This window comes from Bradyrhizobium sp. 199 (assembly GCF_023073355.1).
GTDB lineage: Bacteria > Pseudomonadota > Alphaproteobacteria > Rhizobiales > Xanthobacteraceae > Bradyrhizobium.
In genome coordinates, this window is sequence record NZ_JADPJI010000005.1 from 1,965,836 (window position 1) to 2,077,612 (window position 111,777).

Annotated in this window: 107 protein-coding genes and 5 pseudogenes (2 of these 112 only partly in view); 46 read left to right on the forward strand and 66 right to left on the reverse strand. The window is 63.9% G+C overall.

Annotation, left to right across the window (positions count from 1 at the left end; all coding sequences use genetic code 11):
• The 4 genes and pseudogenes from IVB28_RS18070 to IVB28_RS18085 all read left to right on the forward strand — a co-directional run.
• Positions 1-957, forward strand: the final stretch of a protein-coding gene (locus IVB28_RS18070; protein ID WP_247527900.1) for a DUF5682 family protein. It extends 1,269 nt beyond the left edge of the window; the window shows 957 of its 2,226 coding nt (coding positions 1,270-2,226); the start codon falls outside the window, past its left edge; it ends in the stop codon at positions 955-957.
• Complete coding sequence (locus tag IVB28_RS18075) at positions 954-2,135, forward strand: VWA domain-containing protein (RefSeq protein WP_247527901.1); 1,182 nt, start codon at positions 954-956, stop codon at positions 2,133-2,135. Before IVB28_RS18070 ends, IVB28_RS18075 begins: the two co-directional genes overlap by 4 nt.
• 65 nt (positions 2,136-2,200) lie before the next feature.
• The gene (locus IVB28_RS18080; protein WP_247527902.1) at positions 2,201-3,073 is read left to right on the forward strand and encodes a bifunctional helix-turn-helix transcriptional regulator/GNAT family N-acetyltransferase; all 873 of its coding nucleotides are present in this window, start codon (positions 2,201-2,203) and stop codon (positions 3,071-3,073) included.
• Between the two features lie 16 nt (positions 3,074-3,089).
• Positions 3,090-3,209: pseudogene (locus IVB28_RS18085) on the forward strand (ester cyclase); the annotation flags it as partial.
• 21 nt (positions 3,210-3,230) lie between these two features.
• Here IVB28_RS18085 and IVB28_RS18090 read toward each other — a convergent pair.
• Positions 3,231-4,451 (reverse strand): MFS transporter, encoded by a 1,221-nt coding sequence (locus IVB28_RS18090; RefSeq protein WP_247527903.1) that lies wholly within the window; start codon positions 4,449-4,451, stop codon positions 3,231-3,233.
• Between the two features lie 177 nt (positions 4,452-4,628).
• Positions 4,629-4,835: pseudogene (locus IVB28_RS18095) on the reverse strand (hypothetical protein); the annotation flags it as partial.
• 123 nt (positions 4,836-4,958) lie between these two features.
• Between IVB28_RS18095 and IVB28_RS18100 the strand changes: the two are divergent.
• Complete coding sequence (locus tag IVB28_RS18100) at positions 4,959-5,459, forward strand: peptide deformylase (RefSeq protein ID WP_247527904.1); 501 nt, start codon at positions 4,959-4,961, stop codon at positions 5,457-5,459.
• A gap of 150 nt (positions 5,460-5,609) precedes the next feature.
• Here IVB28_RS18100 and IVB28_RS18105 read toward each other — a convergent pair whose 3' ends face one another.
• Positions 5,610-5,972 (reverse strand): metalloregulator ArsR/SmtB family transcription factor, encoded by a 363-nt coding sequence (locus tag IVB28_RS18105; RefSeq protein WP_247527905.1) that lies wholly within the window; start codon positions 5,970-5,972, stop codon positions 5,610-5,612.
• Positions 5,972-6,634, reverse strand: coding sequence for an SRPBCC family protein (locus IVB28_RS18110; RefSeq protein WP_247527906.1), 663 nt, complete (start codon positions 6,632-6,634; stop codon positions 5,972-5,974). Before IVB28_RS18110 ends, IVB28_RS18105 begins: the two co-directional genes overlap by 1 nt.
• 180 nt (positions 6,635-6,814) lie before the next feature.
• On the opposite strand from IVB28_RS18110, the gene IVB28_RS18115 reads away from it, so the two are divergent.
• The gene (locus tag IVB28_RS18115) at positions 6,815-7,174 is read left to right on the forward strand and encodes a cupin domain-containing protein (RefSeq protein WP_247527907.1); all 360 of its coding nucleotides are present in this window, start codon (positions 6,815-6,817) and stop codon (positions 7,172-7,174) included.
• 178 nt (positions 7,175-7,352) lie between these two features.
• Here IVB28_RS18115 and IVB28_RS18120 read toward each other — a convergent pair whose 3' ends face one another.
• Both IVB28_RS18120 and IVB28_RS18125 read right to left on the reverse strand, forming a co-directional pair.
• Positions 7,353-8,609, reverse strand: a complete 1,257-nt coding sequence (locus IVB28_RS18120) for a serine hydrolase (RefSeq protein WP_247527908.1) — start codon at positions 8,607-8,609, stop codon at positions 7,353-7,355.
• A 111-nt stretch (positions 8,610-8,720) separates the two neighbouring features.
• A complete protein-coding gene (locus tag IVB28_RS18125) occupies positions 8,721-9,479 on the reverse strand; it encodes an SDR family oxidoreductase (protein WP_247527909.1) in 759 nt (252 codons plus the stop codon).
• 411 nt (positions 9,480-9,890) lie between these two features.
• Here IVB28_RS18125 and IVB28_RS18130 point away from each other — a divergent pair, with 411 nt between their 5' ends.
• Entirely contained in the window at positions 9,891-10,730 is an 840-nt protein-coding gene (locus tag IVB28_RS18130) for a glucose 1-dehydrogenase (RefSeq protein ID WP_247527910.1), read from the forward strand.
• 193 nt (positions 10,731-10,923) lie between these two features.
• Entirely contained in the window at positions 10,924-11,097 is a 174-nt protein-coding gene (locus tag IVB28_RS18135) for a hypothetical protein (RefSeq protein ID WP_247527911.1), read from the forward strand.
• A 4-nt stretch (positions 11,098-11,101) separates the two neighbouring features.
• Here the strand turns inward: IVB28_RS18135 and IVB28_RS18140 are convergent, their stop codons facing one another.
• From IVB28_RS18140 to IVB28_RS18170, 7 genes are all read right to left on the reverse strand, one after another.
• Positions 11,102-11,482 carry a glutathione S-transferase family protein gene (locus tag IVB28_RS18140; protein WP_247527913.1) on the reverse strand — a complete coding sequence of 127 codons (381 nt, stop codon included), beginning with the start codon at positions 11,480-11,482 and terminating at the stop codon, positions 11,102-11,104.
• Between the two features lie 152 nt (positions 11,483-11,634).
• On the reverse strand, positions 11,635-12,012 hold the full coding sequence (locus IVB28_RS18145) for an NUDIX hydrolase (protein WP_247527915.1): 378 nt from the start codon (positions 12,010-12,012) through the stop codon (positions 11,635-11,637).
• Between the two features lie 3 nt (positions 12,013-12,015).
• On the reverse strand, positions 12,016-12,966 hold the full coding sequence (locus tag IVB28_RS18150) for an endonuclease/exonuclease/phosphatase family protein (RefSeq protein WP_247527916.1): 951 nt from the start codon (positions 12,964-12,966) through the stop codon (positions 12,016-12,018).
• A complete protein-coding gene (locus IVB28_RS18155) occupies positions 12,855-13,664 on the reverse strand; it encodes a carbohydrate ABC transporter permease (RefSeq protein ID WP_247527917.1) in 810 nt (269 codons plus the stop codon). Before IVB28_RS18155 ends, IVB28_RS18150 begins: the two co-directional genes overlap by 112 nt.
• On the reverse strand, positions 13,661-14,581 hold the full coding sequence (locus tag IVB28_RS18160; protein WP_247527918.1) for a sugar ABC transporter permease: 921 nt from the start codon (positions 14,579-14,581) through the stop codon (positions 13,661-13,663). The genes IVB28_RS18155 and IVB28_RS18160 overlap by 4 nt, the downstream gene beginning before the upstream one ends.
• Positions 14,582-14,638: 57 nt before the next feature.
• Positions 14,639-15,892 (reverse strand): ABC transporter substrate-binding protein, encoded by a 1,254-nt coding sequence (locus IVB28_RS18165; RefSeq protein ID WP_247528589.1) that lies wholly within the window; start codon positions 15,890-15,892, stop codon positions 14,639-14,641.
• 63 nt (positions 15,893-15,955) lie between these two features.
• Positions 15,956-16,975, reverse strand: a complete 1,020-nt coding sequence (locus IVB28_RS18170) for an ABC transporter ATP-binding protein (RefSeq protein WP_247527919.1) — start codon at positions 16,973-16,975, stop codon at positions 15,956-15,958.
• Positions 16,976-17,195: 220 nt separating this feature from the next.
• Between IVB28_RS18170 and IVB28_RS18175 the strand changes: the two genes are divergently transcribed.
• The 8 genes from IVB28_RS18175 (at position 17,196) to IVB28_RS18210 (ending at position 25,831) form a co-directional block, all read left to right on the forward strand.
• Positions 17,196-17,999 carry a DeoR/GlpR family DNA-binding transcription regulator gene (locus IVB28_RS18175; RefSeq protein ID WP_247528593.1) on the forward strand — a complete coding sequence of 268 codons (804 nt, stop codon included), beginning with the start codon at positions 17,196-17,198 and terminating at the stop codon, positions 17,997-17,999.
• Between the two features lie 181 nt (positions 18,000-18,180).
• The gene (locus tag IVB28_RS18180; protein WP_247527920.1) at positions 18,181-19,575 is read left to right on the forward strand and encodes a sugar ABC transporter substrate-binding protein; all 1,395 of its coding nucleotides are present in this window, start codon (positions 18,181-18,183) and stop codon (positions 19,573-19,575) included.
• Positions 19,576-19,578: 3 nt separating this feature from the next.
• Positions 19,579-20,514 (forward strand): sugar ABC transporter permease, encoded by a 936-nt coding sequence (locus IVB28_RS18185; RefSeq protein ID WP_247527921.1) that lies wholly within the window; start codon positions 19,579-19,581, stop codon positions 20,512-20,514.
• Positions 20,511-21,350 (forward strand): carbohydrate ABC transporter permease, encoded by an 840-nt coding sequence (locus IVB28_RS18190; RefSeq protein WP_247527922.1) that lies wholly within the window; start codon positions 20,511-20,513, stop codon positions 21,348-21,350. Before IVB28_RS18185 ends, IVB28_RS18190 begins: the two co-directional genes overlap by 4 nt.
• Complete coding sequence (locus IVB28_RS18195; protein WP_247527923.1) at positions 21,347-22,399, forward strand: ABC transporter ATP-binding protein; 1,053 nt, start codon at positions 21,347-21,349, stop codon at positions 22,397-22,399. Before IVB28_RS18190 ends, IVB28_RS18195 begins: the two co-directional genes overlap by 4 nt.
• A 4-nt stretch (positions 22,400-22,403) precedes the next feature.
• Positions 22,404-23,177, forward strand: a complete 774-nt coding sequence (locus IVB28_RS18200; RefSeq protein ID WP_247527925.1) for a GntR family transcriptional regulator — start codon at positions 22,404-22,406, stop codon at positions 23,175-23,177.
• A 32-nt stretch (positions 23,178-23,209) separates the two neighbouring features.
• Positions 23,210-24,853 carry an arylsulfatase gene (locus IVB28_RS18205; RefSeq protein WP_247527926.1) on the forward strand — a complete coding sequence of 548 codons (1,644 nt, stop codon included), beginning with the start codon at positions 23,210-23,212 and terminating at the stop codon, positions 24,851-24,853.
• A 6-nt stretch (positions 24,854-24,859) separates the two neighbouring features.
• Entirely contained in the window at positions 24,860-25,831 is a 972-nt protein-coding gene (locus IVB28_RS18210) for a formylglycine-generating enzyme family protein (RefSeq protein ID WP_256467007.1), read from the forward strand.
• 309 nt (positions 25,832-26,140) lie between these two features.
• Here IVB28_RS18210 and IVB28_RS18215 read toward each other — a convergent pair whose 3' ends face one another.
• Genes IVB28_RS18215 through IVB28_RS18225 form a run of 3 tightly spaced genes read right to left on the reverse strand, consistent with a single transcriptional unit; the run spans position 26,141 to position 29,614 of the window.
• Positions 26,141-26,863, reverse strand: a complete 723-nt coding sequence (locus IVB28_RS18215; RefSeq protein WP_247527928.1) for a GntR family transcriptional regulator — start codon at positions 26,861-26,863, stop codon at positions 26,141-26,143.
• Between the two features lie 28 nt (positions 26,864-26,891).
• On the reverse strand, positions 26,892-28,487 hold the full coding sequence (locus tag IVB28_RS18220; protein ID WP_247527929.1) for a GMC family oxidoreductase N-terminal domain-containing protein: 1,596 nt from the start codon (positions 28,485-28,487) through the stop codon (positions 26,892-26,894).
• On the reverse strand, positions 28,487-29,614 hold the full coding sequence (locus IVB28_RS18225) for a mandelate racemase/muconate lactonizing enzyme family protein (RefSeq protein ID WP_247527930.1): 1,128 nt from the start codon (positions 29,612-29,614) through the stop codon (positions 28,487-28,489). Before IVB28_RS18225 ends, IVB28_RS18220 begins: the two co-directional genes overlap by 1 nt.
• Positions 29,615-29,720: 106 nt before the next feature.
• Here IVB28_RS18225 and IVB28_RS18230 point away from each other — a divergent pair, with 106 nt between their 5' ends.
• From IVB28_RS18230 to IVB28_RS18240, 3 genes and pseudogenes are all read left to right on the forward strand, one after another.
• Positions 29,721-30,491 carry an ABC transporter permease gene (locus IVB28_RS18230; RefSeq protein WP_247527931.1) on the forward strand — a complete coding sequence of 257 codons (771 nt, stop codon included), beginning with the start codon at positions 29,721-29,723 and terminating at the stop codon, positions 30,489-30,491.
• Positions 30,488-31,296, forward strand: a pseudogene (locus IVB28_RS18235) (ABC transporter ATP-binding protein). The gene IVB28_RS18230 and the pseudogene IVB28_RS18235 overlap by 4 nt, the downstream one beginning before the upstream one ends.
• A gap of 22 nt (positions 31,297-31,318) precedes the next feature.
• Positions 31,319-32,314 carry an ABC transporter substrate-binding protein gene (locus IVB28_RS18240; RefSeq protein WP_247527932.1) on the forward strand — a complete coding sequence of 332 codons (996 nt, stop codon included), beginning with the start codon at positions 31,319-31,321 and terminating at the stop codon, positions 32,312-32,314.
• Between the two features lie 291 nt (positions 32,315-32,605).
• Here IVB28_RS18240 and IVB28_RS18245 read toward each other — a convergent pair.
• The 6 genes and pseudogenes from IVB28_RS18245 to guaA form a co-directional block, all read right to left on the reverse strand.
• Positions 32,606-32,822, reverse strand: a pseudogene (locus tag IVB28_RS18245) (GMP synthase (glutamine-hydrolyzing)); the annotation flags it as partial.
• An 89-nt stretch (positions 32,823-32,911) separates the two neighbouring features.
• The gene (locus tag IVB28_RS18250; RefSeq protein ID WP_247527934.1) at positions 32,912-33,295 is read right to left on the reverse strand and encodes a hypothetical protein; all 384 of its coding nucleotides are present in this window, start codon (positions 33,293-33,295) and stop codon (positions 32,912-32,914) included.
• A 59-nt stretch (positions 33,296-33,354) separates the two neighbouring features.
• Positions 33,355-33,447: pseudogene (locus IVB28_RS18255) on the reverse strand (integrase); the annotation flags it as partial.
• 478 nt (positions 33,448-33,925) lie between these two features.
• On the reverse strand, positions 33,926-34,603 hold the full coding sequence (locus IVB28_RS18260) for a hypothetical protein (RefSeq protein WP_247527935.1): 678 nt from the start codon (positions 34,601-34,603) through the stop codon (positions 33,926-33,928).
• 40 nt (positions 34,604-34,643) lie between these two features.
• Positions 34,644-35,630 (reverse strand): DUF4365 domain-containing protein, encoded by a 987-nt coding sequence (locus tag IVB28_RS18265; RefSeq protein WP_247527937.1) that lies wholly within the window; start codon positions 35,628-35,630, stop codon positions 34,644-34,646.
• A 62-nt stretch (positions 35,631-35,692) separates the two neighbouring features.
• Positions 35,693-37,291 carry a glutamine-hydrolyzing GMP synthase gene (guaA, locus tag IVB28_RS18270; protein ID WP_247527938.1) on the reverse strand — a complete coding sequence of 533 codons (1,599 nt, stop codon included), beginning with the start codon at positions 37,289-37,291 and terminating at the stop codon, positions 35,693-35,695.
• 146 nt (positions 37,292-37,437) lie between these two features.
• Here guaA and IVB28_RS18275 point away from each other — a divergent pair, with 146 nt between their 5' ends.
• Complete coding sequence (locus tag IVB28_RS18275; protein WP_247527941.1) at positions 37,438-37,809, forward strand: nuclear transport factor 2 family protein; 372 nt, start codon at positions 37,438-37,440, stop codon at positions 37,807-37,809.
• 19 nt (positions 37,810-37,828) lie between these two features.
• On the opposite strand, the gene IVB28_RS18280 is transcribed toward IVB28_RS18275, so the two are convergent.
• Entirely contained in the window at positions 37,829-38,281 is a 453-nt protein-coding gene (locus IVB28_RS18280) for a helix-turn-helix domain-containing protein (RefSeq protein WP_247527943.1), read from the reverse strand.
• A gap of 91 nt (positions 38,282-38,372) precedes the next feature.
• On the opposite strand from IVB28_RS18280, the gene IVB28_RS18285 reads away from it, so the two are divergent.
• The 3 genes from IVB28_RS18285 (at position 38,373) to IVB28_RS18295 (ending at position 40,506) form a co-directional block, all read left to right on the forward strand.
• Positions 38,373-39,629: an MFS transporter gene (locus IVB28_RS18285; protein ID WP_247527945.1), complete on the forward strand. Its 1,257-nt coding sequence runs from the start codon at positions 38,373-38,375 to the stop codon at positions 39,627-39,629.
• Positions 39,630-39,697: 68 nt separating this feature from the next.
• Positions 39,698-40,030, forward strand: a complete 333-nt coding sequence (locus IVB28_RS18290; RefSeq protein WP_247527947.1) for a DHCW motif cupin fold protein — start codon at positions 39,698-39,700, stop codon at positions 40,028-40,030.
• 266 nt (positions 40,031-40,296) lie between these two features.
• Positions 40,297-40,506 (forward strand): cold-shock protein, encoded by a 210-nt coding sequence (locus tag IVB28_RS18295; RefSeq protein WP_008141931.1) that lies wholly within the window; start codon positions 40,297-40,299, stop codon positions 40,504-40,506.
• A 199-nt stretch (positions 40,507-40,705) separates the two neighbouring features.
• Here the strand turns inward: IVB28_RS18295 and IVB28_RS18300 are convergent, their stop codons facing one another.
• Together IVB28_RS18300 and IVB28_RS18305 are read right to left on the reverse strand one after the other, a co-directional pair.
• Entirely contained in the window at positions 40,706-42,007 is a 1,302-nt protein-coding gene (locus IVB28_RS18300) for an RsmB/NOP family class I SAM-dependent RNA methyltransferase (protein ID WP_247527949.1), read from the reverse strand.
• A gap of 36 nt (positions 42,008-42,043) precedes the next feature.
• A complete protein-coding gene (locus tag IVB28_RS18305; RefSeq protein WP_247527950.1) occupies positions 42,044-42,466 on the reverse strand; it encodes an MAPEG family protein in 423 nt (140 codons plus the stop codon).
• Between the two features lie 160 nt (positions 42,467-42,626).
• On the opposite strand from IVB28_RS18305, the gene IVB28_RS18310 reads away from it, so the two are divergent.
• A complete protein-coding gene (locus IVB28_RS18310) occupies positions 42,627-43,241 on the forward strand; it encodes an acriflavin resistance protein (RefSeq protein WP_247527951.1) in 615 nt (204 codons plus the stop codon).
• A 4-nt stretch (positions 43,242-43,245) separates the two neighbouring features.
• Entirely contained in the window at positions 43,246-43,413 is a 168-nt protein-coding gene (locus tag IVB28_RS18315) for a hypothetical protein (protein WP_247527952.1), read from the forward strand.
• Between the two features lie 110 nt (positions 43,414-43,523).
• Here the strand turns inward: IVB28_RS18315 and IVB28_RS18320 are convergent, their stop codons facing one another.
• The 3 genes from IVB28_RS18320 to guaB form a co-directional block, all read right to left on the reverse strand.
• Positions 43,524-43,823 (reverse strand): hypothetical protein, encoded by a 300-nt coding sequence (locus IVB28_RS18320; RefSeq protein ID WP_247527953.1) that lies wholly within the window; start codon positions 43,821-43,823, stop codon positions 43,524-43,526.
• A gap of 153 nt (positions 43,824-43,976) precedes the next feature.
• The gene (locus IVB28_RS18325; RefSeq protein WP_247527955.1) at positions 43,977-44,999 is read right to left on the reverse strand and encodes an NADP-dependent oxidoreductase; all 1,023 of its coding nucleotides are present in this window, start codon (positions 44,997-44,999) and stop codon (positions 43,977-43,979) included.
• Positions 45,000-45,264: 265 nt separating this feature from the next.
• A complete protein-coding gene (gene guaB / locus IVB28_RS18330; RefSeq protein ID WP_247527956.1) occupies positions 45,265-46,758 on the reverse strand; it encodes an IMP dehydrogenase in 1,494 nt (497 codons plus the stop codon).
• Positions 46,759-47,189: 431 nt separating this feature from the next.
• Between guaB and IVB28_RS18335 the strand changes: the two genes are divergently transcribed.
• Positions 47,190-48,680, forward strand: a complete 1,491-nt coding sequence (locus tag IVB28_RS18335) for a DHA2 family efflux MFS transporter permease subunit (RefSeq protein ID WP_247527957.1) — start codon at positions 47,190-47,192, stop codon at positions 48,678-48,680.
• 25 nt (positions 48,681-48,705) lie between these two features.
• On the opposite strand, the gene IVB28_RS18340 is transcribed toward IVB28_RS18335, so the two are convergent.
• Together IVB28_RS18340 and IVB28_RS18345 are read right to left on the reverse strand one after the other, a co-directional pair.
• Entirely contained in the window at positions 48,706-49,392 is a 687-nt protein-coding gene (locus tag IVB28_RS18340) for an RlmE family RNA methyltransferase (RefSeq protein ID WP_247527958.1), read from the reverse strand.
• Position 49,393: 1 nt separating this feature from the next.
• Positions 49,394-50,464, reverse strand: coding sequence for a Ppx/GppA phosphatase family protein (locus IVB28_RS18345; RefSeq protein WP_247527959.1), 1,071 nt, complete (start codon positions 50,462-50,464; stop codon positions 49,394-49,396).
• A gap of 208 nt (positions 50,465-50,672) precedes the next feature.
• Here IVB28_RS18345 and IVB28_RS18350 point away from each other — a divergent pair, with 208 nt between their 5' ends.
• Positions 50,673-53,045, forward strand: a complete 2,373-nt coding sequence (locus IVB28_RS18350) for a xanthine dehydrogenase family protein molybdopterin-binding subunit (protein WP_247527960.1) — start codon at positions 50,673-50,675, stop codon at positions 53,043-53,045.
• A gap of 120 nt (positions 53,046-53,165) precedes the next feature.
• Here the strand turns inward: IVB28_RS18350 and IVB28_RS18355 are convergent, their stop codons facing one another.
• Positions 53,166-53,966: a hypothetical protein gene (locus IVB28_RS18355; RefSeq protein ID WP_247527961.1), complete on the reverse strand. Its 801-nt coding sequence runs from the start codon at positions 53,964-53,966 to the stop codon at positions 53,166-53,168.
• 106 nt (positions 53,967-54,072) lie between these two features.
• Here IVB28_RS18355 and IVB28_RS18360 point away from each other — a divergent pair, with 106 nt between their 5' ends.
• The 3 genes from IVB28_RS18360 to IVB28_RS18370 are packed head-to-tail and all read left to right on the forward strand — an operon-like array spanning position 54,073 to position 57,461.
• Positions 54,073-54,564 carry a YaiI/YqxD family protein gene (locus tag IVB28_RS18360; RefSeq protein ID WP_247527962.1) on the forward strand — a complete coding sequence of 164 codons (492 nt, stop codon included), beginning with the start codon at positions 54,073-54,075 and terminating at the stop codon, positions 54,562-54,564.
• A gap of 2 nt (positions 54,565-54,566) precedes the next feature.
• Positions 54,567-56,378: an ATP-binding cassette domain-containing protein gene (locus IVB28_RS18365; RefSeq protein WP_247527964.1), complete on the forward strand. Its 1,812-nt coding sequence runs from the start codon at positions 54,567-54,569 to the stop codon at positions 56,376-56,378.
• 3 nt (positions 56,379-56,381) lie between these two features.
• Positions 56,382-57,461: a D-TA family PLP-dependent enzyme gene (locus IVB28_RS18370; protein WP_247527966.1), complete on the forward strand. Its 1,080-nt coding sequence runs from the start codon at positions 56,382-56,384 to the stop codon at positions 57,459-57,461.
• Between the two features lie 324 nt (positions 57,462-57,785).
• Here the strand turns inward: IVB28_RS18370 and IVB28_RS18375 are convergent, their stop codons facing one another.
• From IVB28_RS18375 to IVB28_RS18410, 8 genes are all read right to left on the reverse strand, one after another.
• Positions 57,786-59,003 (reverse strand): TIGR03862 family flavoprotein, encoded by a 1,218-nt coding sequence (locus IVB28_RS18375; RefSeq protein ID WP_256467008.1) that lies wholly within the window; start codon positions 59,001-59,003, stop codon positions 57,786-57,788.
• Positions 59,000-59,917: an SDR family NAD(P)-dependent oxidoreductase gene (locus IVB28_RS18380; protein ID WP_247527970.1), complete on the reverse strand. Its 918-nt coding sequence runs from the start codon at positions 59,915-59,917 to the stop codon at positions 59,000-59,002. The genes IVB28_RS18375 and IVB28_RS18380 overlap by 4 nt, the downstream gene beginning before the upstream one ends.
• Positions 59,918-60,143: 226 nt before the next feature.
• Positions 60,144-60,620 carry a MaoC family dehydratase gene (locus IVB28_RS18385; protein ID WP_247527971.1) on the reverse strand — a complete coding sequence of 159 codons (477 nt, stop codon included), beginning with the start codon at positions 60,618-60,620 and terminating at the stop codon, positions 60,144-60,146.
• Positions 60,621-62,336: an AMP-binding protein gene (locus tag IVB28_RS18390; RefSeq protein WP_247527972.1), complete on the reverse strand. Its 1,716-nt coding sequence runs from the start codon at positions 62,334-62,336 to the stop codon at positions 60,621-60,623. It abuts the gene before it with no gap.
• A 125-nt stretch (positions 62,337-62,461) separates the two neighbouring features.
• Positions 62,462-63,370: a 3-hydroxyisobutyrate dehydrogenase gene (mmsB, locus tag IVB28_RS18395; RefSeq protein ID WP_346730747.1), complete on the reverse strand. Its 909-nt coding sequence runs from the start codon at positions 63,368-63,370 to the stop codon at positions 62,462-62,464.
• A gap of 4 nt (positions 63,371-63,374) precedes the next feature.
• Complete coding sequence (locus tag IVB28_RS18400; protein ID WP_247527974.1) at positions 63,375-64,445, reverse strand: enoyl-CoA hydratase/isomerase family protein; 1,071 nt, start codon at positions 64,443-64,445, stop codon at positions 63,375-63,377.
• On the reverse strand, positions 64,442-65,587 hold the full coding sequence (locus IVB28_RS18405; RefSeq protein WP_247527975.1) for an isobutyryl-CoA dehydrogenase: 1,146 nt from the start codon (positions 65,585-65,587) through the stop codon (positions 64,442-64,444). The genes IVB28_RS18400 and IVB28_RS18405 overlap by 4 nt, the downstream gene beginning before the upstream one ends.
• 154 nt (positions 65,588-65,741) lie before the next feature.
• Entirely contained in the window at positions 65,742-67,238 is a 1,497-nt protein-coding gene (locus tag IVB28_RS18410) for a CoA-acylating methylmalonate-semialdehyde dehydrogenase (protein WP_247527976.1), read from the reverse strand.
• A gap of 102 nt (positions 67,239-67,340) precedes the next feature.
• Here IVB28_RS18410 and IVB28_RS18415 point away from each other — a divergent pair, with 102 nt between their 5' ends.
• Positions 67,341-68,255, forward strand: a complete 915-nt coding sequence (locus tag IVB28_RS18415) for a LysR family transcriptional regulator (RefSeq protein ID WP_247527977.1) — start codon at positions 67,341-67,343, stop codon at positions 68,253-68,255.
• Between the two features lie 9 nt (positions 68,256-68,264).
• Here the strand turns inward: IVB28_RS18415 and IVB28_RS18420 are convergent, their stop codons facing one another.
• Positions 68,265-68,882, reverse strand: a complete 618-nt coding sequence (locus IVB28_RS18420; protein WP_247527978.1) for a TetR/AcrR family transcriptional regulator — start codon at positions 68,880-68,882, stop codon at positions 68,265-68,267.
• Positions 68,883-68,951: 69 nt separating this feature from the next.
• Positions 68,952-69,479 carry a PaaI family thioesterase gene (locus IVB28_RS18425; RefSeq protein WP_247527979.1) on the reverse strand — a complete coding sequence of 176 codons (528 nt, stop codon included), beginning with the start codon at positions 69,477-69,479 and terminating at the stop codon, positions 68,952-68,954.
• A 154-nt stretch (positions 69,480-69,633) separates the two neighbouring features.
• On the opposite strand from IVB28_RS18425, the gene IVB28_RS18430 reads away from it, so the two are divergent.
• From IVB28_RS18430 to IVB28_RS18440, 3 genes are all read left to right on the forward strand, one after another.
• Positions 69,634-70,404: an enoyl-CoA hydratase gene (locus IVB28_RS18430; RefSeq protein ID WP_247527981.1), complete on the forward strand. Its 771-nt coding sequence runs from the start codon at positions 69,634-69,636 to the stop codon at positions 70,402-70,404.
• Between the two features lie 141 nt (positions 70,405-70,545).
• A complete protein-coding gene (locus IVB28_RS18435) occupies positions 70,546-71,742 on the forward strand; it encodes an acetyl-CoA C-acyltransferase (RefSeq protein WP_247527983.1) in 1,197 nt (398 codons plus the stop codon).
• A 112-nt stretch (positions 71,743-71,854) separates the two neighbouring features.
• A complete protein-coding gene (locus tag IVB28_RS18440; RefSeq protein ID WP_247527984.1) occupies positions 71,855-73,144 on the forward strand; it encodes an MFS transporter in 1,290 nt (429 codons plus the stop codon).
• Between the two features lie 409 nt (positions 73,145-73,553).
• On the opposite strand, the gene IVB28_RS18445 is transcribed toward IVB28_RS18440, so the two are convergent.
• The 4 genes from IVB28_RS18445 to IVB28_RS18460 all read right to left on the reverse strand — a co-directional run bounded on the left by IVB28_RS18445 (position 73,554) and on the right by IVB28_RS18460 (position 76,973).
• Positions 73,554-74,129: a peroxidase-related enzyme gene (locus tag IVB28_RS18445; RefSeq protein ID WP_247527985.1), complete on the reverse strand. Its 576-nt coding sequence runs from the start codon at positions 74,127-74,129 to the stop codon at positions 73,554-73,556.
• Between the two features lie 210 nt (positions 74,130-74,339).
• Positions 74,340-74,993, reverse strand: a complete 654-nt coding sequence (locus IVB28_RS18450) for a TadE/TadG family type IV pilus assembly protein (RefSeq protein ID WP_247527986.1) — start codon at positions 74,991-74,993, stop codon at positions 74,340-74,342.
• Entirely contained in the window at positions 74,993-75,553 is a 561-nt protein-coding gene (locus IVB28_RS18455) for a TadE/TadG family type IV pilus assembly protein (protein WP_247527987.1), read from the reverse strand. Before IVB28_RS18455 ends, IVB28_RS18450 begins: the two co-directional genes overlap by 1 nt.
• Positions 75,554-75,563: 10 nt before the next feature.
• The gene (locus tag IVB28_RS18460) at positions 75,564-76,973 is read right to left on the reverse strand and encodes a pilus assembly protein TadG-related protein (RefSeq protein WP_247527988.1); all 1,410 of its coding nucleotides are present in this window, start codon (positions 76,971-76,973) and stop codon (positions 75,564-75,566) included.
• A 497-nt stretch (positions 76,974-77,470) separates the two neighbouring features.
• On the opposite strand from IVB28_RS18460, the gene IVB28_RS18465 reads away from it, so the two are divergent.
• Positions 77,471-78,946: an FAD-binding oxidoreductase gene (locus tag IVB28_RS18465; RefSeq protein WP_247527989.1), complete on the forward strand. Its 1,476-nt coding sequence runs from the start codon at positions 77,471-77,473 to the stop codon at positions 78,944-78,946.
• 194 nt (positions 78,947-79,140) lie between these two features.
• Here the strand turns inward: IVB28_RS18465 and IVB28_RS18470 are convergent, their stop codons facing one another.
• The 3 genes from IVB28_RS18470 to IVB28_RS18480 form a co-directional block, all read right to left on the reverse strand.
• Positions 79,141-80,838: a GMC oxidoreductase gene (locus IVB28_RS18470; protein ID WP_247527990.1), complete on the reverse strand. Its 1,698-nt coding sequence runs from the start codon at positions 80,836-80,838 to the stop codon at positions 79,141-79,143.
• 76 nt (positions 80,839-80,914) lie between these two features.
• Complete coding sequence (locus IVB28_RS18475; protein ID WP_247527991.1) at positions 80,915-82,474, reverse strand: carboxyl transferase domain-containing protein; 1,560 nt, start codon at positions 82,472-82,474, stop codon at positions 80,915-80,917.
• Positions 82,404-83,378, reverse strand: coding sequence for a helix-turn-helix domain-containing protein (locus IVB28_RS18480; RefSeq protein WP_247527992.1), 975 nt, complete (start codon positions 83,376-83,378; stop codon positions 82,404-82,406). The genes IVB28_RS18475 and IVB28_RS18480 overlap by 71 nt, the downstream gene beginning before the upstream one ends.
• 95 nt (positions 83,379-83,473) lie before the next feature.
• Here IVB28_RS18480 and IVB28_RS18485 point away from each other — a divergent pair, with 95 nt between their 5' ends.
• The 4 genes from IVB28_RS18485 (at position 83,474) to glsA (ending at position 89,253) form a co-directional block, all read left to right on the forward strand.
• On the forward strand, positions 83,474-83,695 hold the full coding sequence (locus IVB28_RS18485) for an acetyl-CoA carboxylase biotin carboxyl carrier protein subunit (RefSeq protein ID WP_247527994.1): 222 nt from the start codon (positions 83,474-83,476) through the stop codon (positions 83,693-83,695).
• A 212-nt stretch (positions 83,696-83,907) separates the two neighbouring features.
• Positions 83,908-85,074, forward strand: coding sequence for a TAXI family TRAP transporter solute-binding subunit (locus IVB28_RS18490; protein WP_247527996.1), 1,167 nt, complete (start codon positions 83,908-83,910; stop codon positions 85,072-85,074).
• Positions 85,075-85,308: 234 nt separating this feature from the next.
• Positions 85,309-87,384, forward strand: a complete 2,076-nt coding sequence (locus IVB28_RS18495) for a TRAP transporter permease (protein ID WP_247527998.1) — start codon at positions 85,309-85,311, stop codon at positions 87,382-87,384.
• Between the two features lie 21 nt (positions 87,385-87,405).
• Entirely contained in the window at positions 87,406-89,253 is a 1,848-nt protein-coding gene (glsA, locus tag IVB28_RS18500) for a glutaminase A (protein ID WP_247527999.1), read from the forward strand.
• A gap of 68 nt (positions 89,254-89,321) precedes the next feature.
• On the opposite strand, the gene IVB28_RS18505 is transcribed toward glsA, so the two are convergent.
• The 14 genes from IVB28_RS18505 to ugpC form a co-directional block, all read right to left on the reverse strand.
• Positions 89,322-89,624, reverse strand: coding sequence for a nucleoside triphosphate pyrophosphohydrolase family protein (locus tag IVB28_RS18505; RefSeq protein WP_247528001.1), 303 nt, complete (start codon positions 89,622-89,624; stop codon positions 89,322-89,324).
• Between the two features lie 26 nt (positions 89,625-89,650).
• The gene (locus tag IVB28_RS18510; RefSeq protein WP_247528003.1) at positions 89,651-90,178 is read right to left on the reverse strand and encodes a carboxymuconolactone decarboxylase family protein; all 528 of its coding nucleotides are present in this window, start codon (positions 90,176-90,178) and stop codon (positions 89,651-89,653) included.
• Positions 90,179-90,711: 533 nt separating this feature from the next.
• Positions 90,712-91,071 carry an OB-fold domain-containing protein gene (locus IVB28_RS18515; RefSeq protein ID WP_247528004.1) on the reverse strand — a complete coding sequence of 120 codons (360 nt, stop codon included), beginning with the start codon at positions 91,069-91,071 and terminating at the stop codon, positions 90,712-90,714.
• Positions 91,068-92,204, reverse strand: a complete 1,137-nt coding sequence (locus IVB28_RS18520; protein WP_247528006.1) for a thiolase family protein — start codon at positions 92,202-92,204, stop codon at positions 91,068-91,070. Before IVB28_RS18520 ends, IVB28_RS18515 begins: the two co-directional genes overlap by 4 nt.
• 120 nt (positions 92,205-92,324) lie before the next feature.
• The gene (locus IVB28_RS18525) at positions 92,325-93,524 is read right to left on the reverse strand and encodes a CoA transferase (protein WP_247528007.1); all 1,200 of its coding nucleotides are present in this window, start codon (positions 93,522-93,524) and stop codon (positions 92,325-92,327) included.
• A gap of 129 nt (positions 93,525-93,653) precedes the next feature.
• The gene (locus tag IVB28_RS18530; protein ID WP_247528008.1) at positions 93,654-93,860 is read right to left on the reverse strand and encodes a hypothetical protein; all 207 of its coding nucleotides are present in this window, start codon (positions 93,858-93,860) and stop codon (positions 93,654-93,656) included.
• Between the two features lie 119 nt (positions 93,861-93,979).
• A complete protein-coding gene (locus IVB28_RS18535; RefSeq protein WP_247528009.1) occupies positions 93,980-95,149 on the reverse strand; it encodes an acetyl-CoA acetyltransferase in 1,170 nt (389 codons plus the stop codon).
• Between the two features lie 59 nt (positions 95,150-95,208).
• Positions 95,209-95,859, reverse strand: a complete 651-nt coding sequence (eda, locus tag IVB28_RS18540; RefSeq protein ID WP_247528010.1) for a bifunctional 4-hydroxy-2-oxoglutarate aldolase/2-dehydro-3-deoxy-phosphogluconate aldolase — start codon at positions 95,857-95,859, stop codon at positions 95,209-95,211.
• 11 nt (positions 95,860-95,870) lie between these two features.
• Positions 95,871-96,839, reverse strand: a complete 969-nt coding sequence (locus IVB28_RS18545) for a sugar kinase (protein ID WP_247528011.1) — start codon at positions 96,837-96,839, stop codon at positions 95,871-95,873.
• 24 nt (positions 96,840-96,863) lie between these two features.
• Positions 96,864-97,850 (reverse strand): D-erythronate dehydrogenase, encoded by a 987-nt coding sequence (gene denD, locus IVB28_RS18550; RefSeq protein WP_247528012.1) that lies wholly within the window; start codon positions 97,848-97,850, stop codon positions 96,864-96,866.
• Positions 97,851-97,919: 69 nt separating this feature from the next.
• Positions 97,920-98,855: a carbohydrate ABC transporter permease gene (locus IVB28_RS18555; RefSeq protein ID WP_247528013.1), complete on the reverse strand. Its 936-nt coding sequence runs from the start codon at positions 98,853-98,855 to the stop codon at positions 97,920-97,922.
• Positions 98,848-99,801, reverse strand: a complete 954-nt coding sequence (locus IVB28_RS18560; RefSeq protein WP_247528014.1) for a sugar ABC transporter permease — start codon at positions 99,799-99,801, stop codon at positions 98,848-98,850. Before IVB28_RS18560 ends, IVB28_RS18555 begins: the two co-directional genes overlap by 8 nt.
• A 64-nt stretch (positions 99,802-99,865) precedes the next feature.
• Positions 99,866-101,185 carry an ABC transporter substrate-binding protein gene (locus IVB28_RS18565; protein WP_247528015.1) on the reverse strand — a complete coding sequence of 440 codons (1,320 nt, stop codon included), beginning with the start codon at positions 101,183-101,185 and terminating at the stop codon, positions 99,866-99,868.
• A 47-nt stretch (positions 101,186-101,232) separates the two neighbouring features.
• Positions 101,233-102,300, reverse strand: a complete 1,068-nt coding sequence (gene ugpC, locus IVB28_RS18570) for a sn-glycerol-3-phosphate ABC transporter ATP-binding protein UgpC (protein ID WP_247528016.1) — start codon at positions 102,298-102,300, stop codon at positions 101,233-101,235.
• Positions 102,301-102,502: 202 nt separating this feature from the next.
• Here ugpC and IVB28_RS18575 point away from each other — a divergent pair, with 202 nt between their 5' ends.
• The 7 genes from IVB28_RS18575 to IVB28_RS18605 all read left to right on the forward strand — a co-directional run bounded on the left by IVB28_RS18575 (position 102,503) and on the right by IVB28_RS18605 (position 108,880).
• A complete protein-coding gene (locus IVB28_RS18575; protein WP_247528018.1) occupies positions 102,503-103,603 on the forward strand; it encodes a LacI family DNA-binding transcriptional regulator in 1,101 nt (366 codons plus the stop codon).
• A 120-nt stretch (positions 103,604-103,723) separates the two neighbouring features.
• The gene (locus IVB28_RS18580) at positions 103,724-105,553 is read left to right on the forward strand and encodes an IlvD/Edd family dehydratase (protein WP_247528020.1); all 1,830 of its coding nucleotides are present in this window, start codon (positions 103,724-103,726) and stop codon (positions 105,551-105,553) included.
• A gap of 127 nt (positions 105,554-105,680) precedes the next feature.
• Positions 105,681-106,412 carry an SDR family oxidoreductase gene (locus IVB28_RS18585; RefSeq protein ID WP_247528022.1) on the forward strand — a complete coding sequence of 244 codons (732 nt, stop codon included), beginning with the start codon at positions 105,681-105,683 and terminating at the stop codon, positions 106,410-106,412.
• An 18-nt stretch (positions 106,413-106,430) separates the two neighbouring features.
• Positions 106,431-107,177 (forward strand): SDR family NAD(P)-dependent oxidoreductase, encoded by a 747-nt coding sequence (locus IVB28_RS18590; RefSeq protein WP_247528024.1) that lies wholly within the window; start codon positions 106,431-106,433, stop codon positions 107,175-107,177.
• A gap of 7 nt (positions 107,178-107,184) precedes the next feature.
• Complete coding sequence (locus IVB28_RS18595; RefSeq protein ID WP_247528025.1) at positions 107,185-107,577, forward strand: GFA family protein; 393 nt, start codon at positions 107,185-107,187, stop codon at positions 107,575-107,577.
• Positions 107,578-107,717: 140 nt separating this feature from the next.
• Positions 107,718-108,398 carry a site-2 protease family protein gene (locus IVB28_RS18600; protein WP_247528026.1) on the forward strand — a complete coding sequence of 227 codons (681 nt, stop codon included), beginning with the start codon at positions 107,718-107,720 and terminating at the stop codon, positions 108,396-108,398.
• 62 nt (positions 108,399-108,460) lie between these two features.
• Positions 108,461-108,880, forward strand: coding sequence for a hypothetical protein (locus IVB28_RS18605; RefSeq protein WP_247528595.1), 420 nt, complete (start codon positions 108,461-108,463; stop codon positions 108,878-108,880).
• Here IVB28_RS18605 and IVB28_RS18610 read toward each other — a convergent pair.
• The 4 genes in view from IVB28_RS18610 to IVB28_RS18625 are tightly spaced (at most 11 nt apart) and all read right to left on the reverse strand, a layout consistent with a single transcriptional unit that may run on beyond the window.
• Positions 108,868-109,686, reverse strand: coding sequence for a TonB family protein (locus IVB28_RS18610; protein WP_247528027.1), 819 nt, complete (start codon positions 109,684-109,686; stop codon positions 108,868-108,870). The two genes, IVB28_RS18605 and IVB28_RS18610, sit on opposite strands and share 13 nt — an antisense overlap.
• Before the next feature lie 11 nt (positions 109,687-109,697).
• Positions 109,698-110,153 (reverse strand): TonB system transport protein ExbD, encoded by a 456-nt coding sequence (exbD, locus tag IVB28_RS18615; RefSeq protein ID WP_247528028.1) that lies wholly within the window; start codon positions 110,151-110,153, stop codon positions 109,698-109,700.
• Between the two features lie 3 nt (positions 110,154-110,156).
• Positions 110,157-111,101, reverse strand: a complete 945-nt coding sequence (gene exbB, locus IVB28_RS18620) for a tonB-system energizer ExbB (RefSeq protein ID WP_247528029.1) — start codon at positions 111,099-111,101, stop codon at positions 110,157-110,159.
• Positions 111,098-111,777, reverse strand: partial view of a Fe2+-dependent dioxygenase gene (locus tag IVB28_RS18625; protein ID WP_247528030.1) — the 3' portion only. It continues 10 nt past the right edge of the window; the window shows 680 of its 690 coding nt (coding positions 11-690); its start codon lies beyond the right edge, outside the window; it ends in the stop codon at positions 111,098-111,100. Before IVB28_RS18625 ends, exbB begins: the two co-directional genes overlap by 4 nt.

Here is a 111,777-nt window from a genome sequence, read left to right on the forward strand (position 1 = left end):
GGGACGTTTCGCGAGAACTGGCAGTTGCGCTGGGAGCCGGAATTCGCCGTTAGACTCGTGGAAAATCTGCTCTACGGCTCGACCATCGCGGAAGCCGCCAGTGGGCGCCTGATCGAAGCGATGGGCAAGGCAGCCGAGCTTGGTCCGCTCGCGACGCTGGTGCGCAACGCCATGATCGCCGACCTGTCCCGCGCCACCGAATTCGGTATCGATGCGCTGGAGACCAAGGCGGCGCTGACGAGCGATGGCCCCTCGCTGCTGGCCGCGCTGCCGCCGATGGCCGACATTCTGCGCTATGGCGAGGCCCGCTCCGGCACGGTCGAGCATCTGGCGGCGCTGATGCCGCGCATCGTGGTGCAGGCAGCACTCGCCCTGCCCTATGCTGCGCGCAATCTGGATGGTCCTGCGGCGGCCAAGCTGCGCGGCGCGCTCCTCGCAGCCGATGCTGCGGTCCAGCTCGCCCAGATCGAGACCGAGATCGTGGCCGGGTGGCGCGAGGGACTCGGCGCGCTGATCGACGACGATCAGGCGACCCGGCTGATCGCCGGCACTGCGGCGCGGCTGCTCTACGAGGCCGAGCTTTTGACCGCGGATCATGCGGCGGACCTGCTGACGCGGATGCTCTCGCCCGGCACGCCGGTCGCGGAAGCGGCCGGTTTCTTCGAAGGCTTTTTCGAGGGCGCCGGCCAGCGGCTGATCCACGATGCGACGCTGCGCGGCTCAGTCGACGCTTGGTTGATGACGTTGGACGAGGAGGCCTTCACCGCCAGCCTGCCGCTGTTCCGCCGGGTCTTCTCAGGGCTCGACCGCACCGAGCGCCGCCGACTGATGGACGCGCTGTTCGCGCGGGGCACCGATGGTGCGAAGGGATACCGTCTGATCGCGGACGCAGGAGAGATCTGGCCCGCGCATCAGGCCCGCGTGCTCGACCTTCTCAGATCCGGAGCTGCGCGATGAGCGAGACCGATGAACGCAGCCGCCGCTGGACGCTCGCTCTCGGCGTCGATGCCGAAGGTGCCGAGAACGGCCCTGCCCTGTCCGCCAGCGACCGCCGCATGTCCGAGGCGCTGACGGCGCTCTATGGCGACGGCGACGACGCACCGAAAAAGGGCCGCGGCGGGCTCGGCGGCTCGGCGCCGCGCGTCGCAAAGTGGCTGGGGGATATCAGGGAGTTCTTCCCCGCGCCGGTAGTGCAGGTGATTCAGAAGGACGCCTTCGAGCGCAAGGGCTTGCGCCAGATGCTGATCGAGCCCGAATTCCTTGCCACGGTCGAGGCGGATGTGAGCCTGATCGCCGATCTGGTCGCGCTGCGCGGTGTGATGCCGGAGAAGACCAAGGCCACCGCGCGCATCGTGATCGCCAAGGTGGTGGCCGAGCTGATGGAGCGGCTCGAGCGGCGCACGGCGGATGCGGTCCGCGGCGCCCTGAACCGCTCGCTGCGCACCAATCGCCCGCGTTTTGCCGACATCGACTGGCCGCGCACCATCAAGGCCAATCTGCGTCATTACCAGCCAGAGCACCGCACCGTGGTGCCCGAACGGCTGATCGGCTTCCTGCGCCAGCAGCGGCGCATCGTCGATCTCGACGAGGTCATCCTGTGCGTCGACCAGTCGGGATCGATGGCGACCTCGGTCGTATATGCCTCGATCTTCGCGGCGGTGATGGCTTCACTGCCCGTGGTTGCGACCAAGCTCGTCTGTTTCGACACCGCGATCGTCGACCTGACGGAGGAGCTCGCCGATCCCGTCGAGGTCTTGTTCGGCGTCCAGCTCGGCGGCGGCACCGACATCAATCGCGCCGTCGCTTATTGCGAGGAGCGCATCGAGCGGCCGGCGAAAGCGCATCTGATCCTGATCACCGACCTTTATGAGGGCGGCAATGCGGATGAGCTGGTCGACCGATTGGCGCGGCTCGCAACGCGCGGGATCAACGTGATCGTGCTGCTGGCGCTGACCGACACCGGCCATCCCTCCTACCATCCCGCGCTGTCCGCGAAGATCGCAAATCTGGGCATCCCCGTCTTCGCCTGCACGCCGGATCAGTTCCCGGATCTGATGGCAACGACGCTGAAGCGAGAGGACGTTGCCGGCTGGGCCGCCGACCAGGATATCAAGCTGGTCCGGCCGGAGACCTGAGCATCCTGCTCGGTCGGCTCTCGCTCCAATTGACAGGCCGGGATATCTGACTAAAGTCAGACATCATGCTCGACCCCGTTTCTCGCGTCCGCCGCTTCAATCGCGCCGTCACCTCTGCGGTCGGTGCGCTCGATACCTCGTTCCTGGGGCGGGGCCGGCCGCTCGGTGCGGCACGGGTGCTCAATGCGATCGGGCGCGGGCGTTCGGATGTGGCGGGGATTCGCGATTATCTCGATCTCGATTCCGGGCTGATGAGCCGCCTGCTCCGCAGCCTCGAGGACGAAGGGCTGATCGAGACCACCGCGCGTGACGATGATGCCCGGCGGCGCATGGCCAAGCTCACGCGGGCGGGCCGGCGCGAATTCGCGGCCTATGAGGCGTTGTCGAATGCGCAGGCCGAAGGTTTCCTCGCGCAACATTCGCAACGCGAGGCGCTGCTGGCGGCGATGGACCTGATCGCCTCCACCCTGACGCGCGAGCGGGTCACGATCGAGGAAATCGACCCGCAAAGCGAGGAGGCCCGTCATTGCCTTCGCGAGTGCTATGCCGAGCTCGGCCGCCGCTTCAAACAGGGGTTTGACGTCTCGCGCTCGCGCGACCCTGACGCCAAGGACATGCGCCGGCCGCGCGGCACGTTCATTGTCGCAATGTCCGACACGCTGCCGATCGGCTGCGTCGGCCTGAAGGGCACCGATCACGGCTACGCCGAGATCAAGCGTCTGTGGGTCGCACCCGCCGCACGCGGATTGCGGCTCGGCCGGCGCCTGATGGACGCAACCGAGGATGCTGCGCGCGGGCTCGGCATCACGCTGCTGCGGCTCGACACCAACAGCGCCCTGCCCGAGGCCGGCCAGCTCTACCGCACCACGGGCTGGCGCGAGATTTCGCGCTACAACGACGATCCCTACCCGGACCTGTTCTTCGAAAAGCGGTTGTGAGCTGGACCGGTTCGAGATGCCCGTCAACGGCAAGCGCGTCTCGTGCTGCGAGAATGTGTTCTACGAGTTTCGAGAAGGAAACATCCGGCAAGTCTGGTCGGCGATCGACAAGACCGCGATCGAGGCGCAGCTCTGACGCTGCGCCTCGATCTCGACTTCACGCCGCGACCGGGGCCACTTGCCCTTGCGGCTTGGCGAACGGGCGGAACGTCATCGCCATCAGGAACGCGCCAAGTCCCATTGCCCAGGAGGCAATGTAGAGCCAGGCGTAGCTGGAGAACGCATCGTAGATCAGGCCGCCGGCAAGCGGGCCGGTGGCCATGCCGAGGCTGCCGGCCATCGCGGTGCCGCCGATCACCGTGCCCATCATCTTGAGTGGGAAGTTCTCGCGAATGAGAACGGCGTAGAGCGGCATAGTGCCGGCATAGATGAAGCCGAAGAGCGCCCCGACCACGTAGAACGTTGCGAGCTGATGCGCGAAGACATAGCCGAGCGCACCGAACGCCTGGAGCAGCAGACCCGAGACCAGCACGCGCTTGGCGCCGAAGCGGTCGCCAAGGACGCCGAAGGCGATGCGGCCGCCGAGGCCGGCAAACCCCTCGATGCTGTAGATCGTCACCGCCGCGACCAGCGGAATGCCGCAGCTCACCGCGTAGCTGACGGTGTGGATGATCGGGCCGGAATGGGTGGCGCAGCAGAAGAAATTGGTCGCGAGCAGGATCAGGAATTGCGGCGAGCGCAGCGCCTCGCTTGTCGACATCTCGCCTTGCCCCGCCCCTGCGCCCGTCGGTGCGGCCGCGGCCTGCGCGAGCGCCGGCGGACGGCGCACCAGGAACGAGACCGGGATCATGATGGCGCCGACCACCAGCGCCATGATCTGCATCGAGGTGCGCCAGTCGTGGCCAGAGATGAGCCAGGCCGCGAGCGGCGCCATCGTCATCGGCGCCATGCCCATGCCGGCCGACACCAGCGACACGGCGAGACTGCGCTGAGTCTCGAACCAGCCGGTGACGGCCGCCATCATGGGCGCGAAGATCGCCGCGCAGGACGCGCCGGTCAGGAGGCCGAACACGACCTGGAACGCCAGAAGCGAGGTCGCATGGCTTGCAGCGAACAGGCTGAGCGCCAGCACCGTCGATCCCGTCAGCACCACCGGCAGCGGCCCGAACCGGTCCGACAACGTGCCCCAGACCATGCTCGTGAACGCCATCGCCAGGAAGCCGATCGTCATCGCGCTGGAAATGCCGGTTACCGACCAGCCGGTGTCCTTGGCGATCGGCTGCAGGAACACCGGCAGAGAAAACATGCCGCCGATGGCGACGCAGCCGAGCAGGCCGCCAGCGGCGACGATCACCCAGCGATAAGGGGATTGGGTCATTTGGGTCTCCCGTAAGATCTGTCTGGGAAGAAGACGAATGGGAACTGAGCCGGCCGACAATGGAACGTCATTTTTGCCGCAGGCCTTTGTGATCTGCCAATAAAAATGAAAAACAACCCCATGCACAGTAGCCGGCCCTTGCGGATTCAATGACTTACCGACCACGGATCGGCCAGCTCAGTGACAGCAAGTTCCTGCACAAGAACGGCGCGCCCCATCCGGACGCATGACTATCTGCGACAAAGCCTCACATGGTCGCGCTGCGGCGCCGCGTGCTGACCGTGACCAGACCACTGAGACCAGGACGTAGAGCGCGCCGACCGCCGCATGGCCCGCGACGTTTGCGATCGACGGAGCCGCAGGCATCGTGGCCTGAAAGACGAAAGGAGCCGCTTGCCAGGGCTGATTGGCCACGCTGAGCACCATGGCCCACTGTGCGCCGATAAGGTTCCAGCGCCCGCAACAAGAAGGGATACTTCAATGATCCGTGAATGCTAGGAGCCCTGCATGACCATTCGCCCCATCATCCGCTACCCCGACCGCCGGCTCGCGATGCCGGCCCGCCTCGTCACCACATTCGACGAGGGCTTGCGCGAACTCGCGGCGGACCTGCTGGAGACGATGCGCGCCGCGCCTGGGATCGGCATCACCGCGCCGCATATCGGCGTGCCCTTACGCGTCGTCGTGCTCGAGTTCGACGCCAAAGACGGGCCCCTCACCTACGTCAATCCCGTCATTGAATGGGCCTCACCCGAGATGGTCATGCACCGCGAAGGCAGCGTCTCGATGCCCGGGGTCAACGACGAGGTGCAGCGCCACGCGCGCGTGCGGATCAGCTACCACGATCTCGACGGCAACACTCGAACCGAGGAGTCGGACGCCTTGCGCGCCGTGTGTCACCAGCACGAGATCGACCAGCTCGACGGCCTGTTCTGGATCCAGCGCCTGTCGCGGCTGAAGCGGGAGCGGCTGGTGAAGAAGTACGAGAAGATGGCGCGGAGTTCGTAGAGTGGATTGGCGGCAGCGTAATCCACCGATGTAAGCTCCTGTAGGCTCTGGATGGAGCGCAGCGCACCAGGACAGACCAACCGCTTCGCGCAACGGCCTGTGGGGACCACCCCGGATTGCGCTTCCCTCCATCCTGGCTACGGCGTCCCCTCAAGCCCTCTTCCCGCTCCGCTTGGCGGTTGGCGCGTTACGACGCTCGCGCTTGCCGCGCGCGATTTCGGTTGCCAGCGCATCCAGCTTCGGCTCCCAGAAATTCCGGAACTGACCGATCCAGGCATCCACCGTGCGAAGCCCTGCGACGTCGACCGAATAAACGCGCCGTTGCGCCTCCGCCCGCACGTTGGCAAAGCCGCTCTCTCGCAGCACCTTGAGGTGCTGCGAGACGGCGGCCTGGGTGATCCCGAACTCGGCCCCGATCACTTCGACGACCTCGCCGGACGCCATTTCGCTGTGGCCGAGCAGCTCGAGGATGCGGCGGCGCACGGGATCGGCGAGGACCTCGAAGACGTGCATCAGCTTCCTGTCCCGGGATGAGCGATGTCGGGCGGCATCTCGCCACGATAGAACGCGATGGTGCGGTCCGAGCGCTGCTTCGCCGTGTCGGGATCGACCCCGCTTGCGACGTGCGCCGCCCGCCAGGACTCGCCGCTGGTGGTCATGAATTCCTTGCCCTCAGGCGAGCCCATCCAAGCCTCGGCCGTCTCATGGTCGACAGACGCCCCCGTCGCAACATATCGCTCCAGTCCCGCAAGCGCGAGGTCCCAACCGATCCCCACTGCACCCGGGCCGAACTGATTCCAATGATCCTCGATGATCGCGGTGTGCTCAAGCGTCAAACGCGCCTGACTGCGTTCTGCTGCCAGCCCGACATCGATCCAGCTCACGGCGCCGCCGAACTCCCACGTTGCTGCAAAATGGGTCGGCGGCGTGCATGCGGTAATGGTGCCGCCCGCATTACCCTTGAGCTGGTACCTTCCGCCGAGTTGGAGGTCTCCCTCGACCGGCAAGAACCAGCGCGGAATGCGCTCCCTGCTGGTCACGGCCTCCCAGAGATCCTCGACGCTGGTGTCATAAAGCCTTGTCAGTGTCACTGCACTCGCAGGTTTCCCGTCTTTCTCGAAATTGCGCACCGAGCGCGCAACAAGGCCCATGACTCTGGCGACGTCGATCTGCATTGCGTTCCTCCTTATCGCTGGCTCACGTTGAATATCGTTCACGGCTAATATAAGTCAACTCTTATATCGTCTCGCTCTACTGCGGCAAACCGCCTCGCGAGACGACGCGAACAAAACCCCCGCTCAAACGTCTAAAGGTCCCGCAAACGCCGCCAGGCCCGGATCGGACGGAAGGAATTCATGAAAGTTCGCAAGTTCGCCATCTCCGACGCTTCGCTCGAACGCTCGCCGGGACAGGACGGCGACATCTTCGTCGGCAATCTGGTTGACCAACGCCACGGCGGAGCGATCACGATCGGCTTCGGCCGCTACGCGCCGAACCAGATCCTCGAAGAGACAATCATGGTCGACGATGTCATGATCGTCCTCGAAGGGAAGCTGTCGGTCACGAGCCAGGGCAGCACCGTCACCGCAGGTTCCGGCGAGATCGTTTACATGCCGAAGAGCGAGACGGTCACTATCCGCTCGCACGAGCAAGGCGCCGTCACCGCGTACGTCACCTATCCGCATTGGCAGGAAGCGCATGACGGCGCCGGTTAGCCGTTGGCGGGCATGAAGTGCTCGACCGATCTTGCGGCTTTGGCAGACCTCGTAGCCCCGATGGAGCGCAGCGCAATCCCGGATTCGTTCTCGCACCGGCAGTTGCGCGATGCTGTTGGTCTGTCCCGGATTACGCTTTCGCTTCATCCGGGTTACGGAGAGGCCAGCTTCCGCGCCCTCACCCGCCCGCCATCAGCGCCTTCGCCAGCGCCATATAGGCCGGCAGCGTCACGGGATCGTTGGCGGCGTTGCCCGCCATGGGATGCGAGGCGTAGCGCGCGATCACCATCTCGGCCTTGGGATCGATGTAGATGCCCTGGCCGTGAACGCCACGCGCCATGTAGGCGCCGTGGGCGTTGTGGCTGACCCACCATTGGTTGCGATAGGAGGCGCCGGGCAAGGTGGTGTAGCCGGCTGGCCTAAACTTTTCAGGGTCGCCGCCGCGGGCGATGTCCTCGATCACCCTCAGCGGCACGATCTGACGGCCGTTGAAGCGGCCCTGATTGCGCATGGTCTCGCCGAAGCGCGCGAGATCGCGCAAGGTGGTCGAGAGACCGCCGCCGCCGCTCTCGGTGCCGATGCGATCGACGTGATAATGCGCGTCCTCCTCCGCACCCATCGGTTGCCAGATGCGCTCGGAGAGAAGATCGGACAGCGTCATGCCGCTGGCGCGCCTGACGATCCACGCGAGCACGTCGGTGTTGACGGTCTTGTAGGCAAAGGCCTTGCCGTGCTCACCCTGCTTCTTCTGCGCCATCAGAAACTCGAAGATGGTGGTCGCGCCTTCATAACCCGGCGGGATCGGCGCCATGCCGTTGGCCCGCCGCAGGCCCCACACGTCCGAATTCTTGTCGCTGTAGACCTCGGTGTAGACGAGCCCCGTGGTCATATCCATGACCTCGTGCACGCGCGCGTCGCCAAACGCGCTCGCCTTCAGCTCCGGCACATAATCCGTCACGGGTGCCTGCGGATCGATCTTGCCTTCGGTGGCCAGAAGCCCAGCGAGCACGCCGGTGAACGACTTCGTCACCGACATCGCGATATGCGGCTTGTGCGGCTTCAACGCGCCGAAATAGCGCTCATAGATCAGCTTGCCCCGATGCAATACCGCGATGCCGTCGGTGTAGGTCTCCTCCAGCATTTTCGCGAACGTCATGGGACGACCGTCCATCGTGGTCGAGGCGACCGCGCCGATGTCGTGGTCCTCCCGCGGCAGCACCGAGGCCGGCCCTGCCCCGCGCCAGACGTTCACCGTCGGCACCAGTTGGCGGATATTGCTCCATGCCCATCGTAGCTCAGGGAAGCTGCGGAACGAGCCGTCCTGGAAGGTGATGGTGCGGTTTTCCGCTGGCGGGAAACCCTTCATCCAGCCGAGGGCTTCAGGATCGGTTTCCGCGATTGCGGGCGGCTGACACGGGGCGGTGACGGCAGACATGAATATTGGACTCCGAAGCGAACGACGGGGATTTCGTATCATGCAGATGAGTGGTGAACACCCAGTGTTTGCGCTGAGGTGACCATCGTCGTGCGCTTGGTGGCTTTGTCCTCAGGCCAGGCGGACCGACATGCCTCCGTCGACGGTCATTGGGCTGCCCGTCATGAACGAGGCCCGATCACTCAGCAGAAAAAGAGCCGCGTGCGCGATCTCCTTCGGACTGGCCATCCGCTTCATCGGGTGCAGCCCGGCGATGAAGTTCAGGACGTCGGGATTTCCTTCGCCACCCGCCGGGGTAACGGTCCCTCCAGGCAGGAGGGCGTTGACACGAATGCCTTCGGCCGCGTGCTCGGACCCCAGCGACTGAGTGAGTCCGATCATTCCTGCCTTCGAGGCTGCGTAAGCCGCCATCCCCGGCAAACCCCCGTTCCTGAAGCCAACGAATGACGAGGTAAACACGATCGAACCACCGCCCCGTTGCCGCAGCGCCGGGATTTGCGCCCTTGCACCCAGGAAAGCAGAGGTGAGATTCACCGCAAGCACATCGGTCCAGTTTTCCACGCTCATCTCAGGGACTGCGACCATGTCGCCGACGATTCCGGCATTGTTGAAGGCGCCGTCGAGCTTTCCGAAGCTTGCAATGGCGTGTTCTACCAGGCCGGCAGCGTATCCGGCGTCCCGAACGTCGCCCACCAGAAACGTCGCGCGCCCTCCGGCGCGTTCGATGCTGTCAACGACGATCTGTAGCTCGGTCGAGCGACGAGCGCCGAGCACCACGTCGGCGCCTTCGGACGCGAACAGCGAGGCCGCGGCAGCACCGATACCGCTGCTGGCGCCGGTTATGATGATTGTCTTGTTTGCAAGTTCCACGTGGGACTCTCCTGATTAAAGTAGGAGCCAGACAAAACCATCAGGCGCGTGCGAGCCGCCACCCGTTTCCTGAGCTAACTCGAGTCGCATCGGGCGATGTGGCGGATAATGAGCGGAGAGAATTCACGCGCCTTCCGGTGGCGGCGAACAAACCAATCTGAGAAGACATGGCGCGTTGGGCGGCTGCTATCTTTCTAGGCAAGATCGCTAGCGGAACCTACATCAGCAAACGTTTCAATTTTTCTTGGAACGATGCTCCGGCTTGTGCGCTGAAGGTGCACGATGCCGCGCACGCATTGTGTCAGCGCCGCTGGTCGCCGCGCCGAGGCCCGTTGGGTCACCCCAGGGTGTTGATCGTCCCTCGCCCCGCACGAACACAGGCGCACGCGCCGCTCACAACGGAGAACCATGATGAACCAGCTCGCACAGCAACAGCCAGTCCCCGGTCGCACGGCCGAGATGCAGCCCAAGCCGGATCACGGCGAAGAGAGCTACAAAGGGTCCGGCAAGCTCAGCGGCCGCGCGACCGTTGTCACGGGCGGCGACAGCGGCATCGGCCGCGCGACCGCGATCGCTTTTGCTCGCGAAGGTGCAGACGTGCTGATCTCGTACCTCGACGAGCATGACGACGCCAAGGAAACAGCGCGCTGGGTGGAGCAGGCTGGGCGCAAGGCCGTGCTCGTTCCCGGCGATATCCAGGATCCGGCGCACTGCCGCGCGATCATTCAGAAGACAGTGGAGGCGTTCGGCCGCATCGACGTGCTCGTGAACAACGCGGCGTTCCAGATGACTCGAGACAGTTTGGAGGAGACGCCGGACGATGAATGGGATCGGACGTTCAACACCAACATCAATGCGATCTTCCATCTGTGCAAGGCGGCGCTGCCGCACATGAAGGCGGGGTCGTCGATCGTGAACACGAGTTCGGTGAACTCGGACAAGGCCCCACCCAAGCTCATCGCCTACTCCGCAACCAAGGCGGCGATCGCCAATTTCACCGCGAGCCTGGGCCAGCTCATCGCCGAGCGCGGTATCCGCGTGAACTGCGTCGCACCCGGTCCGATCTGGACGCCGCTGATCCCCGCGACCATGCCGCCTCAGCAGGTGCAGAGCTTCGGCCAGGAAGTGCCGATGAAACGTCCGGGCCAGCCCGCGGAGGTCGCGCCGATCTTCGTGTTCCTGGCCTCTGATCAGGCCAGTTACGTCACCGGCGCGCGCTACGCCGTCACCGGCGGCACGCCGGTCCTCTGAGGAGCGGACAGGTGGATTGGCTCCCGCTCAAATTGACGACACCCACGCGGGACGATGTGTTCGGCGGCAGGATCATCGCGAACCGGCTGGGCCGCGATGATTTGCCCGCCGGGCGCATCGCGAGACCTGGGAGGTTAGCGACGTCGACGAAGACATTGCGACGACGCGACCGGCATGTTGCCGGTCCACCTCCATGCCCAATGACGAGGTGGCGCGCCGGCTCGAATGCCAGCCGAACGGAAAGACCGAGGCATGGCACATCCTCGACGCCGGCAACGGCGCGACCGCCCTGCTCGGCACGCATCGACGACCGCGGAGAACCTGGCTTTGGCATCGCGGATCCAATTTCGCGCACGGGCAAGCCTAGACTTCTATAGCTTTACGCTGACGCTCGCCAGGAAGCCTTCCATTCGGTTGTCTATTTCAGCCTTCGTCTCCGCCCACGCCGGGAACGACTGAAGAAGATTGTCGTGCCAGGCGATCAGGTTCGCATATTCCTTGAACGGAAACTTTGCACGATCGACTTGGGAGAACGGCGCCGCGATATCGATATCGGCAAGGGTCAACGCATCGCCAACTATGAACTTACGGCGTTCAAGATGCTGGTCGAGCACCTTCGCTGCGGCGCGGATCTTACGCTCAGCGAACTCGATGAGGGCGGCGTCCTTGGGCAAGCCCATCACCGTCTTCCCGACGCGCTCATCGAAGAGAGTGGTCGTGAAGGTGCGCCACTGTTCGCCGGACCACAACATGCAGCACCTGCCTCAAGCTGGTGTTCGAACTCGATCCGGCGTCGTTCCTGATCAGGCTGTTGCGATCCGCCGGCATCTATGCGGCGCTCGTCATGGGCAGCGGGTTAGACTGTCCTATTCTACTCCGCACAGTGCGCGGCCAGGCACCCCGCCTATCTCGGAAACAGCTTGTCGCGAATGTAGCGCGAGGTTGGAGTCAATTTCAGCCCGCGCGGCTTTCGCCATTCCGCCCGGTCGAGCTCCTTCTTGTCGCCGATCTTGAGGGGGCCCGAGGCCTTCTTGCTCAGGAAGATCGCATCGCTCATCCTTCGGCCGGACCTGCGGTTCTTGCCGTTGACTTCCTTCCACAGCCTCAACTCACCAAGCCTGAGCTTGGGCAGCTCCTCCATGATCTCGCGATGGAGGCATTTTCTCTCGCTCTCGCCGGCCCGCCTGCGGCCGCCCGGAAACATCCAGCGCTTGTCGCGCCGCCGCCTGACCAGGAGCACCCTGCCCTTCCTCGCGACCACAAGCTTTGATGACTTCGCCATTCTCTAGTCCGCCAGCTCGATCGCGAGAGGTTGGTGGTCCGAAGCATCGGTTGCTTCGTTGACCTCGATGCTGCGTACGTGACTGACCAGATCCTCGGTGACGAAGATGAAGTCGCGACAGTCCGGCCCGTCGGCCCACTGCGCGCGGTCGTAGATGCCGCACGTTGGCGCCCGCGAGCGCCCGAGACGATTGGCGGTCCACGCATCCCGATAATTCAGACCCGGCCGGCTGGCGCGGTCGATCAGGGCATGCTGGGGATCGGCGACGTCGAAATTGAAATCGCCGCACATCAGGCTCGACGCAGCGACGGTCTGGCTTCCATATGGCTCGTCATGCCGGGAGCTGGCCTGCCTGGGGCTCTCCGACGCGTCCTGCTGCAGATCCAGCAGCCGCGTGATCTGCGCGTAACGCTGATCCGCCGAATGAAACTCGAGATGCGTGTTGACGATCCGAACCGGGCCAAAGGTGGCCTGAACCGTCACCTCCAGGGCGTGGCGGCGCATGCTGCGCACCCCACTCGCCCCCGGAAACGGCAACAAGTGATTGGCGATCTGCAACACCGGCAATCGAGACAGCGTCATGTTGCCGAAGCAGTGGGTGCTCCCCGCGCGGTCCATCGTTTCGATCGCCGGCCGGAATATCGCGGAGTAGCCGGGCAGCAAGGCTGCGAGCTGAGCGCTCTGATCCGCGCCATCGCCAAATCTTGAAAAATTGGCGCTCACCTCCTGGAAGCAGAACACGTCCGCATCGAGCGTCTGCCTGGCGACGGCAACGATTCTGGACAGATCGGTGACGTCGTCGCATCCCTTGCCGCACTGAATGTTCCAGGTGAGAAGCCGCATCACCGGATACCCGCGCGCATGAATGACTGAACGAACTGGCGCTGGAACAGCAGGAACGCGATCAGCAGCGGCGCCATCGTCATCACGGTCGCCGCCGTGATCACCGACCAATCCACGCCGGTCTCAGGTGCGCCGAACACGGCGAGACCCACCGTGAGCGGCCGCGCTTCCACTGAATTCGTAACGATCAGCGGCCACAGGAAGTTGTTCCAGTGATAGCTGACGGAGACGAGGCCGAAGGCGACGTAGGTGGGCCGGGCCAACGGCACATAGACCCGCCAAAGGATAACGAGCGGGCCTGCTCCCTCGACCCGGGCCGCCTCGACCAGCTCTTGAGGCACGCTCTTAAAGGTCTGCCGCAGCAGGAAGATGCCAAAAGCACTCGCCAGATAAGGCAGCGCGATGGCCGGGATCGTATCGAGCAAGCCCAGCTTGGCAATCGCGCGATAGTTCTCGACGATGAGAACGTCAGGCATGATCATGAGTTGGAGCAGCACGAGCGCGAAGGCAATGCCGCTGCCCTTGAACCTGAAGCGCGCGAAGGCATAGGCGGCCAGCGTCGACAGGATCAGCTGACCGACCAGGATGAACGTCACAAGCACGACCGTGTTGAGGTAGTACCGGGCGAACGGCGCCTGCTTCCAGGCCCGGGCGAAATTCTCCAGCGTCCACGGAGCCGACAGACTGAACGATGTGGCGTAGGCCGCCGGATGCAGCGCGCTCCAGAAGGCATAGGCCAACGGGGCGAGCCAGATCAGAGCCAGGAGCCATGCCGCGACGGCCTCGACGGGGTGTGTCCGGCCTCTCATTGGTAGTGGATCCTGCGATCGAGATAGCCGAACTTGAGCAGCGCAATCGCGCTCAGCAGCATGAGAAGCACGACCGTCAGCGTTGCGGCGTAGGAGGAATCCTGAAACGTGAAGGCGACCTCATAGATGTAATAGAGCAGCAGCGTGCTGGCGTTGTTCGGACCGCCCTTGGTCATGATAACCAGATGGTCCACCAGCTTGAACGAGTTGATGACGGCATTGATGGCCACGAACAGCGTGGTCGGCATCAGCAGCGGGAACGTGATGCGGCGGAACGTATACCACCGGCTCGCGCCTTCGATGGAGGCGGCTTCATCGAGGTCCGGCGAGAGCTGCTGCAGCGCCGCCAGATAGAAGATCATGAAGAAGCCGGCTTCCTTCCAGATCACCATGACGATCAGGCAGCCCATCACTGTCGAGGGATCGCCGAGCCAGTTCCAGCGTCCGAGGCCGAACAGCCCGCGCAGCTGATCGAGCGCGCCGTAATCCGGTGTGTAGAAGAATAGCCAGATGTTGGCGACGGCGATCATCGGCAGTACGGTCGGCGTGAAGTAAGCCAGTCGCAGAAAGCCGCGGCCGCGCATGTTGCGATTGACCCAGACCGCCATGATCAGAGCCAGCGCGATCGAGGTCGGGATGGTGCCGAACGCAAACCAGAAATTGTTGACCAGCGCCTTCCAGAAGATCGGATCGGCCGCCATGGCCTGGTAGCTGTCCGCCCCGACGAAAACCTCGTCGCCGTTCCGCTTGGTGATGAACAGCGAATGCCGGATCGTCGCCAGGATCGGCCAATGCGTGAACGCCACCAGCAGCACCGCCGCCGGCAACAGCAGCAGCCACGCATTCACGGCATTCCACCACGCCTGCGACCGGGCGCGGGGTTCGGCGATTGGCGGTAAGGCGGCGAGATCGGTCATTTTTGAGCCGGCGGAATGGCGGCGAATCGCCTCCCCGCCATGTCCCTTATTTTGCGCTTACTTGGCCGCGCGCAGCACGCGGTCGGACTGCGCCTGCGCGGCGGCCAGCGCTTCCTGCGGCTTCTGCGAGCCCGTGACCGCCGCCTGCACGGCATCGTTCACGAACTTGTAGATGCGGCCGTTTTCGTGGACGGAGAGCTCCGGCACGGCATGCTCGAGCTGATCGCGCGCGACGGTCGCCTGCGGAAAACCCTTGGCGTAGTCTTCCATCGCCTTGGTCTTGTAGGCGGCGGGCGACACCGCGACGTAGCCGGTCTTCATGCTCCATTCCGCTGCACGCTCGGGCGCCGTCATCCACTGGATGAACTTGACGGCGCCCTTCTGCTGCTCGGGCGAAGCACTCTTGAAGATGTAGAAGCTGCCGCCGCCGGTCGGCGATCCCCGCCGCTCCTTGGCCGGCAGCATGGCCACGCCGAACTGGAATTTTGCGGCGTCCTTGACGGCCGTAAGGTTACCCGTCGTGTGCCACATCATCGCCGTCTTGCCTTCGAGGAAGTCGGTGCGGAGCGTCGCCCAGTCGATGCTGCCGGTCGGCATGACGTTGTGCTTGCGCGACAGGTCGACCCAGTAGTCGAGCGCGCCGACCGTCTTCGGCGCGGTGAGGTACACCTCGGTGCCGGCCTCGTTCATGATCTTCTGGCCGTTCTCGATGGCGAGCGCCTGCAGCATCCAGTAGCCGTAGCCGGTCGTCGGGATCTCGACGCCCCAACGCGTCGTGTTGGCGCCATCCTTCTTCACCAGCTTCTTCGACGTCTCGACCATTTCGTCCCAGGACGCCGGCGCCTTCTCTGGATCGAGGCCCGCTTCCTTGAAGGCGTCCTTGTTCCAGTACAGCACGATGGTCGAACGCTGGAACGGGATGCTCCAGGTCTTGCCGTCGACCTGGCCGTTGGCCATGAACGCGGGATAGAACTCCTTGAACCAGGCCTTGTCGCTGACAAGGTCGTCAAACGGCACGATCGCATTCTCGTCCATCAGCGTGAACACGTCGGTCGACAGCAACACCGACAGCTGCGGCGGCTGCCCACCCTTCATGGCGGTCATCGCCTTGGTCATCGTGTCCGTGTAGTTGCCGGCATAGACCGCCGTCACCTTGACGTCCGGATTGTCCTTCTCGAAGCGCGAGACCATGTCGTCGATGATCTTGGTGACGGGACCGCCGACCGCGACCGGATAGTACATGGTCAGATCCACCGCGGTAGCGGGACGCGCCCCCATCGAGAGCACGGCAAGTGCGGCTGCCATCAACATCGTTCGTCGCGCAAACATCTCTCTCTCCCTCTGTAATCCGCCGAGTGCCTGAAACCACCGCTGCTATCCATCGGAGGTCGCCAGCCGGCCCTGCCTGGCTGAAGTCTCCAATCGGCATTCCGAAACCGGATCGAACCGATGCTCGTGACCGGCCTCCCAGGCCAGCCGGACATCCACGCCGGGCTGAACCTTGCTGAACCCATCGAGCCGCACCGAGATCGGTTGACCGTCGATGTCGCACAGCACGATGCTGTCAGCCCCGAGATGCTCGACGGCCTTGACCCGCGCAGCATGATCCCCACCGGACACGATACGGATGTGCTCCGGCCGAATGCCGATGAGATGATCGCCCTGACGCACCAGATTCATCGGCGGTGTACCGATGAACCGCGCCGTGAACGCCGTCGCCGGCCGGTTGTAGAGCTCTTCCGGCGAGCCGTTCTGCTCGATAACGCCATCGCGCATCAACACGACGCGGTCCGCCATGGTCATGGCTTCGGTCTGATCGTGGGTGACGTAGACCATCGTCATGCCGAGACGCTGCTGCAACGCACGGATTTCCGTTCGCATCTCGTGTCGCAACTTGGCGTCGAGGTTGGACAGCGGCTCGTCCATGAGACAGACCCGCGCCTCGGCGATGATGGCGCGTCCCAGCGCGACGCGCTGGCGCTGCCCTCCCGAGAGTTGCGACGGTTTGCGATCGAGCAGATGCGCCAGACCAACGATGTCGGCGACGCGACGAAGCCGGGCGTCACGCTCGGCGCGCGACACGCGCCGCACGCGCAGGCCGAAGATGATGTTCTCGGCCACGCTCAAATGCGGGAACAGGGCATAGGACTGGAACACCATGGAGATCTTCCGGTCCGCCGGCGACAGGCGGGTCACATCGACGCCGCCGATGGCGATCGTGCCGGCGTCGGCCTCCTCGAGACCGGCGATCAGCCGCAGCGTGGTCGACTTGCCGCAGCCGGACGGTCCGAGCAGCACCAGCAGCGAGCCCTCATCCGCCGTCAGACTGATGTCATCGACGGCGCGCATCGCGCCCCACGACTTGGAGACATGACTCAGCATAATCGCCGACATGGCCGGTTCGCTCTCAGCATGATGCAGCTACGCTGACGGCGGCTCGCTCGAACGGAGCAGCGCATGCCGGTCCAAGCCGGTCCATGCATCCTCCCTCGATCCACGCGCATTCATCGGCGTAGCGACTATTATGTTCATATGAACATAGTGTGACATCATATGAAACAGAAAATTGCGCCCCTGTCGTTCAAGTGATATTTTTGTCGGGAACGGAGGGCTCATGTCCAGGAGCGCCACGACACGTCAGGTCCACATACTGGAGATCGTACGCGAGCAAAGCTTCGCTTCAATCGAGCAGCTTGCGGCGCGTTTCGAGGTGACCCAGCAGACCATCCGCCGCCTTGTGAATGCGCTCTGCGACCAGGGACTGCTTCGGCGCGTGCATGGCGGGGTTAGTCTCCCCGTCCAGAATCAGAACCTTGCTTATAGCAGCAGGCACAGGCTGAACGCCGAGGCCAAGCGGCGCATCGCGCATGCGACCGCCAAGCTCATCCCCGACGGAACGTCGCTGATGATCGGGCTCGGCACGACGCCCGAATATGTCGCGCAGGCGCTCTCCCGCCGACGGGATCTGCGGGTGATCACCAATAGCCTGAACGTGGCCGCAGCCTTCTCACATAATCCGGACGTGGAGATCACCATCGCCGGCGGCACGCTGCGGCCGCTCGACCGCGATATCATTGGAGAAGCCGCCGTGCGCTTCTTCTCGGGATTCCGCGCCGATTTCGGGATCTTCGGTGTTGGCGGCGTCGATCCGGACGGCTCACTGCTCGACTTCCACGTTGATGAAGTCAAGGCACGCCGATCGATCGCCGCCAATTCACGAACGTCCGTGCTCGTGGCCGACATCACCAAATTCGGGCGCAATGCGACGGTTCGTGGCGGCCACCTCGACCATTGCCACCATCTCGTCATCGACGACCGATTGCCGGCAGCGTTTGAACTGATTGCGCAAAGATATAGCGGCCAGCTCCATACGGCCGGCGACGCTCGCGCTGACTTCGAGCGCCTCGGCAATACCTAGTCGGTCCCTGCACATCACGCTGCAACACGATCGCGCCTCCCCGGAGGCGAGACCCACAATCGATTCACGCTCCGCGCCGAGCGGGCGGACGACGATCCATTTTGGCGCGGTTGACTTGTTATAACATTTGGACAAATGTCCTAACTAACCGGAAATATGAATAGATTTTCGGGAGGATCGCATGCCGCCATTCACGCCGACGCGACGAACGCTACTCAAGACCGGAACTGCAGCCGCCGCCTTCGCGACGTTTGGCACGGCCTTTCTCCGGCAAGCCGCAGCGCAGGACGCCGACCTCGCGCCTTACAAATCCGCTCAGATCGACTGGCAGCAGGTCTCCGGCGAGACCATCACGGTCGCCGTGATCCCGGCGAGCTATTTCGAAAACCTCATCACGCTCGCGCCGCAGTTCAAGGCGCTCACCGGCATTGACGTCCGCTTCGAGAAGATTCCGCCGGCGCAGATCCGGCAGAAGAGCGTCATCGACTTGACCTCGAAGACCGGCACCTACGCGACCCACGCCGCGGACCCCATGTATTACGCGCTCTATGCCGCGAACAAATGGGTCGAGCCGCTCGACACCTATTTGAACGACAAAGCGCTGACGGATCAGGCCTGGTTCAAGCTCGACGACATCATTCCGGCCTGGCGCAGCGCCAACGCCATCGACGGCAAGCTCTACGGCATGCCCTATGACGGCGAGGTCACCATTCAGGTCTATCGCAAGGACCTCTATGACGCCAAAGGCCTGAAGCCGGCCGACACGCTCGAGGCTTACATGGCCAATGCCGCGGCGTTGAACACGCCGAGCGATCGCGTCTGGGGCGCAGCGCTGCGCGGCGTCGCCGGTGCCGGCCAGAACATGTACATCTATCCCTCGATCTTCCGCGAATTCGGCGGCGACTGGATCAAGGGCGGCAAGCTCACAGTCAACGGCCCCGAGGCCGAGGCGGCGCTCGCCTGGTACGTCGACATCATGAAGAAGTACGCGCCGACGGCGGCGGCGAACTGGAACTGGCCGGATATCGCCGACGCCTTCTCGCAAGGCACCGTGGCCAGCTACATCGACGCGCATTCGTCGGCTTCGGTCATCAACAATCCCGAGAAGTCCAACGTGATCGGCAAGGTCGCCTATGCGCGCTGGCCGAAAGGCCCCTCGGGCAAGCGCACCACCTCGATCTGGAATTGGGGCTTTCCGATCAATTCCGCACTGCCGGAGAAGAAGCGCAAGGCGACCTGGCTGTTCATCCAATGGGCTGCCAGTGCCGAGACCCAGGCGCGCACCGCGCACAAGTTCGCCGGTCCGACCAAACGCTCGGGCGTCAACCGCTCCTCGGTGTGGAAGGACCCCGACTACATCAAGCTGATGAACGGCTTTGGCGAGAACTTCGTCGAAGCCACGATGGGCGCCCTCCAAGAGGACACCGATGTCAACTGGCGTCCGCGCGTGCCGCAATGGCCGGCGGTCGGCGATACCATGGCGACCGCGATCCAGTCGGCCCTCTCCGGCCAGGCCACGATCAAGGCCGCATTGGACGATGCGCAGCGCCGCATCGAGCCCATGATGCGCGGCTGAGCCATGGCGACGACAGCGGTGACATCGGCCGAGATCACGAGCGAGGCGCCTCGCAGCGATTTCGGGCGCGTCCTGGCGCAGCGCGAGCGCCGGTTTGCAGCGGCCCTGCTTGCACCGGCGTTTCTTGCGCTGCTCGCCACGACGACGTTTCCGCTGCTCTTCCTGATCTACACCAGCGCATTCCGGATGGATCTGGCGATGCCGTTCACCAACGGCTTCGTCGGATCCGAGAACTACCAGGTGCTGCTCTCCGACGAGCGCTTCTGGACCTCGCTGCTGGTGAGCCTTGTCTATACCGGCTCGACTGTCGCGCTGCAGGTCATCATCGGCTTGGCGCTCGCCTTGCTGGTCATGGACATGAAGCGCGGCCAGGGCTGGTTCAGGGTGATCGCCATCCTGCCCGTGGTGCTGTCGCCGGCCGTGGTCGGGATGATCTGGCGCACCTTCATGCTGGCACCGGAATTCGGCATCGTCGACTTCCTCGCGATCAACGCCGGCCTCGGCAGCAAGAATTGGCTCGGCGACCCCACGCTCGCGATGGTCTCGGTGATCGCGATCCATACCTGGCAGTGGACGCCGTTTGCGTTCATGGTGCTGCTGGCCTCGCTCGCCTCGCTGCCCGAAGACATCTACGAGGCGGCGCGGCTCGACCGTGCCTCCGCCTGGCAACGCTTTCGCCGCATCACCCTACCCTTGCTGCGCCCGGCGATCGTCATGGTCATCATCATGCGGACCATGGTGGCGCTGACCGCGTTCGCGGCGATCTTCACTGTCACCGCCGGCGGCCCCGGCACGGCGACCGAGATCCTCAATCTTTATGCCTACCGGAAATCCTTCACTGAGCTGTCGATCGGCTACGGCTCGGCGCTCGCGGTCGCGCTGCTGATCGTGACCATCATCATCTCCGGCATCCTGTTCGCGATGCGGAGGGCGAAATGAGCGCAAAGCGCCTCCGTATCATTGCCCTGCTCGCGATCTCCACGGTCTTCCTGCTCGCCTGGGCGTTTCCGATCGTCTGGAGCGTGCTGAACTCGCTCAAGACCGACTCCGACGTACTAGCCTATCCACCCAAGCTGGTGTTCGCGCCGACGCTGGAAGCCTATCGGGACGTGCTGTTCGGCTCAGGATCGATCCTGCCGAACCTGCTCTCCAGCGTCATCATCTCGGTCGGCACCACCATCGTCACCATGCTGATGGCGGTGCCGGCGGCCTACGCGCTGGCGCGCCTGCGCTTTCGCGGCAAGAAGTTCGCGGGCTTCTACGTGCTGGCCACGCAGATGCTGCCGCCGGTCGGCATCATCATCCCCTACTTCCTGGTGCTGCGGAACATCGGCTGGATCGACACTTACCAAGGCATCATCCTGATCTATCTGTCGTTCTCCCTACCCTTCGCGATCTGGCTGCTGGTCTCCTATTTCGAGGACATTCCCTTGGAGATGGAGGAAGCCGCCTATCTCGACGGCGCCAGCCGACTGAAGACACTGTGGCGGATCATCATTCCGCAGGTCCGTGGCGGCATCGCCGTGACGATCGTGTTCGTGTTCCTCAATGCGTGGAACGAGTTCTTGTTCGCCGTCGTGCTGAGCGGCAACACGGTGCGTCCGGTCACGGTCGCCATGTTCAATTTCGTCTCCGTCGAGCAGACGCTGTGGGCCAAGCTCGCCGCGGTCTCTGTTCTCGCCATGCTGCCTGTCGTCGTCCTCGGCGTGGTCGCGCAGAAGCATATCGTGAAGGGCCTGACGGTCGGTGCAGTCAAGGGCGGAGGGCGCCGATGAGCGGCCAGGGTCAGGTCAGTTTTCGCAACATCGTCAAGATGCACGGCGAGTTCGCCGCGCTGAAGGGCGTCAATTTCGACATCAAGCCGGGCGAATTCTTCGCCCTGCTCGGTCCGTCCGGCTCGGGCAAGAGCACGACGCTGCGCATCCTCGCCGGCTTGGATGCGCCGACCGCCGGTCGCGTGCTGATCGACGACAAGGACGTCACCTCGACCGACGCGCGTGACCGCGACATTGCCATGGTGTTCCAGAGCTACGCGCTCTACCCGCACATGACGGTGGCCGAGAACATCGCCTTTCCGCTGGAGATGGCGAAGTTGCCGAAGTCCGAGATCGCGCCCGCTGTGAAAGACGCCGCGCGCAAGGTGAAGATCGACCATTTGCTCCACCGCAAGCCGGGCCAGCTCTCGGGCGGCCAGCAGCAGCGCTGCGCGCTCGCCCGCGCCATCGTGCGCAAGGCACGCCTGTTCCTGCTCGACGAGCCGCTCTCGAACCTCGACGCCAAGCTGCGGCTGGAAACGCGGGCCGAGCTGAAGAAGCTGCAGCGCTCGCTCGGTGTCACCGCCGTCTACGTCACCCACGACCAGGAAGAGGCCATGACACTCGCGGACCGCATGGCGGTGTTCATGTCGGGCGAGATCCAGCAGGTCGGCACACCCGCGGAGGTGTTCGCCCGCCCGAACTCGATCGACATTGCCGGCTTCATCGGCAATCCCCCGATGAACCTCGTCCCCGCCCGTTACGTGGATGGCGACGTCATCATCGCAGGCCATCGCCTCAAGACGACGGCCACAACCGCGGGTGAGCGCGATGTGGTGGTTGGACTTCGGCCCGGCGCCCTGCGCATGGCGGAAGGTGGACTCGGGGCGCGCGTCGATCTGATCGAGGATCTCGGCGATACCGCCGTGCTCGATCTCGACTGCGCCGGCACCATGATCCGCATGCGCGTCGCCGACGGCAACATTCCCGGCGAGGGCGACACGATCTCGATCACGGCTCGTCCGCAAGACATTCACCTGTTCGATCCGGCAACGCGCATGCGGCTCTGACACCATGGCTGTTCAAACACGCAGGAAGAAACTCGCGCCGCTCGGCAGCGATGTGGCCGCGGAGGGCTCGACGCCCCTGCATATCCAGATCCGCGAATCCATTCGCAGCCAGGTGCGTGACGGCGAGTTGATCGACGAGACCGGCCGCCTGATGACCGAGGCCGAGCTCGGCCGTCATTTCGGCGTCAGCCGCATCACCATCCGCAACGCCATCGCGCCCCTCGTAAACGAAGGCATGTTCGACCGCTCGCGCGGCCGGGGCACCTTCCTGCGCTCGAACCAGCCCGAAAACTGGGCCGGCCACCTCATGGGCTTCTCGGAAACCATCCGCGACGCGGGCTACCAGGCTGGCGCCATGATCCTGCAGCAGGGCATGACCAACCGGCACGATGCCGCCGTTCGCGAGCAGCTGCGCGAGCGCGCCGTCTGGCAGCTACGGCGCTTGCGGCTCGCGGACGACACGCCGATCGCCATCGAGCACGCCTTCTATCCCCCGGATATCGGTCTCGAGCTCGAGAAGCGCGATCTGGTCTCGATCATCATGTACCGCGTCTTCGAAGACGAGCTTGGCCTCGCCATCAAGGACGCCCAGCAGACCATCAGCGCCGACCTCGCCGACGCCGGCAACGCCAAGCTGCTGGGGGTGAAGGTCGGCTCTCCCCTGCTCTCCATCGAGCGCGTCACCTTCGGCAAGGACGGACGGGCGCTCGAGCTGCTGCGCGCCGTGTACTTACCGAAATATTTCCGCCTCAGCATCAGCCTGATGCGCCGCCACTAGCAACGCCACAAGTCAAGAACGAGGACACAAACATGCCGAATGGCGCAAAGACCTCCGATAGCCCCAACATCCTGCTCATCCTCAACGACGACATGGGCTTTTCGGACATCGGCTGTTATGGCGGCGAGATCCAGACGCCGAACCTCGATCGCCTTGCCGCCAATGGCTTGCGCTATTCGCAGTTCTACAACACCGCCCGCTGCAGCCCCTCGCGCGCTTCGCTGCTCACCGGCCTGCATCCGCACCAGACCGGCATCGGCATCCTCACCTACAGCAACGGCCCCGAGGGCTACGCCGGCAACCTGAACAAGAGCTGCGTGACGATCGCCGAGGCCCTAAAGAGCAGGAACTACACGTCCTACCTCAGCGGCAAATGGCACATCGCCAGCAGCCTGACGGAGCCGACCGACGCATGGCCGATGCAGCGCGGCTTCGACCATTTCTACGGCACAATCATCGGCGCCGGCAGCTTTTACCATCCCAACACGCTCACCCGCGGCAACGACAATATCGAGCACGAGGCGGAGAGGGATCCGTCGTTCTTCTATACCGACGCGATCAGCGATCAGGCCGCCGCCTTCATCCGCCAACACAAGGCGCAGAAGCCCGACGCGCCGTTCTTCCAGTACGTCGCCTATACGGCGCCACACTGGCCACTCCATGCCCATGACGAGGATATCGCCAAGTACAAAGGCCGCTTCGACGCGGGCTGGGACAGGCTGCGCGAGGAGCGCCTCAAGCGCCTGGTCGACGACGGCATCATCCATCCGAGCTGGCGCCTGACCGATCGCGATCCGACCCAGCCGCCGTGGACGGACGCGGAGCAGCGCGAATGGACGCTGCGCTGCATGGAGGTTTACGCAGCCCAGATCGACCGCATGGACCAGGGCATCGGCCGGACCCTGAAGGCGCTGGAAGAGACCGGCCAGATGGACAACACGCTGATCATCTTCCTCTCCGACAACGGCGCCTGCGCCGAGGACATTCCGGAAGGCGTCACGGCAAAGGAGCTGGTCGACCAGCTCATGATCGCCCAGGCCACAACACGCGACGGCAGGCCGGTGCGCTTCGGCAATGACCCGACCCTGATGCCCGGCGCCGAGGACACTTACCAGAGCTACGGCACCGCCTGGGCCAATCTCTCCAACACGCCGTTCCGTCTCTACAAGCACTGGATCCACGAAGGCGGCATCGCGACGCCGTTCATCGTGCACTGGCCGCGCGGCATCTCCGAGAGAGGCGGCCTGCGGCACAATCCGAGCCAGCTCACCGACGTGATGGCGACCATCCTCGACGTCACCGGCGCCACCTATCCCAAGGAGTACAACGGCAACGCCATCCTGCCCTGCGAGGGCGAGAGCCTCGTGCCGTCATTCGCCTCTGCCTATGGCAACCGTGGCCCGCTGTTCTGGGAGCACGAGGGCAATGCGGCCGTGCGCGTCGGCAAGTGGAAGCTGGTGCGGAAGTATCCCGGCCCATGGGAGCTCTACGACATGGAGACGGACCGCACCGAGATGAACGATCTCGCCGCGCAGCATCCGGATCGCGTCCGCGAGATGACGGCGCAGTATCAGCAATGGGCCAATCGCTGCGGCGTGATCCCGCGCGAGAAGATTCTGGAGTTAATGAAGGCGGAAGGCGGCACCGCTTTCTGGGAGGAAGAGAAGCAAAAATAGGACATGATGGTGGATCGCTCACACTGTTGCACCCAGCCCGCCGCCGGCAACGGGCCGGCGGCGGGCGAGGATGCGCAAGCAGCGGTCCTCCCCAGTCCAACTCCGATTTCGCGTCGCTGGAGCTTGCTGATCGGCGGAACCTTCCACATGGGATCGGCCGGTAGCGGCTTCGTCGAAGACGGCGAAGGCCCAGTGCGGCTGGTGACGCTGTCGCCGTTTGCCATTGCCTGCCATGCCGTGAGCAATCTGCAATTCGGCGACTTCGTGCGTGCCACGGGCTACACGACGGACGCCGAACGCTACGGCTGGAGCTTTGTGTTCGACGGGCTGTTGCCGGAAGAGGCGCGTGCGGCCCGCACGACGCGCGTTCAGGAAACGCCATGGTGGGTCCCGGTGACGCGCGCCTACTGGGCGCAGCCGGAAGGAGCGTCGAGCAGCATCCTCGACAGGCTCGATCATCCCGTCGTCCACGTCTCCTGGAACGACGCACAGGCCTACTGTCAATGGTCGGGCACGCGCCTTCCGACCGAAGCGGAATGGGAGATGGCCGCGCGCGGCGGGTTGGACCAGGCCACCTACCCCTGGGGCAAGGAGCTGGAGCCCGGCGGCGAGCATCGATGCAATATCTGGCAGGGCAACTTTCCCGACCGCAACACCATGGATGACGGCTATTTCGGTACGGCGCCCGTTCACAGTTTCGCGCCCAACGGATATGGCCTGCACAATGTCGCCGGAAATGTCTGGGAATGGTGCGAGGACTATTTTTCGCCGAGCTATCACCGCCTCACACCATCACGAGACCCCTTGAACCGCGAGCCGGCTCCCAATCGATCAATGCGCGGCGGATCCTTCCTCTGCCACGAATCCTACTGCAATCGCTATCGCGTCGCGGCGCGAAGCTCCAATACGCCCGACTCCGCGTCCAGCAATATCGGCTTCCGCGTCGTGCGCGCCGAGCCGCTGCGGGATTCGGCCTAGGATGCGCAGGCGTCACATCCTGCGAAGCCGGCCACGGCTCCCGGCATCCGCACGACGTGGGCTTCGCTCAGAGTGCCGATCGTGGCGCGATGATCAGTGCGGGCGACAACCGAGCACGTCGGCTTCGCTGGGCTCAAAGGCCTTCAGGAGCTTTCGCACCGGCGTGGACGTGGCGATTGATCCTAATCGCATCGCGCTTTAAGGCGAAGAACTCGAGCGTCGGAACCAGGAACTGTTCTCGCGTTGACGCCGCTGTTGTTTGAGCATGATCTTCTCGGAAAACTGCTACGCACTTTTCCGAATCATGCTTCAGGGCCGCAGATCCATGTCGATCCGCACGAAGTCGCCGCGATAGGTGACCTCGCCGAGATAGATCACGGTGCGGTCCGCGGTCGTGAAGATGCGGCGCACTTCGGCCACCGGCGAATTCAGCGGCACGCGCAGCAACCGCGCCGCCTCAATATCGGCGGCGCCGATCGTCAGGGTCTGGCGCGCGCTGGCGATCGCGGGATCCCTGAGATCGTTCAAAATGGGGATCACGGTCTCGTTGCGAAAACGCTTCGGCGTCCTGCGGAAGATCTTCTCGTCGAGATAGATTGAAATGACGCAGTACGGCTGTTTCTGCCGCGAATGCAGCCGACGCATGAAAACGTATTTTTCGGCTGGCTTGCCGTCGCCGGGAAGTAGCGGCGCATCGCTGCGGCTCTCCGAGATATTGATGATCTCGGGCGAAGTGTCGCGGTACATGTCGGCGAGATCGGCGAGCGTCGTCTCGACCTTGAGCCAGCGATCCTGTCGCACGGCCCCCGTGACGAAGGTGCCGCGGCCCTGCTGCGCCTCAATCACGCCGTCGCGGGCGAGCAGCTCCACCGCCTGCCTGATCGTGACGCGCGACACGCCGAACTCGGCCGCCAGTTCCTCGTTGGCGGGCAGGCGAAAGCCTTGGGTCCAGACGCCGCGCGCGATGCGCTGCCGGAAGATGTCGGCGATCTGCGCGTATTTGGGGACGTGACTATCGGAACTCAATTCCATCTCGTCCTCCACAATTCAGGTCGCGCGATCAAGCCATGACCAGCGCGGCGCCGCGTTCGCCGATCATCAGGCTGGTCGCATTCGTGTTGGCCGACGTGATCTGCGGCATCACCGAGGCGTCGATCACCCGCAACCGTTCGACACCGCGCACACGGAGCTGCGGATCGAGCACAGCCTGCGCATCGCTGCCCATGCGACAGGTCCCGACACAGTGAAAAACTGTGCCACCGGTATTCCGCGCAAAATCCCACAGCCCGGCATCATCCCTTGCCGCCTCTCCCGGCACCATCTCGACATCCCAGAGCGGGCGAAACGCCCTCTGCTGATAGATTTCGCGCAGAATCTTCAGGCCCGCAACAATGGTCTTGCGATCGATCTCTTCGGCAAAATAATTCGGCACGATACGCGGCTGTTCGAATGGATCGGTCGAGCTGATCGCAAGCCGACCCCGCGATTGTCCGTGGCACTGCCAGACCGAGGCGGTGAAGCCGGAATAGCTGTGCAGGGGCTCGCCGGGCTTGTCGACAGAGAGCGGCATCACGTTGAACTGCACGTCCGGTCGTCCGCCGACCGCGTATTCCGTACAGGCTGCGCCGCCCACCTGTCCCGCCCCGACGGTCAGCGGACCGCTGCCAGTCAGCATCCACTGCAAGCCCATCCTCGCGAGCTCGACGGGATTGCGGACCTGATCGTTGAGCGAAATTCGTTGCTTCAGGCGGACGATCAGCCGGGCCTGATAATGGTCCTGGAGATTGGCGCCGACGTCCGGACAATCGGCAACGACAGGAATGCCGAGCTTGCGCAGCAGGTCCGCCGGACCGACGCCGGAGAGCTGGAGGATCTGCGGCGACTGCAGCGCGCCGCCGGACAGGATGATCTCTCGATCAGCCGCTGCGCTGTGGACCTGCCCCTTGCTGATCCACTCTACACCGGTCGCGACGCGCCCGTTGAAAACGACCCTGCTGACATGCGCATGGGTGATGATGGTGAGGTTGGGACGGCCGGCGACGGGGCGCAGAAACGCAGAAGCCGAACTGGTCCGCCAGTGCCGCCCGATGCCGAGCTGGTAGGTCCCGACGCCGAGCGTCGTTGCGCCGTTGAAGTCGGGATTGCGCGGCAGGCCGAACTCTACACCCGCCTCGACCCAGGCCTTCGATGCCGGATTGTCGTTGCGGAGATCGGAGGTCTCGAACTCCCCGAGCCCGCCGTGAAACTGACTCTCGCCGCCACGGTAGCGTTCGTAGCGTCGGAAATACGGCAGGAGTTCGCTATAGCTCCAGCCATCGGCGCCGAGGCGTTCCCAATCGTCAAAGTCCTCGTGCTGGCCCCGGATGAAGATCAGACCGTTGATCGAGGACGAGCCACCAAGCACGCGGCCACGCGGCCAGACGATGGCACGACCGCCGCTCCCCTCCGAGGGCTCGGTCCTGAACAGGCGCGAGAATCGCTCGTTGTAAATGGTCCGGTAATAGCCGACCGGAAGTTTCAGCCAGAAATTTCGATCCGCTCCGCCGGCCTCCAGCAACAGCACGCGGCAGGACGGATCGGCCGACAAGCGGTTGGCAACGATGCAACCGGCCGAGCCCGCGCCGACGACGATGTAGTCGTAACCGCGCGCTGGCATCAGATCGTCCGGTATTGTTCGACGGAGGCAAGATCGGGCGTGATGCCGATGCCAGCCTCGTCACTGAGCGTGATCATACCGTCGCGGACATCGAACACGGGACCACAGAAGCGGTCGCGCAGCGGGTTTTCGTTGCAGTCGACTTCGAGCAGCCCGTCGCCGCCGACGCCGGCGAGAAGATGCGCGGATGCCAGAAGGCCGACGCCAGCGCCGAGATAATGCGGGCAGAACATCTTTCCCGACGCCAAGATGTCGCCGGCGATGCTCGCGCATGCCGACAGCCCGCCCCATTTGGCGATGTCGGGCTGGACGACGCCGAGCACCGGCTCACGCAGCACCTCGGCAAAGCCGGCTTGGCTCGCGATGTTCTCGCCGGCCGCGAGCGGAAAGCGGATGGCCTCGCGCAATTGGCTCCATTCCTGCCGCGGGCGATCGGCGCGGATCGGCTCCTCAAGCCAGGCGAGACCGAAGCGCTCGAGTTGCGGGGCAAGTTCCAGCGCCTGCGCTATTGCCCAGCCCTGGTTGACGTCGGCGGCCAACAGGCCTTCGCCTACCAGACGACGCAACGCGGCGAGATTGGCGCGGTCACCTGCCGGATCGAAGCCGATCTTCAGCTTCAACGCGCGGTAGCCGCGGCTGAGCGCCGCTTCAGCCGTTCGCTCGGACCCGACCGGATTGATGCCGCTGGCGTAGACCTTGATCGTGCGCCTCGCCCCGCCGAGCAGCTTCCAGAGCGCAACGCTCTGGCGGCGCGCGTGAAGATCCCAGACGGCGAGATCGATGCCGGCGATCGACTGCGCAAATGGCCCGGCTTCCCCGGATTGCAGCGCAAGCACCGAGGTTCCCTGCGTCAGATGCTCGAACGCAGCAGACGCCTCAGAGGCGTTGAAGCCGACCAGAGCCGGCGCGAGCACGTCGTTGACAAGCCGAACACGATACTCGGCTCCCGGTGCTGGAAAATTGCACCACACTTCGCCCCAGCCGATGTTTCCGTCGGTGTCCTCGACGCGGACGAACACAGCGGGCCGATCCTTCATGCGCCCAAAGGACGTGATGACCGGCGTATTCAGCGGGTAGCGATAGCCAAAGGCCTGGACGCTTCGGATGGTGAAAGGCTGCGATGTCATGCGGGAAAGCCTGCGGCGCCCACGATCAAAGGCGCCACTTGTATGGTCATCCTATTTATAATATGACCTTTGAAAACATCAACCGCAATCTGGGTGGACGCGTCGAATGAACGGAGCCGGCCTGAGACGCCTCGGTCTCGGATTGCTACCGTGGATCGGTGCAATCCTGCTCTGGTACGCCGTACGCTGGAGCGGCTTCGTCAACGTTTCACTGATCCCCGCACCGCACCAGGTCGCTGCAAAATCCTTCGAGCTTCTCACCAAGGAAGGCTTGCTGATCGACATCTTCGCCTCGACGCGGCGCGTCTTTCTCGGCGTCGCGCTCGGCATCCTAGTGGCCGTGCCCGCCGGATTTCTGCTCGGGTGGTATCGACCCGCCCGCACGTTCGCCGACCCCATGATCAACTTCTTTCGCGCGCTGCCGCCGATCGCGCTGATCCCGCTGGTGATCGTCTATTTCGGCGTCGACGAGACCGCAAAGCTCGTCATCCTGTTCTACGCCTCGTTCTTCTCCGGCGTGATCGTGATGTATGAGGGCGTCTCGCAGATCACGCCGCTTTACATCCGCGTGGCGCAGACGCTCGGCGCCAACCAGGCGGAGATCTTTCGCAAGGTCATCATTCCCCTCACCGTCCCGCACATTCTCACGGCGCTGCGGGTGGCGTTGGGCGTGGCCTGGGCGACGCTGGTCGCGTCCGAGCTGATCGCGGCGCAGCGCGGGCTCGGCGCCATGATCCAGAATGCCTCGACCTACTTCCTGCTCGACGTCATCTATGTCGGCATCATCTGCATCGGCCTGATCGCGCTCATCATGGATTTGATCCTGCGCAAGATCACGGCGCGGCTATTGGCCTGGCAGGATCGGGCCATCGCATGAACAAGCGCGCGCAGTTCGACAAGGTTTCGCTGTCCTTCGAGACGCCGAAGGGCCGCCTCAACGTCGTCGAGGACGTCAGCTGCGACATCAACGACGGCGACTTCATGCGGTGATCGGGCCGTCCGGCTGCGGCAAGACCACCATGATGAACATGCTCGCCGGCTTCCAGAAGCCGACGACCGGCAAGGTCCTGTTCGACGGCCGTCCCGTCGCCGGTCCCGGGCCCGAGCGCGGCGTCATCTTCCAGGAATACGGCGTATTCCCCTGGTTGACGGTAAAGCAGAACATCGCCTTCGGCCTGACGCTCAACGCCAACCATGTCCCGACCGCCGAGCGCGACGCGATCTGCGATCACTATCTCGGCCTGATGGGCCTGTCCGACTTCGCCAATTCCTATCCGAAGCATCTGTCCGGCGGCATGCGACAACGCCTCGCGATCGCGCGGGCCTATGCGGTGAAGCCGCAGTTTCTCCTGATGGACGAGCCGTTCGGAGCGCTCGACGCCCAGACCCGCTCCAACATGCAGAACCTGCTGCTCAAGGTGCTGGAGACCGAAGGCAAGACCGTCATGCTGATCACTCATTCCGTCGAGGAGGCGATCTACCTCGCATCCCGCATCGTGGTGGTGACGGCGCGGCCGGCGCGGATCAAGGAGATCATCGACGTTCCCTTCGCCTATCCGCGCGACGAATCGATCCAGGAGCGTCCGGAATTCGCCGAACTGCGAAGCCATATCAGGCAGCTCGTGATGGACGAGTATCGCGCCCAGCAGGCGCAGATGCGTCCAGTCTCGTTCTCGGAATAACAGGCAAAACGGAGGACACATCATGGATCGGCGGCAATTTCTGACCACGACGGCAGGCCTGGCGCTCGGCACCTTCACAGCCTCGGCACCGGCGACCGCGCAAGCGAAAACGAAGGTCCGCGTCGGCTATCTTCACACCGTCGCCGTCGACGGCCAGATCTGGACCGGCATGGACCGCGGCTCCTTCGAAAAGCAGGGCCTCGATCTCGAGCTGCGGCAGTTTAACACTGGCCTGGAAATCTTTCAGGCGCTGATCGGCGGCAGCCTCGACGTGCTGGCGACCGGCGCGGTCCTCTCGAACTTCCCGGCGCGCGGCCAAGGCAAGGTGTTTCTAATCAACGACATCGAGGTCGCGACCGCGCAGCTGTGGGTCCGCGGCGATCAGGACATCAAGTCGTTCGCCGACCTGAAAGGCAAGCGCATCGCAACCGCGACCGGCACGACGGCGCACGTGTTCCTCGACACCGCGCTGCGGGCCAACAAGGTCGATCCCAAGGAGGTCGAGCTCGTCAACCAGACCATGCCGGCGGCCGTGACCGCCTTCATCTCCGGCGCCGTGCCGGCCGTGGCGCTCTGGGTGCCGTTCAACGTCACGGTCCGCGACAAGGTACCGGGCGCGACCATGCTTGCCGATGCGTCAGCCTATTATCCAAAGGCGGCCATCATTGGCGGCTGGGCTGCGGCGAACGACTATTATGAACCCAACAAGGAAACCCTGGCCAAGCTGATCCGCGGCTGGGCTGATGCCAACGACTATATCGTCGCCAACAGCAACGAGGCGATGGAGAAGCTGCAAAAGGGGCATTACAGCCAAACGCCGCTGTCGGACATCAACGAGTCCTTCAAGGCTCAGAAGATGTTCACTTCCAAGGATTGGAAGCGGATGTACTCGGACGGGACCGTCACCAACTGGCTGCAGCAATCGACAGACTTCTTCATGGCCAACGCCGGCATCAAGGACTTCACGCCTGCGAGCAAATACTTCGATCCGAGCCTGTATTTGAAGACGATCGCCTAGAGACCACGGAGCCGGGAGACTCGGATCGCGCCGCACACGTCATGTTTGCGGTGCGCTCCAGTTCTCTTTCTCGGCCGATTGATCTGCTAACGTACCAGGCATGTATCAAGCACCGCGGTGAAAACGCCATCCCTTCCGTACGCTCAAATGCGCTGCTCCACTCCTTATCGGGATGGTGTGGATTACCGGCTCCAAACAGGCTAACCCACTCGCGGTCCTTCGGGCCGCAGACTCCTGGAGGCGAGAGACATAGCCAAGGCTACGCCAAACTACGAGATAGCTGCTGCAGCCCTACTCCCACTCGATCGTCCCCGGCGGCTTGCTGTCACATCGACACCCCCCGGTTCACGCCCTTCACCTCGTTGATGATGCGCGTGGCGGTCTCGCCCAGGAACTTCATGTCGAATTGGTAGAAATCCGCGGTCATGCCGTCGGTTGAAGTGACGGCGCGCAGGCCGATGACCAAATCGTAGGTGCGGCCGTTGTCCATGACGTCCACCGTTCTCATTTCGGCGTTCAAGACGCGATGCTATTGCGCGGTCCGATTTGGAGCAATCGTCATCCCGCCCTAGTTCATGAGCTTTCGGTGCTGCCGGATCACTTTTTAGTCGTGCTGCCAGATAGCTGCTCAGCAGACCCGCCGATTTTGTTCGAGACCACGTAGACGTCGACGCCGCTCATCGAGCATTCCTCGCTTGATGCTCGATTTTTCGTGATGACCTCGATCGTCTTGCCATCCTTGGTGTGAAACGTGATGTCGTAAACCTGCTGGTAGAGATCCTTGCCGATCCTTTCGGATGCGAGACGAACGGCCTTGGTCTGCGCTTCGATCACTGATGGGATATCGATCAGGCCGGCGTTCTTGAGGTGCACGAGGGCCATGTTAGTGGGCCAACTCGCGCAGTCCGGAGACTTCGCCAGAGCCACCGCAGCCGGCATAGAAAATATTGCGGCCATCACCACTTTCAACGCGGCGCGCATCAATGCACCACCTTGATGGTGTGGTCGCCACTTTCCCGGATCTGCTTGCGCCTATTGATGGGCAGTACGGCAACGTACATGCCATCGCGGTCGCCGCGCCTGTAAAGCTTCTCGCCAGGCTTGAGCTTCTGAAGTCCCGTATCGGTCAACAAGGCATTCTCCGTCCGGTTCGCCGCCAGATACCATCATAGACTATGATGGTATATAATCGGTCGAAACGGAGCCCACTAAAAGTGTCCCGTGCACCACCGCGGGTCGGGCATCATATACCCCTTATCGAATAGCTCAGGCTCGGGATGAAGGAGATATTCCAAATCCGTTCGATCATCACTTGTGCCGTTTTCAATGCAAGTTGAGTGTCCGTTGCGTTCGGCGAATACTTCAACTTATGGACGATCTTATTCCGAAACCCTCGAACGGTGTCTATGTCTTTGAATAAAGAGTTTGGCAGTACATCCCATAGCTCAAGCAGATTGGAGACCATGCTAATGGTGAAATCGCGGCCAACTAGAAAATCATGCCTCTCACGATTGATCTTCTTTTGGCCATTCTCAAATTCACGATTGAGGCTAGCGAGGTGACGCTCCCACAAGTGGGCAATGCTCCCCTCAGTGATGAACCATGCGAGAATTAAAGAGTCTCGTAGTTTCCAATTTTGTACTCGCTTAGCCCCTTCGCAAAGGACGCCAAGTCCTTTTCCGAACCTGGCGAACTAACGACTGAAGCAAACATAGTCGAGGCACGCTGAATGACGTCCATAGAGACGACAGGCCGCATCATAATCCTCGAGTCGTACTCGATTGGCACTCCATGCGAGTAGTTTGATAGGTTCCGGCCCATCTGGAAGACAGATACCACGCTTTCCATTGCTATGTTTTCGCCGACACTCTTACCGTCTTCGTAATGGACACGGAATGCATCTCGGTTGGTGATCTCATGGAGATCAAAATAGACAAAATTGGCGACTTCCAGCATCGCCGAGTCGAGCAGCAGATAGAAAGCGTTCAGGTAATCGAGATATTCGCCCCACCTCCTTACGATGTCTTCAATCCTCCCAGGTTGGTCCTGTTCCTGACCTCCTTCCAAAGCCACAATGCGGAGCATGATCCGACCGTCTCTGCAAATCTTTATCGTGTAGGAATCCGTCTCACACGAAAAGACTTCCTTTGCCATTTGGTCATGAAACCAGCCTTCGCGCTCCCGGCTTGAGAAGTCGAGCTTACTGCACGCCCAAAATGGCCTTGATGGGTAGAAGGCAGTGAATTGGCCGATTGGCACGGAGTGGCGCTCCTTGATGATGCTCAGCACGTCGTAGACGGGTGGAGCAATGCGACACCCATCCTAGGCGCTAGGTGAACGACTTCCCGTTGTCGCGCCGCCAGAAACCCCACCAACGTGGTTCACTCTGGGACCAGGCATATAGGTCGGCCGCCAACTGACGTACGGCTGGCTTGAATGTTTCGTCGTCCCGAATCGCAGCTAAAATCTTTGGGCTATCTTGATGCCCACCCAAGAGAGGCATCAAGCTGTAACCAACGCTCGGACGTTCAAAATCACTGTCCGGCAACATCGACAAAAGCTTACCAATATCTTTTGGTCCAAAGGCTAGGACCTTTGCGACGGCCGGACGGCGGATCTCTGGAGGAATCTGACCGGAGTAATAACCGATGTCATCGTGTCCAAGCAGCTTAGCCAGCCCCAGGGGGAGATTAAGAGTTAGTTGATCCACAGGCCTCGAGCGAAACGCGTCAATGAGGCAGTCCCAAGCAGAGGCTTCACGGTAGTACCGCGCCCGAATTGTGCGAACACCGATGTCGTGAGTTTCAATATCGTTGGAGACAACCCAGTCGCACAATCTTTCAAGCGGAACGTTTGGCGCTTCTCCCAATAGGGTTGGAACCAGGATTGCGGCAAAATCAGTATCGTGGAACCTATTCCAGAGTGCCTTCGTAAAATTGAATGTCGTACCCGACTTTAGACTCGATCTCCGAAACTCGTTCGAGATCGCTTGCAAATTCACCCACCAAGCAGCCATTTCAGTAGGATCATAGACGACCCCCAGTGTGAGAAGGTCATGCTCTGCCCAAAAGTGGATATGGGCAGCCGTCGCCGGTAAATGACAGCGATCAGGTGAAACGTAGCTCGCGCCGGACTTGATCTGAAAAGCGACTTCCCGAGGCCGAACATGACCATCCACAACCAACACCATTGTGGCGTCTTGTCCAAAGTCATGCTGAAGATTGATTTCTTTGAATAGACTTCCCGCCCCTTCCACAACACCGCGCACAAAATTCACGCCCGCGCGTTCTGTGATGATGTTTCCGCGCGTCTTCATCAAATGACCGCCACGATGCTACGACCCGTTCTCCGACGTAGAGCCACCCAGCATGCTTCAATCTACTCCCACTCGATTGTCCCAGGCGGCTTGCTCGTCACATCATACACCACCCGGTTCACGCCCTTCACCTCGTTGATGATGCGCGTCGCGGTCTCGCCGAGAAACTTCATGTCGAACTGGTAGAAATCCGCGGTCATGCCGTCGGTCGAAGTCACGGCGCGCAGGCCGACGACGAAGTCGTAGGTGCGGCCGTCGCCCATGACGCCCACCGTCTTCACCGGCAGCAGCACGGCAAAGGCCTGCCAGATGTCGTCGTAGAGGCCGTGCTTGCGGATCTGGTCGATGTAGACGGCGTCGGCCTGGCGCAGGATGTCGAGCTTGTCGCGGGTGATGTCGCCGGGGCAACGGATGGCGAGGCCGGGGCCCGGGAACGGGTGGCGGCCGACGAAGATTTCGGGCAGGCCGAGCTCGCGGCCGAGCTTGCGCACCTCGTCCTTGAACAGCTCGCGCAGCGGCTCGACCAATTTCATATTCATGCGCTCGGGGAGACCGCCGACATTGTGGTGCGACTTGATCGTCACCGAGGGGCCGCCGGTGAAGGAAACGCTCTCGATCACATCGGGATAGAGCGTGCCCTGGGCGAGGAAGTCGGCGCCGCCGATCTTCTTGGCTTCAGCTTCGAACACCTCGATGAAGAGGCGGCCGATGGTCTTGCGCTTGGTCTCGGGGTCGGTGACGCCTTCGAGCTCGCCCAAAAACTGCTTCGAGGCATCCACGTGCACGAGCGGGATGTTGTAGTGGTGGCGGAACAGATCGACTACGGTCTTGGCCTCGTCGAGGCGCAGCATGCCGTGATCGACGAACACGCAGGTGAGCTGCTCGCCGATGGCTTCGTGGATCAGCACGGCCGCGACCGCTGAATCGACTCCGCCGGACAGGCCGCAGAGCACCCTGCCCTTGCCGACCTGGGCGCGGATCTTCGCGATCTCCTCCTCGCGGAAGGCGCGCATGGTCCAGTCGCCGGTCAGGCCCGCGATCTTGCGAACGAAATTGCGGATCAGTTTGGCGCCGTCGGGCGTGTGCACCACTTCGGGGTGGAACATCAGGCCGTAATACTTGCGCGTCTCGTCCTGGATGATCGCGAAAGGCGCGTTCGGCGAGGTGCCGGCAACGGAGAAGCCCGGCGGCATTTTCGTAATGCGGTCGCCATGGCTCATCCAGACCTGGTTCTTGCCGCCCGGCGACCAGACGTCCTTGAACAGCTTGCTCGGCGCCTTCACCTCGACGTCGGCGCGGCCGAATTCGCGGTGATGGCCGCCCTCGACGGTGCCGCCGAGCTGCTCCGCCATGGTCATCTGGCCGTAGCAGATGCCCATCACGGGCACGCCGGAATCGAAGATCGCTTGCGGCGCACGGGGCGAGCCGGCCTCGTGCACCGATTCAGGGCCGCCGGAGAGGATCACCGCTTTCGGCTTCATCTCGTCGAAGGCCGCTTCGGCCTTGTTGAACGGCACGATCTCGCAATAGACGCCGTCCTCGCGCACACGACGCGCGATCAGCTGCGTCACCTGGCTGCCGAAGTCGACGATGAGAATCTTGTCGTGCGCCGAGGCCACCGAGGGCGTCGACGCGGACCGATCGTTCTGTGCTGCTGTCATGGCCAGCAAATACGCTGGCAGCGCGCGGGCCGCAACCGCGGGGGCGGCGCGCCCACATGCTTCTTTGGGCATGGACAAACCGATATAGGTAAGTATTATTGACCTAATGCCCGCTTCCTAAACAGGGGCCATTCAGGGAGAACGCCATGCCACAGCATCATCAGCCATCAACGCTTGCCGCGCTCGGCCGCACCTGGGTCGAGGCCTGGAATGCGCGCGATCTCGAACGCGTGCTCACGCTCTATGACGAGGACGCCGTGATGACCTCGGACCGCATCCCGGTGCTGGGGTTCGATGCCACCGGCACCGTGCGCGGCAAAGACGCCTTGCACGCTTATTGGGGCAAGGCGCTCGGACTGGTGCCGGAGCTGCATTTTTCGCTGATCGACCTGTTCGTCAGCCCGGATAGCGTCGTGGTGTTCTACGCCAACGAGCGTGGCAAGAAGATCTGCGAATATCTGCGCGTGAACGATGCGGGACTGATCGTGCAGGGCTCAGCGAACCATCTGGTCCATTGATCGGTCCGCGTCCGCAACATCAGCGCTTGCGTGCAACGGCCTTTCGCACCTTCGTATCGGACCAATTCAGCGGCCGGCCGGTTCGCGACGGCAGCACCAGCTGCCCCACCGGCTGGCCTGCCTGATCCACCAGGTCGGAATGGGCCTCGCCGCGCGCATAGAGATGCGCCTCGCCCCATTGTCGCAAGCCGACGATGACGGGAAACAGGTCGCGCCCTCGCCTCGTCAGCGCGTATTCCTGGTACGCGCTGCCGTCGGACGCCGGAACCAGTTCGAGCACGTCGAGCTCGACCAGCTTTTGCAGGCGCGTGCTGAGCATGCCCTTGGCAATGCCGAGGTTCCTCTGGAAATCGCCGAATCGGCGCAGCCCGTCGAAGGCGTCGCGCACGATCAGGAGCGACCACCAATCCCCGATAGCATCCAGCGCGCGCGCCACCGGGCATTCGGCCTTCGAAAAACCTGTTCGCTTCACGTTCGCTCTCCCATCTGGTTCGAAAATAAGACTAGACAGCGGCGCAAGCAACAGGTCCTATTATAGGACCAGATCGTGTCGGAGACGATGGATGACCAGCAGCGACTTCGCCAATCCCAAGACGATGGCCGGGACGGCCGGGCCCGGGCTTTCTTCCGCCCTGGCGCTGCTGCTTGCGATGGCTTGCGGCCTCAGCGTCGCCAACGTCTACTTCGCCCAGCCTCTGCTCGATGCGATGGCGCAGGACCTCGGCATCGCTCCCGCGGCGATCGGCATGGTCGTGACCTTCACGCAGGTCGGCTACGCGCTCGGCCTGGTCCTGATCGTGCCGCTCGGCGACCTCTGGGATCGCCGACGCCTGATCGCCGGCCAGATTGCACTGTCAGCGATCGGACTTGTGGTCGTCGGTACCGCATCGCACGCCGCGGTGCTGCTCGCGGGACTGACACTGGTCGGCGTGCTTGCCGTCGTCGTCCAAATCATCGTCGCCTTTGCCGCAACGCTCGCAGCACCGAACGGCCGGGGCCGTGCCATCGGGACGGTTACCAGCGGCGTCGTCGGGGGAATCCTGCTCGCGCGCTTCGCCTCGGGCGCGCTGGCCGATATCGGCGGCTGGCGCACGGTCTACCTGGTTTCGGCCGGTCTCATGCTCGCCATGGCGCTATTGCTGTTGCGCTTCCTGCCTCGCGGCCCGCACGCGGTAATGGCCGACTCCTCATATCTGTCGCTGTTGCGCTCGACGGCGGCGTTGTTCGTCGAGGAGCCCATCCTGCGCGAGCGTGCCTTGTTTGCGTTCCTGATTTTCGCCGATCTCAACGTATTCTGGACCTCGATCGTGCTGCCGCTTTCGGCGCCTCCTTTCTCGCTGTCGCACACGACGATCGGACTGCTCGGAGTTGCCGGCTTCGCCGGAGCACTCGGCGCGCGCAATGCCGGCCGCCTTGCCGATCTTGGATGGGCCCAACGCACCACCGGACTGTCGCTGATGTTGATGCTCGCCGCCTGGGCCGCGATCGCCTCCCTGCATGCCTCGCTCTGGTTCGTCGTTGCAGGCGTGATCATGCTTGATCTCGGGCTGCAGGCCGTTCATGTGACCAGCCAGAGCCTGATCGTCGCCGCGCGTCCCGATGCTGCAAGCAGGCTGATCGGGGGCTACATGATATTGTACTCGATCGGCAGCGCAGCTGGCGGCATCGCGGCGACCCTGGTGTACGCGGTCGCGGGCTGGAGCGGCGTCTGCCTGCTCGGTTCCGGAATCAGCGCCGTCGCTCTGCTGGTCTGGGTCATCGATGTGAGCAGGATACCACAGGCGGCCGGCTGCGCACCGACGCCCTCGTCGCCCAGGTAAATGCGCAGGCCCCGGAGTGCGGCATGCGCTAACATGCGGTCCCCCGTATCGATGCAGGATCCTCTCTCATGAAACTCCCGACCTCCCCCTTCACCGTCACCGACTGGAGCAAGGTCGAGGCGACCACGCATCCCGGCGAGAGCGGGCAGGCGTTGTGGCGCACGCTCAACATCGGCGATCTCCGGGTCCGGATGGTGGAATATTCGCCGGGCTATTTGGCCGACCATTGGTGCGATCGCGGCCACGTGCTCTACGTGCTGAAGGGCGAGATCGACAGCGAGTTGCGTGAGGGACGCACATTCAAGCTCACGGCAGGCATGAGCTACCAGGTCTCGGATTTCGGCGACGCCGCGCACCGGTCCTCGACCGCGACCGGCGCCACGCTCTTCATCGTGGACTGACAATGCACCGGAACGGTTACTTTGCACCGCAAAATAGAAAAGTCGCGTGAGGTCCCGGGCCACGGGTGGTGTCTTGAACTAGCCCCAAATTCTCGCTATATTGTGATCATCGATACTTGGCCGAACGACTGGGCCGCTTCGCTTCGTTGCTGACGGGCGCGCACGCTTCAGATGACTTCTCCAAACATCGACTGAACAGGGCTATGGGCGCAATGCTGCGTACCGGTCCAGTGCGTACTCTCTCTAACTAACTAAAGGAAATTCCCATGGCTATGGGCACCGTGAAGTGGTTCAACACCCAAAAGGGTTATGGTTTCATCCAGCCGGATGACGGCCAGAAGGACGTGTTCGTGCACATCAGCGCCGTCGAGCGCGCTGGCCTCTCTTCCCTCAACGAGGGTCAGAAGGTCTCGTTCGACATCGTCGCCGATCGTCGCAGCGGCAAGTCGTCGGCTGACAATCTCCGCGTCGGCTAACGCCCGCGCAGCGTTCTGACCACGGACGTACCGGCAGAACGTTAGAAAAAGAAAGCCCCGCGAGCTTCGGTTCGCGGGGCTTTTGTTTGGGCCCGTCATTCCGGGGCGCCCGCTTGGCGGACCCGGAAATCCACCGTGCGACAATCTCTGCGGCTCGATGGCTTCCGACTCTCGCTTCGCGCGCCCTGGAATGACGAGCTCAGCTTGTCTTCCTCAGCACCGAGACGAAAAACCCGTCGGTTCCTGTTCGCCGCGGCGTCAACAGCCAGCCCTCGTCCGACCGCAGCGCGGCCTGCGCAAAATCCTCCGCCTTGTCCCACAGCACGCTTGCGGTCTGCTCAGGCGGGACGACCGCGAACTCGCCATGGCGCGCGACGAACGCCCTCACCTGCTCGCCGTTCTCCTCTGCCAGCACCGAGCAGGTGATGTAGGCGATGCGGCCGCCTGGCTTCACCAGCGGCACCGCACGCTCCAGCACCTCGGCCTGGTCGCGCAGGCGGATCTCCAGCGCGCCCGGGCGCATGCGCCATTTGGCGTCGGGGTTGCGGCGCCATGTCCCCGTTCCCGTGCAGGGCGCATCGATGACGACGAGGTCGGCCGAGGCGCGGATCTCGGCCAGCGGATCGGCCTCGCCTTTTGGCGTGCGGACATCGGCATTGTGGACACCGGCGCGCGACAGCCGTTCGTGGATCGGCGCGAGCTGGCGCTTGTCGCTGTCGGTCGCGATCAGCCGGCCCTTGCCCTGCATCAGGGCGGCGAGCGCCAGCGTCTTGCCGCCCGCGCCCGCGCAGAGGTCGATCACCTGCTCGCCGGGTTTTGCCGCGGTGAGTTGGGCCGCGAGCTGCGATCCCTCATCCTGCACTTCGATTCCGCCCTTGATGAAATCCTCCTCGGCCTGGACCCCGGGGTTGCGCGCATCGGCTGAAAGCTCGATGCGCAGGCCGGTTGCCGACCAAGGCGTCGGTTTCGCATGAAGATGAGCAAGCGACTGCATTGCCTTGTCGCGATTGGATTTTAGCGTGTTGACGCGCAGGTCGAGCGGCGCCCGGCTCGCCATCGCAGCCGCCTCCGCTGCACGGTCCTCGCTGAACACCTTTGCAAGGTGGGGATCCAGCCATTCGGGATAGTCGCCCGCGATCGCGGCAGGCGCATCCTCGAGGGAGCGATGGCTCAGGGCCGCCTGCTCGGCCTCGGTCAGCGGCGCCGGCGCGAACCGGCTGCCGTCGAACAACGCGCCCATCGTCGCCGCGTCCATGTTGCGCTCGAGCCGGAGCATGCCGATCAGCCTGGCACGCGCGGTGTCGGCATCCATCAGGAACGCGCTCGAGGCGTAACGGCGCAGCACGTCCCAAACGAGGCCAGCGATGGCGGCGCGGTCACCGGAACCGGCAAAGCGGTGCGCGGTGCCCCACTCCTTCAGCGCCTTGGCCGCGGGCACGCGGTCCTTCTCGACGGTGTCGATGAGTTCGATGGCTGCGGACAGCCGGGCAGCGGGCGTCATTCTCAATCTTTCAGATCAGCTTTGGCGGGCATGCGCCTAGATCAGCAACAAGAGCTTCAGGGCGAAGTAGATCCACATCGCCAGCAGCACGAGCACGCCGGCGAGCCAGACCATGGAGCGCCGGCCGAGATCGTTCGAGGAGACGAAGACCCCGGCATGGGCAAAGCGCGTCACCACGAACACCCAGGACATCAGCACGATGAAGAGATCGGCGCGGCGAAGCGGCAAGGCCAGCGCGATCAGGACATAGAACAGCACCGGCAACTCGAACTGGTTCCGGTAGCAATTGGCGATTTGTGTGGCGCCCTTGGGCCAGTTCGGCTCGCCCAGCGCAATGTCGCGGATTTTCGTCTCGCCCGCGACCAGCGCCTTGCGGCGCGCGAAGACCATGCCGATCAGAAGCGCGAAGGTGAGCCCGATCAGGACGAAGACCGGCAGCAAGACCATTTGAACCGACATTTGAGCTTTCCCATCCGGCGGGGGGCCGCGGACCGTCCATTAGCCGCCGCTCCTCCTCCTGACAATCAACCAGTTGAACCGGCCTTGGCGGTCTTGCGACCAACCACCGGTAGTTTAAGAGATTTCGGCCCCTCGCGGGGCCCCAAGGCGAGATGGCGCCATGACCACCCTGTCCAGCCTTTGGACCGAATCCGCCGACGGCCGGCTCGGCATCCTGATGTCGGCGCTATCGGGGATCGCGATGGCGCTCGCGGTCGGGCTGGCGATGACGGTGTACTTCCGTTTGAGCTACCGGACCTGGCGGGACGTTGCCAGACATGGCTTTGCGACGCTCGCTGCGATCGTCCTGTTCGCCTTCGCTGCCTACGACATGCGCCATGCCGCCCTCGCCTATCTCGGCCTCAACCCGTCCAAGCCCGCCGTCGAGTTCGAGATCAGAATGCCCCGGGAGATGCTGACGGCCACGACCGACACCCAGATCGAGTTGCACACCGACCGCAACCAGACGCTGGCCCTGGTGGAGGGCGTGCGCGATCTCTCCGACGGCCGCACGATGCTGCGCGGCGCGGTCGCGCTCAACCACCGCACCGCGGACCGCGTGCTGGTCGTGAACCTGCCCGGCAAGGGCATTTTCGAGTTCCGTCTGCGCCTGCCTGCAGAGCCGCATCGCTCCGAGCAGTTCGGCCCCTGGCACCTCGCCGACCGCATCGCCTCGCCGCTCGCCGGCCCCGTGGCGCCGCAGGACGCCTACACGATCCGATACCGCGTGCTTTAAACTTTTGTTCGCTGCGATCCATGTCCGCGCCGTCATCGTTCCGACCCGCGAACTGGTCGCCAACTTCGACCGCGTTAGCGAGCACATCGACGCTGACAGACCCGATCTCGTCGTCAACACCGGTGACATCGACATCGAGGAGCTGCTCGCCCAGATGGGCGGCGAGCATTGACGCAAGCTGCTTCAAGCATGATCCGGAAAGTGCGCAGCGGTTTTCCGAAAAGATCATGCTTAAACAACAACCTAAAGCGCGAGGGCGATTCATCCGAATCGCATCGCGCTTTAGGCGACGCTCTTGAGGTCCTGCTGGATCGCGGCGAGCAGGGATTGCAGCGCTGCGCTGTTCACCGGCCTGGCGTTGGGATCATCGGTGGGCTGCTGCCTGACAGGGTTCGCCGCCTTGATCGGGCGCGTCGGGAATGGCGGGGGCGGTGCCGGCATCGCGGGACGGGTTAAGTCGCCCGTCTCATCGACCCTGACGAACTTGCCATGGATGACGTCGTCGCGACGGCCCATGACGAACATGGCCAGCCAGTAGCCGGCAGCAAGCAGGATAACGCTTAAAACACTGATCTCTAACATCGCAACACCTGAAATATGCGCGATGATTCAACGGCGTCGGCTTCGCGTCAATGAACCGGCGGTCACACCTGCGGCTTTTGCAGAACAGGTGTGGCCGATCGGTCACGCTTTGTTAACCATACCGCCCCCGCTCCTCGGGGAGGTCGGGGCAGGTCAGGCCTTGTCCGGCCCGACCCGGACCAGCTGCTTGCCGAAATTGGCGCCCTTGAGCAGCCCCATGAAGGCGCCGGGTGCGCTCTCAAGGCCCTCGGTGACGAACTCCTTGTATTTGACCTTGCCGTCGCGAACCCAGGAGGACATGTCGCGCAGGAAGTCGCCATGGCGGGCGGCGAAGTCCGAGACGATGAAGCCGCGGAAGGTCAGCCGCTTGGTCAGCGTCGCGCGCATCATGCTGGCGGCCCATTTCGGCGGCTTGGCCTCGGTGTCGTTGTAGTGCGCGATCAGGCCGCAGACCGGCACGCGGGCAAACGGGTTGAGCAGCGGGAACACCGCCTCGAACACGGCGCCGCCGACATTCTCGAAATAGACGTCGATGCCCTTGGGGCAGGCATCCTTGAGCTTCGCGGCTAGATCGGGGTCGCGATGATCGATGCAGGCATCGAAGCCGAGCTCCTTGACCACGTAGTCGCACTTGTCCTTGCCACCGGCGATTCCAACCGCACGCGCGCCCTTGATCTTCGCGATCTGGCCGACGGCCGAGCCGACCGCGCCGGAGGCACCGGCAACGACCACGGTCTCGCCGGCTTGCGGCTTGCCGATGTCGAGCAGGCCCGTATACGCGGTCATGCCGGGCATCCCGAGCACGCCGACCGAGGTCGAGATCGGACCGAGCTTGGGATCGACCTTGGCCAGGCCCTTGCCGTTGGAGATCGCGTGCGTCTGCCAGCCGGAGCGGATGCGCACGATGTCGCCCTTGGCGAAATCGGGATTGTTGGAAGCCGCGACCTCGCTGACCGCCTCACCTTCCATCACCCCGCCGATCGGCACCGGAGCTGCATAGGACGGACCATCGCTCATGCGGCCGCGCATATAGGGATCGAGCGAGAGCCAGATCGTGCGCAGCAGAACTTCGCCCTGGGCCGGTGTTGGGACAGCGAATTCCTCGATGCGGAAATCGGATGGCTTGGGTTCGCCGACGGGACGTGCGGCAAGAACGATGCGTTTGCCTTCGGACATAGCTTCCTCCTGATTGTCTTTCGACGTGGACGGAAGCGGAGGGAGGTAGCTGCGTCAATACAAAAGCGGCGGAGCGGCTAGGCCGAGGCGCATAGCTCTCGCGTCCCGGACGCCCTGCAGCGCCCTTGCGCTGCCGCGCAGAGCCGGGACCCAGATCGCAACACGCGCTCCAGTCGAGCGATGGGCCCGAATCTGCAGCGCATCACCGAAGTGGTGCCGCGCTGCGTCGGATGCACGAGACCGGCGCTGAATTCGCGACCGGCGACTAACCCCCGCCGGGATAGTTCGGGCTCTCGCGCGTGATGGTGACGTCATGGACGTGGCTTTCGCGCAAGCCCGCGCCGGTGATGCGGACGAACTGAGCCTTGTCGTGCAGCTCCTGCATGTCGCCTGCGCCAACATAGCCCATTGCGGCGCGCAAGCCGCCGGCGAGCTGGTGCATGACGTTGCCGACCGGGCCCTTGTAGGGCACCTGGCCCTCGATGCCCTCAGGCACCAGCTTCAGCGTGTCCTTGATGTCCTGCTGGAAGTAGCGGTCGGCAGATCCGCGCGCCATTGCACCGACCGAGCCCATGCCACGATAGGCCTTGTAGGAGCGGCCCTGCCACAGGAAGACTTCACCGGGCGTCTCGTCGGTGCCGGCAAGCAGCGAGCCGACCATGGCGATGTCGGCGCCGGCGGCGAGGGCCTTGGCGAGGTCGCCGGAGAACTTGATGCCGCCGTCGGCGATGACAGGGATGTCGGCCTTCTTCGCCGCTTCCACCGCATCCATGATCGCGGTGAGCTGGGGAACGCCGACGCCAGCGACGATGCGCGTGGTGCAGATCGAGCCTGGACCGATGCCGACCTTGATGCAGTCCGCGCCCGCATCGATCAGCGCCTGCGTGCCCTCGGTGGTGGCGACGTTACCGGCCACGACCTGCACTGAGTTGGACAGACGCTTGATCCGGTTCACCGCATGCAGCACATGGCGGGAATGGCCGTGCGCGGTGTCGACGACGACGAGGTCGACGCCGGCATCGATCAGTCGCTCGGTGCGCTCGAAGCCGGTGTCGCCGACGGTGGTGGCGGCGGCGACGCGCAGTCGCCCCTGCGCGTCCTTGCAGGCGAGCGGATGTGCGACCGCCTTCTCCATGTCCTTCACGGTGATAAGGCCAACGCAGCGATATTGCTCGTCGACCACCACCAGCTTCTCGATGCGATGCTGGTGCAGCATGCGTCTCGCCTCGTCCTGGCTGACATTCTCGCGCACCGTGACGAGACCTTCATGCGTCATCAGCTCGGAGACTTTTTGCCGGCGGTCGGTGGCAAAGCGCACATCGCGGTTGGTGAGGATGCCGACCAGCTTGCCGGGCGTGGACTTGCCGGCGCCGGTGACGACGGGGATGCCGGAGATGCCGTGATCGCTCATCAGCTTGAGCGCGTCGTCGAGCGAGGCCTCGGGGCTGATCGTGAGCGGGTTCACCACCATGCCCGACTCGTAGCGCTTGACCTGCCGTACCTGCGCGGCCTGTCCTTCGGGATCGAAATTGCGATGGATGACACCGAGGCCGCCAGCCTGTGCCATCGCGATCGCCATGCGGGATTCGGTGACGGTGTCCATGGCCGAGGCCATGATCGGGATGTTGAGCGGAATGGCGCGGGTGACGCGGGAGCGGATGTCGACCTCACCCGGCATGACGTCCGACAGGCCCGGCTTCAACAGCACGTCGTCGAACGTGAAGGCTTCGCGGATGCCCTGAAGTTGCACCGTGGCCATTTGCCAACTCCTTCCTGCGGCTTTGCCGCAAATGCTAATGGATGAGCGCCGGCCTCGGCGTACCTTGCGGCAACGCCGGAGAATCGGAGCCCATCGGTGGGGTTGACGCGGGTCGATAGCACGGCCGCGTGACGAATCAAAGCAATTCGGACCGCCGGCCAGCCATGCACAGGGTTTTTGGCCAATTCAGTCGCGCAGCGGCCCATCCACTATCGTTCCGGGGCGCGACGAAGTCGCGAACCCGGAAGCGGATCCTGCGGCCCGATTTCCGGGTTCGCGCCAAGCGGCGCGTCCCGGAATGACGGAAGCGGGCGAGTCACACCGTTGTTACGCAGGATTTAGGTGCTATGCGTCGATCCGCAATGGTCGCGGGCGGGCGGCGGTGATAAGCCGCAATAGCCCCTTCCTTCCGATTTCATTACCAGTCCCTCATGGTCGACAAGCAACGCATCATTCCGCTGATCGTGGCCACGGCTCTCTTTATGGAGAACATGGACTCGACGGTGATCGCCACCTCGCTGCCGGCGATCGCGGCTGACATCGGCACAAGTCCGCTGACGCTCAAGCTCGCGATCACGTCCTATCTGCTGTCGCTCGCGGTGTTCATCCCGGCGAGCGGCTGGACCGCCGACCGGTTCGGCGCGCGGATGGTGTTCGCGATCGCGGTGGGCGTCTTCATGGTCGGCTCGGTCGGCTGCGCGCTCTCATCCTCCGTCACCGATTTCGTGTTCGCGCGCATCCTGCAGGGCATGGGCGGGGCGATGATGACGCCGGTCGGCCGCCTCGTGCTGCTGCGCTCCGTCGACAAGAGCGCGCTGGTGAACGCCATGGCGTGGGTCACTGTCCCTGCCCTGATCGGCCCGGTGATCGGCCCGCCGCTCGGCGGCTTCATCACCACCTACGCGTCCTGGCACTGGATCTTTCTGATCAACATCCCGATCGGGCTGCTCGGCATCTTCATGGCGCTGCGCTTCATCGATCCCATCAAGAGCGAGACTCGAGAGCCGTTCGATCTCTACGGCATGGTGCTCGCGGGTGTCGGGCTTGCCGGCATCGCGTTCGGGCTCTCCGTTGCCGGGCTGAACCTGCTGCCGTGGAGCACGGTCGCCGCCCTGGTCGTGGGCGGCGCGATTGCGATGACATTGTATGTCCTGCACGCCCGGCGCACGGGCTCGCCAGTGCTCGACTTCTCGCTTCTGAAGCTGCCGACACTGCGCGCGGCCGTGCTCGGCGGCTTCATGTTCCGGCTTGGCATCGGCGCGCTGCCGTTCCTGCTTCCGCTCCTGATGCAGATCGGCTTCGGACTGTCGCCGTTCCATTCCGGCCTCGTCACCTTCTCCTCCTCCCTCGGCGCGATGGGCATGAAGACCCTGGCGGCACGCCTCATCCGCACCTTCGGCTTCCGCAATCTGATGACGGTGAACGCGATCGTCAGCGCGTTCTTCCTCGCGGTCTGCGCGCTGTTCACGGTGACGACGCCGCTGCTCATCATCATGGTGATCCTGGTGGTCGGCGGCTTCTTCCGCTCGCTGGAATTCACCGCGATCAACACGGTCGCCTATGCCGATGTCGAGACCGCCCAGATGAGCCGCGCCACCACGCTCGTCAGCGTCAACCAGCAGCTGGCCGTTTCGGCCGGCGTGGCGGTCGGCGCGGCCTGCGTGGAAACGACGATGTGGTTCAACCATGTCGGCGAGATCGACGCCACGGTGTTCGCACCGGCCTTCGTCGTGATCGCGCTGACCTCGGCGGCGTCGAGCTGGTTCTTCTGGCAGATGCCCGCCGATGCCGGCCACGAGATCTCCGGCCGCAAGGCCGTGGAGATCGCGAGCCGCAAGGGCGCCGGCAAGGGCGCGGAGAAGGCGGCGGTCAAGGCGGCGAGCGAGGATACGCAGGACGTGCGGGATCAGCGGCTGGGGTGAATCCCTCCTCGGTCGGAGTATGGAACTACCCCTTCGCCTCGCCCCGAAACCCCGTCGCCAGCACGTAGCGCTCCGAGGAATCCTGCCGGCTCGCCGCCGGCTTGACGTGACGCACGGTCGCAAAATCGCGCTTGAGCTGGGCCAGCAGCTCGGCGTCGGCGCCGCTCTGGAACGCCTTCGCCAGGAAGATCCCGCCCGGTTTCAGCACGTCGCAGGCGAAGGCGGCTGCGGTCTCTATCAGCCCGACGATGCGAAGCTGGTCGGTCTTGCGGTGACCGGTCGTGTTGGCGGCCATGTCGGACATCACGACGTCGGCGCCGCCGCCGAGCATGGCCTTGAGCTTCTCTGGAGCGTCGTTGTCCATGAAGTCGAGCTGCGCGAACTCGACGCCGGCAATCTCCGGCATCTCCAGCAGATCGATCGCGACGACCTTGCCCTTGCCGTCGACCGAGCCGACGCGCTTGGCCGCGATCTGGCTCCAGCCGCCCGGCGCGGCGCCGAGATCGACCACCGCCATGCCATGCTTGAGCAGCCGGTATTTGTCGTCGATCTCGAGCAGCTTGAACGCCGCGCGCGAGCGATAGCCGGCCGCCTTCGCCTTCACCACATAGGGATCGTTGAGCTGCCGCTCCAGCCAGAGCTTCGACGACAATTTGCGCTTGCCGCCGGTCTTGACCTGGACGTGCAAGCGGCCGGTGGTATCCTTGGCCATCTCACCAGCTCCTGAGCGCGCCGTCCTCGCGCATCATCTCGACCAGCATGCCTTCGCGCAGGCCCCGGTCGGCGACGCGTAGCCGCGGCAGCGGAAAGGCGAGCCTGATCGCATCGAGGATGGCGCAGCCGGCGAGCACCAGGTCGGCGCGCTCGACGCTGATGCAGTTGTTGCCAGCGCGCTCCTCGTAGCTCATGCCGAGCAGCTTGTTGATGGTCGCAGTGATGTCGGAATCGTTCATCCAGATACTGTCGATGCGGCGGCGGTCGTAGCGCGCGAGGTTGAGATGGATACCGGCGAGCGTCGTCACCGTGCCTGATGTGCCAAGCAAGTGCATGCCGGCGAGATCGCCGCCATGCTCTGCTGCGAACGGCGCGACGTGGTTGGCGACCACTTGCTCCATCGCAGCATAGATCTCGGGCGTCACGTCGCGCCCGCCGAACTGCTCGGCGAGCGTGACCACACCATAAGGGATCGACATCCAGGCTTTGATGCGCGGCTCCGGATGTTCCGGGTCGCGCTCGATCCGCACCAGCTCGGTCGAGCCGCCGCCGATGTCGAACAGGATCGCGCCACGCCCCCTCGGGTCGACCAGCGGCGAGCAGCCGAGCACGGCGAGCGCGGCCTCGGTCTCGCGGTCGATCACCTCGAGCTCGATGCCGGTCTCGGCCGCAACGCGGCTGCGGAAACCCTCGGCATTGGACGCCGCACGGCAGGCCTCCGTTGCAATCAGCCGCAACCGGCGCGCTTTCCGTAAGTTGATCTTGTCGCGACAGATGCTGAGCGCGACGATGGCGCGCTCGATCGCGGCATCGCTGATGCATCCGGTTGCCGAGACCCCCTCCCCGAGCCGGATGATGCGCGAGAAGGAATCGACGACGCGAAAGCCGTCCTGGGTCGGACAGGCGATCAGTAGCCTGCAATTGTTGGTGCCGAGGTCCAGCGCCGCATAGACGCCGGTTCCCGACCCCTGCACGCCGACGGCCGGTTCGGTGGCCAACGCCACCGCCGCCATCGACCCCAGCTCACCGTGCGGCGCAGGGCCGTCGCGGAGCCGCGTGTGGTCATTCATACAAACTGTCTTTCCGCGGCCCAATGGGCCGGTCTGGAATTGCTTTTTCGCCTGAAACATTAGCAGCGCGGCGAGCCTGCGCAACAACGCATCACATGGGACCATGCCCATTCGTGCGTTGTCGTGAACAGGGTGGTGGGTTATCTGAAGAGGTCCGGTGCCCCGCTGCCGCGAAAATGCGCAAATGCCGGCTTTTCAGGTCAATTCCATGCAAGAACACACCAAATCGTCCACGCTCGAAAATGCTATTGCATTGCAAAAATATGGTGTCGGCCAGCCCGTCCGCCGCAAGGAGGACGACACGCTGGTGCGCGGCAAGGGCCGCTATACCGACGATTTCAACCTGCCAGGCCAAGCCTATGCCGTGGTCGTGCGTTCCACCCACGCCCACGGCATCATCCGCGGCATCGGCATCGATGCCGCCAAGGCAATGCCGGGCGTGCTGGGGGTATGGACCGGCAAGGATCTCGATGCCGCCGGCTACGGCCCCTTCACCTGCGGCCTGCCGCTGAAGAGCCGCGACGGCTCGCCCCTGCTTCAGACCAACCGTCAGCCGCTCGCGACCGACAAGGTCCGCTTCGTCGGCGATCCCGTCGCCTTCGTGGTGGCCGAGACGCTGGCGCAGGCCCGCGATGCCGCCGAGGCGGTCGAGCTCGACGTCGAGCCGCTGCCGGCGGTGACGGATCCCGAGGAAGCTGCCAGGCCCGGCGCGCCCCAGCTCTACGAGCACATCCCTGATAACGTCGCGCTGGACTACCATTATGGCGACATGGACAAGGTTGACGCTGCCTTTGCCAACGCCGCCCATGTCACCAGGATCGACATCGAGAACACCCGTGTCGCCGTGGTCTCGATGGAGCCGCGCGTCGGCCTTGCCTCCTACGACAAGAAGACCGAGCGCTACACGCTGCAGGTGCCGACGCAAGGCGTCGCCGGCAACCGCGCCAACCTCGCCAAGAACCTCAAAGTGCCGAACGAGAAGGTGCGCATCCTCACCGCCAATGTCGGCGGCTCCTTCGGCATGAAGAACATCAACTATCCCGAATACATGTGCATCCTGTACGCGGCCAAGGCGCTGGGCCGCCCGGTGAAATGGCTCGACGAGCGCTCGACTGCCTTCCTCTCCGACAGCCACGGGCGTGCGCAGAAGATCCATGCCGAGCTTGCGCTCGACGCCGAAGGGCATTTCCTCGCGGCCAAATTATCCGGCTACGGCAATGTCGGCGCCTACATCACCGGCGTCGCGCCGGGGCCGCTTTCGCTCAACACCGGCAAGAATTTTTCCAGCGTCTACCGCACGCCCTTGATGGCGGTCGACATCAAGGTGGTGCTGACCAACACCACGCTGATGGGCGCCTATCGCGGCGCCGGCCGGCCCGAGGCGAACTATTACATGGAGCGGTTGATCGACCGCGCCGCCGACGAGATGGGCATCAACCGGTTGACCTTGCGCAAGCGCAACTTCATCAAGCCGAACCAGATGCCGTTCCCGGCCTCCTCCGGAGTCACCTATGACAGCGGTGATTTCCAGGCCGTGTTCAACAAGGCGCTTGAAATCTCCGACCACGAGAATTTCGCCAAGCGCAAGAAGGAGAGCAAAAAGGCCGGCAAGCTGCGCGGCATCGCGGTCGGCTCCTATCTCGAAGTCACCGCGCCGCCGAGCCCCGAGCTCGGCAAGATCGTGTTCGATCCCGACGGCAGCGTGCAGCTCGTCACCGGCACGCTCGATTACGGCCAGGGCCATGCGACGCCGTTCGCGCAAGTGCTGTCCGAGCAGCTCGGCGTTCCCTTCGAAAGCGTGAAGCTGGTGCAGGGCGACAGCGACATCGTCCACACCGGCAATGGCACCGGCGGTTCGCGCTCGATCACCGCGACCGGCATGGCGATCGTGGGCGCCGCCAAGCTCGTGATCGAAAAGGGCAAGCGCGCCGCGGCGCACATGCTGGAGGCCTCCGAGACGGACATCGAGTTCGAAGGCGGCAGCTTCACCATCGCCGGCACCGACCGCAGCATCGACATCATGGAACTCGCCAAGAAGCTGCATGACGGCAAGACGCCGGACGGCGTGCCTGACAGCCTCGACGTCGACCACACCAGCGAACCGGTGCCCTCGGCGTTCCCGAACGGCTGCCACGTCGCGGAAGTGGAGATCGATCCGGAGACCGGCGTAGTGCAGATCGTGCGCTACAGCGCGGTCAACGATTTCGGCACGGTGATCAACCCGCTGCTGGTTGCTGGCCAGCTCCATGGCGGCGTCGTCCAGGGCATCGGGCAAGCGCTGATGGAGCACGTTCGCTACGACGAGAGCGGCCAGCCGATCACGGGCTCGCTGATGGACTACGCCCTGCCCCGCGCCGAGGACGTGCCGAACATGACGATCGGCGATCACCCGGTGCCGGCCACGACCAATCCGCTTGGCAGCAAGGGCTGCGGCGAAGCCGGCTGCGCCGGTAGCCTGTCAACCGTGGTGAACGCCGTGCTCGATGCGCTCTCCGATTACGGCATCAAGCACATCGACATGCCGCTGACCCCGGAGCGCGTGTGGCGCGCGATCCAGGACGGGAAGGTGAAGGCGGCGTAAGCTTTGTTCGTCATTCCGGGGCGGCCCGCAGGACCGAACCCGGAATCTCGAGATTCTCAGGTGCGCAATTGCGCACCGTAGTTCGATGCTTCGCATCGCCCGGAATGACGGTGTTGTTTTTTAAGCCACCGCCTGCTCGCGCGGCTGGTAGATCGCGGTGTGCTGACAGTGCGCGATCGGCGTCGTGCCGTTGGCAACTACGAGCGCGTCGAGCTCGACGAAGCGGTGGCCCTTCTTCTCGTAGTTGGCTGTGACTTTTGCCCGCGCCGTGATCTCGTCACCGGCGCGCGCGGCCGACAACAGCTGCATACGGCTACCAACATGAATCCACGGGCCCAGAATAGTGTTGTCCACCAGCACGCGGTTCATCACGCGCTGGATCAGGCCGGGATGGCCCAGCCCCTCGCGCACGAACACCGGATCGGTCTCCCTGATGTCGGCGAGATAATCGGCCGCCTCCTGTCCGGCCCAGCGGCGCGGCATGGTGCCCAGCCATTTGCCAGTCTCGAACGTCGCGGGGCTGACCGGCTTGCGCTCGGACGCAACGGGCACCGCGAAATAGTCGCTCAGTGACACCACGGGCGCCGCCTGCGGCAGCGAGGCCGTTCCGGTCGCGCACAGCTCTGTACGGCTGAACACCTCGATGGTGAGCAGCTCGTTGTGCTCGGTCGCATCGACATCGGCGATCTCGCCGTCATAAACCGGCTTGATGAAGCGCGCCTCGATCAGCCCGCGCGAGAGGAAATCGCGCCCCCAGCGGGCAATCGGCACGTGCATCATGTAGGCGAAGACGTCGACGCCCGGGACCAGCCCGCCGGAAAAGCCGAAGCGGCGCGCCACCGTGTCGTCGTGCATCTTGTTTTCGGATTGCTTGGCGGTGTTGTAGGCCTCGACGCGGTGGGTTTCGAGCCGATTCGGCATGATGGGCGTTCCCTGCATTCTTGTTGTTTCGAGGCCGATCGTAGGCCTCGGGGAACACCGGTCAATCCCCTCGCCTTTGCGGCCCGAATGGGGTACCACGCGGCCAATGACCGGCACTCCCACCCGCATCTTTGTCGACGCCGACGCCTGCCCGGTGAAGGACGAGATCTACCGCGTGGCGCTCCGTCACGGCGTGCCCGTGAGCGTCGTCGCCGGCAATTTCATCCGCGTGCCGCACGACCCGCTGATCGAGCGTATCGCGGCCGGCGCCGGCATGGACGCCGCCGACGATTGGATCGCCGAGCGCGTCAAGTCCGGCGATGTCGTCGTGACTTCGGACATTCCGCTGGCGAGCCGCTGCGTCAAGGCCGGAGCTGAGGTGATCGCGCCGAACGGAAAACCGTTCACGGAGGAGTCGATCGGGATGACGTTGGCGGTGCGCAACCTGATGACGGATCTGCGTTCGGCCGGCGAGGTCACCGGCGGCCCCAGATCGTTCTCACCGCGCGACCGTTCCACCTTCCTCTCAGCGCTCGACCAGACCCTGCGCCGCATCCAGCGTCGCCGCGCTGACCAGACCGCCACCAGTCAGGGCTGACCATGGCGCCGCCGCTGATCCAATTGAAAGACATCAGGCTGACCTTTGGCGGCACGCCGCTGCTATCAGGTGTCGAGCTCAATGTTGCGCCATCCGAGCGCGTCTGCCTGATCGGCCGCAACGGCTCGGGCAAGTCGACGCTGCTGAAGATCGCCGCCGGCCTTGTCGAGCCCGACGGCGGCATGCGCTTCGTGCAGCCGGGAGCGACCGTGCGCTATTTGCCGCAGGAGCCGGATTTCGGCGAGCACAAGACCACCCTGGCCTATGTCGAGTCCGGCCTCGCGCCCGGCGACGACCAGCACCAGGCGCGCTATCTTTTGGAGCAGCTCGGGCTCACGGGCGAGGAGAACCCGCATAGTGTCTCCGGCGGAGAAGCCCGTCGCGCGGCGCTGGCCTATGTGCTTGCGCCCTCGCCCGACATTTTGCTCCTGGACGAGCCGACCAACCATCTCGATCTCTCCACCATCGAGTGGCTGGAACAGGAGCTGGATAGCCGCCGCAGCGCGCTGGTGATCATCAGCCACGACCGCCGCTTCCTGACCAATTTGTCGCGCTCCACGGCGTGGCTCGACCGCGGCAGGATCAAGCAGATCGACCGCGGCTTTGCCTCGTTCGAGACCTGGCGCGACGAGGTGCTGGCAGAGGAAGAGCGCGACCAGCACAAGCTCGACCGCAAGATCGTCGACGAAGAGCACTGGCTGCGCCACGGCGTCTCCGGCCGGCGCAAGCGCAACGTCAAGCGGCTCGCCAATCTGCACACGCTGCGCGACCAGCGCCGCAACTATCGCGGCACCGCCGGCACCGCCAGTCTCGCGGCGGCCGAAGCGGAGCAGTCGGGCAAGCTGGTGATCGAGGCGAAGGGCGTCACCAAGGCCTATGGCGAACGCAAGATCGTCGAGAATTTTTCGACCCGCATCCAGCGCGGCGATCGCCTCGGCATCATCGGGCCGAACGGCGCCGGCAAGACCACGCTGGTCAATCTGCTCACCGGTGGCATGCAGCCGGATTCCGGCACGATACGTCTCGGCGCCAATTTGGAGACGGCGACGCTCGACCAGCACCGCGAAAGCCTCGATCCCAAATCGACCCTCGCGGAAGCGCTCACCGGCGGGCGCGGCGATCAAATCATGGTCGGCGGCAAGCCGAAGCACGTGGTCGGCTACATGAAGGACTTCCTGTTCGCACAGGAGCAGCGCGGCACGCCGGTGGAAGTCCTCTCCGGCGGCGAGCGCGGCCGGCTGATGCTGGCGCGCGCGCTGGCAAAGCCGTCGAACCTCCTGGTGCTGGACGAGCCAACCAACGATCTCGATCTCGAAACGCTCGACGTGCTCGAGGAGATGCTCGGCGATTACGACGGCACCGTTATCCTGATCAGCCACGACCGCGACTTCCTCGACCGCGTCGTCACCTCGGTGATCGCCCCGGAGGGCAACGGCAAATGGGTCGAATACGCCGGCGGCTACAGCGACATGCTGGCGCAGCGCGGTGCGGACCTCAAGCGCGAGACCGCAAAGGCGCAGGCCCCGGCGGAGAAGAAAGAGGAGCGGCCGGCCGCTCCCGCCTCCTCGGCCAAGCGGAAGCTGAGCTTCAACGAGAAGCATGCGCTGGAGACTCTACCGAAGAAGATGGAGACGCTGCAGGCCGATATCGCCAAGCTGCAGCGCGTGCTCGACGATCCCAACCTCTACACCAGGGATCGCAAGAAATTCGACGACACCTCCGCTGCGATCGCCAAGGCGCATGAAGAATTGTCCGCCGCCGAAGAACGCTGGCTCGATCTTGAAATGCTTCGCGAAGAAATTGAACAGGCTTAACCCATGACAACCACCCTCGCCGCCAAGATCGCTCGCGAATATGGCACCCCCTGCGCGGTCATCGACATGGACAGGGTCGAGCGCAACATCGCACGAATCCAGAAAGCCTGCGACGAGACGGGAATTGCCAACCGCCCGCACATCAAGACGCACAAGAACCCAACCATCGCGAAGATGCAGGTCGCGGCCGGCGCGAAAGGCATCACCTGCCAGAAGCTCGGTGAAGCCGAGATCATGGCCAACGCGGGCATCGACGACATCCTGATCAGCTACAATCTCCTTGGCGAAGAGAAGATGGCGCGGCTCGGCGCGCTCCAGGCCAAGGCCAACATGACGGTCGCCGCCGACAATTCGACCGTCGTTGCCGGCCTGCCGAAAGCCGCCGCGGCGTCGGGCCGTCCGCTGTCCGTCGTGGTCGAATGCGATACCGGCCGCAAGCGCGCCGGTGTCGAGACGCCGGCTGAAGCCATTGCGCTGGCGCGCGAGATCGCAGCCTCGAAGGGGCTGCAGTTCGCCGGCTTCATGATGTATCCGACTGAAACAGGCTGGGCTGACGCGCAGAAGTTCTACGACGAGGCGCTGGCCGGCGTGCGCGCGCATGGGCTCGATGCAAAGATCGTCTCGACCGGCGGCACGCCGAACCTGAAGAATCTCGGCAAGCTCAAGGGCGGCACCGAGCACCGCTTCGGCACCTACATCTACAACGACCGCATGCAGGTCGCGGCCGGCGTCGCCAGCTGGGACGACTGCGCGCTGCACATCTATTCGACAGTCGTGAGCCGCGCCGCGCCCGAGCGCGGCATCCTCGATGCCGGCTCGAAGACGCTGACCTCAGACACCGGCGGGCTCGACGGCCACGGCCTGATCCTGGAGCACCCCGAAGCCAAGATCGCGCGCTTTGCCGAGGAGCACGGCTTCCTGGATCTCTCCCGTAGCAACACGCGCCCCAATGTCGGCGACGTCGTCCGCATCGTGCCGAACCACGTCTGCGTCGTCGTCAACATGATGGACGAGGTCGTGATGGTCCGCGGCGAGGAGATCATCGGCACGCTGCCGGTCGCCGCGCGCGGGAAGCTGCGATAACAGCTGCCGCAGGGTGGGCAAAGCGTATCGTGCCCACGACTTCTCGTCGCAACTGCGAAAGATCGTGGGCACGGCGCTTTCGCCCCCCTTTGCCCACCGTACGAGTTTTCGGGAGGACTGCGCTCGGTCAGCCATCATTGCGAGGAGCTCTTGCGACGAAGCAATCCAGGCTATTTCTGAAGAGGTAATCTGGATTGTTTCGCTGCGCTCGCGCTGACGGTGGTTAAAGCATGATCCGGAAAAGTGCGCAGCGATTTTCCGAAAAGATCATGCTCAAACAACAACCTAAAACGCGATGACGATTCATCCTAATCGCATCGCGCTTTAGCGGTTGAGCCACGCCAGCACGCCCCTACCCGCGGCGGCCCCCGTCGCGAACGATGCCTGCAGCAGATAGCCGCCGGTCGGCGCTTCCCAGTCCAGCATCTCGCCGGCAGCGAACACGCCCGGCTGTTTGCGCAGCATGAAGTGTTCGTCGAGCTCATTGAAGGCAATTCCGCCCGCGGTCGAGATCGCGCGATCAATCGGGGCAACGCCCGTGAGCTGAACGGGAATTGCGTTCACGAGCTGCGCAAGCTCGGCCGGCGAGAACGTAGCCAGCGGCCGGCCGGATGCGATGGCGGCCTCCTGCATCAGGCCGATGCCGACCGGCGACAATTGCGCCGCCTTGCGCAGGAAATTCGCCAGCGATTGCTTGCCGCGCATGCCTGATAGCCGCGTGGTCAGAGTGGCGGCGTCGAGGTCGGGCCGCAATGCGATCATCAGCGTCGCCTGCCCGAGACGCAGCACCGCCTCCCGCAACTCCGCCGACAGCGCATAGATCGCGCCGCCTTCGATGCCGCACCGCGTGATCATCGCTTCGCCGCGCACCGTGTGTGCACCAACCGTCAGCGCTACGCCTTTGAGCGGCTGCCCCTCAAAACTGCTTCGGAAGACGTCGGACCATGCGACCGTGAAGCCGGAATTGGCTGGCCGCAGTTTTGAAATGGCAATGCCTTTTGCAGCGAGGCGTTCGACCCAGCCGCCATCCGACCCGAGCCGCGGCCAGCTCGCACCGCCGAGCGCGAGGACCGTGGCGTTGGCAACGACGGCCGCCTCGCCATTCGGCGTTCGAAACAGCAGCCGCCCCTCATCGTCCCATCCGGTCCAGCGATGACGGAAGGCAAATCGTACGCCGCTGGCGTCGAGGCGCCGCAGCCAGGCGCGCAGCAAAGGCGAAGCCTTGAACGCTTTTGGAAACACCCGGCCGCTGGTGCCGACGAAGGTCGGCTCGCCCAGCGCCTCGCTCCACGCCCGCAACGCCTCAGGCGAAAACGCCTCGATCGCAGCTTGCAGCCTCGGTGCCGTCTCGCGATAGCGCGCCATGAACTGCGGCAGCGGCTCGCTGTGGGTGAGATTGAGTCCACCCCGGCCCGCCATCAGGAATTTACGGCCGGCGGACGGCATCGCATCACAAACGGTGACGCGGGCGCCGCCCAGCGCAAGCACCTCGGCCGCCATCAGCCCGGCCGGGCCGGCGCCGATGACGGCGACGGCTGTCAGAGTTTTATCCCCGCCCGCGCCGCGGCCTGCGCGACGTATTTCTGCGTCTGCTCGAACGCGCCCTGCAGCGCCTTGGCCTTCGACATGTCGCTGATCTCGGCGAAATGCGCGGCGACCGCGTCCGGTGTCCATTCGGACTCCGGCAGGTTGATGCCCTCGCTCTCCACGATCTTGATCACGGCGAACGAGCCGGCGCCGGCGCCCATGATGGTGCGGGTCGGCGCGTCCTCGCTCAGCATGTACTCGACCGCGGGCGTGATCGCGTTCGGCTTCATCAGCTGCAGCGCCTGCGGCGGCAGCAGCTCCTCGGTCATGCGGGTCGCCGCCGTCGGCGAGATGATGTTGACGCGGATGTTGCTCTTGCGGCCTTCCTCGGCGAGTACGTTCATCAGGCCGACCATGCCGGATTTCGCAGCGCCGTAATTGGCCTGGCCGAAATTGCCATAGAGGCCGGAGGACGACGTGGTCAGCACGATGCGCCCGTAATTGCGATCGCGCATGCCGGCCCAGGCCGCCTTGCAGCAGTAGAAGGTGCCGACGAGGTGCACGTCGAGCACCTTCTGGAAATCGGCGGCCTCCATCTTGCCGAACGATTTGTCGCGCAGGATGCCGGCATTGGCGCACAACAGGTCGACGCCGCCCCACTCCCTGGTGGCGCGCTCGACCATCGCGGTGACCTGCTCGAAATTGGAGACGTCGGCACCATCGGCCATCGCGGTGCCACCGGCTTTGCGGATCTCCTCGACCACGGCTTCCGCCGGAGAGAGCGAGCCGCCGCTGCCATCACGCGCGCCGCCAAAATCATTGACCACCACTTTCGCGCCACGGCTGGCCAATCCCAGCGCATGCGCCCGTCCGAGACCATTGCCGGCGCCGGTGACGATGGCGACACGTCCGTCGAACCTGATTGCCATGAGTTAAGTCCTGTTCTTCCCTTCCCTTTCTCCCCTTGTGGGAGAAGGTGGCGCGAAGCGCCGGATGAGGGGTCTCTCTCCGGCAGATGAATTCGCGGAGAGAGACCCCTCACCCGCCTCGCTTCGCGAGGCACCCTCTCCCACAAGGGGAGAGGGAAGCTCCGACATTGGATCGCTTTTGAGCAGCGATGGATTGCCGGGTCAAGCCCGGCCAAAACGGGTGGATTTAGGCGAAATAGATCAACCCCAGCCAGTCCGCGACCAGCGCCGGCTTGTCCTCACCTTCGATCTCCACGGCCACGTTGGTGCGGGACTGCAATTCGTTCGGCTTGCGCAGCTTGGCTTCCGTCAGCACGAAACGGCCGCGGACGCGTTTGCCCGAACGCACCGGCGAGATGAAGCGCAGCTTGTCGAAGCCATAGTTCACGCCCATCGTGGTGCCCGCAATCGCCGGCATCACCTCGTAGGACATCACCGACAACATCGACATCGTCAGGAAGCCGTGCGCGATGGTGGTGCCGAACGCGGTCGCCTTCGCCTTCTCAGGATCGACGTGGATGAACTGGTGATCCTCGGTCACGTCGGCATAGGTGTCGATGCGGGGCTGGTCGATCAGATGCCAGGACGACACGCCGATCTCCTTGCCGACCATGGCCTGATAGGCTTCCAGCGTAATCGGCGCCGACTTCCAGATTTGGTTCACTTAGGTCTCACTCCGTGTTTTCGGCAGCTCGGGAAAATCCTCCTCGCGGAATTCGCGGCCGCGCAGCGGATCGTCGCGATCATCATCGCGTTCGAGCCGTCGTAGCTGCACCCGGCGGATTTTGCCAGAGATCGTCTTCGGCAGTTCAGTGACGATTTCGAGGCGGCGGATGCGCTTGAACGGCGCAAGGCGGGCGTGCAGATGCTTGAAGATCGAGAGCGCCGTCTCCGGCGAGCGCTCTGCGCCCGAGGTCAGCAGCACGAACGCCTTGGGGATGGCAAGGCGGATCGGATCCGGGCTTGGCACCACCGCGGCTTCCGCGACGAACTCGTGCTCGAGCAGGACGCTCTCGAGCTCGAACGGGCTGATGCGGTAATCCGACGATTTGAACACGTCGTCGGAACGGCCGACGAAGGTGAGATAGCCCTCCTCGTCCTCGAACACGACATCGCCGCTGCGATAGAGCTCGCCCTCGGCTCCGGACAGCTTGCCGTCCTCGCCCTGATAGCCCTGCATCAAGCCGGCGGGGCGCTCATTGCCGAGCAGCAGCGTCACCTCGCCCTCCTTCGCCGGGTTGCCATCGGCGTCGCTGATCTGAACGCGATAGCCAGGCAGCGGCAGGCCCATCGAGCCGATCTTGATCTTCTGGCCCGGCGAGTTGCCAGCCAGCGCAGTGGTTTCGGTCTGACCGTAGCCGTCGCGGATGGTGAGGCCCCAGGCCGCCCGCACCTGGTCGATCACTTCGGGGTTCAGCGGCTCACCGGCGCCGCAGACCTCGCGCAAGGCCACCTTGAACGATGCGAGATTCTCCTGAATGAACAGCCGCCACACGGTCGGCGGCGCGCACAGCGTGGTGACGCCGCAGCTGCCGATCGTGGCAAGCAGGCCCTTAGCGTCGAAGCGGGGCTGGTTGACGACGAACACGGTGGCGCCCGCATTCCACGGTGCGAAGAAGCAGCTCCAGGCGTGCTTGGCCCAGCCGGGCGAAGAGATGTTGAGATGCACGTCGCCGGGCTTCAGCCCGATCCAGTACATGGTCGACAGATGCCCGACGGGATAGCTGCGCTGGCTGTGCCGGACCAGCTTCGGTTTCGCCGTTGTGCCCGAGGTAAAATAAAGCAGCATGGGGTCGTCGGCATTGGTCGGAGCGTCGGCCTCAAAGCTCTCCGCAGCCGTCGCTGCATCATCGTATGAAAGCCATCCGTCGGTGGTAGCCCCGACCACGATGCGAACGACGTTCTCCGCGCCCAGGCTTGCGAATTTCGCGACCTGATCTTGCGCGGCGACGACCGCCTTCGCCTTGCCGCGATCGAGTCGGTCGCGCAGCTCGTCCGCAGTGAGCAGCGTGGTCGCGGGGATCACGACGACGCCGAGCTTCATCGCCGCCAGCATCGTCTCCCACAGCGGAACCACATTGCCAAGCAACAGCAACAGGTGATCGCCGCGCTGCAGGCCCTGCGCGCGGAGAAAGTTGGCGACCTGGTTCGAGCGCTTCGAGAGTACCGCGAAAGAGAGTTTTGTCTGTTTGTCCTGTGCGGTATCGACAATCCAGAGCGCGGGGCGGTCCTTGGCGTCGGCATGCTTTGCAAGCTCGTCGAACCAGTCGAGGGCCCAATTGAACGGAACCGGATCCGGCCAGCGGAAGCCTTTGACCGCGGCCTCGTAGTCTGTCCGATGTTCCAGGAGGAACGCGCGCGCTTCCAAAAATGTCGTCATGATCCGGGCCCGTCGAATGAGCGTTCGAGCGTAACCCGGATGGCGCGAAGCGCAATCCGGGGGTCGTCACCCCGGTGGAGGCCGCCCGGATTTCGCTTTGCTCCTCCCGGGGCTACGAAGCCCCGCTATTTTCCAGCGAGGCTGCGAACGTGCTTGATAATTCCCGAAAAATCCACCCCACCCTGGCCGGCTGCGTCGAAAGACTGATAGATCTCCTGCGCATGCTTGCCGAGCGGCGTCGCAGCGCCTGCGGCCTTGGCAGCGTCCTGGGCCAGCGTCAGATCCTTCACCATCAGCGCCGAGGCGAAGCCCGGCTTGTAATCGTTGTTCGCCGGGGAGGTCGGCACCGGGCCCGGCACCGGGCAATAGGTCGTCAGCGACCAGCACTGGCCCGACGAGGTCGAGGCGACGTCGAACAGCGCCTGATGCGAGAGCCCTAGTTTCTCGCCGAGCGCGAAGGCCTCGCTGACCGCGATCATGGAAATGCCCAGGATCATGTTGTTGCAGATCTTGGCCGCCTGGCCTGCGCCAGCGCCGCCGCAATGAACGATCTTCTTGCCCATGTTCTCCAGCACGGGCTTTGCCGCCGCAAATGCAATCTCCTCGCCGCCGCACATGAAAGTGAGCGTCGCGCCCTTGGCACCGCCGGTGCCGCCGGAGACCGGTGCGTCGACCGAGAGCACGCCGTGCTTCGCCGCCAGCATATGCGCCTGCCGCGAGCTCTCGACGTCGATGGTGGAGCTATCGATGATCAGCGCGCCCTTGGCCATCGCGGGAACGACCTCGTTCCAGACGCCGAGCACATGCTTGCCAGCCGGCAGCATGGTGACGACGACATCGGCGCCCTTCACCGCGTCCGGCGCGCTGTCGGCAATGCCGGCTCCGTCCGCCTTGGCTTGCGCGCGCGAGGCCTCGACGAGATCGAACGCCACCACCTTGTGGCCCGCCTTGACCAGATTGGCCGCCATCGGGCCGCCCATGTTGCCCAGACCAATGAATGCGATCGTGGCCATTGTCGTTTCCTCCGCTTGAATGACGTTATGAATTGAACTTCAGCTCGTCGGCGCCGATCTCCGCGAGATACGGCGCAAGCATCTGCGGCGTCACATCCTCGACCCGCGCCGGCGACCAGGTCGGGGTGCGGTCCTTGTCGATCACGGCGGCGCGCACGCCCTCGCGGAAATCGTCGCTACGAAACACCTCCAGCGCGGCGCGGTATTCCCGCACCAGACACTCTTCCAGGCTCGAGGCGGTACGCGCCAGTCGCAACAGTTTCAGCGTCACCACCATGCCGCGCGGCGATTTTTCGTTCAGCGTCTTCAACGTGGCCAGCGCGAACTCGGAGCCATCGCGCTTCAGTGCCGCGAAGATGTCTTCCATGCGGTCGAAGCCAAACAAAGCATCGATGATCGGCTTCTTGGCGGCGACCGGCCCAGCGGTCTCGCCGGTCGCGACACCGTTGATGAGCTTGCTGACGTCGGCCGCGGTGACGCCCGAACGAGCCCGGGTCAGTGCCTCGCGCAGCTCCGGCCATTTGGCCCCCGGCACCACGGAATCGGCGAATTTCGCATGAATGGCGTCGGGCCCGTTCATGGTCTGGCCGGTGAGGCCAAAGTAAGTGCCGATCTCGCCAGGCGAGCGCGACAACAGATAGGTACCGCCGACATCGGGGAAGAAGCCGAGCCCGACCTCAGGCATTGCGAGCTTGGTGCGATCGGTGACGACACGATGGCTCGCATGTGCGGAGAGACCGACGCCGCCGCCCATCACGATGCCGTCCATGAGCGCGACATAGGGCTTCGGAAATGTCTTGATGCGGGCGTTGAGGATGTATTCTTCCCGCCAGAGGATTTTGCCGAGGTCGCCACCGGCCTTCGAGCTTTCCCAGAGCGCGCGGATGTCGCCGCCCGCGCAAAGGCCGCGCTCGCCGGCGCCCTCCAGCAGGATCACAGCGACTTCAGGATCAGCCTCGAAGCGATCGAGCGCCTTGTCGATGTCGCGAAACATCTCCAGAGTCACGGCGTTGATCGCCTTGGGACGATTGAGCCTGATGATGCCGGCGGCGCCCTCGACACGAGCGACCAGATCGCCCTCTTCCACCGCATTCATCGCGCGCCCTCGATCAGTTTGCGCGCCACGATCAGCCGCATGATTTCATTGGTGCCTTCGAGGATCTGGTGCACGCGCAGATCGCGCACGATCTTCTCGATGCCGTATTCGCTTAAGTAGCCGTAGCCGCCGTGGAGCTGGAGGGCGTGATTGGCGACCTCGAAACCGACATCGGTGCCGAACCGCTTGGTCATCGCACACAGCATGGTGGCATCAGGGTCCTTGCGATCGAGCGCGGCGGCGGCGCGCCAGAGGAACGTCCGTGCAGCCTCGAGCTCGATCGCCATGTCGGCGAGGCGGAATTGCAGCGCCTGGAATTCGTCGAGCCGCTTTCCGAACGCCTTGCGCTCCCTCATGTAGCTGCGCGCCTTGTCGAGCGCGGTCTGCGCGCCACCGAGCGAGCATGCCGTGATGTTGAGGCGGCCGCCGTCGAGACCGGCCATCGCGATCTTGAACCCGATGCCCTCCTCGCCGAGGCGGTTGGCGACCGACACGCGGGCGTTTTCGAACATTACGGCGCGGGTCGGTTGCGCGTTCCAGCCCATCTTGCGCTCGTTGGCGCCGAAGGAGACGCCCGACGTCTTGCCGTCGATGACGAGGGTCGAGATGCCGCCGGGACCGTCGCCGCCCGTGCGCACCATCGCAACCAGCAGATCCGTGCCGCCGGCGCCCGAGATGAACTGCTTCTGACCGTTGAGAACGTAATGGTCGCCGTCACGCACCGCGCGCGTGCGCAGCGCCGCCGCGTCCGAGCCGGCGCCCGGCTCGGTCAGGCAATAGCTCGCAATCAGCTCCATGGAGCAGAGCTTTGGCAGCCATTTGTGGCGCTGGGTGTCGCTACCGAAGGCATCGATCATCCAGCTCGCCATGTTGTGGATGGAGATGAAGGCCGAGGTGGTCGGGCAGCCCGTCGCCAGCGCCTCGAAGATCAGCGCGGCGTCAAACCGTGTCATGGCGGAGCCGCCGACGTCGTCGCGGATGTAGATGCCGCCCATCCCGAGCCTAGCGGCCTCGCGCATCACATCGACGGGAAAATGTTTCTCCTCGTCCCAGCGCAGCGCGTGCGGCGCGATTTTTTCCGCCGCAAACGCCAACGCCATGTCGCGGACTGCGATCTGATCCTCGTTCAGAGCGAACTGCATCGTTGCCGCCTGTCGCCTTTATTCGTTCGTCATTGCGAGCGCAGCGAAGCAATCCAGCATCCCTCCGCGAAGACAGTCTGGATTGCTTCGTCGCATCAGTGCAAAATTGCTACGCAATTTTGTCACGAGCTCCTCGCAATGACGGTGGACGAGATCACTTCATCAGCGGGATCGAGAACTCCGCGCCTTCCTTGACGCCGGACGGCCACCGCGAGGTCACCGTCTTGGTCTTGGTGTAGAAGCGGACCGAGTCCGGACCGTGCTGATTGAGATCGCCAAAGCCCGACTTCTTCCAGCCGCCAAAGGTGTAATAGGCGATCGGCACCGGGATCGGCACGTTGATCCCGACCATGCCGACATTGACCTTGGCCGCGAAGTCGCGCGCGGCATCGCCGTCGCGGGTGAAGATCGCAACGCCGTTGCCATAATCATGCTCCGACGGCAGCGCCAGCGCTTCCTTGTAGTCGTGCGCACGCACGACCGAGAGCACGGGGCCAAAGATCTCTTCCTTGTAGATCCGCATGTCCTTGGTGACGTTGTCGAACAGCGAACCGCCGAGATAGAAGCCGTTCTCGTAGCCCTGCATCTTGAAGCCACGGCCGTCCACGGCGAGCGTCGCGCCTTCCTTGATGCCGATGTCGATATAGCTCTTGACCTTCTCGACCGCCTCCCGCGTCACCAGCGGACCGTAATCGGCCGACGGATCGATCGAGGTGCCGATCTTGAGGCTCTCGACGCGCGGGATCAGCTTTTCCATCAGGCGGTCGGCGGTGGACTTGCCGACGGGGACGGCGACCGAGACGGCCATGCAGCGCTCGCCGGCCGAGCCGTAGCCGGCGCCGATCAGGGCGTCGACGGCCTGATCCATGTCGGCGTCCGGCATGATGATGGCGTGGTTCTTGGCGCCGCCGAAACACTGGCAGCGCTTGCCGGTTTGCGCGGCGCGCTCATAGATGTACTGCGCGATCGGCGTCGAGCCGACGAAACCGACGGCCTTGACATCGGGGTCGTCGAGGATGGCATCGACCGCTTCCTTGTCGCCGTTGACGACGTTGAGAATGCCGGCCGGCAGGCCCGCCTCGATCATGAGTTCGGCGAGCAGCATCGGCACGCCGGGATCACGCTCCGACGGCTTGAGGATGAAGGCGTTGCCGCAGGCGATCGCCGGCGCGAACTTCCACATCGGGATCATCGCGGGGAAGTTGAAGGGCGTGATGCCGGCGACGACGCCGAGGGCCTGCCGCATGGAATAGATGTCGATGCCGGGGCCGGCGCCTTCGGTGTACTCGCCCTTCATCAAATGCGGGATGCCGCAGGCGAATTCCGCGACCTCGAGACCACGCTGGATGTCACCCTTCGCGTCGGGCACGGTCTTGCCGTGCTCGCGCGCCAGGAGCTCGGCGAGCTTGTCGTAGTCGCGCTGAACCAGCTCTACGAATTTCATCATGACGCGGGCGCGGCGCTGCGGGTTGGTCGCGGCCCATTCGGGCTGTGCGGCGCGCGCGTTCTCCACGGCGGCACCGACCTCGGCCTTGGACGCCAGCGCCACCTTGGCCTGGACGTCACCGGTCATGGGCTCGAAAACGTCTGCCGTCCGGCCCGACGTGCCCTTGACCTCCTTGCCACCGATGAAATGTCCGACTGAACGCATGGAATGATCTCCTTGAGGCCGAGCTTGAAGGCTTTGACAAATCCTATCGACCTGCATTTATTAGGATTCAAGTCTGAGATAATGCACCATAGATGTGCGAAAATGCCGGATCAAGGCGGTATCGATTGGGACGACTTCCGCTTCGTGCTGGCCATCGTGCGGGGCGGCTCGGTCTCGGCTGCGGCAAAACAGCTCGGGGTGGATCATGCCACGGTGATCCGCCGCGTCGACCGACTGGAAAAGCACCTCTCGGCAAAACTGTTCGACCGGCGCAAGACCGGGTACCTCCTCACCGAGGCCGGCCAGCGCGTCGCGGACAGCGCGGAAGCGATGGAATCGACCATCGTCGCCAACCAGGAGCAGGTCGGCGGCTCGGTGGCCCGCCTGACCGGCACAGTACGAATCGGCGCACCCGACGGGTTCGGCACCGCTTTCCTGGCGCCACGGCTGGCGCGCTTCGCCGACCGGTATCCCGATCTCGATTTGCAACTTGTGGCCACCGCACGGCTGTTCAGTCTATCCAAGCGCGAGGCCGATATCGCCATCAGCCTGACCATGCCGAAGGAAGGCCGCATCGTCGGCCGCAAGCTGCTCGACTACCGCCTCGGCCTCTACGCCGCACCCGGCTATCTCGCCCGTTTCCCTGAGATCACCTCGCGGCAGGACCTGACACAGCACCGCTTCGTCGGCTACATCGAGGAGTTGCTGTTCACGCCGGAGCTCGATTATCTGCCGCAGGTGTCGCCGAAGATCTCCGCGCGCCTTCGCAGCGCCAATCTGATTGCGCAGCTCAATGCCACGCTCTCAGGCTTCGGCATCGCAGTGCTGCCCCACTTCATGGCGAGCGACTATCCGCAGCTGGTGGCCGTGCTGCGGGAGGAGATATCGATCACGCGGACGTTCTGGATGCTGATGCACGCCGACAGCAAGGATCTGGCGCGGATCAGGGCGGTGGCGGATTACATCGGCGAGATCGTGGAGCGCGAACGGGCGCTGTTTGCGGGGCGGACTTCGTAGGCTCAATCGTTAATTCTGCTTCGGCTTCTTTGCGGCCTTCACCGGCTCACGGCGCGCGCCATCCAGCGCGCAGTCCTTGCCCGTCTTGAGCACTTCGTCCGACAATTCGCTCGAGCCGGCGATGCGCGCGAGCAGCATGGTTCCGGCCATGGTCGCCAGCGTTGCGATCGCCTGCTTGCGCGCCGCCTTGCGCGGCAGATTTGGGATGAAGTCGGTGATCATCTCGATCATCTCGTCGAGCTTGCCGGCAAAGGCCTTTCGCGTCTTCGGGCTCTCGCGGGCGATCTCGGCGCCGAGCGCGGGAATCGAACAGCCGTGACCGGGATTGTCGCGATGCACGGTCGAAAGATAGGTCTCGACGATCTGGGTGAGCTGCTTCTCCGGCGTCACCTGATCGGACTGCTTGCGCCAGTGCTCCATCGAGCGGTCCATGGCGTAGCCAAACGCCTCGATCACCAGCGCCTCGCGGGAATCGAAATGCGCGTAGAAGCCGCCATGGGTCAGGCCCGCTTCCTTCATGAGGTCGGCGACGCCGATGCCGTGGGCGCCCTTTTCGCGCAGCCGCACGGAGGCTTTCTTCACGATCCGATCGTGGGTTTCCTGCTTGTGTTCCCGGGAATAGCGCATGCGGGTCTCATTGAATGTCGAAGATCATCTCATAACACAGAACTGGACCAGGCGGTCCATTAATTCATGTTAAGACGTTGCGATCATCGAAAAGGTTGCAGTTGCATGGACCGCAAGCGCACCCTTGCCGTCGCGGACAAAGCCCTCGGCGTAGCTAGTCTGGCGTCCCAGCTTGATCACTTTACCTTCGGCCGAGATCAGCCCCGAACGGACCGAGAGCGGACGCAGGAACGTCATCTTCAGGTCGAGGGTCACCGAGCTCTGCCCAGCTTCCAACCGGGTCGAAATCGCGCAGCCCATGGCAGTGTCGATCAGCGCTGCGGCGGTCGCCCCGTGCAGCAGACCGATGGTATTTTCGAGATCTTCACGCGGCTCGAGTTCTATCACGATCCGGCCCGGTTCAACCACGGCCACGGTGAAACCGATCAGCTTGGCGAACGGCGGCGGCGGCAGCCGTCCGTCGCGGATGCCCAGCATGGTATCCATACCCGACAGCTTCATGGCCGCCTTTGCGACCGGCGCGGGCACTTGCCAGTCCACCACACGCTCGCGCCGCTGCGCGGGCGAAAACAGGTCGAATTGAGCGTTGCAGGTCATGGCGGTCCCTTAATATGATGTATATCATACTATCCTGCGGACTTCACACTGGCAACTCCGCCTCCCCACCGCTTGACAACCAATGCGTTTCGGCCCGGAAGTGATCCCGACCGGCGTATCCTTACGCACGTCCACGAAAATCAGAGATCCCGTCATGGAAATGCTCAACCACCACTGCGGCGTGACACGCGATCCGCGCGGCGTCGTTCATGTCGCAATCTGCAACGCCGGCTCCCTCAACATTCTCGGCTCGCCCGTGACGGATGCCGTGCGCGAAGGCCTGCAGCAGCTTGCATCCGACCGCAGCATCCGAGTCGTGGTGCTGCGCGGGCAGAGCGAGAAGAGCATGATCGGCGGCGCCGACATCAAGGAGATGGCCAAGCTCGACCAGACATCGGCCGAAGCCTTCATCAGCCGCCTGCGCGATCTCTGCGAAGCCGTGCGCGCCTTCCCTGCCCCGGTGATCGCGCGGATGCCCGGCTGGTGCCTCGGCGGCGGGCTCGAAGTGGCCGCGGCCTGCGATTTCCGGGTCGCAGCGCATGATGCACGTTTCGGCATGCCGGAGGTGCGCGTTGGCATCCCCTCGGTGATCCACGCAGCGCTCCTGCCACGCCTGATCGGCTGGGCCCGCGCGCGCTGGCTGGTGATGACCGCGGAGAACATCGATGCTCCGATGGCACTCGCCTGGGGACTGGTCGACAAGGTCGCACCCAAGGGTGGGCTCGATGCCGAGGTCGAGCACCTCGTGAAGGCCCTGCTCGAATGCGGCCCCGAGGCGCTGCGGTCGCAGAAAGCGCTGCTGCGGCAATGGGAGGAGCTGCCGCTGACGGAGTCGGTGAATTTGAGCGTGAAGGTGTTCGGCCAATCGTTCCTGACCGACGAGCCGACGCGGCTGATGCAGGCGTTTGTCAATCGCAAGCGGTAGGCGCTCTCCACCTCGTCCGATCGAACGAGCAAATCTCATCCGACCCACGACAATTTCTCATGCCGGGCGCGGTTGCATTTTTTGCGCCGCATCATATGATGATCATAATCTTACTTATCCGACATCCTAGGGAGCTCCACCATGGCCGAAGCCGCCGATCCCGTCGTCATCGTCGCCGCCGCCCGCACACCGCTTGGCCGCTTCATGGGCGAGCTGTCGCCCCTGGCCGCGCACAAGCTCGGATCGCATGTGATCGGCGCAGCGCTGGAGCGCGCCAAACTTGCGCCCGAGAAGGTCGACGAGGTCTTCATGGGCTGCGTGTTGCCGGCCGGCCAGGGTCAGGCGCCCGCGCGCCAGGCTGCGCGGGCAGCGGGTCTGCCCGATGCCACGGGCGCCACCACGGTCAACAAGGTCTGCGGCTCCGGCATGAAGGCGACCATGCTGGCGCACGACATCATCCGGGCCGGCTCGGCCGAATTCGTCGTTTCCGGCGGCATGGAGAGCATGAGCAACGCGCCGTATCTCCTCGCCAAGGCCCGCGGCGGCTATCGCGCCGGTCACGACCGCATCATCGACCACATGATGATGGACGGCTTGGAGGACGCCTACGAGACCGGCCGTTCCATGGGCGATTTCGGCGAAGCCACCGCGGAGGCCTACCAGTTCACCCGCAAGGACCAGGACGCCTATGCGATGGAGACGCTCAGCCGCGCGCGCAAGGCGGTCGAGGGCGGCGCGTTCAAGGCCGAGATCGCGCCGATCACGTTGACCGAGAAGGCAGGGCCCCGCATCGTCGCCAATGACGAGCATCCGCTGAAGGTCGATCCCGCAAAGATCCCCGGGCTGAAGCCGGCATTCCGCGCCAACGGCACCATTACGCCGGCGGCTTCCTCCGCTAACGCCGACGGCGCCGCCGCGCTGGTGCTGACCAAGCGGTCGCTCGCCGATCGCAATGGGCTGCCTGCGCTGGCCGAGATCAAGGGCCACGCTACCCACAGCCAGGAGCCGCAATGGTTCACCACGGCACCGATCCCGGCGATCCGCAAGCTGCTCGACAAGGTCGGCTGGAGCGCCGGCGATGTCGATCTGTTCGAGATCAACGAAGCCTTCGCCGTGGTCGCGATGGCGGCGCAGCGCGACCTCGGCATTCCCCGCGAGAAGCTTAACGTCAACGGCGGCGCCTGCGCGCTCGGCCATCCCATCGGCGCCACCGGCGCACGGCTGATCGTGACGCTGCTGCATGCACTCGAGGCGCAGAACCTCAAGCGCGGTATCGCGGCGCTGTGCATCGGCGGCGGCGAAGCAACGGCAATCGCCATCGAGCGGCCGGCTCACTGATCGTCGATGTCAGAAATCGAGGGAAGTCTGGCATTTTAGACTTCCCTTCTTTGTGCCAGATTGCAACGATTATGCGGGTCCCTTGCGGCTCGCCAACCACGACTGAGACCCAATGATCTCGAATTGGCTCGCGGCAGCATTGTCCCGCCGCAACATCCATTACGGCTGGGTGATGGTCGGCGTGACCTTCCTCGCTGCGCTGATCAGCGCCGGCACGGTCGGTGCGCCCGGCGTGTTCATCGTCCCGCTTCAGAAAGAGTTCGGCTGGAGCACGGCCGAGATTTCGTCCGCGCTGTCGATCCGTTTCATCCTGTTCGGACTGATGGCCCCGTTCGCAGCCGCCCTGCTCAACCGCTATGGCCTGCGCAACGTCACGCTGACCGCGCAACTGATTGTCGTCTCAGCCTTGGTCGCCTCGCTCGGCATGACGCAGGTCTGGCAGCTCATCGCGCTGTGGGGCGTCGTGATCGGCATCGGCACCGGCATGACCGCGATGGTGCTAGGCGCCACCATCGCAACGCGCTGGTTCGCCGCGCGGCGCGGGCTCGTCATCGGCATCCTGACTGCAAGTGTCGCCACTGGCCAGCTCGTATTCCTGCCGCTGCTGGCAAGCCTCACCGAACGCTACGGCTGGCGCCTCGCCCTCGGCTTCGTCTGCATCATGCTCGGCGTCTCGGCGCTGGCGATCCTGCTCGTGATGCGCGACCGCCCGGGCGATTTAGGCCTGCGCCCGTTCGGCGACGAAGGCACCGAGCCCCTGCCCGCCCCGCCGGTCAGCCATGGCTCGATCACCGGCATTGCGCTCGGCACGCTGCGCGACGCCTCGAAGTCGACTACGTTCTGGATCCTGTTCGCGACCTTCTTCGTCTGCGGCGCATCCACCAATGGCCTCGTCCAGGTGCACCTGATTCCGATGTGCCTGGATTTCGGCATTCCGCAGGTGCAGGCGGCGAGCCTGCTGGCGGCCATGGGCATCTTCGACTTCTTCGGCACCATCATGTCCGGCTGGCTGTCGGACCGCTACGACAATCGCTACCTCCTGTTCTGGTACTACGGGCTGCGCGGGCTCTCGCTGATCTTCCTGCCCTTTAGCGATTTCTCGTTCTACGGCCTCTCGATCTTCGCGATGTTCTACGGGCTCGACTGGATTGCCACGGTGCCGCCGACGGTGCGTCTTACTGCGCAAAGGTTCGGGCCCGAGCGCGCCAATCTGGTGTTCGGCTGGGTCTTTGCCGGCCATCAGCTCGGCGCCGGCACTGCGGCGTTCGGAGCCGGTTTGTCGCGGACGGTCTATCAGAGCTATCTGCCCGCGTTCTTCATCGCCGGCGCGCTCTGCGTGTTCGCCGCGCTGATCGTGCTGGCGCTGTCGCTGCAAACCAAGCCGAAGCCGGCGATGGCGTAAGCGTGCACCCGGGAGACGGAGAGCGCGTAAGGTGGGGGCCGTGTCCTGGTCAAGCTGCAACGCTCTTGGCGTTGCTGCGCAGAGCCGGGACCCAGAAGCCACAGCACTCGCTGCCACATGGGCCCCGGCTCTGCAGCGCATCGTCGAAGAGATGCTGCGCCGCGTCCGGGGCACGAGGCTGCCCAAGTGCCGCAAGGTGCATGGTCGCGTTCTCTCGTTCGCACTTCGCTCGAAGATATGCTTTTCCGGCAAACACACCTCCGCGTTCTCGCGGCTCATTTTTCATTGCGGCCGTCCTTCGAGACGCCCGCCGTCGGCGGGCCCTCAGGATGAGGACCGGGTACGCGGCACTCGCTTGAACGAGCACCGATGCTGCTTGGCCTCATCCTGAGTGAACATGCGAACTCAGTCAGCTGCGTCCCATGCTGTAGAATTCCGGGTTCGGACGCATGCTGGTGACGTTGGCAAGCCGGTTGGAGAGGCCGAAGAAGGCCGAGATCGCGGCAATGTCCCAGGTGTCTTCTTCCGTGAACCCGTGCGATTTCAGAGTGGCGAAATCGGATTCAGAAACCTTATAGGCCTCGGTCGAGACGCGTACGGCGAAATCGAGCATCGCCTTCTGCCGATCGGTGATATCAGCCTTGCGGTAGTTGACCGCGACCTGATCGGCGATCAGCGGATCCTTGGCGCGGATGCGCAGGATCGCGCCATGCGCAATGACGCAATACTGGCATTGATTGAGATTGCTGGTCGCAACCACGATCATTTCCCGCTCCGCCTTGGTGAGATTGCCGGGCTTATCCATCAGGGCATCGTGATAGGCAAAAAACGCACGAAACTCGTCCGGCCGGTGCGCGAGTACGAGAAAGACGTTGGGAATGAAGCCGGACTTCTCCTGGACGGCCAGGATTCGGGCCCGGATGTCGTCGGGAACGTCGGCCAGATCAGGGACAGGGAAGCGGCTGACGGCAAGTGCCTCGGTCATGGCCTGAACATCCTTCGGGCTGGTCGATGGAAATCGGTACGATCACGCGTCGCCGCACTCCCTGGCCATGGGATGGTCCGCAACGGGATGCAATCCTGCCTCTGAGTAGCCCCATCCTGAGGAGGCGCGCAAGCGCCGTCTCAAGGAACGAGGCGCGAGCTCAGCTCGCGCAAAATGCCGTGTGAGCTAACCCTGCCCGATCGCGCGAGACTAACAGGTCTTCTGCTGCAAATGCTGGACGCAGGTGCAAGTGGTCGTCGCCGGATATTTCACGTCGTAATAGGGTGGAGTCTTGGTGGACGGGCCGTTGGTCGAGCAGCGCGGGAACAAATAGTAGTTGTCGGACAGCTTGATGGTACCGGCGATCGTGAAGCCCAGGTTAGGCGCGTAGTCGTAGGACACCTCGCTCAGGATGAGCGAGATGTTGGCATTGCTGGTGCCGCCGGGCGCGGTAAAGGATGACAAGGTCATCGGATCACCCTTCTTTCTGGCCCCACTCGCACTGGTCGACTTGCTCCATTGCACAGTGGCGTTGCCGCTGCTGTCGGTCGAGACTTCCGAGACCGTGATCGTCATCAACGAGCTGCTGCCGCTCTTGGTCGGGTATGGAGCCATGATGGCCGTCGCAGCCGCGAGGATGCCGTCCATCTGCGTCGACGTGACGGCCGTGTTCTGCGTGATCATGTCGGCGACACTGTGCGCGGTCGCGCTGACCTTGACGTTCATGGCGAGCCCGTTGCCGAGTTCCACGCCGCCGATATAGAGCACCAGCATGAACGGCGTCACGATGGCGAACTCCGTCGCTGCAACCGCGCGGACGTCGGTCAGAAAGTGCCGAGCACGAGATGACAGGACGGAGATCATCAGGTAGCTCCTGGCTCGTTCTGGAACGCGGTGGACGACATGATCAGCCGGTTGCCGTTGCTGAGGTTCGAGAGGTTGAAACCGAGCGGGCCGAGCACGACCGGCCACACATACATCACGCGGAGCACGACGACATCACCGGCATCGCCCGGGTCGTACTGCCAGCTATTGGTGACGTTACCCGAAGCATCGAAGGTCAGGGTAGGCACCCCCGTGTTCGCGGAACTCCAGGAGGTCGCGACCTGCATGTCGATCATCAGGCCGCTGCATTTGAACAGGATCACGATCTGATCGCAGACCTTCTGCTTGAAAACCGCCTGAGTCATGTTGCCGGACTGAACCTGTCCGGTCATGACAAGGCGCGCTGACTGGCGTACGACGGATTCGAGCATCTGCTGGGCGAAGAACACCAGAAACGTCTGAATGAGTGCGATGACGAGGGCGAGGAACGGCGCGGCGACGAGCGCGAACTCGACCGCCGTGGCGCCCCTGCTGTCGCGCGCGAAAGCGGCGCAGCGATTACGGCGTCTCTTGGTTGTCACCCTATCCGGCCCCGTCATGGCGCTTTCTCTACTGCACGAGGCTGGCTGTGCTGGACGCGACCTTGATGAAAAGGTCGGTCAGCGCCGTGGAAATATCACCGCCGGTCTGAACACTCTTGTAGAAACCGGGCGAGGCGCACGCCTGGAGGTTTTGCGCGATCTTGCCCGTCGAGGACGTAGGCTGGTCGTATTTGTCGATCCAGCTCATGTACCAGCTATCCGTTTTCTGAATACCGGTCGCGGGATCTGCAATGAGCTGCAGATACTCCGTATAGAGGACGGCGATCTTGATGCCCCGATTCTTGATGGTCGTGCACATCGTCGTGTCGAGCGGCTGCTGGCATCGACTGTTGGAGGCGAAGGTCGCGTTCGGGCAACTCGCCGCGATCTTGTCCTCGACGCCGTCGGTGACCAGGAATACCACTTCCTGCGGCGTATCGTTCGCCGCATTGCTGCCGAGCCCGGGAGTGGGCATGACGTCGTTGAGGCTCTTGAGCGCGCCGGCGATATCCGTGCCGTTGTCGGTCTTGCAGTTGGTCGAAACAACGACGCAATTCTGATAGGCAACCGGCATCAGCGAGATGCTGGAAACCTGGGCTCCTGCGCCGGTCGGGGTGGTCAGCGTCGCCAGCGTGTTCAAACCCAGGTCGAACGTGTAGAGCGCCGCCTTGTAGGTGGTGTTGTTCAGCGCAGCCATGCACTGCATGACGCCCCCCGAAATGCCTGACTGCGGGCAGTTCGACCACGAATTAAGCAGCTGGTTGACGGCACTCGTCACGAGATCGATGCGCAAGGTGATGTTTCTTTGCCGCGCGATCGCAAGGTTATCCTTGGTTCCGCCGTCGTGAGCGATATTGGTTTGATGGCAGGCGAAGCCGCAATTTTGCGAGGCCCCTGCCGTCTGGTAAGCGGGAGCGGTGTACTTGATGAGATTGCTGATATCGGTCGTGGTCGCGCCGATCCCCATGGACGGCGAGTCGTCCATCAGCAGATAGAAATTCATGTTAGGCGCGCTCGAAGCCCGCGCCGTTGCGGAGCCCGCGACATCCCAGGTCTGCTTGCCGAGCACGCCGGGAAAATTGTTGATGGACTGCGCGGTGTAGGAAACCGTGATGGTCCGCGCGAGACCGGAATCCGTGACCGTGATGGTCGGCGTCGGCACGGTAGAGAGCCCTGGAAGATTTGCCTTCGCGGCGAAGACGGCAGCCGCCGTCGCCTGGACGACGGTCTTGTCGCTCTGCGTCAGCATCGCCGGCCTCACGGCCGCGATCGCGGCCGCGTCAGCGGCGGCGTTCAACTGTTCTCGTTTGCGCAGGGCCAGCGTGTAGTCGAGGGTCATGCCCAGGAGAAAGATGATAGGAACCAGCGTCAGCGCAAAAATGATGGCGACGTTGGCCTTCCGGTCTGTCGCGAAACAGAGCACTGCGCGGCGGAGCATGTGGTTCATCCTGGCTGCCGTCGTTGCGGCACGGGCCTTTCCCTGAAACCGACGGAAGAGATTGCCGGGATTCGATCCCATCACGCGCCCGTCACGGGTGAATATGTCGAGCGCTCCGTTAATCAACACTTACGGACCATTCGCAAACAGGAACCGCACGGGATCGAGATGTCTCATATCGAGAAGGCATCATTAATGTCGCTTAAACGCGATCACAGAGATTGGCGGTAAACGGTAAGAAACGTCCGTAGAATACCGGAAGAAACGCGACTTGCGCGTGCCGACGAAGAGCGCCTCAGGCGGGCCTCGTGCAGGGCAGCTCAAGCGGGAAATCCGAAATCGGCCCATAGCCGTCGGGGCAAGACGCCCTGCCCGTTTTGGCTTTCCGGGGCTGAGGTAGAGCCATATTGCCGTTAGACTTCACGGTGCAAACGTGGACAATACCCGGACGCACGTCACGTGCGCAGTGCACACCAAGATGCGCCCAGGGGAAACAAATGCCGGCTGCCGGTCCGTCGTCCGAACCCATCATTCCAACCGCTCCGCTGACGGCGCAGATGCGCGATTCACTGCGCACGATCGTCGGTGACAAGGGCCTCATCGAGGACGAGCACGGCAAGCAGCCGTTCGTGACGGATTGGCGCGGACTGCTGGTTGGACGTGCCGGAGCCGTCGTTCGTCCCGGCAGTACCGAGGAGGTCGCGAAGGTGGTCAGGCTCTGCCATGACCATGGGGTCGCGATCGTGCCGCAGGGTGGAAACACCGGTCTGATGGGCGGAGCCACGCCCTGGCCCGCCCACACCGGCATCGTGTTGTCGCTGGGCCGCATGAACCGCGTGCTGGACGTCGACGCCACCGGTTACACCATGACGGTCGAGGCCGGCTGCGTGCTGCAGGCTCTGCAGGAGACAGCAAGCCGGCACGACAGGTTCCTGCCCCTCAGCCTTGGCGCCCAGGGCTCGTGCATGATCGGGGGCAATCTGTCGACCAATGCCGGCGGCGTGCAGGTGCTCCGCTACGGGAATGCACGCAATCTCGTCCTGGGGCTCGAGGTCGTGCTGGCCAATGGCGAGGTCTGGGACGGCTTGCGTGCGCTCAAGAAGGACAATACGGGCTACGACCTCAAGCACCTCTTCATGGGCGCCGAAGGAACGCTCGGCATCATCACGAAGGCCGTGCTCAAGCTATGGCCGGCTCCCAAGGACGTCTGCACCGCGTGGCTGGCGATCCGGGATCCGCGCGCAGCGCTGGAGATCCTGTCGGAAGCCCACAGCGCATCCGAGGACAATGTCGGCTCCTGCGAGCTGATGAGCCGCGCCGCCGTCGACATGGTGCTCCGCCACATTCCCGGCACGCAGGATCCGCTTCGAGCGGACACGCCATGGTACCTGCTGCTCGAATGGTCGTCCTCGCGGGCGCGCCAGGACGGGGCTGGCGGCATCACGGAGAAGATGGAGCAGTTCCTCGCCGACCAACTCGAGGCCGGACGCGTGATCGACGCGGTGATCGCCCAGACCGGAAGTCAATCGCAGAGCATGTGGCGCATCCGGGAAAGCGTCGCCGAAGCCTCCCGCGCCGAGGGGCCGGGGCTCAGCTACGATGTGTCGGTGGCCATTTCCAGGATTCCGGAGTTCATCGACCTGGGACTTGCGGCCGTGCGCGACATTCTCCCGAGCATTCGTCCCTATCCTTTGGGGCACATCGGTGATGGCAATCTGCATTTTTCGTTCATGGGGCCGCTCGGCATGGATCAGCAGACCCTGACCCAATACAAGGGCGCCATCACCCGCGCGGTGAACGATCTCATCACGTCCATGGGCGGCTCGATCTCAGCCGAACACGGCATCGGCATCGACAAGCTCGACGAGCTCAGCCACTACCGCTCGAAGACCGAGCTCGACATCATGCGAACCATCAAGCGCGCGCTCGATCCGCAGAACATCATGAATCCGGGCAAGGTGCTGCGGCTGTGACATCGTAGGAAGCTCGCCTGTGGCCATCCTTCGAGACGCGCGCTTTACGCGGGCTCCTCAGGATGAGGATGGAGTGCGCGGCGGCACCTCAACAGATTCCGCTTAGCCTCATCCTGAGGAGACCGCGGAGCGGTCGTCTCGAAGGGCGAGGCGCGCGCTCAGACCCAGCAGCATCACCCTGCCGCTGAGACGCGCTACCGCATGATCGTAGCCGCGATCTTCTCCGCCGACATCAGGACCGGGAAGTTGGTATTGGCGCATGGCACCACCGGGAAGATCGAGGCGTCGACGACGCGCAGGCCCTGGACGCCCTTGACGCGGCCTTCTGTATCGACCACCGCCATCGGATCGTCGGCCCGGCCCATGCGGCATGAGCACGAGGCGTGCCACACGCCGATCGTCGCCTTGCGCACGAAGGCTTCCAGCGCCTCGTCGTCGTTGATGACGTCCTCGAAGCTGAAACCTTCGACGACGAAATTGTCGATCATGTAGTGGCGCAGCGCCGCCGGCCCGTCCATCAGGGCCGCGGCGATCGTGGTCAAGATCCTGTTCGTTGTATTGACCACACCAATTTTGCGCACGCGGTCGGTGTAGGAGGCTGGGAACGGCTTGTCCGTCACCGCCCTGACCGCCTCGCTCATCTGCACGGACGCCATCTTGCGGAAGCCGCTCATCAGCCGGTCGAGGTCGCGCCGGTCGGACAACAGGTTGAACTCGACGATCGGCTCTGCTGCGGGATCGCGCGAGGCAAGCTTGACTTGGCCCGTCTCGGAATAGGTCTTGTTGACGAAGGTGAGCAGCGAGCCGATCTGCGCACCGACCGCGTGCCAGGCCGACTTGCTGAGCACAACGACGAACATGTCGCCCTTCGGCACGCCGGACAGCCCGGACGAATAGCGCAGGCCGACCTGCATGTGGCGCCTTGTATGCTCGTTCATGCGCGCGCCGCGGCGGATGTAGGACGACAACGAAATGGAGGGGTGATCCATCAGGCGTTGGCCGACGCCCGCTAGACCCATCCGGACCGGAATTCCCAGGTCCTTGAGATGGCCGACCGGGCCGATGCCGGCGCGCAGGAGGTGCGCCGGCGAGTGGATCGCGCCGCTGGAGAGGATGATCTCGCGTCCGCGGAACTCCTGCTCGCGGCCCCCGATGATGGCCTTCACGCCGACGCATTGCGTGCCTTCGAACAGCAGCTCACGCACCTGCGTGTCGGTGGAAATCGTCAGGTTCGCACGCTTGCGGGTCTCGCGGTCGAGATAGCCCATCGCGGCCGAGACGCGCTGCTCGGCCTGATTGGAATGCGTCACCGGGAAAAAGCCGTCGACGAATTCGCCGTTCTGGTCCGGCAAATATTGATGGCCGGCCTGCTGGAACGCCTCGGCAAGCGCCTGCGAATGCTTGGTCCAGTGCTCCCGCGGAATCCGGCGGACCGGGATCTTGCCGTCCTTGCCGTGATACGGGCCGTCGAAATCGAGGTCGCGCTCGACCTTCTTGAAGAACGGCAGCACGTCGTCCCAGCTCCAGCCCACAGCGCCACGCGCGTCCCATTCGTCGTAATCGGTGGGCGCGCCGCGGTTGGCCATCTGGCCGTTGATCGACGAGCCGCCGCCGAGCACCCGCGCCTGCTCGTATTTGCGCAAGGGCGGACGCGCTTCATTCGGGTTGTTGTGGCTGACGACCTGGGTCGTGACCTTCAGTTCAGTCCAGTGGAAGCGCGGATCGAAATAGGCGGTGCCGGGATAGCTGTCTCTGATCTCGGCCGGCTCGTTGCCGGGCGGCGTGTCCTGCCCGGCTTCGCACAGCAGGACCTTGTTGGCGCTCCTTGCCGAGAGCCGGTGAGCCAGCACGGACCCCGCCGAGCCGCCGCCCACGATGATGAAGTCGTACACGATTGGCGCTTCCTCTTGTTCTTGTTGGGGGAGCTTAGCGTTATTGTTTTGGCCCCCAAACGACGGGCCGCAAACCCTATGGCCTGATCGAAAAGTTCTCCGGCGGCCCCGCTTTCCGCAAGGGCTCTGCCAGCCGGGCGAACTCGCACAACAGCGAGCGCGTCTTGCGCGGATCGATGATCTCCTCGACCCAGAATTTTTCGGCCGAGCGGAACGGTGAGCGTAGCTTGTTGAGGCGCTCCTGGATTTCTTCCAGCTTCGCCGCCTTGTCCTCGGCCGCGTCGATGTCGGCGCGGTAGGCGGCCTCGATGCCGCCTTCGAGCGGGAGCGAGCCCCAATAGGCCGACGGCCACGCGTAGCGGATCGAGAAGCGATCGGCCGGCTGATGCACGACACCCGCAACACCGAAAGCGTTGCGCAAGATCACAGTGCACCAAGGCACGGTGGTCTGGTTGACCGCAGCCATGGCGCGGACGCCGTGACGGATGGTGGCCGCCTTCTCGGCATCGAGGCCGATCATGAAGCCGGGACAATCCATGAGATAGACGATGGGCAGATGGAAGGTCTCGGCGAAGTCGACCCAGCGCACCACCTTCTGACAGGCGTCTGCGGTCCAGGACCCGCCATAGTGAAAACTGTCGCTGGCGAGCAGCATCACCGCCCTGCCCTCGAGTCGCGCCAGTCCGACGATGAGGGGTTTGCCGAAGTTCTTGCCGACCTCGAAGAACGAACCCTTGTCGACGACGGACTCGATGATGGGCCGCATCTTGTAGACCTGCTTGCGGTTGCGCGGCACCGCGTTCAGCAGCGCTTCCTCGCTGCGCTCGGGTTTGTCGGCGCAGGGCAAGGTCGGCGGCAGCTCGTAGACCGACGAGGGCAAATAAGAGAGGAAGCGCCGCGCGCAGGCGAACGCCTCTTCCTCGGTATCGACGGCATGGTCGACCGCGCCGGCGCGGGTCTGGATGTCCGCGCCGCCGAGTTCTTCCTTGGAGAGGTCCTGCCCCAGCGCCTTCACCACCGGCGGCCCTGCGACGAACATCGCGGAGTTCCGCGTCATGATGGAATAATGGCTGGACGCGAGACGCGCGGCCCCTAAGCCCGCGACCGAGCCGAGGCCAAGAGCGACTACCGGCACGCGCGATAGATTCTCCGTCGTGAAGCGATACCAGCGCGTGCCACCGATGCCGCCCGGCAGATTGGCCGCGCCCTTGGTCTCGATGGTCTTGACCGAGCCGCCGCCGCCGGAGCCTTCGATGATGCGGATGATGGGCAGGCGGAAATCATGCGCCATCTCCTCCGCCATCAACGGTTTTGCCGAGATCGATGCGTCAGCGGAGCCGCCGCGCACGGTAAAGTCGTCGCCGACCACGACCACGGTGCGGCCATCGACGCGCGCGCGGCCGAACACGCAGTTCGCCGGCGTCAGTTTCTGCAACTCGCCGCTGGAATCGTACTCACCGATGCCGGAGACGGCACCGATCTCGTGGAAGCTGCCTCTGTCGATCAGCTTGTCGATACGCTCCCGAACAGTTAGCCGGCCCTGGTCATGCTGTCGCTTGACCTTGTCAACGCCGCCCATCTCCCGCGCGAAGGCTTCGCGCCGGGCGAGCTCGTCGAGTTCCGGCTTCCAGTTCATTCACTCCCTCCGAATTGATCGGCTTGTTATTGTTATGCACGGCCATCGCGACCGGCTTACGCGGGATGCGGTTGTTGAAGACGTCGCCTTCCGCGCCCTCGACCAGGCTGCCGAGCGAACGGCCGAGCTCGAGCATCAGTGGCGCGACTTCGGCATGGAGTCGCTCCTCGCCATACATCGCTGATAGAAGGCCGACCGTGACGACCACGAAGGTCTGGTACTGCGGTGACCAGATCGGCACCGCAAGCCCGTTGATGTGTGGGCTCCACAGGCCGCAGGCCACGACATAGCCGCGCTCGCGCAGCATGTGCCGGTTGGCTTCAATGCGCGGCTTCAGGATCTTCACGGCCTCGGGTGCTTCGCGTTCCATCTCCGCGATGAAGGCATCGCCGATTTCCGGCGCCAGCGCCGCGGTGTAGGCCGCGCCCGCGGCGGTCGAGGCCATCGAGATGCGGCTGCCGGTGCCCTCGTGCAGCCCAAGTGCGGTCGCCGAGCGCGCGAACAGGAGATAGACCAGATGGAAGCGATCGGGGATGACGAAGCCGACCGTCCCCGGCACTTGCTCGGCCACTTCCTGGAGCCGCTGGCGGATCATGCTGCGCAGCTGCGCGCCCTTCATCATGGAAGCGCTCATCGCCACCGCGCTGGGGCCGATGCGATATTTTTGATCACGCGGCAGATAGACCAATTGTCCCATCCGCGTCAGCGTGTGCGTGAGCCGCGACACCGTCGAGCGCGGCAGGCCGCAGCGATTTGAAATCTCGAGATTGCCGAGCCTACTATCGTGGCCCTCGAAGCATCGCAACACGTCGAACGCGCGCGAGACCACCTGGATGACATCTCCCTCGCCGGCATCGCCAGCGAGCACGCCTTGCCTACTCAACCGCTCGGATCGTCGTCCCATGTTCCCTACCACTGTGTTCCGCTGTGCGGAATTAAATTCCGCTTGCAGACGACGCTACCTCAGGCATTTTGCGACGACAACAAAAAGGCGACGGCATGCCAGAAATTAAGATCGTCACCGAGGTCGCGGGACGGATCTGCGCAACTCCCGTCCAAGTTGGAGGAACCGTTAGGGATGGCGATGAGATTGTGGTGGTCGAGGCGATGAAGATGGAAATACCGGTGCCCTCGCCTGCCAACGGCACGATCACATCACTTCTGGTGAAACTCGACGACATCGTTGCCGAGGGACAGGCGGTCGCTATTGTCGCGAGCTGAGTCCGTTACCCATCGTTTCCGCGACAATCTGTCGGAGGGCCTCTCGCACCGTCAGTTTGGCGATTGCGGGCGCCAAATGCGATAGCGCTACGCATGCGCGGTACGGCGTTGCCATCGCTTGTTCGCGGTGACATGATCCATCACAAACAAAATCTGTTTCAAACAAAGAATGAAAATCCTCGCGGCGAACGCGGGGAATGTTGGAGGGAAACATGCTTCGTGGGCTGATCATGCTTGCGCCTGCCTTGGTCGCAGGCATTTCTTTTGCGTCTACACGCTACTCGTTCGCCGAAGACGTCAAGCTGCCGGCGACACTGACCTTCACGGCCTATGACACCGGAACCGCCGGCTTCAACATCGCGGTGGGCGTCGGCAAGATGTTGAAGGACAAATACGGCTCCGACGTGCGCGTGCTCCCCGCAGGCAACGACGTCGCCCGGCTCGCGCCGCTGCGCGCCAAGCGCGCTGTGTCCGCGGCAATGGGATCGGGCGCCTATTTCGCGCAGGAGGGCGTGTTCGAATTCGGCGCCAGGGAATGGGGCCCGCAGCCGCTTCAGATCCTGCTCTCGTCCGTCGACTGCAATTGCGGCTCGCTGGGCGTGGCCGCCGACACCGGCGTGAAGGAGCTGAAAGACCTCAAGGGCAAGCGCGTCGGCTTCGTGGTCGGCTCGCCCGCACTGAACCAGAACTCGCTCGCGGTGCTCGCCTTCGCCGGCCTGACGCAAAAGGACGTCAAGGTCGTCGAATTCGCAAGCTACGGCGCGATGTGGAAAGGGCTGATCAACAACGACGTCGACGCCGCCTTCGGCACCACCATCACCGGTCCCGCCAAGGAGGCCGAGACTTCGCCGCGCGGCCTGATTTGGCCGCCGCTGCCGGCCAAGGACAAGGAAGGCTGGGCGCGGATGCAGAAGATCGGATCGTTCTTCTTCCCGCAGCTAGCTACCTGCGGCGCCGGCATCTCGCCGGACAAACCCGTCGAGCTCGGCAACTACCCCTACCCGATCTTCGTCACCTACGCCTCGCAGCCGGCCGACCAGGTCTATGCGATGACCAAGGCGATGGTCGTGAACTACGACGCCTACAAGGATTCCGCGCCCGGCGCCGGCGGTCTCGCGGCCGACCGCCAGACCAAGAACTGGGTGGTGCCGGTCCATCCCGGCGCGGTGAAGGCGCTGAAGGAAGCCGGACATTGGAGCGATGCCCAGGAGGCGCACAACAACAAGCTGATCAAGCGGCAGGAGGTGCTCGGCGCGGCATGGGCGGAGTACGGCAAGTCAAATCCGCCCGCGGATGACAAGGCGTTCCTCGACGGCTGGATGAAGACGCGCGCCGCCGCGCTTGCGAAGGCCGACATGCCGAACGGGTTCGATGAATAGACGCGGTGGGGTTGATCCCTACCGCGCCCACGGTGCGATCCCTCTCCCGCTTGCGGGAGAGGGTCGGGGAGAGGGTGTCTTCACTGGGAGATTCGCCCAGAGGAGAAAACCCTCACCCGGCGCTAGGCGCCGACCTCTCCCGAAAGCGGGAGAGGTTGAGCCCGCGGCTCCAACGATTCAAACAACTGCCATTCGTTTAATCTGCGTTCAACAGCCCACGCTTCGGGATCAATGATGTCTTCTGCTTCCACGATCACCGCAACGCAGGACGAGACCAAGCGCGTCGTGTTCGACGACCCGCACGGCGCCGCCGGCAACATGCAGGAAGCGGAGGTGACACGCGTGCGCACCCTGCGCGGTGCCTGGCGGTGGACGTTGATCGCAGCGACTGCGGCGACGATCCTGCTCTGCATCAACCAGCAATTCTCGCTCCGCTTCTTCATCGGCTACACCCAGCTCAACACGGAGTATTTCTATCTCCTGATCGCGCTGATGCTGCCCTTCACCTTCCTGATTTTCCCGGGCACGGAGCGCGCACCGCTCGATCGGATTCCCTGGTACGACCTGTTGCTCTTCGTCGCGACTTTTGCTGCAGCGCTGCTCCTGATGTCGAGCGTGCGCAAGGCGGCCGAGGCCGGCTGGGAGTTCGGCGGTGCGCCGAACAGCGTGATCGGCGCCGGCCTCGTGATGTGGGTCATGCTGATGGAGGCGCTGCGCCGCACCGGCGGCTGGAGCCTGCTCTTGAGCGTGCTCCCCTTCACCGTCTATCCGCTGTTCGCCGAATCCGGCTGGCTCGGCCCGTTCCGCGGCACGCAATCGACGCTGGAGCAGGCAACCGCCTATCACGTGCTGTCTGGCGAAAGCCTGCTCGGCATTCCCATCCAGGCCTTCGCCGACACCGTGATCGGCTTCCTCGTGTTCGGCACCGCGCTGATGATGACCGGCGCGGGCAAATTCTTCATCAACCTCTCCTTCGCGATGTGCGGAACGTTCCGCGGCGGCGCAGCGAAGGTCTGCATCTTTGCCAGCGGCCTTCTGGGCATGATGTCAGGCTCGATCATCTCCAACGTGCTGACCGCCGGCACCATGACCATCCCCGTCATGAAGAAGAGCGGCTTTCGCGCCTCCTATGCCGCCGCAATCGAGGCCTGCGCCTCGACCGGCGCGGTGCTGGCGCCGCCGGTAATGGGCGCCACCGCCTTCGTGATCGCCCAGTTCCTCAACGTCAGCTACGCCGAGGTCGCTCTCGCCGCGATCATTCCCGCCGTGCTCTATTACATCGGCCTGTTCATGCAGGTCGACGCCTACGCCGCGCGGCACGGGCTGAAAGGCATCCCGCGCGCCGAGCTGCCGCGCGTCATGGATACGATCAAGGACGGCTGGTACTACGTCTTCGTGATCGCGCTGCTGATCGTGATGCTGCTCTATTTCAAGCGCGAGAGCCACGCGCCGTTCTACGCCACCGCACTGCTGCTCGTGCTTAACCAGCTCTTCTCCAAGGACACGCGCTGGACGCTTGCGACCATCGGCAAATTCCTTGAGGTCAACGGGCGCACCTTCGTCGAGCTCGTCGGCATTCTCGCCGGCTGCGGCCTGCTGATCGGCGCATTCTCAATGACCGGCGTGGTGTCGAGCCTTGCCAACGACCTCTTGCATATTGCTGGGGACAATCCCTTCCTGCTGCTGGCGATGTGCGCTCTGACCAGCCTGATCCTGGGCCTCGGCCTGACGACGACGGCCTGCTACATCTTCCTCGCCATCCTGGTCGCGCCTGCGCTGGAGAAGCTCGGGCTCAACCGCATGGCGGTGCACATGTTCATCTTCTACTGGGGCATGCTGTCGTCGATCACCCCGCCGGTCGCGATCGCGTCGTTCGCCGCAGCCGGCATCGCCGGCTCCCCGGCGATGAAGACGGGCTGGGAATCGATGTGGGTCGGGAGCATCATCTATTTCCTGCCGTTCTTCTTCGTGCTCAATCCGGTGCTGGTGCTGCAGGGGCCGAGCCCCTATCTGGCCGCCCTCGGCCTGATGGGTCTTGCTGCGTTCGGGACGCTGTTTATCTGCGGCGGCATCCAGGGCTACCAGCCTTTCGTCGGCGACTTGCGAGGCGCCGGCGCCCTGGAATGGCCAATCCGCGTGCTGCTGGTGATCGGTGGCTTCGTGGTGGCGACACCGGGCGGCGGGATCATGCCACTGTCGCAGCTGCAGGTGACGCTGCTGGGCCTTGCCATCCTCGCGCCCACAATCTTGCTGGCGCTTGTCCTGATCCGGCGACAGACCATGGTGCCGGACGGGTTGCGCGCACCCTGATTGCGTTGCACAAGTGAGGCGATGACACCGCTCTCGCCTCTCGCCTCCGCCTGGACCAGCTCGAAGCCGCCCTTGCTGCGGTTTCTTGACAAGTGCCTCAACGAATTCTCCGCGGAGACCTCGGGCAGCGTCGCCGATTACATTCCCGAGCTGAGCAAGGCCGATCCTGCCTATTTCGGCATCAGCCTCGCGACGCTCGATGGTCACGTCTACGAGGTCGGCGACTCCAGGGAGCCCTTCACCATCCAGTCGATGTCGAAGCCGTTCGTGTTCGCGCTGGCACTGGACCTGCTCGGCGCAGGCAAGGTCGAGAGCGCGATCGGCGTCGAGCCGTCCGGCGATCCCTTCAACTCGATCCGGCTCAATTCCGAAAACCACCCGTTCAATCCGATGGTCAATGCCGGCGCGATCGCCTGCACCGGGCTGATCTACGACAGCAAGGGCGCGGAAGCCTTCGAGCAGATCCGCCTGGCGCTCGGCCGCTTTGCCGGACGCGAGCTCGCCCTGGACGAGGCCGTCTATGCCTCCGAAAGCCAGACCGGCGACCGCAACCGCGCTATCGGTTATCTGCTCAAGACCAACGCCGTGATATCGGACAACGTCGCGGCCGTGCTCGACGTCTATTTCCGGCAATGCGCCGTGCTGGTGACCGCGCGCGACATCGCGGTGATGGCGGCAACGCTTGCCAACCGCGGCGTCAATCCCGTCACGGGAGAGCAGGTGCTGAGCGCCTACGCGATCTCGCGCACGCTGTCGGTGATGACCTCGTCGGGCATGTACGACTATGCCGGCGAATGGATCTACCGCATCGGCATTCCCGCCAAGAGCGGCGTTGGCGGCGGCATTCTGGCGGCGCTCCCTGCCCGCCTCGGCCTCGGCAGCTATTCGCCCAAACTCGACAAGCACGGCAACAGCGTGCGCGGCATCAAGGTCTGCGAGGCGCTGTCCTCGCACTACGATCTGCACATGCTCAACCGCAGCGATGATGCCCGCAACGCCGTCATCGCCGATTACGATGTCGGCAAGAGCCCCTCCCGCCGCGTGCGCCGGCCGCAGGAGCGCGAGATTCTGGCCGCACATGAGCAGGAGGTGCGGGTCATCGAGCTGGTCGGCACGCTGTCGCTGTCGGCCGTCGACTACGTCTCGCGCCGGCTGGCGGGACGACCGCGGCCGCAGATCGTCGTGTTCGACCTGCACCGTGTCACCTCGACCACGCGCGCAGGCGCTCGGCTCGTCGCCGAAACCTTCGAGGAGCTCGCCGCGCTGAACGTGACCGTGGTGCTGTCAGGCGTTCGACGCGCCTCCAAGGAATGGGACAGTTTGCGGGAATGGACCGCCGAGCTGAAGAACGTCCGCGACTTCTACTTGCTCGACACCGCGATCGAATGGGCCGAGGACCAGATCGTCTACCGCTATGGCGGCTCGATCGATTTCCACGAGACCACCGAGCTTGCCGAGCAGCCGCTGCTATCGGGTCTGAGCGAGGAAGAGCTGACGGATCTCGCTTCGACCTGCACCATCCGAACCTTTCAGGCCGGCGCGAAGATCATCACCACGGGCGACCCCGCCGATACCCTGTTCTTCCTTCGCAGCGGTGCGGTGCATGTCACTCTGCCCGACGGCGTGCGGCTGGCGACGCTGACCGCGGGCATGGCCTTCGGAGAGATGGCACTGCTGGAGACGACGCGCTCGGCCGACGTCTTTGCAGACATGGCCGCGACCGCGTTCGAAGTGCCGCTAAAAGCGTTCGAACGCTTCCGCAAGCAGCACCCGCGTGCGAGCGAGCGCGTCATGCGCAACCTCGCGCAGCTCCTCGCCGATCGCCTGATCGTCGCCAACGCGAGGGTGGATATTCTGACGGCGACGTGAGCCGCGGCGGAAGTTCTTCACTTCTCCCGTAGGGAGAGTTGAACAGTGCGCTCGCCACTCATCCTGCCTCAGCGGCTCGCCGCCTCGCCCAGACGCCGCTTGGTCTTCGCCGCACTCTTCTCCAGCAGCTCGGACGGCTGCTGACCCGTCGCCGCGCAAAGACAGGCCCAGTAGTAGATGACATCGCCCAGCTCGTCGACGAGACCCGCCTTGTCGAGCCAGTCGTCGCGCAGGAGCTTCTTGATGTGGTCGGCGACCTCGCCAGCTTCGCTGGCAAGGCCGAGACCGAGATAGGACAGCCGCTCGTTGGACGGATGCTCATCGACCTTCGCAATGCTCGCGGCCCAGGCCGCATATTCATCGATCGTCATGAGCATCCCTCGCCGCGGATTTTGGATCAGCCCACCACTTCCGTCACGGGCTGGAGGTCGATCTCGAATGTCTCCAGGAACTTTGACGTCATGATGTAGAAGCCGACCGAGAGCTGCAGCTCGACCAATGCGGCCGGCGTCAGTTTTGATGCGATCGCCTTGAAGGTCGCGTCTGTCGGCTTCTTGAGATTGACGATCTCGTCGGTGAAGGCGAGCGCGGCGCGCTGCACCTCGTTGAAACACGTCGCCGCCTGCCAGTCTGCGAGCGCCTCGTTCTGCTCGTCGGTGACGCCGACATTCTTGCCGATCCGCTTGTGCGCGACGATCTCGTACGGCGCCTCGCACAATATGCCGGTGCGCGTGATCGCGAGCTCGCGCACGACCGGATCGAGCTGGCCCTTGTGCCGGATGGCGCCGCCCAGGCGGCAGTACTGCTCGAAATAGCTTGGGGAGTGCGCCATCATGCGGAAGATGTTGGCGTTGCGGTTCTTGTCGAGAATTTCGCGGGTACGATCGGATGCCTTGGACGGGTCGCTGTAGCTGATGCGGGCCATGATTTTCCTGAAATTTTCCCAGAGTTTTTGATGCTTTTTGTTGTCGTCCGCGCAAGTCCCCAAAGACTCTATTCGCGCGTCGACGCAGGAGCAACATTATCGAGTCAAATTGCCGCCGCATTGCTGATCGACCCTGACACAGTCGATATTTGCCGCGTGGGGACAATTCGCGGTGAGTACTCGCAAATGGGGTGTTCCGAGTAAAACAATTGGCCGTCGGGTGCGCTAGCCGCACAACGATGAGTCACGCCCAAGTCTAGGGAGAAAAGGCATGAAGGAAGCCACCAAGGGGGCGGCCTCGGGAGCGCTCGCGCATATGCTGGCGGTGACGGCGATGCTGGTCATCGCCAGCATCTTGTTCTACGGGCGCTAGAGTCTTGGTTTGCGCATGATCTTCTCGGAAAACCGCTTCACACTTTTCCGGATCATGCGCGCAGCGTTTTCGTCATTCCGGGGTGGCGCCTCGCACAGCGCCAGGCCCAGAATACCCGTTCCAGGCTCGGTCTTCGACCGCCCCCGAATGACGAATCCCGCTATTTGCTCTTGGCGAAGAACGGCACGAGCTTGCCGGCAAACGGCTTGAAGCTCGCAACAACCGAATCGCCTATCGCGAGATCATTCTCACCGTGGGCCATCATGCGAAAACCCTCGGCGCAATCGACCAGCAGGATGTTGTAGGGCACGTGCGCCCGCGTCTCTGATGTGGCGGCACGGCAGACCAGCGAAGTCGCGTAGACCCTGCCCTTGCCGCTGGCGCGCTGCGCGCGCGGCTCGGACGCGCCGCACGCCACGCAGAAGGCCCGGTGGAAATACTGCACATGGCCGCACGCGGCGCAGGTCTGAAAAATGATCGCCTGTTCGCCCTTGGTCCAGTCCGCCAGACGCTCGCTCATCGCACCTGCTCCAGGAACATGCTGACATGCGACGACAGCACGCCACCGTCGCCGTGCAGCAGCGCGATCGAGGCATCGCGCACCTGGCGATCGGCCGCCCGTCCCGTCATCTGCAAATGCGCCTCGACCAGATGCGCCATGGCGCCGCCGACGCCGCAATGGCCGTAGCTGAGCAGGCCGCCATGGGTGTTCAGCGGCATCGCGCCGTCGCGGCTGAAATGACCTGATCGCACGCGGGCAGCCGCCTCACCGCGGCCGGCAAGGCCGAGATCCTCCAGCAGCATCGCGAGCGTGATGGTGAAACTGTCGTAGATCGCGGCATAGCGCACGTCGGAGATCGCAAGGCCCGTCGCCTGCTTGGCACGCGCGATGGAAATCTCGGCCCCGAGCTCACTGAGCGCAGGCGCGGCCGTGACATGCTGATGGGTATGCGCCTGCGCGCAGCCGCGGATGCGGACGCCCGCCTCGCCGGTCCGCTCGCGACTGATGACCAAGGCCGCGCCGCCATCGGAGACCGGGCAGCAGTCGAGCAGTTTTAGGGGCATCGCCACCGGCTTCGAGGCCATGACGTCGGCAACGGTGATCGGGTCGTGGAATTGCGCGCCGGAATGGGTGCAGGCGTGCTTGCGCATCAGCACGGCGAACTCGGCGAGATCCTGTTCGGTCACGCCGTATTCGTGCATGTAGCGAGTGGCGACGAGGCCGTAATAGGCGGGAATGGTCGGGCCCAGCGGCACTTCGTAATCGGGATGGCCGACCTGCGCCAGCGCCTGGATCGAGGCGTCGCGGCTCTGTCCGGTGAGGCGGTTCTCGCCGGCGACGATCAGCACGTGGCGTGCGACGCCGGCTTCGACGAGATGATGGGCGAGCATGGTCATCGCGAGCCCGGTGGCGCCGCCGACCTGCACGGCGTGGGCGTAAGCGGGACGAATGCCGAAATGCTCGGCGAACACGGTTGCCAGCATGATGTGGGGCGAGACCGTGGAATAGCCGCAAAGAATGCCGTCGATATCGCTCCGTTTGACGCCGGCATCGTCCAGTGCAGCTTGCGCGGCCTTGCTCATCAGGTCGAGGGACGATGATCCTTCATGCTTGCCGAAAGATGTGAGGCCGACTCCGGTGATGAAGCTCATCGGTTTCTCCTGTCATTCCGGGGCGGTCCGAAGGACCGAGCCCGGAATCTCGAGATTCCGGGTTCGATGCTTACGCATCGCCCCGGAATGACGGGTGAGAGAGTCTTCATCTCTTCTCTCCTAATCCGGCAGCGAGCGAGTGACGCCATCGCGGACCATGGCGGCGATCTCGTCTTGGGAATAGCCAACCTCGCGCAAGATCTCCGTGCCGTGCTCGTTGAGGCGCGGCGCCAACCGCACCGGCTCGGCCTCGGTCTCGGACCAGGTCGCCGTCACCTTCATGCTGCGAATTGGTCCTTCCGTCGGATGCTCGACGACTGGGAAGAAATTCGTCGCCTCGAGATGCTCATCGTGCAGCATCGAGGCGAGATCGTGCATCGGCATGACGGGCACGTCGGCCTTGGTGAGCAGGTCGATCCACTCGGCCGTAGTGCGCGTCTCGAAGATGCGCGCGAGTTCGGCATAGACCACGTTGATGTTGGCGGCGCGCCCCGCGAAGGTCGCAAATTTGGGATCGGCGCGCAGGTCGTCGCGCGCGGTCGCCTTGAAGAAATTCTCCCACTGCTTGTCGTTGTAGACGATGACGCTGAGATAGCCGTCCGACGTCTTGTAAGGGCGGCGGTCGCGCGACAGGTGGCGGGCATAGCCGCCCTTGTCGAGCGGCGGCTCATAGGTGAGCCCGCCCATGTGATCGCCCATGACGAAGCCGGCCATGGTCTCGAACATCGGGATGTCGACGCGCTGGCCGCGGCCGGTGCGGTCGCGGTGCACCAGGCTGGCGCAAATCGCGCCGACCGCGGTGAGACCGACGATGCGGTCGACCAGCGCGTTCGGCACGTAGCGCGGTGTGCCGTCGCCGGTCTGCGCCATCAAGGCCGGCAGAGCCGTGGCGCCCTGGATCAGGTCGTCATAGGCGGGTTTTGCCGCATAGGGTCCGTCCTGGCCAAAGCCGAACACGCCGGCATAGACCAGGCGCGGATTGATTGCTGAGACGACATCGTAGCCGAGCTGGAGCCGTGCCATCGCCTGCGGGCGGACGTTGTAGACGAGGACGTCGGCGTCCTTCAGCAACCGCAGCACGGCCTCGCGGCCCACAGGCTTCTTCAGGTCGAGGCAGATCGAGCGCTTGCTGCGGTTGGTGTTGAGAAACACCGGCCCCATGCCGGCGTGACGCATCGGGCCAATCAGGCGGGTGACGTCGCCGTCGAGCGATTCCACCTTGATGACGTCGGCACCGTAGTCGCCGAGCATCTGGGTCGCATAGGGCCCCATCAGCACGGTGGTCATGTCGACGACCTTGATGCCCTTCAGCGGCCCCATCACTCGCTCCCGATTGCGCTTGGGGCTCAAGGCGCGGCCCCGCGATTTCGGTCCAGCTAACGGCAGCGAGATCGCGCGCGCAAGGGCGGCCGGCGTATGGCCGCATGCGCCGCGCGGCGATATCGGCCGCTATTTCTTCTGGCGGGATTCGCGGATCTTGAGCAGCCGGTCGAGTTCGTCATTCTGCTGGTTGATCCGGTCGGCGATGCGCGACTCGTTCTGCTCGCCCGAGGCCGCCGCGGCCTGCTCGATGAGCTGGCGGATATTGTCCTCGAGGATCGCGATGCGATCGTTGAGTGCGTCCATCGACAGTGAGGTTTCGTAGTCAGCGCTCATGATGCATTCCCTGCAAATCTATCAGGAGCCATAGGATGGGCAGAGCGAAGCGTGCCCACCATGATCCAGCGCAAAGAAAGACGGTGGGCACGGCGCTTTCGCGCCTTTGCCCACCCCTACTACTTCAGCGGCTCCAGCACGGAGACGTAGTTGGCGACTGCGGCACCGCCCATGTTGAAGATGCCGCCGAGTTTGGCGTTCTTGAGCTGCATGCCCTCGGGCGCCTGGCCTGCGAGCTGCATCGCGGTCATCACATGCATGGAGACGCCGGTGGCGCCGATCGGATGGCCCTTGGCCTTCAGACCACCGGACGGATTGACCGGCAGCTTGCCGTCCTTCAGCGTCCAGCCTTCCTTGATCGCGCGGGCGCCCTGCCCCCTCGGCGTCAGGCCCATCGCTTCGTACTCGATCAGCTCGGCGACGGTGAAGCAGTCATGGGTCTCGACAAAGGAGAGATCGGACAGCGTCACGCCGGCCTTCTCCAGCGCGCGCTGCCAGGCGACCGTGCAGCCCTCGAACTGGAGGATGTCGCGCTTGGACATCGGCAGGAAGTCCTGGGCGTGCGCGGTGGCGCGGAAGCCGATCGACTTGGTCATGGCCTTGGCGGTCTCGGCACCGGCCAAAACCAGCGCGGCGGCGCCGTCGGAGACCAGCGAGCAGTCGGTGCGCTTCAGGGGACCGGCGACGTAAGGATTCTTCTCACTCTCGGCGCGGCAGAAATCGAAGCCAAAATCCTTGCGCATCTGGGCGAAGGGATTGGCGACGCCGTTCTTGTGGTTCTTGGCCGCGATCAGCGCCAGTGCATCCGACTGGTCGCCGTATTTCTGGAAGTAGGAGCTGGCGATCTTGCCGAAGACGCCGGCAAAGCCGCCGACGGTGTCGCCGTCCTCAGGCAGATAGGACGCCTTGAGCAGGTTCTTGCCAATCTCCGCGCCAGGCGTGCGCGTCATCTGCTCGACGCCAACGACCAGCACGATCTTGGCGGCGCCTGCGGCAATCGCGCGCAGGCCTTGGTGCACGGCGGCCGAGCCGGTGGCGCAGGCATTCTCGACGCGGGTCGCGGGTTTGAAGCGCAGCTTCGGGTCGGCCTGGAGCACCAGGGAGGCGGTAAAATCCTGCGCCGAGAAGCCGGCATTGAAATGGCCGAGCACGATCTCGTCGACGTCGCCGGCCGAAATGCCGGCATCGGCCAGCGCCTCGTTGGCAACGCGCGTGACGAGGCTTTCGACGGTTTCGGTGTCGAACTTGCCGAACGGCGTATGCGCCCATCCGACGATGCTGGCGGTCATGGTGTTCTCTCCCTGAAGTCTTGTCCTGAGCTAAGTCTTAGCCCAGGGATGGCAAGACTTCACGTGGCTTTCAGGGCCGTGAGGGTGCGCTGGCAGATGGCAGTTATGCCGGCCCAGTTCCCGGCCTTGATCTCCGCGGTCGGACACAGCCAGGAACCGCCGACCGCGACCACGTTGGGCTCGGCGAGCCAGCTTGCGGCATTGGCCTCGCCGACCCCGCCGGTCGGGCAGAACCGCACGTTCGGGAAGGGTCCCGCGAGCGCGCGCAGGCCTTTGATGCCGCCGGCCTGCTCGGCCGGAAAGAACTTTGCGACGTCGAAGCCGTGCGACAGCGCCATCATCAACTCGGACGCCGTGGCGATGCCCGGGGCGAACGGCAAGGAGCTGTGGGCTGCCGCCTTCAGGAGATCGGGTGTCAGGCCCGGGCTGATGCCGAAGGCGACGCCAAGCTTCTCGACACGGGTGAAGTCGGCCGGATTGAGGATGGTGCCGATACCGACGACAGCCTCGGGCACTTCCGCCATCATCGCCCGCGCGGCCTCGATCGCTATGGGGGTGCGCAGTGTCACCTCCAGCGTGCGGACGCCGCCGGCGACGAGCGCGCGCGCCAGCGGCACGGCGTCCTGGATGCGCTCGATAGTGAGGACGGGAATGACGGTCGCTGCCTTGAACAGCGCGACGAGGTGGTTCTGTTGGGCACTCGTGGGCATAGGGTCTCAATTCACTTGGTCGCTTGACGTGAGGTCGCCGGCCGGTGCCGTTTCTTCGGGGGCATGGCATAGCCCGGAATAATGGCGCCAGGATAGCAGATCACGAGGCTGGCGAGGCGATGCCCGGCCTGGGCCGCCTCGACCGGATCGGAACCGGCGAGCCGGGCGGCAATATAGGCCGCAGCAAAGCTGTCGCCGGCCGCCGTGGTGTCGACGACGGGTTTGGTCATGGGTTCGGCGCGGACCTCGTGGGTGCCGCCGGGGAAGCGCAAGAGGCTCACCGGCTCGGCCAGCCGGAATACCAGCTCGGGCGTGGGAATGCGCGCCATCAATTGCTCGTGGCTCTCGCCGGGATAGAGCGCGAGCAGATCCTCGGTCGAGGTCAGCACGATGTCGGCGGCCGCAAACGCCGCGGCAAACACCTCGCGCGCGACATCGCGGTCCGGCCATCCCCGCGCGCGAAAGTTCGTATCGAACACGAAGCGGGTGCCGAGCAGGCGCGCGCGCTTGATCGCCGCGAACAGGCGATCGCGCCCCGAAGCATCATAGATCGAGAGCGTGATCGCGGATAGATAGACGACGTCGTAGCTCATCAGCGAGTTGAGCAGCTCGTCGGTTTCCGGCAGGCTCATCAGCTGCCGCGCCGCCGCGCTGTCGCGCCAGTGAAAGAACTGGCGCTCGCCCTTCGCATCGAGCTGGATCATGTAAAGGCCAGGCAGCTTGCCCGCCAGCCGCACGACACGCCTCGTGCCGACGTTTTCCGCATTCCAGGCCGCGATCATCTCGTCGCTGAGGCCGTCGTCGCCGAGTGCGGTGAGATAGTCGACCTTGACCTCGAGCCGCGCGAGATACACGGCGGTGTTGAGGGTATCACCGCCGAAGCCGCGCGAGTAAAGGCCGCCGCCCTGCGCGGCAGACGCGCCGCCTTGGGCCTGCCGGAGCTCGACCATGCATTCGCCGATGCAAGCAACGCTCGCCATCACCAGGGCCCGCTCTGTCAGAGATCAGGCGACGAAGTTGCCGCCGAGCTCGTCTTCGATGTGAATGCGGATGATGTCGTCGAAGGTCTTCTCGGCCGTGGTGAAGCCGAGCTCGAGCGACCGCTTCGCATTGAAATTGCGCGGCCAACCGCCGACGATGCCGACGATGAAGGGATCAGGCTCGCGCTTGATGCGTGCAGCGACCTTTTCACCCGCAACGCGCTTCAACGCGGCGATCTGCTCGCCGACCGTCGCCGACAGGCCTGGCATGGTCAGATTGCGGCGCGGGCCCACCGCGGCAAGGTCCATGGTGCCGGCGTGGAGCAGGAAGCCGACCGCCGAGCGCGGTGTGGCGTGCCAGTGACGAACGTCCTCGGAGACGGGAAGCACCACTTCCTTGCCTGCCAGAGGTTCGCGCAGGATGTTGGAGAAGAAGCCCGATGCCGCCTTGTTGGGCAGGCCGGGCCGGATGCAGATGGTCGGCAGGCGGATGCCGATGCCGTCGAGGAAGCCGCGGCGCGAATAGTCCGCCAGCAGGAGTTCGCCGATCGCCTTTTGGGTGCCGTAGCTCAGCAGCGGCGTGTGGAAGAATTCATCGCCGATCGCGTCCGGGAACGGCGCGCCGAACACCGCGATCGAGGACGTGAAGACCACGCGCGGCTTGTAGCCGCCGCCAACGAGCCTGACGGCGTCGAGCAGCATGCGGGTGCCGTCGAGATTGATGCGGTAGCCCTTGTCGAAATCGAGCTCGGCTTCGCCGGAGACGATGGCGGCCAGATGGAAGATCACGTCCGGGCGGCCGGCGATCAGCTTTTCGGCAGCCCCCGGCACGGCGAAATCGCCCGACACCGTCTCGACGGGGAAACCAGCATTCTCCGGCTTCTTCGGCTCGATCACGTCATGCATGGTCAGCTTCGTGATGTCGCTCTTGCCGAGCCGGCCGTCGCGCAACAGCCGTTCACACAATTTGCGGCCGACCATGCCGGCGGCGCCGAGAACCAGAATGTGCAAGAGCTTAACTCCTTCTTATTGGCCGGAACGCGCAGGCCTCCGGCGGCGCTCCCGTGGCAGACCCCGCGATCACTCCTTCACGGCGCCGGTCATCGCGGACACATAATGCTCCACGAAGAAGGCGTAAAGGATGACGAGCGGCAGCGAGCCGGCCAGGGCACCCGCCATCAGCGAACCCCAGCGGTAGATGTCACCATCCACGAACTCGTTGACGATCGCGACCGGCACCGTCTTGTTGCTGGTCGACTGCAGGAAGGTCAACGCGTAGATGAACTCGTTCCAGCACAGCGTGAAGCAGAAGATGAAGGCCGAGATCAGGCCGGGAATTGCGAGCGGCAGGACGATCTTGGTCAGGATCTGCCAGCGGCTCGCCCCGTCGATCAGCGCGCACTCCTCGAGCTCGAACGGGATGGTCTTGAAGTAGCCCATCAGCAGCCAGGTCGAGAACGGGATCAGGATGGTTGGATAGGTCAGGATCAGCGCCAGCGGCGAGTCGAACAGGCCGTACTGAAACACGACGGTGGCGAGCGGAATGAACAGGATCGACGGCGGCACCAGATAGGCGAGGAAGATCAGCCCACCGACGAGATTGGCGCCCTTATAGCGCAGGCGCACGATGGCGTAGGCCGCGAGCACCGATGCGATGATCGAGAGCATCGTGGCGCAGATCGCCACGTACATGGTGTTCCAGAGCCAATACGGATAGTAGCTCTCGAACAGCAGCTTGTGGAAATGCTTGAAGGTCGGATTCCAGGTCCAGAACGGGTTGAACCTCTCGAGATCGAGCAACTGGTCGTCCGGCTTCACTGAGGTGAGCGCCATCCAGTAGAACGGAAACAGGAGGACCACGACGATGATCGTGAGCGGGAAATACAGCGTCACAAGCCGGCGCGGAACCGACTGCAGATAGCTCATGCCCTCGCTATGATCGTCCTTCGCCGCCGTCGGAGAGGACCCAGATAGCACGGCCTTGAGATCAATCGACCTGGTCGGCAGATCAGTCATTGTTCTCTCCCTGCTGCCATTTCCTGCGCTGCAGGCCGAACCACGACACCATGATTGCTGCGAGCAGGAAGGGGATCATGGCGCTCGAGATCGCAGCCCCCTCACCCAACTGTCCCGCAATGATCGCGCGCTGGTAAGACAGCGTCGCCATCAGATGGGTGGCGTTGACGGGGCCGCCGCGCGTCATCGCCCAGATCAGCTGGAAGTCGGTGAAGGTAAACAGCACCGAGAAGGTCATCACGACGGCGATGATCGGCGTCAGCAGCGGATAGGTGATGAAGCGGAAATTCTGCCAGCGCGTGGCGCCGTCGAGTGTTGCGGCTTCATAGAGCGACGGCGACACCGTCTGCAGGCCGGCGAGCAGCGTGATCGCTACGAACGGCACGCCGCGCCAGATGTTGGCGAAGATCACGCAAATGCGCGCCCAGGTCGTGTCGCCGAGAAAATTGATGTTCTGATTGATCAGGCCGAGATGCTTCAGCGACCAGGAGATGATGGAGAACTGCGAATCGAAGATCCACCAGAACGCCAGTGCCGAGAGCACCGTCGGCACGATGAAGGGGATCAAGACCATGGCGCGCAGCATCGCCTTGAACGGCATATTCTCGTTCAGCAGCAGTGCGAGATAGAGCCCGATCGCAAATTTGATGGCGCTCGCGACGAAGGTGTAGAGCAGTGTGTTGAACACCGACAGCCAGAAGATGGAGTCGTCCCAGAGCCACTCATAGTTCTCGGTGCCGACGAACTGCCCGACCCTGCCGATGCGGGTGTCGGTGAAGGACAGCCAGATACCGAGCCCCAGCGGATAGGCCAGGAAGAAGATCAGGAACGCCATGGCCGGCACCATGAACCAGAAGCCGAGCCAGTTGCGGTTGTGTTTGAGCTGGGTCCAGGCGTTGGCCTCGATCATCTGAGGCTTGGCCCGGGGAATTGCGACATCAGCCATGCCCGATATCCCTGATCGAAATGTTGACGAGCGGGCGGCGCGACTGCCGCCCGCTCGGTGACCTTCAGCGATAGATGCGCTTCAGCTGGCGCTCGGCTTCAGCCATCGCGCCCTTCGCATCCTTCGTGCCGGTGCAGTAGTTGGCGAACATGTCGACGACAATGAAGTCGGCAATTGCAGTTGCCGCCTTTTCGCCAACCGTGCCGATACCGGACGCCGGCAGCGTGCGCTTGGACGCCTGCGAGAACACGGCGTTTTTGGGATCCGCCGTCCAGACCGGCGCCGATTCATAGGCATTCAAGGTTTGCGTCAGGTAGCCCTGCGCGCCGTCCAGCCACTTTTCGTAGTTCTCCTTCTCCAGCATGAAGGCGACGAAGGCCTTTGCGGCGTTCGGGTATTTGGTGAAGTTGAAAGCGAGGATCGGCAGCGCAAGCTGCAACTCGCTCGGCTTGCCGACCGGTCCGACCGGCCAGAGCGCGTGATAGGTATCAGCAGCAAGGTCCTTCTTGCTCGCATCGGTCTTGGCAGCCACGTAGATCGAGATGCCGTTCGCGGTGCAATAGAGCTCGCCGGCGAGGAACGCCTTGTTGTTGGAGGAATCGTTCCAGGATGCCGTCCCCGGAATGAAGGCATCGAACAGCGCCTTGCAATATTCCAGCGCCTTCGCCGTCTCCGGCGAATTGATGATGATCTTGTCGTTCTGGTCGACGGTGTAGGCGCCGTGTCCCCACAGCACCCAGTGCAGCCAGGAATTACCGTCGCCCGACGCATGCCCGAGCGCGAAGCCGGCCGGCGTGTTGTTCGCCTTCAGGGCCTTGCACATCTCGAGGAAGCTGGGGAAATCCTTCGGGAATTCCTTGAAGCCCGCCTTGTCGAGCGCCGACTTGCGGTACGTCATGTAGCCGCCGTTGGTCGCAACGGGAATGCCGAGCCAGTCGTTGCCTTGCATGCAGGTCTTGGCGGCCGCATCGGTCCAGCCGCCGTATTTCTTGCCGAGATAATCGGCGACGTCGTTCATCTTCAGCACTTTGGTGGGGAACAGTTGCGGCAGCGTATGCAAGCCCCAGGCGAGATCGAGGCCGGAGCCGGTATTGGCTGCAACGGAGGCCTTCGGCTGCACGTCCTCGAAGGATTCGCTGAACACGTTCATCTCGGTGCCGGTCGCAGCCTTGAACGCCGCGACCATCGCGTTGAACGCATCGTCTTCCGCCGGCACGAAGCGCTTCCATCGCATCACGGTCAGCTTGGCGCCGGGCTCCGCCTTCCAGGGCGCGCTCTGCGCCCAGGCTTTCGCGAAATCGAACAGCGCCGGCCCGGTGAGCATGCCGGTTGCAGCCAGTGCCGTTCCGCCTTGAATCAGAGTCCGGCGGGTAAAGTCTTGCATGTCATCCTCCCTGTGATGCTTTTTTATTATCTTAAGTAAAGCGTACGCTACGCGTTCAGGCGCTTTCCCGTCGCCTCGTCGAACAAGTGCACCAGTGACGGGTCGGGCTTCAGCCGGATCTTGTCGCCCGGGTTGAACTGGTGGCGTTCGCGGAAGACCGCGACGACCTGCTCGCCGCCGATCTTGGCGAACACTTGCGTCTCCGAGCCGGTCGGCTCGACCACGACGATCTCGGCTTCGGCGCCGTCATCGGCAATGGTGAAATGCTCGGGCCGCACGCCGTAGACGGCGGGAAGGCCGTCGGATGCCCCCGGCGCGGTCTTGAGCGGCAGCTTGACGCCGTTCGGCCCCTCGAAGGTCGCAACGCCGTTGACGCGCACATGCCCCTTCAGGAAGTTCATTGCGGGCGAACCGATGAAGCCGGCGACGAACTGGTTGTCGGGCTTGTCGTAGAGCTCGAGCGGCGTACCCATCTGCTCGACGATGCCGTCATGCATGACGACGATCTTGTCGGCCATGGTCATGGCTTCGATCTGATCGTGGGTGACGTAGACGGTCGTCGTCTTCAGCCGCTGGTGCAGCTCCTTGATCTCGGTGCGCATGGCCACGCGCAGCTTGGCGTCGAGGTTGGACAAGGGCTCGTCGAACAGGAAGACCTGAGGATCGCGCACGATGGCGCGGCCCATCGCGACGCGCTGGCGCTGGCCGCCGGAGAGCTGACGCGGGTAGCGATCGAGCAGGGGCGACAGCGCGAGAATCTCGGCGGCGCGCTTGACGCGCTTGTTGATCTCATCGGAGCCGGCATTCCGCAGCTTCAGCGAGAAGCCCATGTTGTCGGCGACCGTCATGTGCGGATAGAGCGCGTAGTTCTGGAACACCATCGCAATGTCCCGCTCCTTGGGCTGGACATTGTTGACGACGCGGTCGCCGATCGAGATCGTGCCGGAGGTGATGTTCTCGAGACCGGCGAGCATGCGCAGAAGCGTCGACTTGCCGCAGCCGGAGGGGCCAACCAGGACGACGAACTGGCCATCCTCGATCGGTACAGTCACGCCGTGCAGGACTTCAAAATTGCCGAACGATTTCCGCACGTCGCGGATTTGCACAGACGACATCTAGCTCCCTCCTCGAAAGTCCACGACGCCTCTTAGCGCCGCGACCGTCTTGTTTTTCAGACTTCGCCGAACGAAGCCCCACCTTAACGGGCAACATTGTCGGCAGTTTGTGCGGTTTTGGCAATTTGTCTTTGGTTAGTCGCTGTTGGTAGCGCTGTCAACGCTCCTTTGTTTGCGGGACCGACTATGATAAGAGCAGCAAATGGGTGGACAACGCACCAAATCAGGCAAAATCCGGCTGGCGGAAGTCGCCGAGCTTGCCGGCGTCAGTCCCATTACAGCGTCCCGCTTCTTTCGTAATCCGGAGGCGCTGTCGATCGCCAAGCGGACGCGGGTCGAGAGCGCCGCCAAGGAGCTCGGCTATGTCCCGAACCTTGCGGCACGCGCGCTGGCCTCGCAACGCACCGAGGTCATCGGTGTCTTGATCCCCTCTCTTACCAACAACGTGTTCTCGGACGTGCTGCGCGGCATCTACGATGCGTCCGAAGGCAACCGTTACTCGATCCAATTGTCCAACACACGCTACAGCATTCTCCAGGAGGAGAAGCTGCTGCGTCTGTTTCTCGCGCAGAAGCCGGCCGGACTGATCGTCACCGGCATCGACCAGACCGCGGAATCGCGCGCGATGCTGGAAGCCGCGGACTGCCCGATCGTGCAGATCATGGAGATCGGCCCCGATCCGGTCGACATGATGATCGGCTTTTCGCACTATGATGCAGCCCGCGCAGCGGTTGCGCACCTGTTCGAACAGGGGCACCGCAAGGTCGGCTTCGTCGGGGCGCGCATGGATCCGCGGGTGCAGCGGCGGTTGGACGGGTATGTCGCGGCCATGAAGGACGCCGCATTGTTCGAGCAGCGCCTCGTCGTCACGACCGCGACACCGACCTCGGTGACGCTCGGCGGCGCCCTGTTTACCGATCTGCTGGCGCGAGAGCCGGGCCTCGATGCGGTGTTCTGCGCCAATGACGACCTCGCGCTGGGCGTTCTGTTTGAATGCCGGCGCCGCGAGATCGCGATCCCGGACCAGGTCGCGATCGTCGGCTTCAATGACCTCGAATTCATGGCGTCCGCCGTCCCCACCCTCACCAGCGTGCGCACCAACCGCTACGAGATGGGCAAGACGGCCGCCACCATGCTGATCGAGGCGATCGAGGGACGGCGTCCGGAGCGGCCGGTGCTCGATCTCGGCTTCAAAGTCATCGAGCGGCAGAGTTCGTCGTCGCGCCATTCGGAGAGCACGCCAGCCGTTTCGCGCGCGGGTGCGGCGAACAAAATGGTAGCGTTACCAACTGGCCATGACTAGTATCGGATTGTGAGGAAACGACCCGCCAGCGGGCCAGCGATGGATCAATCGCGCGTTGGGCATCGCACAAGCCGACACCCTCGGACGGACGCCAGTGCGTTTGCATTGCAGGAGAAACCAATGACAAAAAAACCAACCAATGGGCATGCGTCCGCCAGCAACGGCTCAAGACGCCACCTTCGCTCGCAGGAGTGGTTCAATAACCCGCACAATCCGGGCATGACCGCGCTCTATATGGAGCGCTACCTCAATTACGGCCTCACCCGCGCCGAGCTGCAGTCCGGCAAGCCGATCATCGGCATCGCCCAGACCGGCAACGACCTTTCCCCCTGCAACCGCCACCATATCGAACTTGCCCATCGCGTCCGTGAGGGCATTCGCGAGGCCGGCGGCATTGCGATGGAATTCCCGACCCATCCGATCCAGGAGACCGGCAAGCGACCGACCGCAGCGCTCGATCGCAACCTCGCCTATCTTGGCCTCGTCGAGATCCTCTACGGCTATCCGCTCGACGGCGTCGTGCTCACCACCGGCTGCGACAAGACCACGCCGGCCTGCATGATGGCGGCGGCGACCGTGAACCTGCCGGCGATCGTGCTGTCGGGCGGCCCGATGCTGAACGGCTGGCATGCCGGCGAGCGCACCGGTTCCGGCACCATCGTCTGGAAGTCGCGCGAGCGGCTCGCCGCCGGCGAGATCGACTATGAAGAGTTCATGGAGATCGTGGCCTCCTCGGCACCGTCGGTCGGCCATTGCAACACCATGGGCACCGCTTCGACCATGAACGGGCTTGCCGAAGCACTCGGCTTCTCGCTGCCGGGCTGCGCGGCGATCCCCGCACCTTATCGCGAGCGCGGCCAGATCGCCTACGAGACCGGCAAGCGCGCCGTCGAAATGGTGTGGGAAGACCTCAAGCCTTCGGACATCCTGACTCGCAAGGCGTTCGAGAACTGTATCGTGATCAATTCGGCGATCGGCGGCTCGACCAATGCGCCGATCCACATCAACGCGCTGGCCCGTCACATCGGCGTCGAGCTCACGATCGAGGACTGGCAGAAGGTCGGCCACGACGTGCCGCTGCTGGTCAACATGCAGCCGGCCGGCTTCTATCTCGGCGAGGAATTCCACCGCGCCGGCGGCGTGCCGGCCGTGGTGCGCGAATTGATGAAGCACAAGCGCATCCATGAAGACGCGGTGACCGTCAACGGCCGCGGCATCGGCGAGAACTGTGCCAATGCACCCGCGCCCGAAAACGACGTGATCTGGGCTTACGACAAGCCGCTGGTGAAGGACGCCGGCTTCCTGGTGCTGAAGGGCAACCTGTTCGATTCCGCGATCATGAAGACCTCGGTGATCTCCAAGGAATTCCGCGATCGCTATCTCAGCAACCCGAAGGACCTCAACGCCTTCGAGGGCCGCGCCATCGTGTTCGAGGGTCCGGAGGACTATCACGAGCGGATCGACGATGCCTCGCTCGACATCGACGAGCGCTGCGTGCTGTTCATCCGCGGCACCGGCCCGATCGGCTACCCCGGCGGCGCCGAGGTCGTGAACATGCAGCCGCCGGCGGCGCTGATCAAACGCGGCATCCACTCCCTGCCCTGCATCGGCGACGGCCGCCAGTCCGGCACCTCCGGCTCGCCCTCGATCCTCAATGCTTCGCCGGAAGCCGCCGCCAATGGGGGCCTCGCGATCCTGAGGACCGGCGACAAGGTGCGGGTCGATCTGAACAAGGGCAGCGCCAACATTCTCATTTCGGATGACGAGGTGAAGAAGCGCCACGCTGAACTGGCGGCCAATGGCGGCTTCAAGCATCCGCCGAACCAGACGCCGTGGCAGGAGCTTTATCGCAACACCGTGGGCCAGCACGCGACCGGTGCCTGCATGGAGCTCGCCACGCGCTACCAGAATGTCGCCGGCACATTTGGTGTGGCGCGGGATAATCACTAGCAGCCACATCGTCATTGCGAGCAAAGCGAAGCAATCCAGATGTCTCCTCAGAGATAGCCTGGATTGCTTCGTCGCAAGTGCTCCTCGCAATGACGGCGGATAGATCAGAATCGAGAAGGAGAAGAAAATGGCAGACCGCCTCAAGGGCAAACGCGCCGTCGTCACGGCTGCGGCAGCTGGCATCGGCCGCGCCTGCGCGATCGCATTCGCGCGTGAGGGCGCGACCGTGATCGCCACCGACATCAACGAGAGCGGCATTGCGGAGCTAGCCAAGGAAGGTATCGCCGAGGTCGCAAAGCTCGACGTCCGCAACACCGCCGACGTCAACGCCTTTGCCAAGCGTGTCGGCAAGATCGACATCCTGCTCAATGCGGCGGGTTTCGTACACCACGGCACAATCCTCGAATGCTCGGAGGAGGATTTCGATTTCTCGTTCGACCTCAACGTCAAATCGATGCACCGGACCATCAAAGCCTTCCTGCCCGACATGATCGTCGGCGGCGGCGGCAGCATCGTAAACATCTCGTCCTGTGCGGCCTTGAGGCCGCCGGCCAACCGTTACGTCTATAGCTCGTCCAAAGCCGCGGTGTCGCTGCTGTCGCGCGCGGTGGCGCTCGACTTCATCACCAAGGGCATCCGCTGCAACTCGATCTGCCCCGGCACCGTCGAGACACCCTCGATGCTCGATCGCGCGGCCGCGCAAGGCCCGCAGGGCAAGGAGATGTTCGTCTCCCGCCAGAAGATGGGCCGGCTCGGCACCGCCGAGGAAATCGCCCATATGGCGGTCTATCTCGGCAGCGACGAGAGCGCCTTCACGACCGGCGTCGACCTTGTCGTCGATGGCGGTTACATGCTCTGACGCCAGGGGATTAATCTCATGAACAAGATCGATCTCACCGGCCGCGTCGCCATCGTCACCGGCGGCGCGCAGGGTTTTGGCCGCGCCATCGCCGAGCGCTTCGTTGCGTCCGGCGCCAAGGTCGCGATCTGGGACTTTGACTCAGGCTTGGCGGAAAAGACCGCCAAGGAGATCGGCGGCGAAACAAAGGTCTTCAAGGTCGACGTCACCGACACCGCCGCCGTCGAGCAGGCCCGCGATGCAACGATGGCGGCCTTCGGCAAGATCGACATCCTCGTCAACAATGCCGGCATTGCCGGAATCAACAAGCCGGTCTGGGAGACCGACCTCGAGGAATGGCGCAAGGTTCTGCGCATCAACCTCGACGGTCCCTTCATCGTCTGCAAGGCGATCGTGCCTGTGATGCTCAAGCAGAAATACGGGCGCATCGTGAACATCGCCTCGATCGCCGGCAAGGAAGGCAATCCGAACGCCTCGCATTATTCGGCGTCCAAGGCCGGCCTGATCGCGCTGACGAAATCGCTCGGCAAGGAGCTCGCCGCCCATGACATCCTCGTCAATGCGGTGACGCCGGCGGCCGCGAAGACGGCGATCTTCAACCAGATGACGCAGCAGCATATCGACTTCATGCTGTCGAAGATCCCGAAGGGGCGCTTCGTGCTGGTCGAAGAGCTCGCCGCAATGGTGAGCTGGCTCGCGTCGGAGGACTGCGCGTTCTCGACCGGCGCGGTGTTCGACATCTCGGGCGGTCGCGCAACCTATTGAGGACACCATGATCCGGGAAGGTGGATGCCTGTGCGGCGCGGTTCGGTTCAAGGCGGAGGGGGAGCCGCTCAACGTCCGCGTCTGCCATTGCCGCACCTGCCAGAAGGCAATGGGCTCGCCTTTCTTCGCCCGTGCTCAGTTCGACCAGCGTGCGCTGACCGTCGAAGGTGACACCGCCCGCTATGCGTCCTCGGAGAACATCGATCGGGTGTTCTGCAAGCAATGCGGCACGCGGCTGTTCGCCTGGCGGCGCAATGGCACGCTCGCAGGCGTGTCCCTCTCCGTTTTCGACGATCGCAATGCGTTTACGCCGACCGAGCACATCTGGGTGTCGGAAAAGCCCGCCTGGCTGAAGCTCGACGACGGTCTGACGCAATATCCGGGGACAATCCCGGCCTGATTTGCACGGCGGCCCGCAGCGGATCATTTGCAGCGTGGCATTTCGGAACCGGCCACCCTATGTTGACGTGAAGCGTCGCTGCATTCGCCGGTTTGGCTGGAACGGCTGCAAGGCCGCGAGCGAACCGGGACGGACGAGCCGTGAACATTTCCTTTTATGACTTATCGGTGTGGGTGCTGCCATTGGTGCTCGCCATCACCTTCCACGAGGCCGCGCATGCCTTCGTTGCGGACCGGCTCGGGGACAACACGGCCTCACAGCTCGGCCGCGTCAGTTTCAATCCGCTCCGGCACATCGAGCCGTTCGGCACGCTGATCCTGCCGGCGATGCTGCTGCTTGCGCATTCGCCATTCCTGTTTGGTTACGCCAAGCCGGTGCCGGTGAATTTCCGCAAGCTCAACAATCCCAGGCTCGACATGGTCTGGGTGGCGCTGGCCGGGCCCGTCACCAACATCGTGTTGGCGCTGGCGGCCGCCCTCGCCTTCCATGCGCTGCCCCTGGTCCCCGCGAGCTCGGCGAAATGGGTGGCGGACAACCTCAAGAATGCTCTCGTGATCAACGCGATCCTGGCTGTGTTCAACATGATGCCGATTCCGCCGCTCGATGGCGGGCGGGTCGCGGTCGGGCTGTTGCCCCGCCCCCTTGCCGTGCTGCTGGCGCGGCTGGAGCCGTTCGGGATGCTGATCCTGATCGCGCTCTTGATCCTGCTACCGCTTGCGGGTTCCCGGCTCGGTCTAAATCTTGATGTTATTTCAGCAATACTGCGAACGTTGACCGGTTATGTGATTCAGGCTGTTCTCTTCCTGACCGGCAATGCGTAGTTGAACAGCCACACCGAACACAGGCCGAAGGGCCAGAGGCCGACTTGGTCAAAGCTGCCGATATGCTGATCGCGCGACGCGCCGACACCCGTGCCCGTGCCGATTTCGCCACCTGGAAGATGATGGCCAAGCTCAACGGATCGTCCGCGCTGCCGCCGGAGGCCCAGGAGTTCCTGGCGAGCTATCAGAACCTGCTGGCGCAAATGAGCGAGGGTGATGCCACCGAGGCCACCATCGGCGCGATCTACAAGGCCTATTATGCCGAGATGGGCGGCGCCGGAACCCCGCCCGACGTCTGCCCACGCGCGGCCGAGCCGGCCGCGGACAATGTTACCGCCTTCCGCCGCCCGCCACCCAAGCCGAAGAAAGCCGCTTCGGGGGCGGCGGCATTTGCTGGCCCTCAGAAACGGCCGCTGCCCGTGGCGCTGATCTTCGCCTGCCTGGTCGTGGTTTATGTCGGCATCCGGCTCTACTGGCCCTGAGCCGTCTTCTTCTTTTTCTTCTCTTCCCGCGGCTTGAACTTGATCTCGACGGTGCGCTCGAACCGGTCCTCGGTGAGCTCGGTCGGCGGGACCGGGAAAGGATCGGATTTGTGGACCATGGAGATCGCAGCGGCATCGTAAGCCGGATCTCCGGACGATACCACGACATCGACCGAAACCACGTTGCCTCTGCGGTTGAGCGCGAAGCTCACCTTGGCAGTCTGGTCCTTCGGCTCCTTGCCCTCCGGATTGACCTTGTGCGCGGCGAGATGCGCACTGACCTTGCGGTTCCAATCGGTCGTTAGCTTCAGCAGGTCTTTGCCGATGCCGAGCACCGGCGCCATGGCCTTCTCGCCCTCGCGTGTTGCGTCTTCGAAAGTCTGCCGATCCGCTGCAACAGACTTCTGGGATGCCTCCATGGCCGGCGTTTCAATCGCAGCCACCTTCGGATCGTCGTCCTGTTCCTTCTTCGGCTTGTTCTCGGTGACGATACGATCGGCATCCTCGATTTGTTGCGGCCGATCCTGAGGAAGGTCGGTCTCCTTCGTCTCGGTCTTTTGCTCAGGCAGCGCCGGGCGCTCTTCCGACTCGTCCGATTCTGTCGGCGCGACGGGCAGATTGGACTCTTGAACCGGAGGCGACGTCATCTCCACCGCGAACTCCGCGCCGGCTGCCCCCAGACCGTCGCCATCGTCATCGGCGCGCAGGTGCGCCAGCGCGAGCACGGCGCCACCCAGATGAAGCACGAGCGCAGCCACCGCGGCCAGGATCCAGAGCTTCCGGGATGGTCTGAGTTCGTCCGACATAGCGGGCCTTCTCAAGGCTGAGCGGCGCCGGCCGCAGGCGCGCCCGGAGCGCCTTCCAGCGCCACCAGTTTCACCCGCGTATAGCCGCCCGAGCGCAACAGCTCCATGATACCCATCAACTCCCCATACGGCACCGACTTGTCGGCGCGCAGGAAGACGTACTTGTCCTTGCTCATGTCGGACAATCCATCGAGCGTCCCGATCAGCTCGGCCCGGTGGACCGGGTTTTCTCCGATCGCAAGCGTCAGATCGGGCTTGATGCTGAGATAGGTCGGCTTGTCCGGCTTCTTCTGCGGCATCGCGCTCGACGTCGGCAGATCGATCGGCAGGTCGACCGTGGAGAGCGGCGCTGCGACCATGAAGATGATCAGCAGCACCAGGATGACGTCGATGAACGGCGTGACGTTGATCTCATGCGTTTCCGAGAAATCGTCGTCGTCATCGTTGTCTGCGAGCGAAACGGCCATGGTTCACTCCGCCGCGCGCGAATGCACGCTGCCGTGGCTGCGGTCGAGATCACGCGAGAGCAGCCGCGCCGCGGCACCCGAGGCGCGGCTGACGAGTTCGAGATAGCTTTTCGTCACGCGCGAGAAATGGTTGTAGATGATGACGGCGGGGATCGCGGCGACGAGGCCGATCGCGGTGGCGAGCAGCGCCTCGGCGATGCCGGGCGCAACGACGGCGAGGTTCGTGGTCTGCGACTTCGAGATGCCGATGAAGCTGTTCATGATGCCCCAGACCGTGCCGAACAGGCCGACGAAGGGGGACGTCGAGCCGATGGTCGCGAGCACGCCCATGCCGATCCGGATGCGCCGTGCCTCGGCGCGCACGATCTCGGAAAAGCTGGAGGCCGCGCGCTCCTTGATGCCGGCATCGCTCGACAGGCCGGCCGACATCCGCGCCTCGCGCAGCGCCGCCGCCAGAAAGGACGGCAGAATCCCCTCCTTGGCTCCGAGCGCCATCTGCGCTTCGGCGAGGGAGCGCGTCTCCGAAATCTTTTTCAGTGCCGAGCGAAGCTTGGCGGATGCGACTGACAGTTCGACCGACTTGGCGATGAAGACGGTCCAGGTCATCAGCGATGCGAAGGCGAGCCCGATCATCACCGCCTTCACGATGACGTCGGCCGACATGAACATGACCCAGGGCGACAATTCCTTCATCGCCGGCGCGACGGCGGCCGCATCGGGCTTGGCGGTGGTCGAAACGGTGGCCGCGGGCGACGCCGTCGGAGCGGCCGCCGTCGAAGCCGAAGGAGCACTGGGCGCCGCCGGAGCCGGACCGGCCGGGGCCGGCTGAGCTGCCGATTGCGCCGGTGCCGGCGGGGTTTGGGTCTGGGCGGATACGGGGGATGCGAGCCAGCCGGCCGCCAGCATCGCGGCGGCGGCAAGGCTTGCTCTTGAGGTCTTGGTCTTCATACTTCGGCCCAGTAGCGAATGAGGTTGTGATAGATACCCGTCAATTTGACCGTTTCGGGATCGTCACGCCCGAGCCGTTCCACCAGCGCCTGTATCGCGGTGTCGAGGTCAAAGATCATGCTCCGGGCTTGATCGTCCCGTATCATGCTCTGAAGCCAGAAGAAAGACGCAACCCGTGTTCCGCTCGTCACGGGGGTGACGAGATGGAGACTGGTCGAGGGATAGAGCACGCAGTCGCCGGCTGGCAACTTCACTTCGTGCGATCCGTAAGCGTCCTCGATCACAAGTTCGCCACCGTCGTACTCTTCCGGCTCGGCGAGGAACAGCGTGACCGACAGGTCCGTGCGGATGCGAAGGCCGGTCAGACGGTCACCGCGGATTGCGTTGTCGACATGCAGGCCGAAATGGTGGCCACTGCTCGCCGCATAGCGGTTGAACAACGGCGGGAAGATCTGGAGCGGGATTGCCGCCGCGATGAAACGCGGATTCGACGTCAGCGCCGAGATGATGCGGTTGCCGAGTTTTCGCGCGACTTCGCTATCGGGCGGCAGTTGCTCGTTCCGTTTGACCATCGCCGACTGCGCGCCGGCGGTGGAGCGGCCGTCCTCCCATTCGCTCGCGTCCATGATGCGGCGGAAATCCGCCACATCATTCTTGCTGAGAACGCCTGGCAGGC

What these genes read in the sequence shown, in the direction of transcription:
- IVB28_RS18515 (WP_247528004.1), bottom strand. Translation starts at nt 91,071, where the DNA reads ATGAGCGAGCGTCTGGCGGACTGGACCAAGGGCGAACAGGCGATCATT.
- IVB28_RS18400 (WP_247527974.1), bottom strand. Translation starts at nt 64,445, where the DNA reads ATGAATGCGGTGGAAGAGGGCGATCTGGTCGCTCGTGTCGAGGGCGCC.
- IVB28_RS18090 (WP_247527903.1), bottom strand. Translation starts at nt 4,451, where the DNA reads ATGACCCAATCCCCTTATCGCTGGGTGATCGTCGCCGCTGGCGGCCTG.
- IVB28_RS18335 (WP_247527957.1), top strand. Translation starts at nt 47,190, where the DNA reads ATGGTCGACAAGCAACGCATCATTCCGCTGATCGTGGCCACGGCTCTC.
- IVB28_RS18535 (WP_247528009.1), bottom strand. Translation starts at nt 95,149, where the DNA reads ATGACCGCCAGCATCGTCGGATGGGCGCATACGCCGTTCGGCAAGTTC.
- IVB28_RS18495 (WP_247527998.1), top strand. Translation starts at nt 85,309, where the DNA reads ATGTCTTCTGCTTCCACGATCACCGCAACGCAGGACGAGACCAAGCGC.
- IVB28_RS18585 (WP_247528022.1), top strand. Translation starts at nt 105,681, where the DNA reads ATGGCAGACCGCCTCAAGGGCAAACGCGCCGTCGTCACGGCTGCGGCA.
- IVB28_RS18135 (WP_247527911.1), top strand. Translation starts at nt 10,924, where the DNA reads ATGCCCAATGACGAGGTGGCGCGCCGGCTCGAATGCCAGCCGAACGGA.
- IVB28_RS18240 (WP_247527932.1), top strand. Translation starts at nt 31,319, where the DNA reads ATGGATCGGCGGCAATTTCTGACCACGACGGCAGGCCTGGCGCTCGGC.
- IVB28_RS18595 (WP_247528025.1), top strand. Translation starts at nt 107,185, where the DNA reads ATGATCCGGGAAGGTGGATGCCTGTGCGGCGCGGTTCGGTTCAAGGCG.
- IVB28_RS18420 (WP_247527978.1), bottom strand. Translation starts at nt 68,882, where the DNA reads ATGCGCTATTCCCGGGAACACAAGCAGGAAACCCACGATCGGATCGTG.
- IVB28_RS18180 (WP_247527920.1), top strand. Translation starts at nt 18,181, where the DNA reads ATGCCGCCATTCACGCCGACGCGACGAACGCTACTCAAGACCGGAACT.
- IVB28_RS18345 (WP_247527959.1), bottom strand. Translation starts at nt 50,464, where the DNA reads ATGAATGACCACACGCGGCTCCGCGACGGCCCTGCGCCGCACGGTGAG.
- IVB28_RS18190 (WP_247527922.1), top strand. Translation starts at nt 20,511, where the DNA reads ATGAGCGCAAAGCGCCTCCGTATCATTGCCCTGCTCGCGATCTCCACG.
- IVB28_RS18590 (WP_247528024.1), top strand. Translation starts at nt 106,431, where the DNA reads ATGAACAAGATCGATCTCACCGGCCGCGTCGCCATCGTCACCGGCGGC.
- IVB28_RS18450 (WP_247527986.1), bottom strand. Translation starts at nt 74,993, where the DNA reads ATGATCTCCGTCCTGTCATCTCGTGCTCGGCACTTTCTGACCGACGTC.
- IVB28_RS18465 (WP_247527989.1), top strand. Translation starts at nt 77,471, where the DNA reads ATGCCGGCTGCCGGTCCGTCGTCCGAACCCATCATTCCAACCGCTCCG.
- IVB28_RS18545 (WP_247528011.1), bottom strand. Translation starts at nt 96,839, where the DNA reads ATGGCGAGCGTTGCTTGCATCGGCGAATGCATGGTCGAGCTCCGGCAG.
- IVB28_RS18115 (WP_247527907.1), top strand. Translation starts at nt 6,815, where the DNA reads ATGAAAGTTCGCAAGTTCGCCATCTCCGACGCTTCGCTCGAACGCTCG.
- IVB28_RS18605 (WP_247528595.1), top strand. Translation starts at nt 108,461, where the DNA reads ATGCTGATCGCGCGACGCGCCGACACCCGTGCCCGTGCCGATTTCGCC.
- IVB28_RS18460 (WP_247527988.1), bottom strand. Translation starts at nt 76,973, where the DNA reads ATGCTCCGCCGCGCAGTGCTCTGTTTCGCGACAGACCGGAAGGCCAAC.
- eda (WP_247528010.1), bottom strand. Translation starts at nt 95,859, where the DNA reads ATGCCCACGAGTGCCCAACAGAACCACCTCGTCGCGCTGTTCAAGGCA.
- IVB28_RS18185 (WP_247527921.1), top strand. Translation starts at nt 19,579, where the DNA reads ATGGCGACGACAGCGGTGACATCGGCCGAGATCACGAGCGAGGCGCCT.
- IVB28_RS18355 (WP_247527961.1), bottom strand. Translation starts at nt 53,966, where the DNA reads ATGCCGAATCGGCTCGAAACCCACCGCGTCGAGGCCTACAACACCGCC.
- guaB (WP_247527956.1), bottom strand. Translation starts at nt 46,758, where the DNA reads ATGGCCACGGTGCAACTTCAGGGCATCCGCGAAGCCTTCACGTTCGAC.
- IVB28_RS18160 (WP_247527918.1), bottom strand. Translation starts at nt 14,581, where the DNA reads ATGACCGATCTCGCCGCCTTACCGCCAATCGCCGAACCCCGCGCCCGG.
- IVB28_RS18320 (WP_247527953.1), bottom strand. Translation starts at nt 43,823, where the DNA reads ATGTTAGAGATCAGTGTTTTAAGCGTTATCCTGCTTGCTGCCGGCTAC.
- exbD (WP_247528028.1), bottom strand. Translation starts at nt 110,153, where the DNA reads ATGGCCGTTTCGCTCGCAGACAACGATGACGACGACGATTTCTCGGAA.
- IVB28_RS18485 (WP_247527994.1), top strand. Translation starts at nt 83,474, where the DNA reads ATGCCAGAAATTAAGATCGTCACCGAGGTCGCGGGACGGATCTGCGCA.
- IVB28_RS18565 (WP_247528015.1), bottom strand. Translation starts at nt 101,185, where the DNA reads ATGCAAGACTTTACCCGCCGGACTCTGATTCAAGGCGGAACGGCACTG.
- IVB28_RS18520 (WP_247528006.1), bottom strand. Translation starts at nt 92,204, where the DNA reads ATGAGCTTCATCACCGGAGTCGGCCTCACATCTTTCGGCAAGCATGAA.
- IVB28_RS18440 (WP_247527984.1), top strand. Translation starts at nt 71,855, where the DNA reads ATGATCTCGAATTGGCTCGCGGCAGCATTGTCCCGCCGCAACATCCAT.
- IVB28_RS18325 (WP_247527955.1), bottom strand. Translation starts at nt 44,999, where the DNA reads ATGTCCGAAGGCAAACGCATCGTTCTTGCCGCACGTCCCGTCGGCGAA.
- IVB28_RS18225 (WP_247527930.1), bottom strand. Translation starts at nt 29,614, where the DNA reads ATGACATCGCAGCCTTTCACCATCCGAAGCGTCCAGGCCTTTGGCTAT.
- IVB28_RS18200 (WP_247527925.1), top strand. Translation starts at nt 22,404, where the DNA reads ATGGCTGTTCAAACACGCAGGAAGAAACTCGCGCCGCTCGGCAGCGAT.
- IVB28_RS18205 (WP_247527926.1), top strand. Translation starts at nt 23,210, where the DNA reads ATGCCGAATGGCGCAAAGACCTCCGATAGCCCCAACATCCTGCTCATC.
- IVB28_RS18120 (WP_247527908.1), bottom strand. Translation starts at nt 8,609, where the DNA reads ATGTCTGCCGTCACCGCCCCGTGTCAGCCGCCCGCAATCGCGGAAACC.
- IVB28_RS18100 (WP_247527904.1), top strand. Translation starts at nt 4,959, where the DNA reads ATGACCATTCGCCCCATCATCCGCTACCCCGACCGCCGGCTCGCGATG.
- IVB28_RS18130 (WP_247527910.1), top strand. Translation starts at nt 9,891, where the DNA reads ATGAACCAGCTCGCACAGCAACAGCCAGTCCCCGGTCGCACGGCCGAG.
- exbB (WP_247528029.1), bottom strand. Translation starts at nt 111,101, where the DNA reads ATGAAGACCAAGACCTCAAGAGCAAGCCTTGCCGCCGCCGCGATGCTG.
- IVB28_RS18075 (WP_247527901.1), top strand. Translation starts at nt 954, where the DNA reads ATGAGCGAGACCGATGAACGCAGCCGCCGCTGGACGCTCGCTCTCGGC.
- ugpC (WP_247528016.1), bottom strand. Translation starts at nt 102,300, where the DNA reads ATGTCGTCTGTGCAAATCCGCGACGTGCGGAAATCGTTCGGCAATTTT.
- IVB28_RS18405 (WP_247527975.1), bottom strand. Translation starts at nt 65,587, where the DNA reads ATGCAGTTCGCTCTGAACGAGGATCAGATCGCAGTCCGCGACATGGCG.
- IVB28_RS18365 (WP_247527964.1), top strand. Translation starts at nt 54,567, where the DNA reads ATGGCGCCGCCGCTGATCCAATTGAAAGACATCAGGCTGACCTTTGGC.
- IVB28_RS18230 (WP_247527931.1), top strand. Translation starts at nt 29,721, where the DNA reads ATGAACGGAGCCGGCCTGAGACGCCTCGGTCTCGGATTGCTACCGTGG.
- IVB28_RS18145 (WP_247527915.1), bottom strand. Translation starts at nt 12,012, where the DNA reads ATGGCGAAGTCATCAAAGCTTGTGGTCGCGAGGAAGGGCAGGGTGCTC.
- IVB28_RS18455 (WP_247527987.1), bottom strand. Translation starts at nt 75,553, where the DNA reads ATGACGGGGCCGGATAGGGTGACAACCAAGAGACGCCGTAATCGCTGC.
- IVB28_RS18445 (WP_247527985.1), bottom strand. Translation starts at nt 74,129, where the DNA reads ATGACCGAGGCACTTGCCGTCAGCCGCTTCCCTGTCCCTGATCTGGCC.
- IVB28_RS18080 (WP_247527902.1), top strand. Translation starts at nt 2,201, where the DNA reads ATGCTCGACCCCGTTTCTCGCGTCCGCCGCTTCAATCGCGCCGTCACC.
- guaA (WP_247527938.1), bottom strand. Translation starts at nt 37,291, where the DNA reads ATGACAGCAGCACAGAACGATCGGTCCGCGTCGACGCCCTCGGTGGCC.
- IVB28_RS18215 (WP_247527928.1), bottom strand. Translation starts at nt 26,863, where the DNA reads ATGGAATTGAGTTCCGATAGTCACGTCCCCAAATACGCGCAGATCGCC.
- IVB28_RS18610 (WP_247528027.1), bottom strand. Translation starts at nt 109,686, where the DNA reads ATGTCGGACGAACTCAGACCATCCCGGAAGCTCTGGATCCTGGCCGCG.
- IVB28_RS18490 (WP_247527996.1), top strand. Translation starts at nt 83,908, where the DNA reads ATGCTTCGTGGGCTGATCATGCTTGCGCCTGCCTTGGTCGCAGGCATT.
- IVB28_RS18340 (WP_247527958.1), bottom strand. Translation starts at nt 49,392, where the DNA reads ATGGCCAAGGATACCACCGGCCGCTTGCACGTCCAGGTCAAGACCGGC.
- IVB28_RS18305 (WP_247527950.1), bottom strand. Translation starts at nt 42,466, where the DNA reads ATGTCGGTTCAAATGGTCTTGCTGCCGGTCTTCGTCCTGATCGGGCTC.
- IVB28_RS18530 (WP_247528008.1), bottom strand. Translation starts at nt 93,860, where the DNA reads ATGAGCGCTGACTACGAAACCTCACTGTCGATGGACGCACTCAACGAT.
- IVB28_RS18275 (WP_247527941.1), top strand. Translation starts at nt 37,438, where the DNA reads ATGCCACAGCATCATCAGCCATCAACGCTTGCCGCGCTCGGCCGCACC.
- IVB28_RS18250 (WP_247527934.1), bottom strand. Translation starts at nt 33,295, where the DNA reads ATGCGCGCCGCGTTGAAAGTGGTGATGGCCGCAATATTTTCTATGCCG.
- IVB28_RS18390 (WP_247527972.1), bottom strand. Translation starts at nt 62,336, where the DNA reads ATGACGACATTTTTGGAAGCGCGCGCGTTCCTCCTGGAACATCGGACA.
- IVB28_RS18430 (WP_247527981.1), top strand. Translation starts at nt 69,634, where the DNA reads ATGGAAATGCTCAACCACCACTGCGGCGTGACACGCGATCCGCGCGGC.
- IVB28_RS18140 (WP_247527913.1), bottom strand. Translation starts at nt 11,482, where the DNA reads ATGTTGTGGTCCGGCGAACAGTGGCGCACCTTCACGACCACTCTCTTC.
- IVB28_RS18425 (WP_247527979.1), bottom strand. Translation starts at nt 69,479, where the DNA reads ATGACCTGCAACGCTCAATTCGACCTGTTTTCGCCCGCGCAGCGGCGC.
- IVB28_RS18175 (WP_247528593.1), top strand. Translation starts at nt 17,196, where the DNA reads ATGTCCAGGAGCGCCACGACACGTCAGGTCCACATACTGGAGATCGTA.
- IVB28_RS18580 (WP_247528020.1), top strand. Translation starts at nt 103,724, where the DNA reads ATGACAAAAAAACCAACCAATGGGCATGCGTCCGCCAGCAACGGCTCA.
- IVB28_RS18350 (WP_247527960.1), top strand. Translation starts at nt 50,673, where the DNA reads ATGCAAGAACACACCAAATCGTCCACGCTCGAAAATGCTATTGCATTG.
- IVB28_RS18435 (WP_247527983.1), top strand. Translation starts at nt 70,546, where the DNA reads ATGGCCGAAGCCGCCGATCCCGTCGTCATCGTCGCCGCCGCCCGCACA.
- IVB28_RS18410 (WP_247527976.1), bottom strand. Translation starts at nt 67,238, where the DNA reads ATGCGTTCAGTCGGACATTTCATCGGTGGCAAGGAGGTCAAGGGCACG.
- IVB28_RS18555 (WP_247528013.1), bottom strand. Translation starts at nt 98,855, where the DNA reads ATGACTGATCTGCCGACCAGGTCGATTGATCTCAAGGCCGTGCTATCT.
- IVB28_RS18575 (WP_247528018.1), top strand. Translation starts at nt 102,503, where the DNA reads ATGGGTGGACAACGCACCAAATCAGGCAAAATCCGGCTGGCGGAAGTC.
- IVB28_RS18295 (WP_008141931.1), top strand. Translation starts at nt 40,297, where the DNA reads ATGGCTATGGGCACCGTGAAGTGGTTCAACACCCAAAAGGGTTATGGT.
- glsA (WP_247527999.1), top strand. Translation starts at nt 87,406, where the DNA reads ATGACACCGCTCTCGCCTCTCGCCTCCGCCTGGACCAGCTCGAAGCCG.
- IVB28_RS18285 (WP_247527945.1), top strand. Translation starts at nt 38,373, where the DNA reads ATGACCAGCAGCGACTTCGCCAATCCCAAGACGATGGCCGGGACGGCC.
- IVB28_RS18265 (WP_247527937.1), bottom strand. Translation starts at nt 35,630, where the DNA reads ATGAAGACGCGCGGAAACATCATCACAGAACGCGCGGGCGTGAATTTT.
- IVB28_RS18155 (WP_247527917.1), bottom strand. Translation starts at nt 13,664, where the DNA reads ATGAGAGGCCGGACACACCCCGTCGAGGCCGTCGCGGCATGGCTCCTG.
- IVB28_RS18480 (WP_247527992.1), bottom strand. Translation starts at nt 83,378, where the DNA reads ATGGGACGACGATCCGAGCGGTTGAGTAGGCAAGGCGTGCTCGCTGGC.
- IVB28_RS18165 (WP_247528589.1), bottom strand. Translation starts at nt 15,892, where the DNA reads ATGTTGATGGCAGCCGCACTTGCCGTGCTCTCGATGGGGGCGCGTCCC.
- IVB28_RS18210 (WP_256467007.1), top strand. Translation starts at nt 24,860, where the DNA reads ATGGTGGATCGCTCACACTGTTGCACCCAGCCCGCCGCCGGCAACGGG.
- IVB28_RS18525 (WP_247528007.1), bottom strand. Translation starts at nt 93,524, where the DNA reads ATGGGGCCGCTGAAGGGCATCAAGGTCGTCGACATGACCACCGTGCTG.
- IVB28_RS18110 (WP_247527906.1), bottom strand. Translation starts at nt 6,634, where the DNA reads ATGCAGATCGACGTCGCCAGAGTCATGGGCCTTGTTGCGCGCTCGGTG.
- IVB28_RS18510 (WP_247528003.1), bottom strand. Translation starts at nt 90,178, where the DNA reads ATGGCCCGCATCAGCTACAGCGACCCGTCCAAGGCATCCGATCGTACC.
- IVB28_RS18370 (WP_247527966.1), top strand. Translation starts at nt 56,382, where the DNA reads ATGACAACCACCCTCGCCGCCAAGATCGCTCGCGAATATGGCACCCCC.
- IVB28_RS18290 (WP_247527947.1), top strand. Translation starts at nt 39,698, where the DNA reads ATGAAACTCCCGACCTCCCCCTTCACCGTCACCGACTGGAGCAAGGTC.
- IVB28_RS18310 (WP_247527951.1), top strand. Translation starts at nt 42,627, where the DNA reads ATGACCACCCTGTCCAGCCTTTGGACCGAATCCGCCGACGGCCGGCTC.
- IVB28_RS18170 (WP_247527919.1), bottom strand. Translation starts at nt 16,975, where the DNA reads ATGTCGGCGATTATGCTGAGTCATGTCTCCAAGTCGTGGGGCGCGATG.
- IVB28_RS18415 (WP_247527977.1), top strand. Translation starts at nt 67,341, where the DNA reads ATGCCGGATCAAGGCGGTATCGATTGGGACGACTTCCGCTTCGTGCTG.
- IVB28_RS18380 (WP_247527970.1), bottom strand. Translation starts at nt 59,917, where the DNA reads ATGGCAATCAGGTTCGACGGACGTGTCGCCATCGTCACCGGCGCCGGC.
- IVB28_RS18505 (WP_247528001.1), bottom strand. Translation starts at nt 89,624, where the DNA reads ATGACGATCGATGAATATGCGGCCTGGGCCGCGAGCATTGCGAAGGTC.
- IVB28_RS18105 (WP_247527905.1), bottom strand. Translation starts at nt 5,972, where the DNA reads ATGCACGTCTTCGAGGTCCTCGCCGATCCCGTGCGCCGCCGCATCCTC.
- IVB28_RS18195 (WP_247527923.1), top strand. Translation starts at nt 21,347, where the DNA reads ATGAGCGGCCAGGGTCAGGTCAGTTTTCGCAACATCGTCAAGATGCAC.
- IVB28_RS18560 (WP_247528014.1), bottom strand. Translation starts at nt 99,801, where the DNA reads ATGGCTGATGTCGCAATTCCCCGGGCCAAGCCTCAGATGATCGAGGCC.
- IVB28_RS18360 (WP_247527962.1), top strand. Translation starts at nt 54,073, where the DNA reads ATGACCGGCACTCCCACCCGCATCTTTGTCGACGCCGACGCCTGCCCG.
- IVB28_RS18475 (WP_247527991.1), bottom strand. Translation starts at nt 82,474, where the DNA reads ATGAACTGGAAGCCGGAACTCGACGAGCTCGCCCGGCGCGAAGCCTTC.
- IVB28_RS18220 (WP_247527929.1), bottom strand. Translation starts at nt 28,487, where the DNA reads ATGCCAGCGCGCGGTTACGACTACATCGTCGTCGGCGCGGGCTCGGCC.
- IVB28_RS18300 (WP_247527949.1), bottom strand. Translation starts at nt 42,007, where the DNA reads ATGACGCCCGCTGCCCGGCTGTCCGCAGCCATCGAACTCATCGACACC.